Origin of the sequence: Phaeodactylibacter xiamenensis, from assembly GCF_965229835.1 — a bacterium.
Classification (GTDB): domain Bacteria; phylum Bacteroidota; class Bacteroidia; order Chitinophagales; family Saprospiraceae; genus Phaeodactylibacter; species Phaeodactylibacter xiamenensis.
Genome location: NZ_OZ245931.1, coordinates 2883564 through 2998906, shown reverse-complemented (window position 1 = coordinate 2998906; position 115343 = coordinate 2883564). Strand labels below are relative to the sequence as shown.

Below are 115343 nucleotides of genomic sequence, written 5' to 3'. Positions count from 1 at the left end.
TGCTCAAGCGAAAGGTGTCCAAGTCTAAAGTACAGGAAATCATTGGGGCGTCGGAAGGCGTACAGGAAGTCAAAAATACCATCGATCAGGTCGGGCCAACCGATGCCCGGGTGCTCATCCTCGGGCCAAACGGGACCGGCAAGGAGCTCGTAGCCCGCTGGCTGCACGAAAAGAGCGCCCGCTCGGATCAGCCCATCATAGAAGTCAACTGTGCGGCCATACCGGCTGAGCTTATTGAAAGCGAGTTGTTTGGTCATGAGAAGGGCGCCTTTACCTCCGCTCACAAGCAGCGCATCGGTAAATTTGAACAAGCCAATGGCGGCACCCTCTTCCTGGATGAAATCGGCGATATGAGCCTTTCCGCTCAGGCTAAAGTACTTCGGGCACTACAGGAAAGCCGGATCACTCGCGTAGGCGGGGACAAGGAGATCAGCGTCGATGTCCGAGTAGTAGCAGCTACCAACAAAGACCTGCGCAAAGAAATTGAAGAAGGCCGCTTCAGGGAAGACCTCTACCACCGTTTGGCTGTGATCATCATCCGGGTACCCTCCCTAAATGACCGCAAAGATGATATTCCCACCCTGGCCAGGCACTTTGTGAAGCAGGTCTGCCAGGAATACGGCGTCCCCGCAAAACCCATAGCCCCCAGCGCGCTGGAACGCCTGAAGGACGTCAACTGGACCGGCAATATCCGCGAGCTGCGCAATGCCATAGAACGGCTGGTCATCCTTAGCAAAGACCGGATTAGCGAAGGAGATGTGGAACATTATGTACTGCCCACCAGCGCTGCGCCCAGCCAGAAACTGAAGGATATCTTTGCCCGCTTCGAGAGCAAGGAGGCGTTGCTGGACTTCATTGACGAGCAATTTGCCGTCTATCAAAAGGCCTGAATTGAACTAAACGCCCGGTTCAGTTGTCTTTATATGCCCCTTTGCCACGGCTGCCCTTTCTGCTTGGAAAAGGCAGCCGTTCGATTGTTCGGGCATAAGGGAGGAACCAACTATCCTGAATAAAAGAATAGCCTATGACCAGTAATCAAGTGAAAAAGCACGAAATGCGGCAGTGGGGCCGCGCCATGAAAGGAGAGAATTCCTGGACCATGTTCAAGGTCATCTCCGAGTTTGTAGATGGGTTTGAAACCCTGAATAAGATGGGGCCCTGCGTGTCCATTTTTGGTTCTGCCCGTACCAAGCCGGACCATCCCAACTATAAGAAAGCTGTTGATATCGCGCGTATCCTTACGGAAGCGGGCTACGGTGTGATCACGGGAGGTGGCCCAGGTATTATGGAGGCTGGCAACAAGGGCGCACACTTGTACGGCGGCCGCTCTGTGGGGCTCAATATCGACCTGCCCTTTGAGCAGGGCTCCAACCAATACGTAGACCACGATGCCAACCTTAATTTCCGGTACTTCTTCGTCCGTAAGGTCATGTTTGTGAAGTATGCCCAGGCATTTATCGCCCTGCCCGGCGGGTTTGGCACTATGGATGAGCTGTTTGAGGTGTTGACGCTGGTTCAAACCAAAAAAATTACTCAGGTCCCAATCATTCTGGTCGGGACTGAATTCTGGGGGGGGATGAAGGAATGGATCAAGCAGGTGATGCTCGAAGAACACCATAATATTAATCCTGATGATCTGGACCTGATGCCGGTCGTCGACGATCCTGAAGAAGTCGTTGCCATCATTGACCAGTTCTATGCAGATAAGGGTGAGGAACTCAGCCCGAATTACGAGCTATAAAAAATGGGGGTAGGTGGAGGCACTCCAAAGTGCCTTCCACCTACAAAATATAATGGGTTTGTGCGGAAACGTAATCAATCAGCAAAAAGAAGCAGAAATCTCCGATTTAGAATTTGAGCACTACATAGACGGTAAAGAAATAGTTTTCAAGCAAATAGCCCACAATAAAAGTGGCTCATACCTGCTAACGGTTTACACGCCCACTGGCCAGCAGGTTTTTTCATCCACTTTTGATTGGTACGATAGCCAGGAAGAAATAAGAGTTGCTTTAGATCCATTGAAGAGCAGCGGCATCTATTTCTTTAGTTTAGCCAATCTAGCAAGCTCGGAATACCTAACCGGCAAATTTGTTTATACGCAATGGTAATGCTTACAGGATTTCAAAATTTCAACCAAACGCCAATGCAGTGGATGACAAACCAATTCAGTGTCTTGTTTCTTTTTCTCTTTTTAACCGCTTGTGCCAGCAAGCCAGTTCAGGTATCCGAAACTGCTGTAAGCGACGAGTGCGAGGAGTTTTATGAATACATCCGTACGCAGTGGTATCAGACGGAGGGAGGCTGGTACGAACTTCGGAAGATAGAAGAAATGGGGGGAGAGTACAACAAAGAAAATTATGAACCCATAAATTTAGGGCCCTGCCTTGTAGGCCTGCATAAATCCGAGATAAGGGCATTGTTTGGGCAGCCGCACAGGGAGTGGGTAGCAGAAGGACTTGGGATAAATTCTTTTGCGTATTGCCGATCTGCTTATTGTGTCAATGAGGATAGTAATGGATTATCTAGCGGTAGCGGTGGCGCAATATTTTTTGACGATAATGACCGATTTAAAAAGGACTATATGCTGAGCATCAAGCATTACCAAAAATACCTTTTACTCCGGCGGAAGCAAGGGAAACAGCGGCCGTGATATGAAAAGCAAAAATCTTATATTCTTAATCGCTCTGTGTACAGTGTCAGCTTGCTCCTCCTTTCCGGAACAGAGGCAACCTGTCAGCGATGCCTGCCAGCCGTATTACGATTTTATCAAGGCGGAGTGGCAGCGCACGGAAGGCGGCTGGTATCAGTTTAGAGAGGAGGAGCAGATATTTGAGCGTTACCGTCAGGGGGATTTCCTGTACCCCTTCGGCGGCGGCTGCCTTTTGGGGGCAAGCAAGCAGTTTATCCGGGACTTATTCGGTTCTCCTAATTACGAAACGGTATTGCGGAGCAAAGGCGTAAACCTTTTCAACTACTGTATGGAGGAGGATTGCTATAAAACCTATCAGATCACCGGGCTGAACTACCCTGGTCTGGTCTTTTTCTTCGATGAAGAGGAGCGGGTAGAGGATATCTACATCGGCAGGGATTACCGGCTGCTTTATTTTAATCAGCATGAAGCGTATATTATTGAGAAGTTGAGGGAGAAGCAATAGGGTTAGATCAAAGCCCCCGAGGTAGACCGCATTTTGAAACGGAAGTTGCATGCAGCAGCGCAGATGATGCGGAGGTGGATGAAAATTAAATATGCTTGAGGCGAATGTATTTTTGATATAAAAATGTATTTTTTGGATAAGCTGGAGCAGAGCGGGAAGCTCTACCCCAGCAGCCATAGCAATTATTCAGCAAGCCCTTTGCGCTGGTTTATTTTTAGTTTTTCCAAATATATTTTTACCTTTAATTGTCGGTTGGATTCCAGTTAGGCTAGCTTTTACAGGATCGCCCTGTTTAAAGCGTGCTACCTGTTCCTTATCCGCCATTTCCCCCCTCCCTTATTGTCAGTGTATTCAATTCTTAAAGGGCATATGCTTTGGCGTACCGATATGGTACCGGAGCTGAAAACAAGCTATAAATAAACGAACACCGTTATGAAGAGATTTCTTTACATTTTACCGCTTGCATGGGCGCTGTTACTGGTGGGTTGTGCGCCATCTGAACAAATGGATAAGGCAGCTACTCAGGCAACTGAAGAACCCATGGGCGCAGAAAATATTGCCTACAAGTGGGGAGAAATGGCGCTACAGGCTACCGCCAATGACACGGAGCGTTTCAACCCCCGCCCAACGGTGACTTCCCGTTACCTCGGGCTCATCTTTGTGGCCGTATTTGATGCCTGGTCGCGTTACGATGAGCAGGCTTCGCCGGTTTATCTCAGCGATGTAGAGCGTCAGCCCATCTCCGCACAAATGCTGGACAACAAGGAAGAAGCCATTAGCTATGCGGCCTACAGGGCCCTGTGCGAGTACTACTACACCGATAGCTTGTTGTTCAGGTCGTTTATGGTGGAATTGGGCTATGACCCGGACAACCATTCTTTGGACCCTGCTACTCCCGCTGGCATCGGCAATCTGGCAGCCTCAGCTGTAATCGAAGCCAGAAAAGGAGATGGGGCCAATCAGTACGGCGAGGCCGAAGGAGCCAATGGCATGGTCTATGCGGACTACACAGGTTACCTGCCGGTGAATACACCGGAAGAAAATGTAGATATCAACCGCTGGCAGCCTAAGTATTTTGTCACGAAGGATGGGCAACGCTACGCGCCAGGCTGCCTGACACCCTACTGGCAGTTGGTCAAAACGATCGGCATCCAATCTGCTGATCAGTTCCGTCCGGGGCCGCCTCCGATGAAAGGTTCAGAACAACTGGCCAAAGAAGTCGAGGAAGTAGTGGAAATGCAAGCCAACCTGACCGATGCGGAAAAAGCTTTGGTGGAGTTTATGCGCGATGGCCCCCAATCGGTGCAGCAGGCCGGGCACTGGCTAAAGTTTGCTCAGGATGTCTCCCGGCGCGATAAGCATACCCTGGATGAAGACGTGAAAATGTACTTCCTGAATCAAGTCACCGCTATGGATGCCTTCATCGCTTCCTGGGATTCCAAGATGCACTATGATTTTGCACGCCCCTACGCGCTGGTCCATGATCATTACCGCGGTAAAGAGATCACTGGTTGGGCAGGCCCGGGCAAAGGCTTCGTGAAGATGAAAGGCGAAGAATGGCGCCCTTATTCCCCAGCAGAATTCCTCTGTCCGCCTTTCCCAAGTTACGTCTCCGGTCACAGTACGATCAGTGGTGCCTGTGCGGAAGCCCTGCGTCTTTTTACCGGAAGCGACCAATTTGGCGAAAGTCAGCAACTCGTCGCCGGGGCACTGACGGAGCCGGATAACCTTGGTGATACAGTAGTGCTTGAGTTCCCAACCTTTACAGAAACGGCAGAGATGGCTGGGATTTCAAGGGTGCTGGGAGGCTATCACATTCAAAGTGAGAATGTTGCGGGCCTGGAATTGGGCCGTGATGTGGCACAGGAGGTATGGAGATTTTACCAAAAGCATATTGGTGCTTCCAGGCTGAGCAGCTCAGAATAGATGCCCCAAAGACGAAGAAATGACTGGAAAAGACCAATCGGTCTTTTTTTTCGACAAAATTGAAAAACGTCAGGCAACCAATTGGCGACGGTGTTCGTTATCTACCTCGAAAAGTAACGCAATACCCGCTATGACAAATCAAATAACTGTAGAATCCCCCGCTGCTACCCACACGATTCAAAACCGCGTCATTGACCTGATCAGCTGGCGTTTGAATATGCCGGTTGACAATATTCACCCTTACAGCCGCCTTCAGGAAGACCTTTATCTGGATGCTATCGACCTGATGCTACTGATTGCAGAGCTGGAAAGCCGCTTCAACGCGTACCTTTCTGCTGAGGAATACGATGCCATTGAAACCGTGGAGGACGCGACGAATTACCTGATGAAGTATGCTGCTTAGTGGCAGAGAAAAAATTTCATCATTTATTCCTACCTGCCCGTGAGGCTGTAGCCCAAGCAGGCAGGTCTGTCAACCTGGTTTGGTAAAAGGCAGCTTTGTTAGTTAGGTTGCCTGAACTCCTTTCGACACCGGTACAGGTTGCGCCTTGTACCGGAAAAAGACAACAACAAGTGTTCCCTGTCTACAGAGAGCACTTGTCCTGTTTCCTGGCATTCCCTTTCTGTCCCTAAGGTCCGCAGCCGATGTGGAAAACTCTTTCCCAATTTAATTTTTTGCTTCAACCGAAAGCCCTATTTTCGGTGTTATACTGACGATTGAATGGTTTGCCACAGCAAACCTACTCAATGTCAGCATTTACGCTGAGAAGTGGCTTGCGCTTGCCCTGATAAGCTACGCTTCGTCACGGGCGATGCTGCAAACCACTTCATATTGCGTATATCGTAGAAACTGTCAATAACAGCTCGAAAAGCCTTCTCTTTTTCAGCCGAAACCGATAATACCATGCCGGAATTCGTACACCTGCACTGTCATACTCAATATTCACTGCTCGATGGCGCCTCCGATATCGGGGCCATGATGGACAAAGCCGCCAAAGACGGTCAAAAAGGCGTTGCCCTGACAGACCACGGCAATATGTTTGGCGCTTTCAAGTTTGTCGCGGAGGCCGAAAGGCGCGACCTCAAGCCTATCATCGGCTGTGAGTTTTACGTGGTGGAGGACCGGCATAAGAAAGCCTTTTCCAGAGCCAAAGGGGAAAGAGACCGCCGCTACCACCAACTTATGCTGGCCAAAAACCAGAAAGGGTACGAAAACCTGAGCAAGCTTTGCTCCCTGGGCTTTATCGAGGGCACCTACAGCAAGTACCCCCGTATCGACAAGGAATTAATTGAGAAGTACCACGAAGGCCTGGTTGTTACTTCCTGTTGCATTGGTGCCATCATCCCGCAGCTTTTTCTGGCGGGTAAAGATGAGGAAGCCGAGCAGGAGTTGAAGTGGTGGCTGAATATTTTCGGGGATGATTACTACATTGAGCTACAGCGCCACCGCGGGCTGGACAATATCGACGTAGGTAAAGACAGCAAAGGCAATCCAATCTACTCCAACCTCAGTCAGGAAGCCGTCAACCAAAAGCTGCTGAAGCTGGCCCAAAAGCACAACGTTAAGGTCATTGCCACCAATGACTCCCACTACGTGGAGGAGGACGATTGGATGCCCCACGATATCCTGCTCTGCATCAATACCGGCAGCCTGCTGGAAGAGAGCACCCGTTTCAAGTTCCCGAGTTCTGACTTCTACTTCAAGACACAGCAGCAGATGTCAGAGCTCTTCCACGACCACGAAGAGGCACTGGCGAATACCATTGAGATTTACGACAAGATCGATAAGCTCACGCTGGCCCGGGATATTCTCCTGCCGGCTTTCCCCATGCCGGAGCAATTTGCCACGCAGGACGATTACCTGCGCCACCTGACCTACGAAGGCGCTAAAAAACGGTACGGTACGATTACGCCTGAGATCAAAGAACGCCTCGACTTCGAGCTTTCTGTCATTGAAAACTCCGGCTACCCCGGCTACTTCCTTATCGTGCAGGACTTCACCACCACGGCCCGGGAGATGGGCGTTTCTGTTGGCCCAGGGCGGGGCTCGGCGGCGGGTTCGGCAGTGGCCTACTGTGTGGGGATTACGAATGTCGATCCGATCAAGTACGACCTCCTGTTTGAGCGATTTCTCAACCCGGAGCGGATTTCCATGCCGGATATTGATATTGACTTTGATGACGAAGGCCGGCAGAAGGTCATCGACTATGTGATCGACAAATACGGGCAAAACCAGGTCGCCCAAATTGTCACCTATGGTACGATGGCTGCCAAATCCAGCCTGCGCGATGTAGGTCGGGTGATGGATGTGCCGCTTTCCGAAGTGGACCGGGTAGCCAAGACCTTCCCCAATCACCTCAAAGCCAGCCTCGCCAAAGTGCTGAAGGATGGCGATATCGACGACAAGCTCAAAGGCGCCCTTAACAGCGAAGAGCGCGAAAAAGCCTATCAGTTCCGGCAACTGGCCGAGGCCGACGACAAAATCGGGCAGATGATCCAAACGGCCCGCAAACTTGAAGGCTCCGTCCGGAACACTGGCATACACGCCTGTGGAGTGGTCATTACACCAGATGACATCACCCGCTACGTACCGGTGACTGCGGACAAGGACACCGGCATGCTCGTCTCTCAGTTTGACAACAGCGTGGCGGAAGACGCCGGCCTGCTTAAGATGGACTTCCTGGGTCTGAAAACCCTGACCATCATCAAGAAGGCGGTGGCTATGGCAGAACGGAACCACGATGTCAAGCTCGATATGGATATGATCCCGCTGGATGACCCCAAGACCTACGAGCTTTTTCAGCGAGGGGAAACGGTCGGCATTTTCCAGTACGAGTCCGCAGGCATGCAGAAGTACATGAAGGAGCTCAAGCCTACCGCCTTTGAGGACCTCATCGCCATGAACGCCCTCTACCGCCCCGGCCCGCTGGAGTACATCCCGGAATTTATCGACCGTAAGCACGGGCGCAAACCGGTGACTTACGACTTGCCCGATATGCAGGAGTACCTGGAGGAAACTTACGGTATTACGGTCTATCAGGAGCAGGTAATGTTGCTTTCGCAAAAGCTGGCCGGCTTTACCAAAGGTCAGGCGGATATGCTGCGGAAGGGCATGGGTAAGAAGAAAAAGAAGATCATTGACGAACTGCACCCTAAGTTTATCGAAGGAGGGGTGGAGCGCGGCCATGATAAGGACAAGCTGGAGAAAGTCTGGAAGGACTGGGAAGCTTTCGCCTCTTACGCCTTTAATAAGTCGCACTCGACCTGCTATGCCTTCGTCGCCTTCCAAACCGCCTACCTTAAGGCGCATTACCCAGCGGAGTTCATGGCCAGCGTGCTGACCAACAACAAGAACGACATCAGCAAGGTGACCTTCTTCCTGCAGGAATGCAAGCGTATGGGGCTGAATGTACTTGGACCAAGTGTGAATGAATCGGTTGCCGACTTTTCGGTAGACAAGAGCGGACATATCCGCTTTGGCCTGACTGCCCTGCGTGGGGTGGGAGAGGGGCCCGTGGAAGCCATTGTGGAGGAGCGGGAAGCGAATGGTAAATACGAGAGCATATTTGATCTGGTACGGCGCCTCAATTTGCGTTCTATCAATAAAAAAGTGATGGAAACGCTCGCAATGGGCGGCGGCTTCGACTGCTTTGAGGAGACCCACCGGGCGCAGTATTTTACCCCATCTGACAAATACGACAGCCTTTTGGAGCACGCCCTGCGCTACGGCAATGCCTATCAGGCGCAAAAGGCACAGGCGGTGAATTCTCTTTTTGGAGATTCAGATGAAGTTCTGATCCCTGAGCCCGAGGTGCCCGAGTGCGAGCCCTGGCCGCTCATCGAGCAGCTCAACAATGAGAAAAACGTCACCGGCATCTTCATCAGCGGGCATCCGCTGGATGACTACAAAGTGGAAGTGGAAAACTTCACCAACTGCCCGCTGGACCAGGTGGAGGACAGCAAAAACCGGCCCTCTCTCAACGTAGCCGGCATGGTGATCAATGCCCGCCACCTCATCAGCAAAAACGGCAATGGCTGGGGCATTTTTGAGCTTCAGGATTACAATGGCTCCCTGGAGTTCAAGCTGTTTGGAGAGGACTATCAGAAGTTCAAGCACCTGCTGGAAATCGGGAAAGCCCTCTACCTCAACCTGGGCTGGCAGAAGAGCTGGCGCGATGAAAGCCTGGAAATCAAGGTAAAAGAAGTGAAACTTCTGGACGGCATTGCGGAAAACATGACCGACGCCATCACCCTGAAAATCCCAGTGGAAGGGCTGACCATGGAGCTCATCGAAGCTGTGGACAAAGCCTGCGCTGAGCACGCCGGCCCGCACAGCCTCCGCATGGAGATCATTGACCGCTCCAAACGCCTGAAGCTGAAGATGAAAGCCAAGCAGCGGAAGGTGAATGCCGCGAATGGCTTTATTGCGGAGCTGGAGAAAATTGGGGTGGAGTATGTGTTGAATTAACTTCGGGTAGGTTGAAGGCACTTCCGAAGTGCCTTCAACCTATCCGGTAATAAGAGTTTCTTTAGATCCGTTGAAGAGCAGCGGATCAGCCGTAAGGTGATTATAGAATAATTAAATTGCAGGGTGGCGGCAAGTTATCTGTCGCCCTGCCCATTGTACCAGTCCAGCTATGAAAAGGTACCTACATTACTTATTTCTTCTAACACCGATATTGACAAACGCCCAACAGAATCTGGTTATTAATCCGGGCTTTGAAGAATATGAAAATTGCCCAACAGGAGCAGATTTTTTCTCGGGGTACTTGTTGGATTGGACTTTTTACTTTGGCAGCCCGGAATACCTGAACGAGTGTGGATACACCGACCTAGGAGCATTCCCAAGAACCGGGAATGGGTTTACGGCGGCCTATCTTTACAAAATCGTTACCAATAATTTTTCGGCTCATGATTATTTGCACGGGCAGTTATCAGAACCACTAGAAAAAGACAGTTTCTATTACGCTGAATTTTACATTAGACCCATCCCACGGCATGGCTACATCAATAAATACGAGATGATCGTAACCCCTGAGCCCATCGACTCCACATTGCCTTTCGATGGCGTGCTCAACATGGAACCGACCATTGAGTACGTGGGAGACATCATCACCGATACGACGCAGTATACCAAAATTTCAGGCTGCTTCACGGCGCAGGGGGGCGAGCGCTACATCACCCTGGGCAATTTCAATGCCGATCAGGAGACCGATTTTATCTGGGACCCCAATACTGCTATTGAGAAATCCAATTATTCCTACTTTGACGATGTCGGGCTGTTTAAGTTCAGCTTCGAGCACCTGCTCAATTTTGATACGACGATATGCGCGGGGAGCTGCATCAACATCGCCAACCGTATAGGCGGAGACTACAACTGGCAGTTTGCCGGCGCTTCCCCAAGTACTTCTCAGGAGATCGCGCCCCAGCAAATCTGCTACGACGAGCCCGGTGTGTTCAACATAGAGGTGGTCATGACCCACTGCGCCGGCCAAGATACCCTTCTGCTGGAAGGGGCTGTGACGGTAGTGCCGCAGCCCACGCTCACCGCTGATACTTTGCAGCAGCTGCAAGTCACTGCGGGGGATACCGTGCCGTTACAAGCTTGTGCCGCCGGCGACACCTACCAATGGCAACCCAGCCAGGGGCTGAGCTGCACCGATTGCCCCAACCCCCTGGCTACGCCGCAGGAGGATGTGGCGTATACGGTGCAAGTTTTGAACGCGGGGCAGTGCGCCCAAAGCTGCACCTACGAGGTGGAAGTTTTCGAGCAGCCGGACCCAAGTTTTGCTTTATCTCAGGATACCATTTGTAGCGGACAGTGCGCCACTGTAGAATACACCGGCACGAACTTGGATATCGGGCTGGCATTCTGGTCATTCGAATCGGCAGCGCCTGCGCAGGCAAGCGGGCTGGAGCCGCAGGAAATTTGTTTTGACGAAGCCGGCCAATACGAAATCAGCCTGCAAGTCGGCACCACACTTGACACCCTCATCGCTGTGAAAACTATTGTAGTCCTGCCGCAGCCGGAAGCCCCAGCTCCTGTTGCGGAACCTTACCGCTTGCAGTTTGGGGAGCGCTTACGCTTGTCGCCTTGCGCTGAGGGGCAATTCTACGCCTGGCAGTCCAGCTACCCGCTTTCCTGCCGCGATTGCCCAAACCCGGAGCTGGAAGCGGTCGGCAATGACACCTTGCAGCTCTTGGTAAGCAATGGCGGCAATTGTGCGGTGACCTGCCGCTATTTCGTGGAAGTCGAAGTGCCGGATAACATCTATTTGCCTACGGCTTTCTCCCCTAATGATGACGGGCGCAATGACTTTTTTGAGCCGCTGGGGCCTTATCATGAAACCCTTAGGTTAGAAGTTTATGACCGCTGGGGCGGTTTGCTATATAAAGGTGAAGGTATTGCTGCACGTTGGGATGGCATTTCCGGAGGGGAGCCAGCCACTGCAGGGCTTTATACTTATCAGTTGTTGTACCGTGATGTTCGCGATGGTCTGGTAAAAAAGGTCTCCGGAGGTGTGATGCTATTGAGGTAGCTAATGTATATTTCAATAATTTTGGAACGGTATATGAGAAGGAGGAGGAAAGCACTTCTGAAGTGCCTTCCTCCTACCCGCCTACCCGCCCTCTTTACTTCTTAAGCAAGTCCCGGATTTCAGCCAACAGTTCTTCCTGCGAAGGCCCCTTAGGCGCGGGTGGGGCTTCCTCTGCCTCTTTCTTTTCCGTCAGGCGGTTGTAAGACCGGATGATCATAAAAACAATGAAGGCGATAATTACAAAGTCTAAAATCCGCTGTATAAAAATACCATAGCGGATGGCAACCTCCTCCTGCACGAGCTCGCCTGCGTCATTGGACACGCCCTCCTGAAGCACGATAGCGAGGCTGGAGAAGTCTACCCCGCCCAGCGCGAGACCAATCGGCGGCATAATGACATCAGCCGTGAGCGACTTGACAATGGCTCCGAATGCACCCGCAATAATTACGGCTACGGCCAGTTCCAGTACGTTGCCTTTCATGATGAAGGCCTTGAATTCTTTTAGCATTGTTCAGTGTGTTTGGTTTGAGGCCTGAAAAATACGACAGAATCTCAAATAGTTGATCGCTAAAATGGATGAAACAATGCTTTTCTACATTTTCCGTGGCTTTGGCAGGAGCGAATAAATAAAGCCAGCCACTTGCGCTGTACTACATTTATCCTTACTTTAGCTGTGCACGTTGAAACACAAGGGCAGTAGCGCTTCCCCCCGGATTCCTGCTGCCCGCTTTTTTTGCCTCCTCTTTTCCTGATAGTAATACTATATCTCTTTCTTTAAAGCATCTCCCGGAAGAATGGCCAGCCATTTTATTGCCATCAAAAAAAGTAGCTTTTTCGCGAACTAAGCTCAGTTTGCTTTGTCTTTATAGTAAAGCTATCAATAAAGCTAGTTTTGCTGAAAAGATGGCTTTCGTTTGGGCTCACGAAACGCGTCCTGTGGTACTAAATCATCAATGTTATGGTTTATTGATCACCTTAAAATTAATGGCTATGAAAAATTTCCTGTTTTTAATGATGTGCTTGGCGCTGTCCGCGCTTACGACCAGCTGTACCGTAGTAAAGCAAGGAGAGGTCGGCGTCAAGCGCACTTTTGGGAAGTATGCTGACCGGCCATATACCGAAGGGCTTCGGGTATTCAACCCCTTCACCACTACGGTAGTCAAAGTGCCGGTCCAAACCGAAAATATGGAGGTCAGTCTCAACCTGCCTTCCAAAGAAGGGCTCAATATCCGGGCCGACATTTCCATCCTGTATAACCTAAAAGCAAACAAAGCACCCGATCTGCTCCGGGAAATCGGGCGGAATTATGAGAATAACGTCATCCTCCCTGTCTTCCGGTCTACCGTTTCCGACGTTACTGCCCGTTACTTCGCCAAGGACATGCACACCGGCGAGCGTGCAACCATTGAGGTGGCGATCCGCGATCAGATGGCGGGCCTGCTAGAAGAACGCGGGATACTCATCGAAGCGGTGCTGATTAAGAGCATACAGTTGCCCGCTAACCTGGCACGGGCGATCGAGGAGAAGCTGGAAGCCGAACAGCGCGCGCTCCGTATGGAGTTCGTCCTGCAGGAAGCACAGCAGGAAGCGCAGCGCCGCCGCATCGAAGCCGAAGGTATCCGGGATGCGCAAAACATCATCTCACAGGGGCTCGACCCCAACGTGCTGCAGTTCAAGTCCATCGAAGCATTCCTTGAGCTGGCCAAATCCCCTAATACCAAGGTCATTATCACCGACGGGGATATGCCTATGCTGATGGACCCGCAGCAGCCAGGCGCGCTGCAAAGCACGCTCAAGAACTAAGGTTGTAAGAACCAAGCGATTTCATACTAATTACTATTTTGGAAGGGTGCCGTATACGCGGCACCCTTTTTTGGTAAACCCTTTTGGCGCGCCGTCGTTTTCCTTAGGACAAGTATGGAAAAACGATCATCATGAAAACAGGACTGATTCTCACGATAATGCTGCTTACCAGCAGCTGCGGTGCTTCAGCAGATCAAGGTACAGCTGGCAGCGCATCTGATGAACGAGAAGTGGCAGCAATCTACGAAGGCTATCCAAAAGCAGACAGCCTTCTGGCAGGCATCCCTGTCTATCCAAAGTTTGACGATATCGCGCCCTTACTGGCTCTGAATAATGACACCACTTACATCGTGAATTTCTGGGCCACCTGGTGCAAGCCCTGTGTTAAGGAACTGCCCTACTTTGTAGAACTGGGTAAGAAATACGCCAGCCAACCGGTTCGAATATTGCTCATCAGCCTTGATTTCCCGGCTCAGCTGCAATCCCGCCTCGTCCCTTTCGTTGAAGAGCGGGAGATTAAGCCACTGGTAGCCGTACTGCTGGATGGCAAGTACAATGACTGGATTGACCGGGTTTCCCCGGAATGGAGCGGCGCCATACCGGCTACCCTTTTTTACCGGGGCAAGGACCGCCACTTCGTTGGAGAAGCGGTGCACAGCCTGGAAGAGCTGGAACAGGAACTCAATACCATTTATCAACCATAACACTTTGACCATGAAACACCTGATGACTGCTCTGTTGCTTGGGCTTTTGCTAACCGCTTGCGGCAATGCCACCGAAGCCGGAAAAGAGCAAGCCGCGAATACGGAAACGACGGAAGCCACTGAGACAAAACCTGAAGCCAAAGCGGTATCCCAGCGAGCGGAGGGCATTGCCGTTGGCGAGCAGGCGCCAGATTTCGAACTCAAAAATGTAGACGGAAAGACCTATAGCCTTGCCGGTATCAAAGATGCGAATGGCCTTGCTCCAAAGGGCTATGTCGTTATCTTCACCTGCAATACCTGCCCCTTTGCTGTAGCGAGTGAGCAGCGCATTATTGACCTGCACAACAAGTATGCCCCACAGGGCTATCCGGTGGTAGCCATTCAGCCCAACGACCCCGCCATTCAGCCGGGCGACAGCTTCGAGGCGATGCAGGAGCGGGCAGAGGAAATGGATTACCCTTTCGTTTACCTCTTTGACGAAGGGCAGGAAGTATACCCTGTTTATGGCGCCACCAAAACGCCTGAGGTATTTCTGTTGGATGCCGACCGCTATGTCAAGTACCACGGTGCTATTGATGACAGCGTGCGCGACCCTGAAGGCGTAGAAGAAAAATACCTGGAGAATGCCATCAATGCCCTGATGAAAAATGAAACGCCCCATCCGCCTGTAACTAAAGCGGTAGGCTGTGGCATTAAGGCTTAAGCTTTCACTTACCGATGCCCGGCTCTGGAGAAGAGCTGCTTACGGAAGCGCTCCGGAGTAGTGGCTTCGTACTTCTTGAAAAAGCGACAGAAATAAGCCGCATCCTTAAAGTTAAGCGCATCGCTGATTTCACCGACCGTCCGGTTTTCGTGAGCCAGCATGCGCTTAGCTTCCAGCATCACCCGGTGCCGGATGAGGTGGCCGGCAGATTGCCCTGTCTTCTCCTTCGCAACAGCATTTAAATAGTTAGGCGTGAGGTGCAGCAACTTCGCATAGTCTTTTACCAGCCTCGTCTCGCTGTAGTGCAGATCAATCAGCTGCTCAAACCGCTGTATGATATCCCTTAGCTGCGGCGTTTCGCTTGGGTTAGCCTGAAACCGGTCTTCGTAAACCTGTTGTGCCCGGCAAAGGATGACATTCACATAAGAGCGCAGCATGCTCATCATCCCGGTCTTGTTTTCGTGATACACTGCCAGCATCTGTTCGAGCAGGGTGCAGCAGGCTTCGTGGTTCCGCTCATCCAAATCCACAAACGGATGCTCATAGCTGGAAGAGTAAAATGGAAATTCATACAGCTTATTCATGTTGTAGCGCTGTGTGAAAAAGTCGGCCGTAAAGAACAGTACATATCCTTTCAGCCCCTCATCCCGTTCCCAGGCATGTATCATTCCCGGTGACATCAGGAAGAGGCGCCCCGGCTTGACATCATAGGCCTTGAAGTCGATCAGCTGACTGCCATTGCCGGAAGTGGCGAGCAGCAGCATGTAATAGTTGTGCCGGTGGGGGTAGGCAAACCCGTCCGTCTCAGACATGAAAACCTCGTGCCGGGCCAGGTCAAAATGTTTGCCTGCCCGGGTGAAGGCATTACAGCGCAGTTCATCAATATTAAAGCTTCTGGGTTCTGACATGGTGAATAGGTCTCCATCATTTTCAACGTTGCTAAAATAGCTTTTTTAGCCAGCAACGGTTGGAAAGAGCCGCCAGCTTTTCTATTCTGCCCCCAGCGGCAGCATAATGGCAGGTATCTGATAAGTCTTATACAATTCGTTGAAAGCGGAAATGTCATCTTTGGTGATTTTCCGCATCTCTTTTTTCATGCCAGCCCACTGTTGCAAAAGGTGCTCCAGCCGCAGTAGAGCTCCTTTCGTTACCACCGGTTTAGGATGGTCGATCCGGGCTTTCAGGTCCATTAGTTCTGCGCTCAGCCGGTTGGGGTAGTTGATCACATCCTGATGGGTTTCCTGCTTCGGCTGAATAAGATTGTCCTCCCAGGCCGTAATCCGGTTGATAAGGTGCTCGCCGGCATCCAGAATTTCCTGGGTGCAGTCTATTTGCTTGAGGTTGGCATGCAGTTGTTTAACCTGTTGCTTAACGTTGCGCATGTGCTGTATCGACTGATGGACCTCACGGACCGCCGACTCAATGCTCAGCAGCAATTCCTGTTGGGCCAGATAAGCCTCCTGAGGAGCCTTCAGCCGGGGGTCTGCCTGTAGGACAGCATCGCTTTTCAGCACCCCATAGGGGGTGGTCAGCCGGATACGGTATTGCCCGGGGGGCACTAGGCTGCCCTTGTAGTCTCCCAGGATGAAAACATGGGGCACACCAGGCATAGGCTCCCGCCGGAGATCCCAGTGGAAAACATTAAGTCCCCGGCAGGCGGGCAGGGTGGGTTCCGGTTTGGGCCCGCCTTCGTAGCTGTCTGCGGTTTCAGGTGCTTCATTGGTGAAGGTCCGAAGCGTATTGCCAAAAGCATCGAGTACCTCCAGTTGTAGCCGGAAGCTGTCCAGGGCTTCAGGCAGGTAATAAGCAATTTGCATACCGTTGGGAGGGTTTTCTCCAAGGCCGTATACCGGCTCATCCGGCAGGTCGGCAAGGTAGCGGATGGCAGGCTCCGGCTCGAAAAGGTGGGCGCGCTGTATGATATTGTCTTCAATTTGCCGCAGGGGGGATAGCCCGTCAAGGATCCAAAAGGAACGGCCTGATGTTGCAGCGATGAGGTCATTGCCCTGCACTTTTAAATCGGTGATGGGGCACACAGGAAGGTTGAGCTGAAAGGACTGCCAGCGCAGCCCGTTGTCAAAAGAAATGTAGAAGCCTCTTTCGCTCCCGCCATAGAGCAGGCCGGGACGAACAGGGTCTTCCCGAACGACTCTAATAAAGTGTTCCGCGTCTATGCCTCTGGTGATTTTTCGCCAGGTTGCTCCCTTATCCTCAGACAGATATATCAGGGGCTCGAAGTTGTTAAATTTATACTTCATCGCCACTACATAGACTCGGTCGGGGTCGTGAGGAGATACTTCGATGCAGTTGATGTAAGCCTCTCCGAGATTGGGCGGAGTGACGTCCACCCAGTTTTTCCCGTCATCGGTAGTCAGGTGCAACAGGCCGTCATCACTACCTGCCCAGATGACTTCCGCTTCATGTGGGGAGTAAGCCAGGTAGCTGATGGTGTTATAATTTTCACCACCTGCGCCTTCATTGGTGAAGGGACCGCCGCCTTGTCCCTGTTTCTCCGGTTCGTTGCGGGTAAGGTCGGGGCTGATTTCTGTCCACGAGAGCCCGCCATCTTCACTACGCAGCACCAGATTGGCACCATGCAGCAGCACATTTGGGTTTTGAGGCTGTACCAGCAGCGGGGCATTCCAGTTGAAGCGGTACTTCATGTCTTTGGGGGCTTTTCCGAGGCGCAGGGCCGGGTAAGCCATAATGTCGTTTGTCAGTTTTGTTTCCTGGTCATAAACCGAAAGGTTGCCCTGATAGCTGCCGCCGTAGACTCGTTTGGGATTGTCGGGATCAAGGGCGATGAATGCGCTTTCGCCCCCTGCAACCGGGTACCAGTGGCGGTCCGTAATACCCGCATCGGCTGTCCTGCTGGGAATGGCAATCGTGGTATTGTCCTGCTGCCCCGAATAAATGTAGTAAGGGAAGCGGTTGTCGGTCGCGATGCGGTATAGCTGAGCGGTGGGTTGATTGTATTGGGAAGACCAGGTTTTGCCGCCGTTAAGAGTCACAGTTGCCCCTCCATCGTTGCCCAGCACCATGATTTCCGGGTTACGCGGGTTAATCCACAGGGAGTGCTGGTCGGTATGCGGATTGGAAATACTGGTAAAGTCTTTTCCTCCGTTGTTAGATTTCAGCAAAGGGGCATTGAGTACATACACTGTTTCCTCATCGGTGGGGTCCACTGTGATTTTGGTGTAGTACCAGGCCCGGGCCACGGTGACCCGCTGATTATTGACCAGCTCCCAGTGCTCCCCCCTGTCTTCAGAGCGGTACACGCCTCCGTTTTCAGCCTCAATTACGGCGTAGACTTTTGCCGGGTTGGAAGGAGCGACACACACCCCTACCTTGCCCATTTCTTCAGGCAGGCCTTCGCCCAGTTTTTCCCAGTTCAGCCCGCCATCAGTGGAGCGGTAAAGGCCGGAGCCTTCGCCACCACTCCGTATGCTCCAGGGTGAGCGCAGGTGGTCCCACATACCGGCGTACAGTATTCTGGGGTTGGAAGGGTCTATGCTCAGGCTGGCAGCGCCGGTTGTTTCGTTGATGAAGAGGGTTTTCTGCCAGGACATGCCGCCGTCCATACTCCGGTATACGCCACGGGTCTCAGAGGGGCCATGTACCGCGCCCTGTACGGCTACGTAGACGATGTCCGGATATCTCGGATGGACCACAATAGCAGAGATATGGCGGGCATACCTCAAGCCCAGGTATTGCCAGGAGCGGCCTCCGTCCTGTGATTTATACACGCCGTCTCCGGCACTGGTCATCACACCCCGGACCGGATGCTCTCCTGTGCCTGCGTAGATGGTATTGTGGTCAGAAGGCGCTACAGCAATGGCGCCTATGGAGCCGGTATTAAAGAAGCCATCCGAGCAGTTGTCCCAGCTCTGGCCGGCATCCTCTGTCTTCCAGATGCCCCCGCCTGTAGTGCCCATGTAAAAGCGCAGAGGGTAACTGGGCACACCGGCAACAGCAACGCAGCGGCCACCTCTGTAGGGGCCAATGTTGCGCCAGGACAGGCCCTCCAGCAGCTTTTGCCGGACGAGTTGTTGAGGCTGTGCTAAGGCTTGTGCGGATAGGAAAATTAGCGTGGCCCATACCAGGAATTGTTTCATACCTATGCGTTTAGTTATGAAAGGACTATGGGGGGTAAGGGCACGCTTTCCCGTAGATCGTTTTCTCACCGTATGTGTTTTTTCGGCAGTGCTTAGGTTACTCCCCTGTTTGGCACTGCCTTCTCAAAGTATGCTGAATGTTGTTCTAAAGCTGAGCTAGGTCCAGCTTTTGCTAGTGTTTGCGGCTAAATATAAGCATAGAAGTCATTAATGATGTGTTTTCCACTGTTAAGCTTGCCGCTATGTCTGGTTTTTACGTATAATAACACGGAAATGTTGCACCAGGTTAGTGGATCACTCCAAACTGCTGAAGGGCGGTGCGCAGGGCCGTTGGGTTGGTAAAGTGGATGGTGCGTATGCCTTCCTGTCGGGCAGCCTGTACATTCCGGTGGCTGTCATCGATAAAAAGGGCTTGTCCGGGGCGGACACCGTTGCGCTCCAGTAGCAGGTGATAGATTCTGGGGTCGGGTTTTTTGAGCTTTTCCTTTCCGGATACCAAAATGTCTTCAAAGTATTTCAAAAAACCATAGCGTTCCCAGGCGACCGGCCAGGTCTCATGGCTCCAGTTGGTGAGGGCAAGCAGGCGGTAACGCTTTTCCCGGTGGATTTGCTCAAGAATGGAGACGGTGCCCTCAATCGGCCCGCCGAGCATCTCTGGCCACCGTTCAAAGAAGGCTTTGATCTGAGGCCCGTATTCCGGAAATTCAGCTGTTTTCAAGGCTATTGCTTCGGCAAACGGGCGCCCGCCGTCCTGTTGCTCATTCCAGTCGCCTGTGCAAACATGTTCCAGAAAATGCTCCATCTCCTGCTCTTCCTCAAAGAGCTTACGGAATAAATGGCGGGGGTTCCAGTCGATCAGGACGCCCCCAAGGTCGAAAATAATCGTATCCATTGGTGGTGGGTTCATAGATTAGCTTTATTGCCGCAAGATAGGAATATTTAGACCGCCTGAAATAGATCGGGTATTCGGATCTCACCTTCCGGATTTCCTGTGTTTTGTCTGGCAGCGGGCATTTTTTCATCTTTTGTCTTGCAGGGCAGCTCAATGAATCGGTGTCGTTAGTAAAGTGACCAAATAAACAAGATGAAGTTAGATCCACAGTTTGTAAGAGCAGAGGGCTTTAAAGCATTCCAAACGGGGTATAACCCCCTCAACCGGGTGGTTTATTCAGATCTTCAGGATTGGGTTTCCTGCCGGGCAAGTCAGGGCATTGGAATTAAGTATGTGCAGGAAGGGGAAGAACAGTACGAAGTGGATGGGCAATTGCATCATGTTAAAGCCGGGCAATTCCTGATGGTCAATCATCAGCAGAAGGTTACGGCTTTCGTGCGGTCCCGCAAAACCGTAAAAGGGCTTTGCCTGTACATCGATCCGGAACAGGTCAGCCAGGCGCAATCTCTGCTCGGGCAGTCTGCTGAACAATTGCTGGAGGGGCAGGCCTCAGCAGAGACCTTCGAGGTGCGTCAGCGGACTTATTCTGTCCGGCATTCTCCTATCGAATCCATCGTCCGGAATTTGATTCAGGGCCCTCATGCTTTATCTCAAAATAATGATGCCCTGTTCGAGCAACTGGCCATTGCGGTGGTCCGCAAAGAATATCAGGTCGCAAAAGAAGTTTTCGCGATCCCTGCCAAGCGCCGTTCCACCCGCGAGGAGCTGCATCAGCGGCTGACCATCGCAAAGGCTTATATGCTGGATAACCTCAGCCAGCCGATGCTGGTCAGTGAAGTGGCCCGGGAGGCGGCTCTATCGGAGTTTCATTTTATCCGGACATTCCGGCAGGCATTTGGGCTTTCGCCTAATCAGTTTATGCAGCAGGAGCGTATTCGTCAGGCCAAGGCGCTACTTCGCCAGCCCCATCTGAGTGTAACCGATGTCGCTGCACAGTGCGGGTTTAGCGACCTTCAGTATTTTAGCCGGACATTTAAACGCCTTGCGGGCGAATCTCCCTCTCGTTTTCGGGCACAATGCCCATGATTTTCCGTCCTCTTGTGTATATTGTCTGAAAATCCCAGAATACTATGCACTCCCGAAGGAAGTTCTTCTCTCATATGGGCACCGTCGCTGGCACTTTGGCTACGCTGCCTTTCTTTCAGTCTGATTCCGGTAAAGCGCTGCTGGAAGCGCTCGCCCGGCAACCAGATGCCACCGATGAGGAATTTTGGCGGCTGATTCAGCAAGCCTATACCGTATCTCCAACCATCCTCAACCTCAACAACGGCGGCGTCAGCCCTTCACCAAAAGTAGTACAGGAAGCCGTGGAACGCTACAACCGGCTGAGCAACGAAGCGCCCTCCTATTATATGTGGCGCATTCTCGATAAAGGCAGGGAACCCCTGCGGGCTCAGCTGGCTGGCTTGCTGGGCAGTAGCCCGGAGGAAGTGGCCATCAACCGGAACGCCTCAGAAGCCCTTGAGACCGTCATTTTTGGACTACAGCTGAAGGCTGGAGATGAAGTGGTGCTGAGTAAGTACGACTATCCTAATATGATGAATGCCTGGAAACAGCGGGCCCACCGGGATGGGGTCGTCCTCAAATGGGTCGACCTGGACCTGCCGATGGAAGAGGAAAGCGCCATCGCCGAGCGTTACATCAGTCAGTTTACGGATAAAACCCGTGTTGTCCACCTGACGCATATGATCAACTGGAATGGGCAGGTATTGCCGGTGCGTGCTATCGCGGAGCAGGCCCGGGCAAGGGGTATCGACGTTATGGTAGATGCTGCTCACTCCTTCGTACACCTGGATTTTAAGGTGGAGGAACTGCAGTGCGATTACCTGGGCACCAGTTTGCACAAATGGCTCTGTGCCCCCTTCGGTAGCGGGCTGCTCTATGTGCGCCAACCTAAAATTGAGGCCATCTATCCCTTATTCGCAGCCCCTGAGCCGGACAGCAGTGATATCCGCAAGTTCGAACACCTGGGCACCCGTTCCTTTGCCATTGAGCAGGCGATCGGGCAGGCCGTGCAGTTTCATAAACTCATTGGCAGCGCCCGAAAAGAGGCCCGGCTGAAATACCTGCGCACCTACTGGGTGGATCAGGTGCGGGACCTGCCAGGCTTCCGGAGTTATACACCAGATAACCCCGACCTTGCAGGTGCGATTGCTAATGTCGGGTTTGGAGACCGTGACGCCGGGAAGCTCTATGACCATCTTTTCAAGAAATACAAAATCCACACCGTCCCCATCAAATGGGAAGGTATCAATGGGGTGCGCATCACACCCAATGTCTATACGCTCGCGGAAGACCTGGACCGCCTGGTGCTGGCCATAAAAGACTATGTGCGATCTAATTAGCAATTTAGTGCAACCCCGGCTTTGGTTGAGCGGCTACCTTTGTTGAAAAAGGAAGTCATGAGAATAGGGTTACTATGGTGTGCGCTTGTCCTGAGTGTTACGGTATTGCAGGCACAGCATCTCAAACGTTCTGGTACGTTGGGCATTTATCCTGCAGCCCTTAGCGCAACGGAAGCGCTTAAGGCGGGCATGGATGCACCAAAGGGGATAAAAGTGGCAAAGGTGATGCCGGGGTCTGCTGCCGAAGCAATTGGAATAGCAGAAGGCGACCTGGTCCTTGAGGTCAATGGAGAAGCGGTGGAAAGCCCGGCCGGTATTGTAGCTCAGCTAGGTGAGCTCAGCGCTGGGGAGGAAGTTGTCCTGACTACCATCAGAGACGGTCGTAAGCTGACTCAAACAGGCCCTATGGGTGCCCGTCCGCTCCCGCTGGCTCCGGGGGCTACTATCGACTTCGGTGAGGTGCCCTATGGTGGCGGTCACCTGCGGTCTTTCCTCGAAAAACCGCAAGGAGATGGTCCATTTCCGGTCATCTATTTCCTGCAGGGCTACACCTGTCAAACCGTAGAGCATGCTAGCCCACATAGCCCGATGCGCAAGTTGTTTAACCAATGGGTGTCCAATGGCTATGCCGTATTCCGGGTGGAGAAGCCCGGGGTGGGGGATAGCGCCGGCACACCGGACTGTGAAAGCATAGATTTTGATGCTGAGCTGTTAGCATTTAAAGCCGGATATAAGGCTTTGCTGAAGCAGGACGGCATTGATACGGAACAACTATTCCTTTACGGGCACTCCCTGGGCGGAGTAGTGGCGCCCTTCCTTGCGGCTGAGTTCCAACCTGCCGGCGTAATGGCCTATGGTTTCGTGCTCAAGCCCTGGAAGGACTATATGTTTGACATCCACTGGGATCAGCGTATACGCATGGGCGAAGACCCCGGGCAGGCAATGGCAGATTTGCAGTCTGGCCGGCACCTGCTGAATGCTTACTTTGATGATGAATTGGCTCCTGCTGAGTTCCTAAAAACCGATGAAGACCGGGCTGCTTTTGCCGGTTTGATGTCCTATGATGGCCAGGAGCATTGTTTTGGAAGGCATTACTCCTTTTGGCAAACCCTGGATCGGAAAAACCTGCCTGCCGAATGGCAAAGGGTGGACTGCCCGGTGCTGGCCATGTACGGAGAATACGACCTTGCTGCGATTGATGACCGGGGCGCAAAGCAACTGGCTGGCCTAATCAACCGGGAGCGCCCTGGCAATGGTACGTTTCAGCTCATCGAAAAGACCAATCACTCCCTGCTCAAAATGGACAATTTTGAAGAACAACTGGATTTTGCCACCGGGCAGAGCGAGGTCCGGGCAGCGTACTACCAGAACAACTTTAATGATCAGTTTGCAGATTGCCTGCTCAACTGGATGTCCCGTGTTTCAGGAAAAACCCGATAACTCTTAAAAGCAACAACATGATGCGTATTTTTCTAAGGGCTTCTCGAAAAATAAAATACACAACTGGTTTTGCCCCACTACTAAGTATCACTTTGCTGATGCCCCTGGGCTTGTTTGCCCAAAACTATGTGGATGCCACGAATCAGATGCCTGCCGCATTTACCAGCGGCGCAACGATGGATGTGGAAAGCGCCGACCTGGATGGAGATGGTGACCTGGACCTCGTCCTGGCGGGCGAAGCCTTGGAAAATCTGATTTTCTTTAACGACGGGAGCGGGCATTTTACCCTCGATCCGGAGCGGATGTTGCCGGAGTACGATACTTTAGATAATTTCCCCGGGGAAGACAGTGAAGATATTGGTATTGCTGATTTCGATGGAGATGGTGATCTGGATTTACTTTTCGTCTCCGAGGATACGCCAAATCATGAGCTGTTGCTGAATGACGGAAGCGGAAAGTTCACTTTTGCCAACTACACCTTCCCTCAAAGTATCGGGAATGCCGTTTTGGTCATGGATATCAATGCCGATGGCAGCCCCGATATCATCATCGGCAATAAAGGGAACAATACCGTGCTGATTAATGACGGTGGGGCGAACTTCTCCAATGAGACCGTAGACCGCTGGCCGAATAATGCTGATAGCACACAAGATCTGAAAGCATTTGACATTGATAACGATGGTGACCTGGATATTTTTGAGGGCGCAGAATCTGGTGGCAGCAATATCTATCTCAACGAAGAAGGTGTTTTTACGGAGGCGAATGAACGCCTGCCGATTTGGCCCTTCGCCATGGAAACCCGCAAGGTCAGCCTGCTGGATGCAGACGGCGATGGTGACACAGATGTCTACCTGTCCAACGTCGGTTGGTCACCCCTGGCAGCAGGAATTGACAGGTTGCTCCTAAATGACGGCAACGGATTCTTTGAAGATGTGACTACCAGCAATCTTCCCGGGAATATTACGAATGAAACTACGCTGGAAGCCCTCCCCCTTGACTTTGATCAGGATGGGGATATGGACCTTATTCTTACGCAGTGGTCGGTCCCGGGCTCGCGAGCCTGCCATGTGCTTTTAAATGATGGAAATGCTAAGTTCACGGTTGCCCCGGAGTCGGTCTTGCCCCAGGCCAATTTCACACAGGGAACCGGCGTTCATGCCAATGATTTCAATGGGGATGGCATCGCAGACCTCTATCTGGCCAATTACAATCAGCAAGACTATCTCTTTTTTTCGGAAGTAGCCTCAGCTATTGGTACCACAGGTGGTAATGCTGAGGCTGATTTCCAGGTATTCCCCAATCCGGTACAGGAAGTGCTGAACTTTTCAGTCGGATCGCCGGGGCAGGTTCAGATATTCGACGCTGCCGGGCGGCAAAAGTGGTCGGGTGAGGTAGAGCGGGCAGGTGAGTTAGATGTAAGCCGCTGGGCTAAGGGGGCCTATCAGGCTCATTATCAGAATAAGTCCGGAACGGTGAGCACCCAACTTTTTATCAAAGTGTAATCAAGACGTAACAGTTTTCATAGTGTCAGGCTTTCTTCGGAAAGCCCGGCAAGAGAGTGGTTTCGAGCCTGCGCCTTGGCGTGGGCTTTTTTTTATCGCTTCCGCTCCGTAACAAAAGTCACCAGGTCTTGCAGCGATTGCCGGGAAGGCGTTTCCGGGAAAGTCCGCAGCAGCTCAAACGCCTCTGACCGATAGCGCAACATAGCTTCCTTTGCATAATCGAGGCCACCACTTTGCCGTACGAAGTCGACGACTTCCTTCACCTTCTCCGGTTGGTCGCTGTACCGCTTAATGGTGTTGATGATGTGCTTGCGGTCCTTTCTGGGTGCCTGGTCCAGTGCATAGATCAGAGGCAGGGTCATTTTCTTTTCCTTGATGTCTATGCCCAGGGGTTTGCCTACGTCATCCGTTCCGTAGTCAAAGAGGTCGTCGCGGATTTGAAACGCAATGCCGATCTTCTCTCCGAAGAGGCGCATTTTTTCAATTTGTTCATCATCCTGCACGGTGGAGGAAGCCCCGGCGCTACAGGCCGCCGCAATTAGGGAAGCTGTTTTTTGGCGGATGATATCGTAGTAAATCTCCTCCTTGATATCTAACCGGCGGGCTTTCTCAATCTGCAACAGCTCTCCCTCGCTCATGGCTTTGACGGCGTTGGAGACGATTTCCAGCAGGCGGTACTCCTTATTCTTCAGGGCGAGCAGCAGCCCCTGCGAAAGAAAATAGTCGCCGACGAGGACGGCGATTTTGTTTTTCCAAAGTGCATTGACGGAAAAGAAGCCCCGGCGTTCAAAGGAGTCGTCCACCACATCATCGTGGACGAGCGTTGCGGTATGCAGTAGTTCTACGAGGGACGCCGCGTGGTAGGTGGAGTCGCCCACTGTACCGCAAACTTTGGCAGAGAGGAAGACAAACATAGGCCTGACCTGCTTGCCCTTTCGGCGAACGATGTAGTAAGTGATTTTATCGAGCAGAGAAACCGGGCTGCGCATAGCTTCCCGAAAGCGCACTTCAAAGTGGTTCAGCTCTTCTTCGATCGGTTGTTTTATCGCTTCTAAGGATGTGGCCATGGACTTGGTTTTACTGCCCAAAACTACAAAACTTCATCGTTTGACCACTTGATATTTCCGGAGTACCTCCTTACCGCTACGAATGATGAGCAAATATTCCCCCTCTGGTAGCGACGCATTAATCGGAAATTTCTTGACGCGTTCACCTGCTTGTTCCGCAGGTATATTGAACCGGTCCTGAATAGCATAATCCCGGTTAATGAGCTGCGCAGCAACCGGGCCCGGCCGGGGCATGGTAAACTTAACAGTGACAAAGTTTTGCGCATCGGGCATCACCTTGGTGTAGGGCGACCAGTCATTGGGGTCAGAAGGCTCTGTTTGGGCAGGTGGCGGAGGAGCAACGGTTTCGGATGGCGCAGGGTTGTTGTCTGCCAGCCGCTCTTCCTGCCGGTCCTGAATGCTTTCGCGTGTAGCATCCCGTATCGGTTGACGGGAAGTTTGAGCCATCTTGTTATTTTGAATGTAGACTACATCTCCTGTGGGGGGCGTCCAGATGTTAAGCCCGAGAGGAATTTCGAAGAGGTTATTATGGCTCACCTCCGCCACATTTAGGGATTCATCTGTTTTTACAGTTCGGACCTCCATCCGGTCCGGCATAACGAATATCCACTTGAATTGATTGAAGCTGCCATGCGCCCGGGTCCATTGTTTGGCATCATCGGAATTCCTGAGGGGCGCCCCCCAGCAGCCTTCCCCGATGTATACGGTTCCACGCTCATCGTCCCTGATGAAGCCTTCCTCACTGCCCACACCACGGAAAGGCCGGATAGGGTAAGTGGTTTTGACCACGTGTGCATCAGACTCCAGGACCAGATCTACTTCGTAGGTATAAAATAATCTGGCCCAGTTGTTGTAGAGCTCATCTTTTTCGGGCTTTCGCTGTGTATGGGGGCGCATACCGTGGTGATACTGTGCCATTTTCCAGGTCACCTGCTGATTGGCATCCAAGTCTCCTTCCAGCCAGATGGCCTGACTGCCGGCAGGTGCGATCATCGAGTTGAGGGTATACAAACGGAAAAGGTCTCCCCCGAAGGTTAGCGCATAGTACACATCAATGCTGGGAACATCGAACAGCTCTGTAATCGATGCATTTTCCCGCTCATGATTGCCCCGGGAGGCTACGATTGGGAATAACCGCCCATCACTACCGAAGGTTTCCTGCCAGTCATCAAACCAGTCGCGCCAGTTTTCGTTGGTGTCCCCGCCGGTCATGTCCCCATTAAAAATGACGAAGTGAGGGCGCAGTTTGCTGACGAGACGGTTGGCGGTCACCCTTGCCTGCCGGTTATTCCGGGAGTCGCCCCCGGCAATGATGGACAAGGGCTGATTCGGGTTGTTAGGCGTGGTCTTAAACGACATGCGCCTGCTCATCCCTTCACTATCCTGAATGACAAAATAGTACACCGTATTAGGCTTGAGCCCGGTCAGGCGTACAAATTGGTTTTGCATGCCCTTTGCCCTGATAAAGCGGTCCGGGGCTTTGCGGTAACGATAGGCATTGGCCTGCCCGCCGTAGTCGATTTCGTCAAAATGCAGGACCGGATTGGTGCCGGAGACCTGATCCCAGCCAATAACCATCGTGGTAGCCGGATCGTCGCGCCACATACAACGATAGCGGGCAGTCAGCCCCATCAGCTCAGTAGCCGCGGACAATACGAAAGTCAATAGCAATAAGTAAGGCAGATGATGGGTTACACGCATCTATGGTTGATTTTTTCAGTCGCTCTGGAACAGTATATTATGTGCCAAAGGTATAGGCATTGGGCTAATCCCGGAAATAAATCCGGCCAGCACCGTTATTGTTTATACTGCTGTAACGGTTTTCAGTTGCAAAAAATGATGAGAGACGATGAAAAAAGCCAGTTGAGGCACGAAAAGTTAGTTTTGCCGCCCCTCTTGCCGCCCGTTCAGCAAGTAAATCATACCGGAATTCATTCGCAGGGCTGGTACTAAAGGCTTACATTTCGGGATCGTAATTTAAAATTCAGCCATGAGATATCAACTTACCTTACTTTTGACTTGCCTGGTGCTGTTAGTGCAGGCCCAGCAGCGCTACTCGACGGTTACTTATTTTGAGACAGATTCTTTTTCGCTGGAGCTTGATCTTTTCCTGCCGGAAACGCCTTCGCCCGTACTTAAGCCATTGCTGATTTATGTGCACGGCGGTGGCTTTTCGGGTGGAGACCGGGCCGGAGGGCACAAGCTGTGTGCCTACCTTTCGGAAAAGGGCATTGCAGCAGCAACGATTACCTACACCCTCTACATGAAAGACAAAAGCTTTAGCTGCGATGGCATCCTTTCAGAAAAGATTCAGGCGATTCGTTTGGCAGCCAATCAGCTCTGGCAGGCCACGGCTTTCTTCGAAGGTCAGGCTGAGAAGTATGGTATAGACCCTTCAAAGATTTTTATTGCCGGGAGCAGTGCCGGGGCTGAGACCGTACTTCATGCCGCCTTTTGGGACCGGTCGGTCATGCAGCTTTATGGTGACCCTTTGCCCGGGCGTTTTCAATATGCTGGTTTGATTGGCGGTGCCGGTGCGATCATGGATATGAGTGGGATAACGCCAAAGACGGCAATTCCGGCTATGCTTTTTCATGGCACTGTCGATCCGCTTGTGCCTTACGGTACCGCTGCCCATCATTACTGTAAAACAGATGCCACCGGATGGCTTATGCTCTTTGGCTCTCATTCCATCTATGAGCGCTACAGCGATATTGGTGCTGATGTTGAATTGCACTCTTTCTGCGGGGGCAGGCATGGTTTTGCGGGAGCTTATTTTTATCGGGAGCAGGAACGGGTAGTTGATTTTATCAACCGGGTGCTGAGCGGGGCGCATTTTCAAAACCACCTGATTTTTCAAAAAGGTGATAAGAATGCTCCCGAAGGTCAGGTCTTCTGCCGCGATTAGGGATCGTAAGCCGGGAAAAAACACGATCCGGTCAAAAACAGGCTTCGATTTTATTCTTATTTGCAAAGGGCTTACCTTTGCGGCAGAACGCCAAACCAGCATCCGCTGATTTTCAAAACCGTATAGTGACATCATGAAAGATACAACCGTTTTTAACCTCATAGAAAAAGAGCTGCGCCGTCAGCAGCACGGTATTGAGCTGATTGCCTCTGAAAACTTTACGAGCCCGCAGGTGATGGAAGCTGCCGGGAGCGTACTGACCAATAAATATGCGGAAGGCTATCCCGGCAAGCGCTACTATGGTGGTTGCGAAGTGGTGGATGAGATCGAGCAGCTGGCTATTGACCGGCTCAAGGAGCTCTTTGGAGCTGCTTATGCCAACGTGCAGCCCCACTCCGGTGCACAGGCCAATGCAGCCGTATTTCTGGCTGTTCTGCAACCCGGTGATGCGATTCTGGGCTTTGACCTGGCGCACGGTGGCCATTTGTCTCACGGCTCTCCGGTCAATTTTTCCGGTAAGGTGTACCGCCCGCATTTCTACGGTGTGGAGGAGGATACCGGGCTTATTGACATGGACAAGGTAGAGGCGAAAGCGCTGGAAGTAAAGCCTAAGCTGATTATCTGCGGCGCTTCGGCCTATAGCCGTGACTGGGATTATGCGCGCTTCCGGGCCATTGCGGATAAGGTAGGCGCCTTGCTGCTGGCGGATATTGCCCACCCGGCCGGACTGATTGCGACTGGTTTGCTCAATAACCCCATGCCCCACTGCCACATCGTAACTTCCACCACCCACAAAACCCTGCGTGGGCCACGCGGTGGCATCATCATGATGGGCGAAAACTTTGACAACCCCTGGGGCCGTACAACGAAAAAGGGCAATCCGATCAAAATGTCGGCTATCCTTAACAGCGGAGTCTTCCCTGGCATGCAGGGCGGCCCGCTTGAGCACATCATTGCCGCCAAAGCGGTGGCTTTCGGCGAAGCGCTGCAGCCCGGCTTCAAAACGTACACGGAGCAGGTCGTTAAGAATGCGCAGGCCATGGCCCGGGTCTTTGTGGAGAAAGGCTACAAGCTGATTTCCGGCGGGACCGATAACCATCTGATGCTGATTGACCTGCGCTCCAAAGGCGTGACCGGTAAGGTGGCAGAGCAGAAACTGGGAGCGGCAGACATCACCGTCAACAAGAATATGGTACCTTTTGATACACAATCGCCATTTGTTACTTCCGGCATACGGGTAGGTACAGCAGCGGTAACCACCCGCGGCCTTAAGGAAACCGATTGTGAAAAAGTGGTGGGATGGATCGATACGGTCATTACCAATCCGGAAAACGACAGCCTGATTGCGGAAATCCGGCAGGAAGTCAATACCTTTATGGCTCAATTCTCCTTATACGAGGTGGCAGACGCCACCATTGGCTAGAACAAACACCATTTTTGCCCACACTACTGGGAATATCTAAGACTCTAAACCTGAAAGTGCCTGGCTGGCTTTGCCCACGCCGGGCGCTTTCCGTTAGAAGGCTTTAGCAAGTGACCATTATCAATGGCCTGATTGCTAATTTTCATTGCGCACGAAGCCCGGTAAAGCCTATTATGAAATTGTGGCATCCTGCTGTACCTTTAGGAACCAAGTATCTAACCAAAACCAACGACATGCTAGCATTCAAGCGCGCCCTTGTGGCATTAGATCTGTCAGAAATGGACCTGCAACTGCAGCAGTTCCTGGCGCAACACTACCAGGCACTGGGTATCCAAAAACTGTATGCACTGCACATTATGCCTGACTTTACGGAGCCGTCCCACCCTGACCTGGATTTTCAGAAGCGGTTTGCCCCGGAGTCTCCGGTGGATGAGCGGGTAGAATTGGCGATTAAGGCCCGTGTGGAAGAGGTCTTCGGCGAAGCGCCCGGGCTGGACATCGATATTGAAGTCCGGGAGGGCAAACCCTATGAGAAATTGCTGCACTGGACAAAAATCAAAGAGGCAGACCTGCTGGTCATGGGCAAAAAGCGTTTGAGTGAAGGCAGCGGTATTACGGCTAAGCGTGTGGCACGCAATGTGCATGCGGCGGTATTGCTGGTACCCGATGGTGCTGGTGCTGAAATTGCCAATCTTGTCGTCCCTAATGATTTCTCTGAGAATGCTGCCCGCGCCCTGCATGCTGCCCTGGCCCTCAGCCGCGCAATGAAGGGGCAGCCCGTACACAGCCTGCATATCGTTGACCTGCCGCCAGGGCATTACTATAACCGTTCTTTACCCGATCGCGGCTACCTGGGCATGCTTATGGAGTCAGCCCGGCTGGCGGCCGGAAAATTTCGGGATGCTCAGGGCATTGCCGATGATGATATTGTGGATGTATTTCAGGAAAACAACCGGAATAATCTGGCTGCTCACATCATCCGCTATGCTGCTGACCAACAGGATTCACTGCTGGTTATGGGCGCAAAAGGGCATACCCCCTTCGAGACGTTCCTATTTGGTTCTGTGACGGAGCGGCTTGCTCAGAGTATTGAGGGGCAACCGCTGCTCATTGTCCGTTAGGCGCTAACTTCACCAAAAAGCTTAAACTGATGGCAAAACGCTACATCTTTTCCCTTTTGCTGCTGACCGGGTGCATGCCCCTCCTGGCTCAGCCCACCGCTTACTTCCCAAAGAGTGCCCCAGAAGCACAAAGCATGGTTTCGGATTCCATTCTGTCCTTCATTGACCGGGTGGAAGCGGAGTTTGACGTAGTGCATAGCTTTATGATCATCCGGCATGGCTATTCAGTAGCCGAAGGCTGGTGGGCACCGTACGAACGGGAGGCGCCCCATATCATGCATTCGCTCAGCAAAAGCTTCACCTCTACCGCTATTGGCTTTGCCGTTCAGGAGGGGGTACTGACGCTGGACGATTTGGTGGTCTCCTTCTTTCCGGACAAAACCATCGGCAAGCCACACCAGTACTGGAATCAAATGCGCATCCGCGATTTGCTGACGATGAATACCGGCCATGCAGAAGAACGATGGCCGGATGCTACCACAGAGGACTGGGCACAGTTCTTTCTGGGCACTGAGCCGGACTTTATGCCCGGTACTCATTTCCGGTACAACAGTATGGCGACCTACATGCTTTCTGCCATTTTACAGCGCGCCACAGGCGAAAAGCTGGTGGATTATCTGGAGCCACGTCTGTTTCAACCACTCGGTATTCCCAAGCCAGACTGGAAGACCTGCCCCGATGGCGTCAATACCGGCGGCTGGGGCCTGCAGGTACGTACGGAAGACATTGCAAAGTTCGGGCAGTTCTACTTGCAAAAAGGGAAGTGGGAAGGCGAGCAGCTTTTGTCCGGAGACTGGGTGGAAATGGCAACTTCAAAGCAAGTGTCCAACGGCAGTGACCCTGCTAATGACTGGGCACAGGGCTATGGTTTTCAATTCTGGCGATGCCGGCACAATGCCTATCGCGGAGATGGAGCCTGCGGGCAGTACTGTATTGTGATGCCGGAGCAGGATGCGGTGATCGCCATTACTTCCGGCACACCGGATATGCACCGCCTGTTGCAGGTGGTTTGGGAAACTTTGCTGCCTGGCATGAAAGATAAGCCGCTGTTCTCCCAGCCGGAAAAGGACGCGGAGCTCCGGGAGCGCCTCAAAGGCTTACGATTACCCCTGCTGGCTTCCGGGGGGGTCAAAGCCGGCGTTGAAGATGGTACCTACCGGCTAAAAGACAATAATGCCGGCCTGAAGGCAGTCCGTTTCCGTTTGCAGCATGCAGAACCCTATCTGGTGTTCGAAACCGGGGCGGGCACTGATACCCTATGGGTGGGTAAAGAGACTTACCGGAAAGGTACGGTTGCACACCCTCTGCCCTATACCGAAAACCTGGAGCCGGAGGTCGCCGCTCATGGGGGCTGGATCAGTCCGGCTGCTTATGAAGCCAGGGTGTACCTTTACCATTCTCCCGCCCGGGTAACTTACACCTTTAATTTCGAGGGAGATAAGCTCACAATGAAAACGGATCTCCATCAGGCACTGCTGGGCAGGCGGGATTTGGAAGTGATTACCGGCCAGCGGGAGTAATAGCGGATCGGAGAAGCGTACTTTTGTTAAAGTTAAGTAAGCTTTCTGTCAAAAATGCTTAAACAAAAAAACGGGGTTGCTGTTTCTCCCTTGTCACCAAACCAAAAGCAGTCTTGGCAAAGAAAGTTATCGTTATAGGATCGGGGTTTGCAGGGCTCTCCGCAGCCTCCCATCTTGCCCAAAAAGGGTATAAGGTTACTATTTTAGAAAAAAACAGCATTCCGGGTGGACGTGCCCGCAAGTTTGAGCAGGACGGCTTCATGTTTGATATGGGGCCGAGCTGGTATTGGATGCCGGATGTGTTTGAGCAGTACTTCGCACAGTTCGGTAAGAAACCTTCCGACTATTACGAATTGGTGCGCCTTGACCCTTCCTATGAGGTGATCTTTGGTAAAGGGAACAGCATGGAAGTCCCTGCCAAAATGGAAGAGCTGGAAGCCATGTTCGAGCATTACGAGCGGGGCAGCAGTCAAAAACTCCGGCAGTTCCTCAAAGAGGCGCAGTACAAATATGAGGTGGGCATGAACGAGTTTGTGCACAAACCTTCTCATTCCATTATGGAGTTTGCGGACACCCGCATCCTGATGAGCCTCTTCCGCCTGCAGATGTTCACTTCTATTTCCAAACATATCCGCAAGCTATTTAAGCACGAGCAGTTGATTCAGCTGCTGGAGTTCCCAGTCTTGTTCCTGGGTGCAACGCCTGAAAATACGCCTGCGCTTTACAGCATGATGAACTACGCCGATATGGCTCTGGGCACCTGGTACCCTATGGGCGGCATGCACAAGATAGTGGAGGGCATGGTGAGCGTAGCGGAAGAGCTGGGCGTGGAAATCAAGCTCAATGAGGAAGTCCAGCAGATTTACGTTCCGAACGGGCATGCCACCAAGGTCATTACCCAAAACGGCGAGTATGAAGCTGATATCGTAGTGGGTGGTGCCGACTACCACCATGTGGAGCAACAGCTGCTGCAGCCTGAGCACCGCATGTACAATGAAAAATACTGGGATAAGCGCACGATGGCGCCTTCTTCTTTGTTGTTCTATCTGGGGATTGATAAAAAGATCGAAGGTTTGCACCACCACAACCTCTTCTTCGATGCTGACTTCAAGAAGCACGCTGTGGAAATTTACGATCAGCCACAGTGGCCGAGCGATCCGCTGTTCTACGTTTGTGCGCCATCAGTCACCGACCCCAGCGTAGCACCCGAGGGCAAAGAGAATTTGTTTGTCCTCATCCCTCTTGCACCCAACCTGGAGGATACAGATGAAAAGCGCGAGACCTATTTTAACATCGTAATGGACCGTCTGGAAGATCTGACCGGGCAGGAAATTCGTAAGCATATCGTCTACAAGCGGGCTTTTGCCCACCGGGATTTTGAAAAGGATTACCATGCTTACAAGGGGAACGCGTACGGGCTGGCTAATACGCTGTTCCAAACCGCTTTCCTAAAGCCAAAGCTCAGAAGCAAGAAGGTCAGCAACCTTTACTATACCGGACAGTTGACTACACCGGGCCCGGGCGTACCGCCTTCCCTGATTTCAGGCAGCGTGGTGGCCAATGAAATTTTTAAAGCTGTGAAACCTTAGCAATACAGTGCGTAAAGTCTGAACCGTAAGTTCTGCCCGCTGGCAACTGGAAAGAGCTTATCAGATACGCGCCGGATTGCCAAACCGATAACGTTATGATGGAATTGTACAACAAGGTTTGCCAAGAGTGCAGTAAGCATATCACAAACCGCTACAGCACCTCCTTTTCCATGGGTATCCGCGTCTTCGACAAGCGGTTCCGGCCACCTATTTATGCCGTGTATGGCTTTGTGCGCTTTGCGGATGAGATCGTGGATACCTTCCATGATTACCCCAAGAAGACACTCCTCGACCGCTTCCGGGAAGACACCTACCGGGCCATCGATGAGCGCATCAGCCTCAACCCGGTGCTGCATGCCTTTCAGGAAACCGTGCATCAGTATCAGATTGAGCGCGAACTGATTGATGCCTTCCTGGATAGTATGGAAATGGATCTGCACTTTGACCGTTACCACGATAGCCTGTACAAAAAGTACATTTACGGCTCCGCTGAGGTGGTGGGGCTGATGTGCCTGCGGGTCTTTGTGGAGGGCGACGACGAACAATACCAACGCCTTAAGGCACCGGCCTGCAGTCTTGGCTCCGCTTTCCAAAAGATCAACTTCCTGCGCGATATGAAGAGCGATTTTGATGAGCGCGGGCGGGTGTACTTCCCGGGCGTGGACTACACGCGGTTCTGTCAGCAGGACAAGCTCGAAATCGAAGCTGATATCAAAAAGGACTTCGATGATGCCTACAAGGGCATCGTGCAGCTTCCCGAAGGCGCACGGTTCGGGGTTTACCTGGCTTATATTTACTACACCAATCTGTTTAAGAAAATCCGTTCGGCACCGGCTGACCGGGTTACGCAGGAGCGTATACGCGTACCTAACCGGCGTAAGGCTGTGCTCTTGTTCAGTTCGGCCCTGCGCAACAGCCTGAACTTATTGTAGATTATGGATTCAGTCGTTTCTCAGCCTTCCCGGGTTCAGGCCCGGGTGCGGCCTGTCTTGCAGGCTATTGTGGTGTTGGTTCCTCTGTTGCTTGTGGGCTGGCAGTGGGCTACAGACCCGGTCCTCCCCGACAATTACCTGATGCAGGTGCCGGAAGTTACCCGTTTGCCCTGGCTGGAAACGAAATGGGCTTATTTTGGTCTGCACATCTTCACATTCGTACCGGTCTTCCTGCTCAGTTTCGACAAAAACGTACATTACTACCGCAAATGGAAACCACTGCTGCCGGCTATCGCGATTGTCGGCGGGCTCTTCATCGCCTGGGATGTGTTCTTCACTGCTCAGGGCGTCTGGAATTTCAATGAGCGCTACTTTGCCAATATCCGCTTTCTCCACCTGCCCGTGGAAGAGTGGCTGTTTTTCTTTACAGTGCCTTTCGCCTGTGTATTCATCTATGAATGCCTGAATTTTTATATCAAAAAAGACCTGCTCGCGCGCGCAGAACCCTGGTTGACGCCGCTCATGGGCTTCGGTTTCCTGCTCACAGGGCTGCTGTACTGGGGGCATTTGTACACCACGACGACTTTTCTGCTCACCGGAGGTTTTATCCTCTACCACTGGCTCTTTCTGAAAGGCACCTACCGCAGCCGTTTCTACCTGTCCTACCTGGTGGCCCTTATCCCGTTTTTGATTGTGAATGGCGTGCTGACTGGTGGCTATACTGAGCAGCCGGTGGTCATTTACAACCCCGAAGAATACCTGGGCATTCGTATCACTTCTGTCCCACTGGATGATTCCGTCTACGGCTTCCTGCTGATGTTTGGCGTGGTGACGCTGTTTGAGCGCTGGCGGTAAAAAGTGATCCTTGGAACTATTAACCACCTATTTATTGTATTATATTAGTAAAGTAATAGGATAGCCAACTAATCAAAGTTAAGTTACTCAATGAGCGATCAACAAATTCTAGCACAGCTTAATCAACTACCAGCGGGGCTGAAAAAAGAAGTTGAAGACTTCATTTCCTTTCTGTTATTCAAGTATGAGTCCCGTAATATCGATAATAAGAATAGAGTATCTGAAAAAAAGGCTGCATTCAGCGAATACAGAGCTGTTTTTCAAAACGCTTATTCGATGGAAGAAATTGATTTGCAGTTAGATAAGCTACGTGACGAATGGGAAAGGAATTCCTTTTAGATACCAATACCGTTATTTATTTCCTAAATGGTAGCTTCCCGGAACCTGCAATGGATTTCTTGGAAAAAATGCTAAATGAAAAAGGCAGCATAATATCTATTGTTACAAAAATAGAGCTATTAGGGTGGCAAACTCCTAATAAAGTTCATATGGCAGTTGTTGAAAGTTTGGTGAGAAAATCGACGATTGTCCCTTTAACCGATTTGATAGCAGAAAAGGCAATCCTGATTAGGAGAGTTAGAAAAATCAAACTGCCAGATGCTGTAATTGCTGCATCTGCAATATTAGGTGATTATACTTTGATATCTAGAAATGATAAAGATTTTAAGGGTATTGCTAATTTATCTTTCATGAATTTATTTACCGATAAACTCACTCCCTAAACCGCTCCACCCGCTGCACCGCATTTTTCCGGATATCCACATAAAATAAATTAAGGTCGCCTACATGATAATTGCGGCGCAGCATGAGGAAACTGCCCGGAAACTGAGGTTTGCTGCTCCACAGTACGGGTCCGCGTACCTCTGCACTAACGTTATTGGGGCGTACCTTCTCGAAGGGAGTCAGGACAGCACCATCATTGAGCGTACGGGGCGCAAACGCCTTGGTGGTATCCCAAAGCAGGGGGTTGGTCACAACGACAGCCGGTTCAGGCTCCTTTTTGGTGCCCCGCCGGAAGGTCCGCCAGGAAACATAGCAGCCGGTGTCAAGGCTGTCGGTGCAGGGCGGTATGTTTTTAAAATCTGTTTGGCGTACCGGAATACCAATAATATAGGCGGCTACGAGTTGTGATTGCAGCGGCTTTCCATCAAAAAACTCCCGTAGCAATTGTTTGGCATGGGTAGTCCCCTGACTATGAGCAGCGATGATGATCGGCCGCCCGTCATTGTAGTGCTCCAGGTAGTATTCAAATGCCCGCCGGATATCGCTATACGCCAGGTCAAAGGCTTGTTTGGCGCTTGTCGTATCTTTGGTGAAGTAGGCTTCGAGGTGCGCCTGCCGGTAAAATGGCGCATACACCTTGCCCGCGGCATTGAAGGCGCTTGCCTGGAATAAGATAGGCCCTTCCAGTGTACGCTCCTGCAAATCAGCTTTCCCAACCGGTCCGTTCCAGAGCCGGTCGCCCCGCTTACCGGTGTAGGTGGTGGGATGGAGGAAAAACACATCGGCGGCTGCACTATCCTGTTGATCTTCCAGCCCGTCAGGTGCCCGGTCGGCAGGGTCGGTTTTGGAGGGCAGGGCCGCCCAGGCGTTTGCCTGACTGTAATCGGGTGCCATCGGCTTGGTCGTGGTGGAAAAGGTGCCCGAAGGCTTGGTGGCGCACCCCCACAGGAGCAGGCTTAAAATCAGGATGTTAAATCGTGTCTTCATTGAATAGTACTTTTTTCGGATCGTTAGGCCATAGCCAACTGCCTAACAGCATGCCCAGCAAACTGCTCAGCCCGCCGTAGATCAGGCTTGGGATTGCAGTGGCCTGCCATTCGCAAATTAGCCAAACCGCCATACCGATGATAATGGCCGCAAGGGCACCAATGTTCGAAGCGCGCTTCCAGTACAGCCCTGCCGTTAGTGGCACAAACAGACTCACGAGGCTGAGGGCGGAAGACTGCCCGACGAGCTCGTAGATGTTCTGAGTGCTTGCGGCAAGGAGTGCAGAACAAATGGCAACCCCTACCACAGACAGCCGCATCACCAACAGCAACCGCTGATCGGACATGTCGGGAAAGTAGGGGCGCACCAGGTTTTCCCCAATGACGGTAGCCGGGGCAAGCATAGCGCCGGAGGTCGTACTTAGAATCGCTGACAGCAATGCTCCGAAAAAGAGGATTTGCACCCACATGCTGCTGTGTTCCAGCACCATAAAGGGCAGGACCATCTGCGTGTCGTCCACCATCTGCAGCTCTGGGTAGAGCATCTTGCCGCAAAGGCCGATGAAGAGCGGAATTGACCCAATGGTCAGGTACATGAAGCCCGAAAGATAGGAGGCCGTTACCGCCGTTTTTGCCGACCGTGCCGACATGACTCGCTGAAAGACATCCTGCTGCGGGATAGACCCCAGCCCGATCGTGATCCAGGCCGCGATATAGTGCACGATGCTGTGGAAGTTGCCCTCCGGCCAAAACCGGAAAAAGCCCTCCGGCACCGAAGCGGCCACCTTCTGTACGCCTCCCACCTGCTCCGACAATTGCCACGCAATGATCAGCAGCCCGATGATGATCATGATGGTCTGCAAAAAATCTGTGATGGAAACCGCCCACATTCCGCCGATGTAGGTGTAAAAGACCACGATCAGCGCACAGAGCAGGATGCCTTGCAGCAGGGTGAGCCCGGCGATGGTATTAAGAATGATCGCCATAGCCACGAGCTGTGCCGCGATCCATCCGAAGTAGGAAGGGATCATGAACAGGGCGGAGATGACCTCTGCCTGCCGGCTGAAGCGGATACGGAAGAAATCATTGAAGGTGATGATGTTCAGCTTGTAAAGCGGGCGGGCAAAAAACGCTCCTACAAGCACCAGGCAAAGCGCCGCGCCAAAGGGGTCTTCGATCACCCCGATCAGCCCGTGCTCCACGAATTCTGAGCTGGCGCCCATAATGGTTTCAGAACCAAACCAGGTCGCGAAAAGAGCAGAAGCTGCCACTACCATAGGCAGGTTACGCCCGGCAATAACAAAGTCTTTTGTGGAGTGCACCCGGCGGGAAGCCCACCAGCCTATACCGAGGGTCAGCAGCAGATAGCCACCGATGAAAAGCAACAACATAGCCTACTCTGTTTCGGGTTGGAAGCGGATATCCTGCAGATCCATCAGGCGACCTACGGGATATAGCCGGTAGGTAGGCTCATAGTGGGGAGACCGCTCGTAAATGAAGTTGAGCTGAGCCCGGGCTGACTTGGCAAACTCCGGGTCTTCCGCCCTTTTGGCTGCAAGCGCTGCCTTTAGTTCCGGGTTTTCCGCCAGCATAGCGGCTGCTTTGTCTTCAAATACGTAGGCTGAGAAGTACTCTTTCTGCATAAGAATGCCATCGAAGAAGTTCCAGGAGAAGAAGGCGTCCGGCGCCTGCGGTTCCAGGGTTTCCACAATGTACCGGTTGAGCGGTTGATTGGTCAGGACCACGTAGTCGCCCCGATGGTAGCGCTGTTGGCGGTCTTCGGTGGTTACGGTTGTGCCGTAGTGGAGGTAGTGCCCTTCGTAGGCAGCGCGGTCTTTGTAATCTTCGATGCGGTATTGTTCCACCTTCAGCGTTTGGTCTTCCGTAAGGCGGTGCAGCGTGACATTATTCCACCGCAACCGTTCGATAACCTCCTGATAAGCCTGCGGAATGACATAGGCGATGGGCTTTTGGACGGCTACCGTGGTATTGTAAAACTTAAAGTAGGGAATTTCCATGGTGTAGGGCGCCTCCCGGTCGTAGTAGAGCCGTTGCAGCCCGGAGACTTCGCTTGGCTTGTATTTGGCTGTATAGCCTTTGAAGATTTGAGGTACCTGACGCTCCATATCGAGTGCCCAGTTCAGGGCAAAGGTGTCCTTTTGGATAGTATGGGTACGGGCTTGCTTTCGGGCATGCTGAATGGCTTCGTGGTCGTCCCAGGCGGCCTGTAGCAGGTTGTCGATAAACGTGTAAGTGCTTTTTACCCGGTCTTTGAAGGGCTTCAGCATATGCGTCTCGGGCATGAATCCGATGGTATTGTGCAATGCCGCATAGCCGGTAGAGTAGCGGGGCAGGTCGAGAAAAGCTGCAATGCCTTCATCCGGTGTGCTGCGGGCGTAAACGTAGGGCGTCATTTCCCACCCATCGGCTTCCATGTCGGCGTAAAGGCTGGGGAGCAGGCGGTTGTCCAGGTAATCAGACAGGTGGGGATCGAGCTTGTCGCTTTGGGTGGGAATGAGGGTGATGGTGTATTGATAGTCGGCCCCATTTGACGTATGATTATCGACAAACAGGTCTGGCTGCCAGTCGGCGAAAATTTGATTAAACGTCTGCGCATTGCGGGAATCGGCTTTGATGAAGTCCCGGTTGAGGTCGAGGTTGCGGGCATTGCCCCGGAAGCCATGTGCCTCAGGCCCGTCCTGATTGGCGCGGCTATGCGGCCCGCGGTTGAGCCCTCCACCGATATTGTAAAACGGGATAGCCACCACCACAAGGCGGTCGAGCAGCGCCATTTTCTCCGGGCTTTGCAGCCAGTTGCGCAGGAGCAGCATCGTGGCATCCACCCCGCAGGGCTCTCCGGGATGAATGGCATTATTGATAAAGATGATCGTTTTGCCCTGCGCTTTTGCCGCTTCCGGTTGCCAGGCTCCGCCGGTGGCGAGCACGGCCGTATGCAGGGGGAAGCCTGCGTCAGTGTGCCCATGTGCCTGCAGGTGCAGCTGTGGATAAGCCAGGCTTAGCGTCTCGTAAAATGCAATCGTTTGTTGGTAGGTCGCAGTGGTATTGCTGTCCAGTTCGAAGGGGGCGGTAAGGGCCTGCGGCTGTTGGGCAGACAACTTCGCTAATGGGATTAGGGCCAGCAACAAAGGCAGTAGCAGCGAGTTTCGCATTTCGGATCATTTTAGTGAGGATAGCGGTGGTAAAAGTAGCTCAAAATACTACAACTCCGGTGCCCGCCGCGCCCCCCGCGCCTGCTCAAAATCATACGCCAGCCCGATCAGCACCGGTTCGCTCCATGCAGTACCATAAAAGGACAAGCCTACCGGCAGCCCTTCGATAAAGCCCATAGGTACGCTGATATTGGGATAACCGGCCCAGGCAGCAGGGGAGGAACTGCCCAGGGTATAGTGGTCACCATTGACATGATCGGTTTTCCAGGCCGGGGCACCGGTGGGGGCGATCAGGGCGTCCAGTTCGTAGGTGGCCATGATTTTATCAATACCTTCAGCCCGGGCCAGGCGCTGCATTTCTGATACGGTACTGCGGTAATCATCGCTATCCAGCGTGCCCATTTGCGCGGCTTGTTCCAGAATGTCCTGATGGAAATGCCGGAGCTCCACCTCGTCGGCCTGATTGAAAGCGATGAGTTCCCCGACTGATTTCACCGGAGCATCAGGGCCCAGGCTACCAAAATATTGATTGAGCCCGTCTTTGAATTCATAGAGCATCACCTGATAGCTCAGGCTGCCGGTTTGGGAAGGCAGGCGGTCCTCAATGGCAATCACTTCTGCCCCTTGTGCGCGCAGCGTCTGCATGGCGCTTTCCATGAGGGTGTCCACTTTGTAGTGAGTGCCTTTGGGGGCGGTGTAGTAGCCAATCCGCTTGCCCTTCAGGGCTGTACTGTCGAGGTAGGGGGTGTAGTCGGTTTTGAATTGCCCTTCACTTGCAGTGGTTTTGGCATCCGCCTTATCTACGCCAGTCATCACACCCAGTGCGATAGCGGCATCTGTGACGGTACGCGCCATAGGCCCGGGCGTATCCTGCGTAAAGGAAATAGGAATGATGCCATCACGGCTCAGCAGCCCTACTGTAGGTTTAATGCCCACAATCCCGTTGGCAGAGGAAGGGCATACGATGGAGCCATTGGTCTCCGTACCCAGCGCCACCACGCAGAGGTTGGCGGCAACTGCTACTCCGGAACCCGAACTTGACCCGCAGGGATTACAGTCGAGTCGGTAGGGGTTGTGCGTTTGGCCACCGAGCCCGCTCCAGCCACTGCTCGAATGTGTGCTTCGAAAGTTCGCCCACTCGCTGAGATTGGTCTTGCCGAGAATAATCGCCCCAGCCTTTCGCAATTGTTTGACGATAAACGCATCATCAGGGGCAACAGATCCTTCCAGCGCCCGGCTGCCGGCAGTGGTCGGCATTTGGTCGCCGGTATCAATATTGTCTTTTAGGAGCACCGGAATACCGTGCAGGGGACCGCGTACCCGCCCGTTGGCTCGTTCCTCATCCAGCCTGCGGGCAATGTCCAGGGCATCGGGATTAATGGTTAGGACGGAATTCAGGCCCGGGCCGGATTGGTCGGTCGCAGCGATTCGGTCGAGGTAGTACTGCACTACAGCGGCAGCGGAAAGCGTGCCGGATGCATACTTTTCCTGTAATTCGGCAATAGTGATTTCTTCGAGGTTGAGGGCCTCATCCTGATTGGGTTCAGAGGCTGTGGCAGACTGACAAGCGGGAAGGAGCGCAGATAGCAGTAACAGCTCAAAGCAATAGCGGATAAGTTGGTTCATTACAAGAAGCTTTAATTATTCAACTAACGAAAATATCGGATTTTTGTTAAAATCTATTGACCGTACCTCCTGCAAAAGCGGAAAGCGGAGCCCCTGTATTTAGATTTTGATGAAGGATTTATGCCCTGTGGTTAATCCCTCTACAACTTCTGCCGTCTAACCCCTATCTTTAAGGCAGAAATAACAGCCCGTATGAATGACATGCAGCTTTGGGAAGCCCTTCGACGTGGCGAAAAGTCCGCATTGGAGGCCATCTACCGCAGGGAGGTGGCAGACCTGTTCCGTTATGGGCGCCGAATCATTAACGACGAGGCGCTCGTCGAGGATGTTATTCAGGACATGTTTATAGGTTTGTGGAGGCGTCGGGACGGGCTTGGGGCCACCGACTCCATTCGCCGGTACCTCTTTGTAGCGCTGCGCCGGGACCTCATCCGCCGCAATACCCGGCTGCGCCGAATCACCGGTGAGTTGGACGAGACAAAGCTTGAAGAGGAAACGGTGACCTCCATTGATGCCGAGATCATCGAAGCAGAAAGCCGGGAACTACGGATCGCCCGGCTGAAAGAGGCGATGCAGCAACTCAGCAAGCGGCAGCAAGAGGTCCTCTACCTCAAGTATTTCCAACAAATGGACTACCATACGATTGCGGAAGTGCTGGAAATCAATTATCAGTCAGTACGCAATGTAGCCTCCGCTGGGCTGAAAGCATTGCGTAAACTCATTGGGTTGCTTTTTCTGCTGTGGTGGCTATAGAATCCTGCGCTGCCGCAAAACCAATAGCAAGAGGCTCAGTACAAATACCCCACCTGCCAGTCCTATTTGCATCCATCGCGTCTGCTGCGCCCGCACCCGGCTTTCCACATAATACGGATTGGCAGCATTGGGTGTGCCGGTGCCCGGCCGGAATGCCCAGTTTTGAGGGTCCGAGTTGTTGAGGTCCGGCAACAGGAGGCTCAGTACGAATGCCGAATCTACCGGAGGGGCTTCGTAACTAATGCTGTCTACCATAGCGCCAAGGATAGAATACAGGGCAATGGATTCCTGCCGTTTATTCAGCCCGAAGTCCAGGCCTCCAATCACATTATAGGCTTTAGGATATTTGGCCCTGAATCCCACAGAATCTTCTGCAATGACCAGATAGTCGTTGGGCTCAATCGTTACTGCCGGAAAGGTGAAGGTGTTTTGCTTAAGGTCACTTAGGGTCCACTTGGCCAGGTTGAGCCGCTCTTTGGATCCGTTATACAATTCCAGCCAATCGCCGGCATCTCCACTTTTAGGTGATATTTCGTTGATAACCAGCTTGCTTTCCAGCGGGTGGATGTAAGGCTCGAAGACGGCGTAAACCTCTGTGTCTCCCGGTGCCAGCGAAAGGGATAGTTCCCGGCGTTCGTCCCCGGCAATGACCCCTTCCCAGTGGGAGAACCGGTAGCCATGGTGGGCTACTACACGCAAGGATATAGGAAACCGCTCAAAGTAGGTGCCCAGCAGGGTATCGGAGGTGATGGTCAGGTTTTCATTAAGGACGACCTGTCCACCCTTTGTACTGCCCACAGAGACCTTGCGCTGTGCTCCGGTCTGAAAATATTCCATCAGGTGCATGCGTACATATCCCGGGCGTTCCTGTGCAAAGGTGCGCATGACGTTTACGTGGAAATTCCAGTCCGTACGGCTAAGCTTCCATCGGTCCAGATGGCGGGGCATCTCGGGCTTCAGCCGTTCGTAAAAGAAGTTGACCTGATCCAGTACTCGTTGGGGATCAAAAGAGGTATTCAGGCGATCGGCAAAGCGGTTGACAAAACGGTGGCGGCAATCCTCATTCTCCAGCAATTTGCGCAAAAGGAAAGTGCTCCAGGGCGGATTAGGCCAGGCCGGGCCATCGGGGTTGGTATGAAAAGCCAGGCTATTGTGCTCGTAGGCACTGGGTTCATGCAGGCCAAAGCCCCAGTCAGTATCGTAGAGGATCCAGCGCCACCGTCCACGTTCAGTTTGAGGGCGCCAGTACCGGATGTTGCCGCCTGCGTCCTGATTGTCGAAGTAAATCTGGGCAATCTGGTAGTCCAGAAAGTTGTCGATATCCATTTGTGTGGCTACATAATCAAAATGCCCGGGCTCGCTCAAGTCATGTTCTTCCAGATAGCGGAGCAGAGAACGGTAATGCCGTGCACTGCCTCTTTTGACCGTGTACCGGTGCTCCATGATATCCACGCTGTCGTTTTCCACTTCTTCAAAGTGGCTGTCAATGAAGTATCGGTTGATTTTTTCGCGGATGTTATAGATGCCCCAGTACCGCCCATTGATGTAGACATGAGCGGGGCGGTTGTCCTGGGTCTCCAGGTCCCAGTCTTCTACCAGGCTGGTCATGAGGGCATCCCGGAAGTGGCTTTTCCCAAAATCGCTGCCCGAGTTGCGCAGGACCAGGAACTTGAACTTCTTCTTGCCGGGCTTTCCGAAAATTTCGTGGTCAATGCGGTGTTCTCCGTATTCGTCCCGGGCAACCAGCGCTATGGATTTTTGCGGAAAAAGGCGGCTCATGCCGCCAAAAAGCCGGAATCCGGAAGGGCTTCGGTATACGCATTGCCCGTTGCTTTCGAAGATTTCCAGATTGCAGGTGGTCTCCCGTTTGCTCCAGAAGTTGGCACCCGGTTTTTTCCAAAGCGTATCCACTGCATTGGCGCCCAGCATGAACAGACCATGGAAAGGGTGGAAAAGGGTAGGTGGGTCTATACCAATAGAAATCGTGGCAAAATCCGTCTCGGGCTCTCCAATGAAATAGGTGTGCCCTTCCAGTAAATCGCCCCGTTCGTCTTTGTATGTGGCCAGGAGCCGAAGTACGGATGTCTCCTGAATTGCGATGGGTGTCTGGTAGCGGGCGGATTTTTGGCTGGGCTCAGATCCATCAAGCGTATAGAACACCTGCCCGCCCGGGCATTGAATGTCTACTCTTACTGCTTCGGGATAATAGCCGCCCGGGATGGAGAGGATAACCTCTGGTCGCGGAGGTTTTACCGTTTCCTGCGCGGGCAGGCAAAGCGTTAGGCAAAGCAGGGAAAAAAGGGATGTCAGTCGCTTCAAGGTGCTCGTGTGTTTAATCGGTTTTGGGCAGTAAGCCGCAAATTACGCATTTTTGTCAAGTGTTGCCACTCGCATTGTCCTCCTCTTCGTACGCAAAGCAGGAGCGGTAAGTTACATTTTGCAAAATTGATTATTTTGGTAGCCTCTAACCAAAGTGAAGCGTCTTAAAAAGATGGGAAGGTACATTAGCACAATGCTTTTGAGCTGGCTGGGCTGGCGTATTGTCACCGCATATGAGGCACTGCCGCCTAAGTACGTCCTCATTGCCGTGCCGCATACTTCGAACTGGGATTTTCCGGTTGGCTTGCTGGCTCGCTCTGCACTGGGGCTCGATATCAGGTATGTGGGCAAAGCCAGTCTGTTCCGCCCGCCATTGGGCTGGCTTTTCCGCTGGCTGGGTGGCTACCCTGTGGACCGCAGTCGCAGTACCGGCTATGTGGATGCGGTGGTGGATGTCTTCAATGAAAAGGAGGCCTTTGCCATGTGCATAGCTCCTGAAGGTACACGAAGCCGGGTGGACAAGCTGAAGTCTGGGTTCTACTATATCGCCCTGGGGGCTCAGGTTCCCATCATTATGGCAGGCTTCGATTGGCAAAAAAAGTGCATTACGATCAGTGCGCCTTTCCACCCAACCGGCAATAAGGAACTGGATTTCTCTCATATTGATGCTTTTTTTGTCGGTACGCCCGGCAAAAATCCAGAGCAAGGCTACGGTTACCGTCGCGAGCACGACCTCGCTGCAGATTAGCCCCGGCTTTCTCTAAGGTGGAGATAAACCTTTTGCAACGCTTTCTGTCTTAAACTTCATCATTTACACTCATAAACCACCAACGATGAAGTTTAAATTACTCTACACGTTATTTGTGCTGGCGGGCGGCGCTTTTCTGTTCCTTGGCAACAGCTCGGGTGCCGGGGCAGTACAGGGCCAGGATCGTACCGGCTCACCGCTGAGCAGCGCTACCTGTGGCGCCTGCCACGGGGGCAATAATTTCTCGCCCACCATCGAATTGGAAATCCTGAAGGATGGGGAAGCGGTAGCCGCGTATATTCCCGGAGAAGTGTATACCATGCGGGTCTCAGCCGGATTCACAGGCAATCCTTCGGTTTTCGGCTTTCAGGCGGTTGCGCTTACCGGAGCCAATAACGCACAGGCTGGCGATTTTCAGAATGCGCCCTCTGGCGTACAAATCACTGCCCTTAATGGGCGGGAGTATCCCGAGCATAGCTCACGCAGCCAGGAGAGTGCTTTTGAGATAGAATGGGTGGCTCCGGAGGCGGGTACCGGTGAGGTGCGTTTCTACAGTTCCATTCTGGCGGCCAATAACGGCAATGGTTCCGGCGGTGATGGCGTAGCTACACTGGATGCACCGGTTGTGCTTACTGAGGATGCGACCAGCAATATAGCAGACCGTCTGACGCTCGAGGCTGCAGTCGAGATATTTCCCAATCCTGCAGGTGAAGCGGCAACCCTGCGTATCAGTGAAGCGGAGGCGGGCGACTATCAGGTTGAACTGATGACGATACACGGTCAGGTGCTTTCTGCTCAAAGTTTGCAGGTAAATGGTACTGCGATGCTGCCCGTGGATCTATCAGCTCAGGCAGCAGGGCTTTACCTGGTGCGGATCAGCAATGGGGAGCGTTCACTCGTGCGCCGGGTAATCAAGCGATAAGAGGGCTTAACGAACTACTATGCCTTGTGGGTGCTGCGTGGTATTGGCATCCGTCAGGTACTCGTACTGCTCAATAGCTTCGTATACCGTGCTAAGGATACGGTGGCGGGTACGGAGCTTATTGAGCCGGTAATTGTTCATATCCGGGAAAGTACGGTTGGAAAGGAAAACAAAGACCAGGTTTTCCTCCGGGTCCGCCCAGGCACAAGTGCCGGTAAAGCCGGTATGCCCAAATGTTGCATCTGAGGCATCGGCGGGCAGGTTGATCCACTTGCTGGGATCCAGTTGGCGCATGTCGAAGCCTATACCACGGCGGGTAGACTTTGGGTGCCGTTGGGCAAAAGCCTCAATGGTTTTTGCGTTGAGGAGGCGCTGATCACTGTATAGTCCTCCATTGAGCAGCATTTGCATGATAGCAGCGAGGTCCTGGGCATTGGAAAACAGGCCGGCGTGCCCGCTCACCCCGCCCAGCATGGCAGAGCCCATATCGTGCACATAGCCCCGCAGGGCTTGCTTTCGGAAGTAGTTGTCAATTTCGGTAGGCGCTATTTCTAAAGGCTCAAAGCGCTCCAACGGGCGGTAGGTAGCGGTTTCCAGCCCCATAGGCTTATAAAACAGGCGGCGCGTAAATTCATCCAAAGGCATACCTGTAAGGCGGTCCACCATCTCAGCGATCAGGTAAAAACCGAGGTCGCTATACTTGTAGCGGGGATTGTCGTCTACACTGGAATCAAAAATCTGCTGGAACAGGCTGGCCTTAAAATCATCTCTAAGGTACATGTCCGGAGCGACTTCTGTACTGAAACCTGGCTCCGGCATCCGGCGAAAGAAATCGCGGCTGTGCAGTATCCGACCTTTACGGGTATGTACCAGAGTTTGCTTGTAAAAAGGGATCCAATCTTCCAAACCAGCCTGGTGCGCCATGATATCTCTTAAACGTAATTGCGCTTTATTAGTACCCTCCAACTCTGGTAGGTAATGCACGATGGGGGTATCGAGGTGGATTTGGTTGGCTTCCTGCAGCCACATGACTGCCAGCGTGGCCGCAGCAATTTTAGTAACTGAGGCCAGATCGTAGATGTCGTCGGCATGTACAGGCTGCGCACCAGAGTAAGTGTGGTGGCCGAATGCCTTTTTGTAAACGATTTGCTGGTCTTTAGCAACCAATACCACACAGCCCGGGGTCGCCCTGGCTTCAATGGCCTGCTCTGCGATTTCATCAATTTTAGCAAGCGTCGCCGCATCCATACCTACCGATGCGGGCAGTGCAAAACCAAAGCGGGCCAGTTTGCCAGTAATCACACCATCTCCGAAGGCACTTTTTGGAGAGGCCGTGATGGGCAGCCGGCCTTTGATGGCGCGGGCACCAAACAGGGCTTCGGCGGCCAGGTGCTGCATCATTGGGCTGTCTTCGTAGGCTTCCAGGACCCATTCCTGCTCGTCAAAAAACTTCAGGCTGTACGGGTTGCCAAATACGACAAGCACCACTTTGGTCTTTTGCTGGAGTTGTTGCAGCATACGCCGGGCTGCTCCCGAAATCCCAAAGTCATTGGAAGCCCGGCTGCTCATGTCATGCAGGCCAACGATGGCGATATCGGCTTTACTCAGTTCAGCAATAATACGGGCTTGCTCCCGTTCCGATGGTGCCTGTCCGCATTGCAGAGCTGGCATTTTCTTATACTCCTGCAGCCGGTCCTGGAAAGGGGTGACTTTGCTGGCATTAATGCTCAGACTCGCCATTTTGATACCTTCCAGTTGCCGGAAGGGGAGGAGGTCGTTGGGGTTGCGGACCAGCGTGAGGGCATTGGCCAGGAGTTTGCGCTTAAGCACCAGAGCGTCATCTGTGTTCAGGCGCTCCCGCAGGCTGTCGGTACGCAGGGGCTCAAATTGCTGCAGCCCCAACTCATATTTCGCGCGGAGCACTTTTTTAACCCGGGGCGCCAGCTCTTCCCAGCTTAGCTTCCCGGCTTCAATGTAGTTGCGGATTTCCCGGTAGGCAGCCTCCATGTCTTCGGGCAGCAGCAGGATATCGTTGCCGGCTACCAGCGCTTCGGCTTCCACTTCTCCGCTTTCGAAGTGTTTGGTTACGCCCTTCATCTCCAGCGCATCGGTGAAGACGATGCCTTCGTATTCCAGCCCTTCCTTAAGGAGGTTGGTGATGGTGTTGTAGGATAGGGTAGTGGGGCGTTTCTCCCGCTCGTCCAAAGCCGGCACATTGAGGTGGGCTACCATCATGCTGCCGATGCCCTGTTTGGCCAGTTGCCGGAAGGGGAAGAGCTCGATGCTGTCGAGGCGGCCATAGTCGTGCCGGATCACCGGGAGGTCGTAGTGAGAATCCACATCGGTGTCGCCATGCCCCGGGAAGTGCTTGGCGCAGGCCATCACCCCGTTGTCCTGCATGCCCTGAGCGTACCGCCAGCTTTTGGCCGCTACATTCATCCGGTCCTCGCCGAAGGAGCGGTTGTTGATGACTGGGTTGGCGGCGTTGTTGTTAACATCGGCTACCGGGGCGAAGTTGACGTGGATGCCGGCCAGCTTCATCTGCCGGGCGATCTCGGTCCCCATCTCATAAATCAGGCTGTTGTCCTGTATGGCACCCAGGGTAAGCTGCCGCGGGAAGCTGATGGTGCTGGATTTCATGCGCATGCCCAGCCCCCATTCGCCGTCAATGGCCATCATAAGTGGAACGGGCTCCGCCAGCTTCTGGTACTGATTGATGAGCTCTACCTGCCGCTCCGGTGTGCCCTGGAAAAAGCATAAGCCACCGACCTTATACTTTTTGATTTGTGTTTCTACAGACTGGATGTGTTCCGGGCCAAGGTCAGAATGGGCACGGATCATAAAGAGCTGCCCCAGGCGCTCGGTTTCAGTCATGGTATTGTACACGGAGTCAGCCCAGGCGGTTGCCGGATCAGTTTGCGCTTGTAGCCCGTACCCCATCAGGAGCAGGCAGCATAGAGTCAGTAGTCGGATCATTTCAGGTCGCTTGTTTTAATTGTTTGACTGCATTTTTTCAAGGAAACCGGGGTCGAGTTCCAGTGCTTTATTGCGGTACTGTTGCCCCCGTTGCTGATCGCCGGCGTTGTAGTAGGCGGTGCCCAGGTCAAACCAGGCACTGGGGTTTTGGGGCGCAACTTCGGTCGCTTTGGTAAAGTATTCAATGGCTTTTGGGGTGTTGCCTCGTATACCATGGGCTACGCCCAGCAGACGGATGACTTCGTACTCGTCCGGCATCAGTTCGTAGGCCTTGTTCAGATAAGTGATGGCTTTGTCCACCTGCCCGAGCTGCTCGCCGTAGTATTTGCCGGCATCCTTATAGGTGATGCCCAGGTTGCGGTTGGCATCCCGGTAGTTGGGGTCAATCGACAGGGCATTTTGATAAGCGGCAATGGACTGATCGTAAGCCTGAAGGTAATTGTAGGCGTTGCCCATGAGGAGGTAGGCATTTTTGTAGTTGGGATGGATGCGCACGGCTTCTTCCAGATGCCCGATGGCTTCGCGCAGCATGGCTTCCTTTCGGGTGGCATTCTCCGGTTTGACGGATTGGGTGACAAGCTCGCCGCCTACGGCATTGCGTAGTTTGGCGCTGTTGGGCGAGTATTGAATATCGGTAGTGAAAAGGGTGTAGTTGTCGGCCCAGACCGGGTTGCGGAGCAGCGTTCTCACTCCAAACAAAAGCGCAATGCCAGCTACCACGCCCAGCACCGGTTTGAAGCGGCGGAAGGCTGGAATTTTGCCAGCAGGCGCTCCCTTTACCGCCCAGCGATAGCCCAGCAGTGCCAGCGCCAGGCTGAATCCTACAGAAGGCATAAACAGCAGGCGCTCTGCCATGTGCGTGCCTACCGGAAAGAACAGGTTGGAGACAATAGCCAGGGTAATCAGGTAGAACAGGATGGCAAAGCTCATAGGGTCGCGTTTGGGGAGCCGCCACAGGGCGTAGGCACCCAGCGCCAGATAGAGCAGCAGGCTGAGCATAGCCTCCCAGTCCCCAAAGGTCATGACCCCAATTGCCCGGGGGTAGTAGTCGTGCGTGAGGGTGACGGGTACGAATAACAACTGCAGGTATTTTCCCAGGGAGTATATCACCGTGGCAAAGCGTTCCTGTGCCGTGAAGGCTATATAGCCATTGCCCTGTACTTTGACAAAAGGATTATTCATCATCTCCATGGGCGGATCGCTCAGCCCAAAGCCCAGCACCGAGAACCGAATGGCCAGAAAGGCACCGGCAGCGATGGCAAAGGGCAGGGCCTGTTTGATGATTTCACCGGTCTTTGCGGAAGTGAAAAAGTAGTACGCCAGTGGCGCTACAAATAAAAACATGATGGCATTTTCCTTTGCCATCAGTGCCAGGAAGAAGACTATACCTGCCAGCAGATTGTAAAGTGGTTTCTTATCGAGAAAGGCACGAAGGGAGAGGTATAGCGCCCCAAGGCTGCCCAGCAGGGTGAGGATTTCGTCCCGCCCCTTGACATTTGCTACCACCTCGGTATGTATAGGGTGGACGGCAAACAACAGGCTTGCCGCCAGGGCAATGAAGTACGCCTTCACCTGACCCCGCTGCGGGCGGAACAGCTGCAACAATACCAGGTACAGCAGCACCGTAGTAGCACCGTAGTAGAGCCCGTTGAACAGGTGCCCCACGAAGGGGCTTTCCCCAAAAAACTGTACCTCAATAGCAAACAGGATGAGCGATAGTGGCCGGTAACGCCCCCCCGCCACAAGCGCAGCCTTGCCTTCCTCCTTAAAGAAGCCGAAGAAGGTGTCCTTGCTCAGAATGCCAGGTATGCCGCTGATACCTTCCTTGACAAACATATTGTCGTAGATCACGATGGCATCATCCAGAGCATAACCGTGCCCGAGGGTATTGGCATACAGTAAAAAGCTCAGGGCAAACAAGCCCCAGAGGTGGAGTTTCGAATTGGTAAACCAGGCCGGGTACCCTTTCGGGGCAGTGGCAGGCTGGCTTTTGGTTTGGCGCTCAGGCGTCCTTTTTCCCATGGTCAGTGGTGTCTGCAGTTTGTTGTCCGAGGTAAAATAGAGCTTTTTTGCTAGGCGGAAAAATTAAATCAAGGCATTTCATTACTTGAAAATTGTTGTTGTTACATAATTGATTTGAATCTAATTATCACAGTCAGGCGAGATTTATGAAGATACGCGTGCAAATACAGTGGTTGATTTTATGCCTGAGTTTTGATATTTTTATGCAAAAAAAATAAAAAATGCGTACAAGTATCGAGATAAATGACCAATTGATTCAGCAGGCGCTTGAATTAAGTCAACTAAAGACAAAAAAAGAAGTCGTGAATGAAGCGCTTGAGCAATTCGTGAAAAAGATGAAAAGGCTACGTATGCTTGAGCTCCATGGCAAGGTAGAGTGGGAAGGTAACCTTGATGAGATGCGCAGTATATGAAAAGTAGCGGTGTTTTGGTAGATACCTCTGTATGGATTAGCTATTTAAATGGAGGTGAAGAGCCGGAAGTGGCAGCTTTGATGTCATTGATCAGGCAAGATCAAAAAATAAGTATATGCCCGGTAATTGTTCAGGAAACGCTACAGGGGATTAAATCAGATAGCCAATTTAAACTGGTAAAAGAGAGCTTGCTGTCTTTTGATGTTCTTGAATGGGACCCCATTGAAGCCGCTCTTTCCGGAGCTTTAATTTATCGGACTTTAAGGAAAAAAGGAGTAACTATCAGGAAGTCCAACAACTGTACGATTGCTGCATTTGCAAGAAAATTCGATATGCAAGTCCTGCATATTGACAGAGATTTCGAGATAATGAGCAAAGTTGGTATTATTAGTCAATTTAAACCCTTCTGATTCTAAAATTGATATGAAAGACATCCAAGCCCTCCTGCAACTACTCGACCTGGAACCGATCGAAGAGCATATTTTTCGCGGGCAAAGTGCCAGTATCGGCAGCAAGCGGGTATTCGGCGGACAGGTACTGGCGCAGGCTTTGCAGTCGGCTATCCGCACGGTGCCGGAAGACCGCTTTGTACATTCTCTCCACGCTTATTTTATCCTGCCGGGCGATGTGGCACAACCGATTATTTTTGAAGTGGACCGCATCCGTGACGGGGGCAGTTTTACCACCCGGCGTATCAAAGCCATTCAGAAAGGGCGGGCGATTTTTAACATGTCGGCTTCTTTCCAAAAGCAGCAGGAAGGATTTGACCACCAAATCAGCATGCCCAATGTACAGCCGCCCGATGCACTGATGAACTGGGACGACCTTTTGGAGCAGATGGGCGACCGGCTGCCGGAGGGGATCCGTAAATTCCTGGAAATTTCCCATCCCATTGAATTCCGGCCCGTGGAGCGGGTGCACCCCATGCTAAGTGGCAAGCAACAGCCCATCCGCCACGTATGGATGAAGTCGAAGGGGGCGATGCCTGATCAGGTTACGGCACATCAGGCGGTACTGGCTTACGCTTCTGATTACAATCTGCTGACTACCGCCCTGTTGCCCCACGGTGATCAGGTGTCGAAAACCAAAATTCAAATGGCCAGCCTGGACCACGCCATGTGGTTCCACCGTCCCTTCCGGGCCGATGAATGGCTGCTCTATGCTATCGACAGCCCAAGTGGTTCTAACGCCAGGGGCTTTACGCGGGGCAGTATTTTTAATCAGGAGGGTGTTTTGGTGGCCTCAACCGTTCAGGAGGGGCTGATTCGTCCGGTGGAGGGGTGATTTTTTAGGGAATTGTTTGTCGTCTGTAGGGATGGATGGCTATGTAGATGCAATGCCTGGGGGGCAGGGTATATTCGGCTGCACTTTGCTACCGATTGAGAAGCTTACTCATTTACCATTATCAAAACTTTCTGATATAGTTTTGGACTTATCCTAAATCCAATGTCATAGATTAGTTTATCTAAGATTGGTTTGATATCATTGACATAGTTTTTCGATTTGGCATCTATTAGAATTCCAACCAAACCAGTTATAGTCAAACCATACTCTTCGGCTACCTTTCTACCCTTTCTCTCGTCAATTAACAGCAAATCTGCCTTGTTTTCCAAGGCCAATGCAATCGATTCAGCCTCTCCCGGATCAACTCTCTTCAGTAATTTTTCATAAAGTGGCTTGTTCAAAGTTTCTCTTACTTCAAGCCAGCTGTTTTCTTCAAATAATTGGTCTCTACCCTCTATTCTCAGAAGCTCTTCACTTACTGGTTCAGCCCCCTAAGAATCGGACAAAATTCTATTAGTGAATAATAATCATTCGTGATGGTATTATCTTTGCTCTGCGAGAACACCAACGGTGACGATTGTACCGAAGGTAGTAATGCGTAGGCCTACCATTACGTTTTTAATAATGAGGCCCCATCGAGGGAACCTCATTATTGCGAGGAACACCTGCTGGTTCTGATTACCCGAAGGAACAGTCATAGCGGTGTATCTCTTTCCAAGATAAAACATCCTGAAGACTTAGCCTCAATTTGAACCGAGCTTTCTTTTTATCGAAGGTTTCCATTTCGATTTGGTTATCCTCCCAGAGTGCCCAAAACATACTCGGACTGAGCATCGCTATAGAGCTATGCTGGCGGTGGTTATTGTAAGTCTGGTAGAACTTATTCAACCGGTTTTCCAAGTCTTTGAGCGTATGGAAACAGGCTCCTTTCAAAGAGCTGCCTAAGGTCTTGTGAAAGCTCTCTACGTGGCCATTTTCCTCGGGCGTGTAAGGATGCGTAAAAACCTGATTAAGGTGATTGTCCCGAAAGTATTGTTGGACCATTTTACTGCAAAATTGCTTGCCATTATCATTGCGTATTTCGACGCTGATTTGAGCTTTGAGCAAGTCCGCTGGCTGCAAGTATTTCACGATGACCTGATCCCAGGCATCCTTGATCTGTTCTTGCTTCATGACGTAGCCTACAGCCCAATGTAAGGCAAAGCGGGTAAAAGTATCCAATATCGTCAGGACGTAGGCGTAGCAGGACTTTCCAGCTACCCAGACGTACTTGATATCCATTTCAATGATCCTTAATGGGCCTTGCGGGCATACTCTGCGGTACTGGACAAAATTACGCCCTTTACGTTTTCTGGCCTTACACAAAAGGCCATTTTCCTGTTCCAGCCGGTACACTTTTTTATGGTTGATATACCAACCTCGGACTTGTAAAGTAGCACTCACCAAACGATACCAATTTGGCAAATCTTTATCAGCCAAAATAGAGATAATACCGGTGACTACTTCCTCGTTACTACGACGCGTTAAGAGTTGAGTTACTGGGTCTTTGAACAGTGTCCAATGGGTGGCTTGCTTGCCTACTTTTCGGCCCGTTGGCTGATAGTATAAATCATGGCGGGTAAGCCCCGTTATCGTTAACACTTCCTCCCGCATCAAACCCAGCGACATGTATTGTTTTGCTAACATTACTTTCTCAACTCTGGGTACTTTTTTTTCAATAGCTCATCCTTTAACCGGCTTCTCAGCTGCTCTTCTGCAAGCATGAGCTTGTAATGGACCAGTTCGTTTTCCAGCTCTCGTATCCGGCTCCGGTTGGCCTTAGCTACGCTATGGTCTAAGCCATCAGCACCATCAGCTTGATACTGCTTTTTCCAGTAATAGTACGTTGCAGGGTACACATCATACTTCGCCAAAGTTACTTTGACCCCATAAGCTTTAGCTTCATCCAGAATCTCCAGCTTCTCCTTTTTGCTGAATTTCCGGCCTCTGTTTTCTTGCTTTTCCATATCTAAATCTCTAAAAAAGTTTTTAGACTTTTGTCAGAGTATTTAGGGGGCTGTTACACTTACTTTTTGAGGAACTATAACTCTTTTGAATAACTTTTCCAGGATTTCTAAATATCCGATCTGTTTGAGGTTTGTAATCACAGAGGTATCGCTGACTATTATCATCTGGTTGGTTTTAGGCTCAGGCTAAGAAGCTTTCTTTTGATGGAAAGCTTTCAGATTTTCTAAGTCAGTATCTAGGTCGTTTTCATCATATTTTATGTATATATTCCTTTTTGCTAACTCTCGTTGAAACGAAATATGATCCATGTTTACCAGGTTTTTTGCTTGCCCTATCGACAACCTCTCTGTATCATACAGATGAACGGCTATTTCTACTAATAGCTCATCTGCTGATATTTCTGCAGCTTTTAAGGTCTTTTCAGATATTATCAAGTCCATAAACAATGATTTTCATTGTAATTTAATGCTTTTTAACCACTTGTTCAATAGTGTTTTTAGCCCTTTTGCCTGCGAAGCTACCCCACTGCGTGAAGGTCATCCAGAAAGACCGGATCACTTTCAATGCATCTGCATTCTCTTTCCAAAAAGAGATGTTGGCATTAACCGTTCAGGAGGGGCTGATTCGACCGGTGGAGGGGTGATGCCCGGGTCTACTTTGGACCTGTCCTGGTTGAAGCAACCTTAGTTTTCTTTTCCAAATCAGCCATCAAATTCCCTTAGTCTCATCCCCAACCTGAAAAAACAGCATGCCCGGTTCCTGTCCGGGCAGGACGATGCTGGCCAGGTTCTTCTGGTCGCGGTAGGTATCGAAAAGTACACGGTAGGTCAACTGCAGGGACTCCAGCTTTTCCAGGTTTTCCAATTCCATATAGCACCAAACGGCTGAGAGGTCATCAGAAATTTCCTTACCCCAGAATTTGTAGTCCTGTGGCTTACCATTGACGATTAGCTTGAAGTGCTCGCGCAGGTAGGCTTCGAGGTGGTGCTCGGCTTCAACGGCCTCCCTTGGGGTGCAGAGGAACAGATCGTCGTGCCCCTGTTGCTCCAGCGCCAGCTCCAGGTCATCCAGGAAAATATGCATACTCATCTGCAGCGACTGTGCCTCAGCATCGTATTCCATCAGGCATTTGCTGACATGAAAGTCGTGGGCTTCCAGTGCAGGCTCATTCGAAAACAGCAAGAGTAAGTATAGAAAAACCGTATTCATAGATTCGCGTAATTTATGAGGCGATCCACCTTATCCAAAACGAGTAACCACCCTTTGCAATTACGCTTGCCAACGGGAAAAGTTGATCAGGCACCGCGCACGGCCCTCTCCCAGTTCACACTTTGCTGACCTTTGAGGTAACGGCGCAGGCCGAGAAATACCGAAAGGTTCATGATGAAAAAGTAGTAGGGCACAAAGAGGACCTTCACTTTGAGCTTGCGGTTTTCCAGGAACCAGCCCAGCAGTGCTGCTGCGTAAAAGAGGACCTGCGCCCAGAAGAGCAGGCTGTACAAACCAAAATCAAACAGCCCTTCCTGCAGTGCGAGTGCCAGATTGATCGGAATCAACAGCAGCAACAACAGGGGCGTAAGCGTCCACCGTAGGACCCGGTGAGAAATATACTGGAAGGACAATCTTCCATATTTGAAAATATTCAGCAGCGGCCATAGGCGGATGACCGACTGAATGCCGCCCGCTGAGATCCGGACCTTGCGCTTGAGTTCCTCCTTGACATTGGCAGAAGCCGTCTCAATAGCGTAGGCATTGGGATTGTACTGAATGGTGTAGCCCTGCATGGCTACCCGCAGGGAAATGATGAAGTCGTCGAGGAGGGTGTCTTTCTCCACCTCTTGCCAAAGCGCTGTACGAATGGCGAAGAGTTCTCCGGCCGCGCCCACCACAGAGTACAGCTCGGCATCCCATTTTTTGAGCGTAGACTCGTACTTCCAGTAAATGCCCTCGCCGGCACCGGCAGCAGCATCTGCATCTTTGGAACGAATCCGCTTTTCGCCCGATACACATCCCACCTTGGGGTTTCGGAACAGGCGGACAATTTCCTGAATAGAGTCCTCGCCGAGGTCCGTATTCGCATCCGAAAAGATGACAATGGGGGTTTTGACAAACTGCATGCCCCGGTTCATAGCGGCAATCTTGCCGTTGCGGGCAGGGTTGTGGTGGACTTCGACTCCTTCGTATTGCTGAAGCATGTCGGGCGTGCCATCGTCCGAGCCATCCGTGACCCACATGTGGCTTACTTTTTCCTGTGGATAATTGAGGGATTTGGAGTTGCGGACTTTGGCGTCCACATAGTCCTCCTCGTTATAGGCCGCTACAAAAAGCGTGACCTCCGGCTCATAATCAGCATTGCCTTCGTAGGGGTGGTGCAGCCCCAGCAAGCGCCTCACCTTTACAAGGAAGTACAGCAGAATGCCGTAGCCTACGTAGGTGTAAAAAACAATAAACAGGAATAACCAAAATAGAATTTCAAGAAGTGTCATGGCATATTTGTTGGATTAAACAGCCGATGCCAGCTAAATACCAAAACTATACGGCTGAAAATACCCCTAAAAATAAGCAAATTTGTAATGTATTTGCCCAAATGGATTAATACTTTCTCACAATTGATTATCAGTCCGGAATTGATTATCTTTGGAAATATTAAGCAAATTCCCCTAAGCAGATTTTTTCGAAGCCCTGATACTTTCCGATATCCGATGTCACCTTTTGCCTGCAAACAATGCCTGGTTAGGTTGATCAACGTGGAATGTGGATTGAACAGGCGTGGTTAATTGCACACTTTTAAACAAATACGCACATTGAAACCCTTAGCTCTTTTCCTGTGGCTGCTGCCGTTATGGCTGTTTACTGCCTGTGATTTACAGGTGGCGGGGACTTCTGGAGCAGTATCGCCGCCCGATAAGAAAGTTTACCTCTATAAATCTGATGACACCTTTGTACTCTACAAAGACAACCAATCTTTTCGCATACACGGTGCATCAGGTGACCCCCGCTATATCCGCCAACTGGCAGAAGCAGGGGGGAATTGTTTGCGCGTGTACGACACCCTGGGGCTGGCTCAGGTGCTTGATACCGCATACCGTTACGGGATAGCCATCATTGCTGATCTGCCACTGCCCAAAAGCCAGCATCTTTCCTTCTACCGGGATCAGCAGCAGGTGAAAGCTCAGTTTCATGCCTACCGGGACTTTGTTCGACGGCACAAAGACCACCCTGCGCTTCTGATGTGGATGTTGGGCAACGAGCTCGACTTTCCCTATAAGCCTAACTACACCCCATTTTACCGGGCATATAATGATCTGCTCGCGATGATTCATCAAGTGGATGGGCAGCACCCGGTGGCTACCGCCCTCACGAACTTTCAGCGGCGCACCATTACCAACATCCGGCTCAAAATACCCGATCTGGATCTTTTGGGGATCAATACCTTCGGATTGCTCAAAGACCTGGAGCAGGACATGGCTGATTTTGCCTGGATGTGGGACGGGCCCTACTTTGTCAGTGAATGGAACATCAATGGCTATTGGGAGGTGCCCATGACTGCATGGGGCGCGCCCATTGAGGATGCCGGCTGGAAAAAAGGAGAAGAATTAGTAGAGCGCTTTTACCAGGAAATGCCCTATCATGATCCCCGTTTTCTGGGCAGTTGCCTGTTCTACTGGGGGCATAAGCAGGAGCGGACGGAGACCTGGTTTAATACCTTTACCTACGATGGGATCCCTACAGCCCTTTATGAAGCTTACGAACAGCTGAATGATTGCTCCCTTTCTTACCCTACTGCTCCCGAACTGAAATATATGCTTCTGGACAGCGCCGGTAGTTCTGATTATATTATGCTCCATCCGGGGCAGCTCTACACGGCTCATTTGGTTTTTGACCACCCTCCCGATTCCACCCTGCAAACCCGTTGGAGGCTGCTCGATGAGGACTGGTATTCACTGGAGCTTGATACGGTGGTTCCGGTATTTCAATATGATCATTTGCTGGACACCGCTGGCACGAAAATGGTCCGTTTTCGGGCACCTGCACACGAAGGCCCGTACCGGCTATATGCAACGCTGCATTACCCGGGCAGTATTGCTACCGCGGTCAACACCCCTTTCTATGTTATTGAGTAATGCTTAGCCCTATGATCACCCCGCCTACAAAACTACAGACCTTAATCATGCGAAGCCTGATCCTGATTGGGGTGGCGAGTATGATTTTTCTTTGGTATGAATTGCTCCGCCCGGTACATATCGGGTACCCGCCGCTTTATTGGCTGCTGCTTTTTGCGCTTGTCCTGCTGTGCGGAAAGGTCCTTCACGAGTGGACTTATTATTTCAGCATCAGCGTACCGGAAACGCCGGAAGATCCACCTGAATTCACGGTGGATGTGCTGACCACCTTCGTCGCGGGGGAGCCCTACGAGATGATCGAGGAAACACTGACTGCCATTAAAAACATCCGCTACCCGCACGAAACCTACCTCTGTGATGAAGCTGATGACCCACGCCTTAAAGCTTTTTGTGCGAAGCTGGGGATTCACCACGTGACCCGGGAGAAGAAGATCAATGCCAAAGCAGGCAATATCAATAATGCTTTGCAACAAGCCACCGGAGAAATCTGTCTGGTGCTCGATCCTGACCATGTGCCGCAGCCAGATTTTCTGGACCATATAATTCCTCACTTTGCCGATGAGCGGATCGGTTTCGTGCAGACCGTACAAGCTTACGAGAATATTCATGAGACCCTGATTTCCAAAGGGGCAGCCCAACAGACCTTCCAATTCTATGGGCCTATGATGATGACCATGAATTCCTACGGTACGGTACAGGCAATTGGGGCTAATTGCACTTTTCGCCGAAAGGCACTGGACTCCATTGGCGGGCATGCTGCCGGCCTGGCAGAGGATATGCACACGGCGATGCAGCTACATGCGAAGGGGTGGAAATCAGTCTATGTACCACGAGTACTTGCCCGGGGGTTAGTGCCGTCCACTCTGTCCGCCTATTACAAACAACAGCTGAAGTGGTCGCGGGGTGTCTTTGAGTTGTTGTTTACTACTTATCCGCGGATATTCAGAAAACTGACCTGGCCGCAAAGACTGTACTACGGAGTGCTGCCTGGATACTATTTTCTGAGTACGGCCTATTTTCTCAATTTACTTATTCCGGTTATTGCGCTTTTCTCCGGCCATATGCCTATGCGCATGGATTTGGTGGAGTTTGTGCTGATTGGGCTGCCCTTATTTGTTTCCGGACTGGCAATCCGGCAGTATGCCCAAAACTGGGTGATGGAAGAGCGGGAACGGGGGCTGCATACCGTTGGGGGCTTACTTTTGATCGGAACCTGGTGGATCCACCTCATGGGGCTGATCTTTGCCATCTTGCGCCGGAAGGTGCCCTATGACCCCACTCCCAAAGACAATCAGGAAGCCAACAACTGGCCCCTGAATATCCCCAATCTTATTGCCATCGGGGTATCCCTGGCGGCAGTGATCTACGGGATGAATACACATCCTAATATCTACTATGCTATGATGAGCAGCCTGGCCTTGCTCAATATCAGTATTTTAAGCTTTACCGTCCTGGCGAGCCGGCAGGCGAGCTGGCGCCGCGTCATTGACAGCCGCCGGTCGCTCCGTTTGCTGGATCACCGCATCCGGCAGGTCCGGCGGGCGGTATGGCTTTTCAACCACCGGATATTCGCCCTGATCCGGAAGACTGCTTTTCCGTTGGTGGCCCTCATTTCTATTGGTGCGGTGTGGCTTTTGCAGGACTGGCCGACGTATCGTTTTCAGCTCATCAAGGACAAAACGGTACAGCAATGGGTTCGGGAGGAATACCAGCATAATCCTGTACTTCAGCCGGGATCAGAATTGGATACGCGTCCGGCAGATGCTGCACCGCTGAGTATTCTGAGAACGGCCCAGGTGCTTTATCCTGGTGATATTGCCGTTTTTTCAGCTGTAGAGCCCAGAGCAGGCCGCTGGGCCCTGGCTGACACAACGCACTATGACCGTTTGGATTGGTTCCTGTTGAGGCTGGGGAGTGAGCCGGAAGAATACCGGTTTGCCAAAATGGGCTCTGGTCTTTGGGCAGGGATCGAGGTGCCCGGGCAGATGGATAACTTCAGGGTACTCCTGAAAGCCACACGCAAAGGGGAACGCCCGGTTATTGTGGCTAAACCGCTGAGGACACCATTCCCAAAAGAGCAGGAACAAAGTCTGCTTACACCCGCTCCCATTGCCCCGTCTCCTGATTAAAGCGCTTGATGACCCGGGCCGGGTTGCCTACAGCTACAGAGTAGGGGGGGATGTCCTTGGTGACCACACTGCCTGCACCGACCTGCACGCGCTTTCCAATGCGTACACCAGCCACTACCACGGAGTTGGCGCCAATATGGGCTTCATCCTCGATAATCACTGGTTTGATATCCAAAGGTTGCACGCTGGAGTTTTTGGAGCCATCCTGATAGCCATGGTTGAAGCCCGAAATGAAGACATGCTGCCCCAGCCCGGAGCCATTGCCCATCGTGACCGGGCCGATGACCACACTTCCGATCCCGATACGCACCCGGTTGCCCATGAGAACATCGCCGGAGCCGTTGTTGACGGTGGTGAAATCCTCAATAGTGGTAAGGTCGCCAATTTCGAAGCGGTTCCAGGGGAATACGTCTATGCGGGAACGCCGGCGGATGGTGGAGCCTTTGCCCCGTTTGTGGAAAAAGCGGTTCAGAATATTGCGCACCCACCACCGTGGCCGGGGGTTGCGGTTGGGCGTGATCAGCCAAAGGGCAAACGCTTTGGTCTTGGGGTTGGATTTGATTTTGGAAATGAAGCTCATGGCTGTTTAGTTTGTTGAAGGGGTTAAAGATCGCCCGGGGAGACAGAGTAGTGCCTGGCTGTTGTTCCTGAATGCTGTAGCAGGGACAACCGTGTTGCCACAATTGCCCAAACCGTGGGCCGAATACCTGCCATCATACCATCCTGGGCTCGAATGTGCATATGTATGGGTTTAAGTAGTGGTCGTGGCCGCCTTTTCCTGGCATAGCTCAGTCAGCAACTGATCAAACTCCATGGCTTTTGCCTGCCAGCTGTTTTTTTGTGCAAAGGCTGTACGCGCTTGTATTTGTTCAGGGCTGTCGGTGGCAATGGCTTCCCGAAGCGCAGTTGAAAAGGCTTCAGGTGAATCCGTCTGAGCGGCATAGCCATCAAACTCCGGCAGGTCGGCAAAGACAGTCATGACCACCGGCACGCCCACCGCCAGGTATTCATTAATCTTCAGCGGGTAGATACTGCGGTTGATGTCGTTGACCAGATACGGGATAATGCCCACTTCACAGTCGGCCATCAGCGCCGGGACCTCGTCGGGGCGTACAGGGGGGCGGAAGGTCGCATTGGGATAAGGCTCCAAACGGTCGCGTACGGCCTCATTGCGCAGGCTGCCCACAAATTCAAACTCGAAATCCGGGAGCATTTTGATGGCATACTCAACGGTATCAATATCGAACCGGTGGTCCATGCTGCCCAGGTAACCGACTTTCGGGCGGTTGCCGTAGTCTCGCACTTCCTGCCTGGCAAAGGGCTGGAATGTAGCATAATCTACCCCGTTTTTGACGGTGTAGGTAGCCGGGTTACGAGGCAGTTTCTCCTGCCGTATAAAATCAGAACTGGCGATAATAGCATCCACTGCTTCTGAAAAACGACGGTCTCTTGCAAAAATCCGTTGTCCGTGCCGGCGGGTGCCGATGCCGTCGTAGCAGTAGTACACGTTCAGCTGTTCGTCCAGCTTTCCAATCATAGGCAGGCCATAAAAGGGATTGTAGGCGGTAACCACGATAGCGTCATCAAACCCCAGCTGCCGCATCGCCCGGCGGACGGTCCGCCGGTACTGCCTCGCATTGCGCCGGAAAAGGATTTCAAAAACAGCATCAACCGGAATGAAATCCACCGGTAAGACCGGAGGTACTACCAGGTGATGGACTGTCGTACCGTAGGCCGTTTCGATTTTTTGTACCCTTGGCTTAATGCCCAGCATGCGTTTCACCGGAGCCTGCTGCCGGCCCAGCCAGGTCATGAGTACGTCCTTTACAGTGAATGGGTATTCCACAAAGAGGACTTCCCGTTCCCGGGCGAGGAGAGACATGAGCTGTACCGTAGATTTGGTATAGGCTCCGTGCCAGGTGGTATTCGATATGCAAACGATGGGTGCCTTCTTCATACCACAGTGGTTTTTTGGTGGATGCCCTGATACAGTTCCAGCACCTGCTCGGCCATAGCGCGCCAGGAAAACTGGGCGGCCCGCTTTGGCCCCCGCTCGCTGAGCGATTGATAAAGGGCTTCATCATTCAGCAGCTGCTCTATGGCTGCAGTGATTTCGGCAGGTTGAAAAGGGTCAACCAATAGTGCTTCCCCCCCTGCGACTTCCGGCATGGATGAAGTATTGGAGGTGATGACCGGTACGCCGCAGGCCATGCCTTCCAGGATCGGGATGCCGAAACTCTCCCGAAGGGAGGGGTACAGGAATAGTTTCGCCTGACTAATGATCGCGGGCAGTTCCACATTCGGGACATACCCGGTCAGGTGGATGTAGGCCCGGAGCCCGGGGTGCCCGATATCCCGCAGGATTTGCTGAAGCTTAGCTTCTTCATAATCCAGCATGACCAGGTAGTAGGGTGTCTCCTGTTTGGCATTAAAATCGGCAAAAGCCTTAAGCACGCCGGGGGTGTTCTTCTTGGGGGCGGTGTTGCCCAGGAAAAAGAGGAAACGCTCCGGCAGGCGGTATTTCTCGCGCGCATTCAGGAGCAGGTCCGGGTCTGTAACTTTTCGGAAATGCGGGCTGACACCATTATATACTGCGGTCAGCTTTCCGGGCTTGAGCCCGAAAAACTCATTGATTCGGTCTTTCTCGAAGTTGGATACGGTAATAACGCATTTGCTGCGTTTCAGTACCGGGGGCACTACAAAGCGGCGGTATACATTGCCCAGCCGCTGATACCAGGTGCTGCCTTTTTGGAACAGGCTGAGCTTTTCCATGTAGATGATATCGTGCAGTGTGATCATGAGCGGTACCTTTGAGCGCAAAGGGCCTGTGTTACTGGTACAATGCAGGAGGTCACAGCCCTGCTGACGGGCCGCCCGGGGCAGCGCCCATTGTTCCCAGACCGGATAGCCTCCGGGAGCAGAGAGTTCCACAATCTTAAAGTTGGGAGCTTCGGGGATACAAGTGTTGTCTTCATCCGGTTTGACGAAGATGATGTATTCATTTTCCTGGTCAATCTCCTGAAGGTTTTTGATAAGCTCGAGGGCAACCATATCCATCCCATGCTTTTTGGGGCGGAACAGCCGTTGGCCTTCTATTCCGATTCTCATGCCTTTGGGGTTTTGTCTTCGATCGTGCCGTGCTGGGTGTGGATGAACTTTTTATTGGCGCCCTTGAGCTTGAAGAGCGACAGGGACATCAGCGCGAAGGCACGCGGAAGGGTGAACAATGCCTTGAGGGTGTCAAGGTTATAGAATTTGCGGGGGACGGCCATGCCCATGCCCAGGTAGGTCAGCAACAGCGGCCACCGCCATTCCTGAAAGGATAACGCCAGCCAGGAAGTCTCCGGGAACAACCAGCTGAGGAACAAGTACCCTCCTCCCAGGATGGTCACCATACCCAACAGCAGCACCCGGGGTGGAGAAATCATCTGGTACACCTTATCGGCAAAGTCAATATTGCCCCGCAGCAGGCCGGCAAGCCCCGACCACGCATAGCGCTTGAAGTAAATGAGCTGTGCCGAGAGCCACCGCCGCCGCTGATTGGCAAATACCTCTGACTTTTGCACTTTCTCATCCAGTACAATTGCGTCCGGCAGGTATTCTATGGTTTGCCGGTCGCGCAGCAGCTTGAGTTCGAGTTCCTTGTCAAATCCACCCACTGCTTTTACATTCGCCATCGTTTCTTTGAAGAAGGCGTAGTCAAAGGCCATGCCGGAGCCGATGAGCGCTGAGGACAGTCCCAGCACCCGGTGCCCCTTACGGAAAATCTGGTTGTTGACCTCCTCGCTGACCGCATCCAGGATGGCGAATGGCGTATTGAGGTTCTTAGCTGCCCGGTGCCCCTGTACAATCCAGTAGCCCCGGTCAAAAGCGTCGTTGACTTTGGTCAGGAAGCTGCGCTCCATGAGGTTGTCGGCATCCAGCACCAGCGCAATATCATAGCCATCGCCGATGGTTGCCATAGCGCGATTGAGGGCTTTGGACTTGGTGCTTTTCTCAAAGGAGACCTCCACCAGCCGTATGGGAAGCTCGCGGAGGGCAGAAAGCGTCTGCGGTTGGAAGGAGTCAGCGATGACCACTACATCGTATTGCTCAGCGGGGTAGTCTTGCTGCAGGGCATCTTTCGCTACATCCACAATGACTGCATCCTCCTTGTAGCCGGGGATGAGCACGGCGATTTTTCGCGTAGTGGACTCTGCCGCAAGCTTAGGGCGATAGGGTAGGAGGCTGGCCAGGGCAAAGAGGAAAACGTAAGCGGCCGCAAAGCCAAAGTAAATGAGGAGTGCCCATTCCAGAGCTGATGTAAGGTAAAATAAGTAGTCCATGGTTCTTTGTGTTTAAGTTCGGGCTGCTGCCGTGTGATGGAGATTCCAGGTGATGCCCCGCCAGTAGGCGGAAAGGTGCGCCCACTGCCGTTGCAGCAGGAAGGTCAGGGTATTTTTCGGAATGGAAATCAGGCAGAGGTACAGTATGCTGAAGAGCAAATGCAGGCTGCTGAAATTCCGCCGGGCATAGAGTACCCGGTTACGGGTCAGGTAGTAGGTTTTGAGCGGGCTGTTCTTACCGGTGGAGATTGATTCTTTGTGCAAAATGTAGGAAGCCGGTTGGTAATACGCCTCATACCCTGCCCGGCGAATCATCGCGGCCCAGTCATGCTCCTCGTAGTACAGGAAATAGCCTTCGGGCATCTTACCAATCTCCTCCACTATGCGGCGTGGCACCATCATGGCAGCCCCGTGGATGGACTCGGTTGGCCCGGCCGTGTCGTAGTCCGGCCCATCGGGTTGCCGGTAGCCAATGCTGTTGTTGCGGATGGTCCAGGGGTTCATCGGGGTGTAGCCTGCGTACTGAATGAGGCTGGGGTCCCAGTGAAATTTGATCTTGGGGCTGATAATGCCGATTTCCGGGTGCTTTTGCAGCGTTTCCACGAGCGGCTCCAGAATGCCGGGAGGGACTTCGGTGTCGTTATTGATAAAGAACAGGAACTCCCCCTTTGCTGCATCAATGCCCAGGTTGTTCCCTCCGGCGAAGCCCAGATTCTCAGCGCTTTTGATGAGATGTACCTCCGGGAAGGCTTCTTTAATGAGGTCAGGATTGTCATTAGGCGAAGCATTGTCCACCACGATGACCTCTACCGAAGGATAGGTAAGGCCACGCAGGGACTCCAGCAACTCCAGCGTGACGCCGGACTCGTTGTAGTTGATAGTGATTATTGAAACAAGTGGTTGTGCATACATGTCTCGTTGGGGTTTTTATGGTTCTGCTGTTGCTGTAGCTTTTTCTGCCTGTGCTTCCTCGTCCATCCGGGTTGAAAGGAACATGAAAGCCATGCTGGCATAGATCATGGGCCCGGTGGGGAATTGCCCCAGTACGCCATTGCCATAGGAAGCGACCATGACACCAAACATACCGCAGGCCATAGCCGTGGTGGTCCCGCGTATCCAGTCGTCCCTGATTTTGAACATCGCCAGATAGCAGGCCTTGCCCAGGATATAAAACAAGACGCCAAGGTGTAACAAAAGCCCCACAATGCCCAGCTCTGCCCAAATCATCACATACCAGCTGTCGGTAGGGGTATTGGCCAGGAAGGTATTGGGGCTAAACCGGCGGCCCCAGTTGCCTGAGGAGCCGATGCCCCCTCCTATGGGCCGGGAAGCCAGATAGCTTTTGAGCTTCCGTTGGTTTTCCAGTCGTACCTGCAGGGATTTGTCCTCCGGGTCGAAGGCGGTGCGCATACGCCTGATCTGATCGATATTATTGCCAATCGTCGTGTACTTGAAGAAGCCGATGAAGGCAATTCCCATAATAGCGCCGATGACCATTACATAGATATTCTTTTTGAGCACAAAGTACAGGGCGCCACCCATGATGGGGACAGCAATAGCTCCACGGGTACCGGAGATGAACATGCCATAAATGCCGCCCAGGGCAACCACGATGTAGAAAACCCGGAGCCAGAAATTCCGGTTTTGCGCCAGCGCCAGTATCCCAAACACGACTCCTGCATGAGCCTGAGCGCCCCCAAACTGCCCGGCATCGGAGTAGAAAGAGAAGACCCGCAGTTTGCCAAACAAAATATGCGTCTCAGCGGCCCCTTTATCCAGCCAGGCCTGCTCGAAAGGGTCGGGGCCAAGGACGAGTTGCTGTGCTCCTTTCAAAGTACCCAGAAAGGACATGATGCCCCAAATGATGAAGAAGCCATGCATGTGCTGCCGTTTATCAAAAATGATGAGGATGAGCGGGATGATCAGCAGCATATAAAGCCCCAGCCCGCGCATGGCATAAAACCAGGCCGCCCGGCTGGCTGCTTCCGGGTTGACAATTTGGAACAGCAGGTAGCCATACCAGATAAAGGCGACCAGGGTAATGTCGCTTTTAGCTTTTTCCCAGGGCACATCCTGATGAAAGGTTTTGAAGAACAGCGAGCCGTACATGAGGAAAAGCACCCCGTCAATCGTCAGCCCCCACTGGGCGGGCACATACCGGCTGGCCCCCAGGATGACAAAGGCCTGGAAGAACAGGGTGTAGAACCCGATTTGGGGGTAAAGCATAACCGCAAGGACAAACGAGATCACAATGGGCAGGGCTATGCCCAGAATGCCAATCGATAACCCTTTAGTAGCGATACCATAGGCCATGACCAGTTGTACCCCCAGCATGATTAGTATGGGTATGGGCTTCTGCAGCCAGCTGGCGCCACTCACTTTTTTGTAGACCTCGCTGCTCATACGGCTAAAAAGCTTTTGAGGTTCTTAAAAAAAGCGAGCCCTTCGGTCCAGATGTACCTGGATTGCACCTGCAGCTCCCGCTTCAACTCCCGCATGCCGATGCCGATACCAATCATTGTGAATACAATGGTTCCGATAGCGACCACCTCCAGAGACTGGAATACAAAAACCCCAATGAGGTCAATTACAACGTTGGCGATTGTCATCACCACTACCTTTTGCAGGTTCACTTTAGGGCGGTTGATGCTATCCAGGGCTACACCGGAGAAGCGGTCGATGGGCAACAGCAGCGTATAAAGCGTAAAAATCCGGAAAATCAAAGTGACCTGTGGGAGGCTGTCTGCGTAATTGCTGCCGCCCAGAAAGAGGATTAAAGGCTCAGCCAGGATGAAACAGAGCACAGCCACCGGTATAAAAAGCAGGGTCACGGCACCGGTATACCCATAGAATATCTTGCGCACACCAGCCATATCTTCCTCATGGTACCGTTTGGCCATCCGGGGATAAGCGGTCATGGTAAAGCTGCGCAGTGGGATACCCAGCAGGTCGGTCAGCTTGAGCGGAATCGCGTAGAGGGCTACTGCGGTAGAACCCATTACGGGGCTCAGGCCAATGATAAAGGTGTCTGCACTTTTGAGGAGGCTGGAGCCAACCAGTGTCCCCATAGAGTATTTGCCAAAGTCGATGAGTTCTTTTTGGATCGGTCGCGTGGCTTTGCCCAGGTAAGCCATCCCATCCCATTTGGCAAAAGCCGTCCAAAGGCTGGCCAGCACGTTGCAGGCGAGGTGGGCGTAGAGGATTTCCATCAAGCCCCACTTGAAATACAAACCATTGGCAGCCAGGAAAAGGACAAAACTGCCCGTTGCCGCCAGGCGTACGTACATCATGCGGCGGAACTGCTGCTCGGCCTGGAATAGGGAGGTGGCGTTGTTCCAGTTCATATTGAACAGGGCAAGAATGGGGTACCACTGGAGGAACAATAGATAGCCCCGGCTGATACCCGTACCCGCCTGTTGTGCCCAGAAGGCGAGCGGCCAGCAAACCAAGGCTACAGCACCTAAGAGCCAGAGGTTAATCCGGAAGCTTGTGCCCATGATGGCCCATTGCTTTTCTTCGGCCGCACCAGATAACAGGCGGACGGCTGAGGTCTTAGTCAGCCCAAACCGCAACAAATCAATAAAAGAAGCCAGTGCTACGTACAGTACCCAGTCCCCGAAAGCGGCCTTATCCAGCTGACGGGCCAGCAGCATGAAGCTCGCCAGGCCAGCTGCCGCAACAGACACATTGCTGATCAGAGAAGACATGTTCTTCTCAAAAAGCACCTTTTTTATGATGGAAACGAGCCTCATAGTTTTCGTTTTGAGAAGAACCGAAGCCGGAGTGCATTCTTAATAAACCGCCGCACCCAGGTCCGACGGCGGGGCAGATCGCCCAGCACAGACTCCATCTCCAGTAATTCGACACCATTGAGGATGACACTGGGCTCCGGCTCCGGCGCAATTTCCCGGAACACCTTCATCGCGTTTTTGTCAGCTTCGCTCCAGGGGCGGTTGGCGCGTACGACCAGGTAAACGTGGTCTGCTTCGTGAAAGAGCTTGACCGGGAAGGCCTTTGAAATGATGGGGGGAGCTTCCACAAAGATGAAATCGTACGTGCTCAGCTGCTCAGGGCTGAGGTCCGGATTGAGCTCGGAAAGCCGTTCTTTAGCATACAGCTTACTGTCTGAGGGGAACTCCCGGTGGTCGTAGGCCCCTTCCTCCATAGAGTATTCTTTGTTTTCAGGGGTGAGGAACAGAGTGCGGTAGCTCATTCCAGCCAGCTTATTGAGCAAGCGGTGCCCGATGAAAGTCTTACCGTCATTTTTCTGGGTAGAGATGAAAAAGTTGACGGAAGGGGCCTCGGGGTTGGCTTCCTTTTCCCGGTCGGCGAAAGCCACATTAAGCAGTATAGCATCCGTAGCCCGGTCCTTGAGGTAGTCCACGTCAATACGTCGGCTCCGGCGTGTCAGCTTGGGGTAGATGGCTGTAACCGGCAGTCCGATTTTCTTTTCTGCCCGGCGGGCGTCCTTGATGTTGGTATCCAGGAACTCCAAAAGCAGGATCGTAAAAGCCGTAAGCGCAAAGCCCATGACCCCGGCTGCAGCAACCAGGATTTTCCGTTTACTGGGTTTGGGTATGAGCGGATAGTAGGCCGGCTCAGCAATCGTATAGTTAGACTTCATCTCGATACTCTGCTGCTTGAGCTTAGCCAGCCCCAGGCTGTGAAGGATGCTGAGGTATTCCCGTTCGGCTACGTCGATTTTGCGCTCCAACCGCTTCATTTCGGCGCCGAGTGGGGAGAAGGTGGCGTAGAGCTCTTCAAATTCTTCCCGTTTTTCTTCAAACACCTTGATCTGGGCTTCCTTGCGCTCCACCTCCATGACGGTGTTAAGCCAGTTGTCCAGGATGGAAGTGGAAGGCAGCCCGTTTTGGTCAATATCGGCCCGGTAGAGGGTATCGATGACCGCGCCCAGCTTGCGTTCCAGAGAATCGGCTCTTAATTGCAGCTGATAAATACGTTGAGCATTAGATTCCCGTTTCAGGGAGTCTTCAGGAGGCGTGATTTCCAGCATAGCAATCTGGAAATTCGCCTCGGCAAGTTCGTCCCGGGTATCCAGGACCGCCTGACTGGTTAGCCGTTGTTTTTGGCGGAGCTCCATACGGCCTTCCAGGTTTTTGAGAATAGCCTTGGCGCCGTGGTAGTTGGTGAGGACATTTTGGTACTCCAGCTCCGTATGCTCCCGCTGGGAGGCGATGTGCTTTGTCTGCTCGTAATAATTGATGATATTATGAGTCTTGTTGAAGGCTTGCATATTGCCTTCAGCTATGCGCAGTTCTTCTGCTGCGTGCTGTAGTTGTGCCTGAAAGTACTTGACGACCTCATCTGAGTTATTGACTTTGATCTCGGTATTAAAGACGGTAAAGACCTCCACCAGGATGCGCAGGGTATTCTGGCAGATGCCGGGGTCTTCGGTTTCATATCCCAGTTCAATGAAATCGCTGTTGGAGAGCCGTTTGACCCATATTTTAGCCCCGATTTTTTCATAGCTGTAATCGGGGTGCCGGAGGTTGATGAGCTCGTGCAGGAAGTTTTCCGTACTCATATTCATATAATTCCGGAACCGTTGCAAATTTCCTGCATAATCACCGGGTTTGGCCAGCGCTTTTACCTCTTCCGGCACAATCCTCATCAAGGCATAGTATTTTTCCCGTCCGATAATCATAGGGTCAGGCTCTGTGAGGGTCATATGCTGTGCGAATAGCCGTAGCCCTACTTCAGACAGGGTGCGTTTGGACTCAACGATATTGATGAGGTTGTCAAAAGCGGTATTGGCTGCCCGGTAATCGAAGCGCTGATTGTCCAGCTCAATAGAAGCCCCGGAGGCAATGCCCGTATAAATTTTGACTGTAGAGTAGTAGGATTTGGACTCATCCTGCGTTAAGTAAAAGACGAGACCTGCCAGTAACACCGGTACCATGATAAGGAGGTGCAGGTGTCTTAGAAAAAGCCGTACGAAAAATAGCAGGTTAAACTTCAATGCTTTACAGGTTTAATTTTACGCCTGTGGTTTCTTCCAGTAATAAATAAGCGGTAACGAATTCAATTTTTCGGGTCTCAAGTGCTTCCATGGCATTGATCAGCATATCCTGCACGCGGGTGTAGTCCCCCACGGTGATCAGCCCATCGGTGAATTCCCGTTCGGTGCGTTTGGCTTGTAAGTTGATGGTTTGCAGTCGGTTGTTGGAAATGAGCAGTAGCCGGTGTGCCTGTACCACGGCCTGGTACTGCGCGATGACAAGTTTGCGCAACTCAATAGCCTGGAACTGCCGCCGGTATCGGACCTGCTCCTGCTCTATTTTGGTAGCCTGGATCTCATTGCTGCGGTTGATAGGCGTGAACAGGGGCATCTTGAAAAAGGCTCCTACCGTGTAGCGGTTCTGAGAGGAGGTGGTAGTTGCGACCCCTACCGGTGCATCCGGGTTCACGGTGAGGGCATCGAACTGCCCGTAGCTCCAGCCCAGGTTGACCCCAAGGTGCCGCATCCAGTCGCGTCGTTGTGATTGCTCAGCCAGTTTGGCGAGTACCAGATTGGCATCCTGTTCTTTAAGGAGCGGAGAATACTGCTCTGCGGCCTGCAGGAGTGTGTCCAAAGGCGGGAGCCTATCGGTAATGTCGTTGCTGGCCAGGCTCCGCTCGATAAAGGCTTGCTGGCTTTGGGCAAGCAAGGCGGCCGGCCATGCTAAACAAGTAATTAAAAGTAGTATTGCAGGGAGTCGAATCATACATTTTCCTTTTGAAAAACAGCAGGTATTGTACGGAGAATAATCCACATGTCCTTCCAAAATGCATACTTGCTGTTGGCAATCTCCACGTACTTATTATCCAGTTCCTTTCGTTCTTCCGGCGACATTTTTGAAGTACGGCCTCTGGCTTCCACCTGCCAAAGCCCGGTAATGCCTGCGGGCCCGTTAAAGCGCTTGATCCAGTCATCGGTGGTCAGTAGTTCGGCTTCGTAGAGGGGTAGGGGGCGGTTGCCAACGATGGACATGTCTCCTTTCAGCACATTGATAAGTTGTGGGAGCTCGTCAATACTCAGCTTGCGGATGATATGCCCCACCTTCGTAATTCTGGGGTCATTGTCAAACTTAACGAAAGCGCGGGCCTGCTCCTGTTTTTTACTCCGTAAGTGAGCCTGCTCATCCACACGTATATCATCCCCGTAGAGGGTGGCGCCTCCTGAGGCGGCGACCTTTTGCTCCTGTGGCTCAGCGACCACTTCCTCTTCTTCGCTATTGTATTGATTGAGGTGTTGGAATTCCTTCAGCCGTTTGTCCGCATCCGGGTACATGGACCGCAGTTTCAGGAAATTGAAAATTTTGTAGCCAGTTCCCACCCGCTTGGAAATGTAATAGACTTTCCCTTTGGACTCCAGCCGTATAGCCAGGATAGTGATCAGCAGGAGGGGCGAAAGGACAATCAAGGCCGTAAGCGCCACAAAAATATCGAAAGACCGTTTGAGAAAGCCAATTTTGTACTCTTCCAGTTGGGAGGTAGTACCAGATTGCCCGGAAGCGGCTGAGCTCATGACGGTCTTCAGCTGGGCAAGCCGGCGTAGGCGGCCGAGTAGCTGCTCAGGGTCAAGTGGTTTGGCGTAGAAGTCATCCACCTTGGCATCCATAGCTTCTCTGATCTGCTCTTTGGTCCGCTCCGGTGCAACCACGATGTAAGGGGTTTTGCGTTGCGGATCGAAGTTCTGGACGAAATATTTGTAGTACCCCGGACCGGTGCGGCCGGGCAGCTGGTACTCTGCAATAATACCGTCAAGGTGTGGGCGGCTTTGAAGCCAGGCGCTTGCCCGGAGCGGGTTGGGCTCCTGATGGATGTCCAGCCCGGCTTCCTGCCGGAGCAGGGTCTCTGTAAGTTTGAGGTCATCGCCGATGTAAAGAAGATGCATAATTGTCCGTTTGGGTTACTAAATCTACCGTATCGTTAAGACTTTGCTTGCTATTTGAGCGCCTTTTCGATCCTGATCAGCAGCTCCTCCGGATTGAAGGGCTTCATCATGTAATCATCAGCGCCCAGTTTCAGGCATTTGATGCGGTCCTCAGAACTGTCAAGGCTGCTGAGGATGATGATGGGGATATCTGAGAAAAAGCCGCTTTCCCGTACGGCCTGAATGAGCTCAAAGCCTGACATTTGCGGCATTTCAAGATCAGAAATAATGAGATCTGGTAAGTTGCCATCTTGTAAATACGCCATGGCTTCCACACCGTTAGACCTGGACTCTACGTCATAGCTTTGCTTGAGTAATTGAACGATCAGGTCGCTGATTGATGATTTGTCATCCACCACAAGGATTTTTTTCATGGTATTCCGAAAGTTGGTAGTTGATTAAATGAATTAAAGGTTCTACGCTGCGCCTTGGCTTTGCAGGGGGCAGGGTAGGCAACGGTCTGGGAGAAAAAACAGTGGATTGTTTATCGTAATTAAAAACAGTACAGCCGGGAAATCAGTCGCTGGGAAAGATTCTGGCCTACAGTAAGTCTAAAGGAAGCTTAATGGACTGTAAGTTTGTTTGGGCTTACCTCTGGCCAGTGTTGTTTTTGTGTTTTGAGTCTTCCGGACAAAGGAAAACTCTTAAGAATTAAAGATAGCGATAAATCCTAATAAATTCCTTTTCACGTGTCACAAATTTACGAAACTTGAAAAAAATGCAGGTCAAAATTAAATTGCTGCCGGATAAACATAAAAAAATAAAGTATATTTACTGGTGCTAATGCGTTTTGTGTTCAGAAATCAGCGCAATTCGTGACCGCCTGAGCCAGTTAAGCAAGGGGGGCTTCTGTCCTCCCTGCGTCAACGCCCCAGGCCGCTTTTCCGGTTCTGGCATTATCTTGTATCTGATCCACCTGCCGGCTCTTCCCAAAAACTTAACTTATTGGCAAACGACGAAAAATTAAATACCCGGATTGGTATAGTTTCAGGGTATTGTGCATAATTCTCACTTTCCTAAAGAAGCGGAACCTGCCTAAGGCGGGTCTGATACAAAGGAGAAAGGATGGTGAAGTGGCCCTGTTCAGAGAAGAATGCCTGAAGGCGCTTATTCTCTGAATGAGGGCAATCGCCATGCTATACTTCTTAAGAAACGGTTTTTGGTGAACAATTTCACCTTCGCCGGGCAGCCCAATAGAGCTTGGGTTTGCCCGGTTTTTATCTAAAGTTTTGATATTCAATAAATAACAATGTGTATTGAATGCCAGTGAAAGGACAATAAGCTGCACATTTAGCCAGTCAAAAGTGGCAGGGTTTTAAATATTTACCTATTTTTGTGACAACTAAACCGGTAAGTCCTGTGCCGGTTCCGTAACCTACAATCGGATAGAATACCCCCCTGCCCCGAGCAGGATATTCTCTATTTAAACAAAACTTTAGATGTGAGCCCCGGCTCGCGCCTAACGCCCTTTACAAATCTCATTAAGTTTCCAGCGTATGGTTGTCGCAGTGCGATGAGCAAACTAAATATTTTGTACTCCTTTGCACCATCTTGCGTCTCAATAAAAAATTGGCGCAGATTTTGATGTAAGTAGTTGTACAAGCACTGTGACCCTGCAACTGGATGTAGCCAAACGCACCTTTACGGCGCTGAGTAACTGCTTTCGCGACATCAAAGCCCGTACAAAGGTGGTTGAATGCTTCAGCCAGCTTCATTATCAGAGTATTCAAATTTTAATCGCATGAGACATAGCTACACCCACTTCAATGTAGTGAACCGTTTAGCCCACATTATTAACCTCAAGGTCCTGCCGGTAATATTGCTGGGGTCCTTCTTCTCTTTTTCTGCTCTGGCCCAAAATCAGTGTGCCCTTTCCATCGATGATGTTGAGGTAAACTGTACGTTTCAGAATGGGGGCAATACTTTCGATGTGACAGTGCTCTTTTCCTGGGAGGGTATAGGTGGAAACGAATTGGACATCACGGTAGCCGGTCAAACGCAGACCTACGCTATTAGTGCCACGGATGGGAACGGCGAGCTGGGTGGTTTTACATTATCAGCACCTGGGTCAGCCTATCCGGTTATGCTTAGCGATGGCTCAGGATGTCAGGTTCTTGATGAGGTGTCAGCTATTGCCTGTACGCCTCCATGCACCGGTGAGCCGGATGAAATTGGCGGCCTGGTGTGGGAAGACCTGGACTACAACGGCGCGTTCGGTGCCGAACCGGGCCTGCCCAACGTCAAAGTAGAGGCCTACGATTGCAATGGCGAACTGGCAGGCACTGCCTACTCGAATGCAGATGGGGTCTGGGCCATTCCAAACCTTAATGCTGAAGAGGACTACCGTATTGAGTTTACAGCTCAGAGTCTTCAGGGAGTAGGGTTCTCTATGGTTGGGAATGATAATGTCTCGGATGTGCGCTTTGCTCAGCCCGGGGACTGTACTATCCTGGCAGGGTTTACTCCACAGGTTGTCGAGGAGGATTGTGAGAACCCGGACAACTACGGTAATATTTGTATTGAAAACTTTAATATTCTGGACTGGGCAGATTATGCAGATGGGGCAAACCCATTCCCACTGCCGCCTTATTCCAAAACAATAGGCGGGGATGAAATATCCTGTGCGATTGCTTCGGCAGATGGCACCCCCTACACCCACCGTGTCATTCATGAAATGCTGGGTGGAGAGGAAGTCTTCTATTCTCTGGAGATGGACGCTGACAGTCATGATGGCAATGATCCCAGAGATGTGGGCGTTGTCTTTTCTTTTGACCGCCCCGTACAGCGCCTGGTTTTTCAGGTATTAGATATTGACATTACCGGTAATGCAATTGACCGGGTCGCTATTCAGGGTTCTCTGTCTGGTGTGCCGGTGGGTATGAATATGGACGACACCTTCGTAGGGGTTCATGTCAATCAGCTTGGCGATGGCATCTTTGAAGGCACCACCACTGTGAGTGATGCCTCAACCTCAGGCAACGTTACCGTACACTTTACCGACCCCGTTGACCAGGTGGCGATTAACTTCTCTGCAATTGGCGCTGCAGTGGACGATCCGGGGCTGCAAATGATCGGCCTTGGCAAAATACAGTGGTGCGAAGACCCTGTGCCCATTGCGCCACAGTGCGCCCGTATTATGGATTGGCATCAGTTTGGAGACAATAACGCCAACCCGATGCCCCACACTATCGGAGGGTCTATACTGGATGTTGTTAACGAAGACCCTGCAGGTGTGGCTACCCCGGCCGGATTTATGGTTGACAGTGACCTGTCTCCACTGGGAGGTACCCGTGGGTTCTGGGCACTGGGTATGGATGCTGAGGTTGCCGGACAGTACGTACAGAGCAGTTTTACATTCGGTATTCCGGTAGATGATTTGAGCTTCTCTGTGCTGGGCATTGATCAGCTGGAAGGGGCTTATCAGGATAAGGTAAGCGTTCATGGCTTCCTGCATGGTACAGAAGTACCCCTTTCCCTAAACGATATCACGCCGTACTCCGGTATGTATAACAATCAGGTAGCTCTCCTGAACGCCAACGAATATGAGTCACAGGGTATGATGCTTGGCGCATCGGATCCCAGTGGTAACTTATGGGTGTATTTTGCGGAGAAAGTAGATTCTGTAGTCGTTCGTCTGGAAACAGGGGCACAAAGCCCACAAAACCCTGCCCCTCAGATGGTAGGTGTGAGTGACTTTATGTTCTGCATTTGCCGCCCGGCACCCATTCAGCTTGGCGATTATGTTTGGGCTGATAAGAATGCGAATGGGGTGCAGGATGCCTGCGAAGTGCCTGTCAAGGCTATGCCAATCAGCCTTTATGATGGCAGCGGCACCCTGCTGGCCACCACTACTTCGGGTGCGGATGGGCATTATCACTTCACAAAGCACGGTACACAGGGCGAAAACTGGTTGCTGGAAACTCAGGTGCTGCCTCAAACCCAATACTACATCGTATTCGGAAATGATGCCAATAACCCTGAGAATCAGTTTGTCGTAGCCAGCGGAAAAACCTATGCAGCAACCGGCAAGTTGGGCGGTTCTTCTTTGCATGATTCTAATCCCGATCCTGAAGTTTTATCTGACAATATGCCAGGAGGTATACCCGATGGGCTACCTTATATCGCTTACTCCACGGGTGAAGCCGGAGTGATGAATGCTTCGCTTGATGCCGGCTTCCAGGAAGTCCTCTTTGACTTGTCTCTGAAGAAAGAACTGGATACCGTGCTGACGCCTCCTCCGTTTACACCGGGCCAGCTGGTGAAATATAATATTACCGTTTACAATGAAGGTATGCTCAGCACTACCTTCCTCAGGGTTGTTGATTATGCTCCCGCCGGGCTCAATATGGAAGACGGCGGGCAGTACCATGTGTCCGGCAACCTCTTTCAGTTGCCTAATCTGGCACCTGGCGATTCGGTGACCATGAGCGTAACCTACCGCATTGATAATGCCTTTACCGGAGAAACCATTGTCAACGCTGCGGAGATTGCTCAGGTCAACAACGCTATGAATTATACCGATGCTGATTCCACACCTGACTTTATCAACGGGAACGATGATAACGAGGATGACTACAGTACCGTAGAGATATCCGTAAATCCGGCCTTGATTTTTGACCTCAGCCTGGACAAAAGAGTCGTGGGTAACGGGCCTTTCGAACCCGGCCAGGATGTGACTTTCGAAATTACAGTAAAGAATGAAGGTATCCTGCTGGCAGAAAATGTGGTCGTACAGGACTACACTCCCAATGGGCTTATCCTGAACGATACGGACTGGGAAACCGATAACGGCGTGGCAGTTCTCAAAGAAGAAATTGTGGAAATTGAGCCCGGACAATCCGCAACAGTACAGGTCACCTTTACTATTGATCCATTTTTCACTGGCAGTTCCATCGTGAACTCTGCAGAAGTACTGAGCTTCTATAACTTCCCATGGACGGATGATCAGGATTCCTCTCCGGATAACAACAACCCGGAGGAAGATGATCAGGACGAAGTATTGCTTGTCATACAGCCGTCCTTTGACCTTGCTCTGCATAAAAATGTGGTCAGCTACGGCCCCTACGAGCCTGGCGACCTGGTAACCTTTGAATTTGAGGTGACCAATCAGGGCTCCATTATGGCAACGAGCGTCCAAATCAACGAGCAGGTCCCCAATGGCCTGACACTGGAAGACTCGGATTGGGAAATGGTGACGCCTTCACGCGCGAATCTGGTTGCACCTATCCCCCTTGTAATGCCGGGCGCAACAGAAACCGTAGAGGTGACCTTCCGGATTAACAATAACTTCAGCGGCGTAAGCATCATCAACTATGGTGAAATTGCTTCCTATGACGACATGAACGTCCATCCTGACGGAGATTCCACGCCAGCCAACGGCAGTACGCAGGAAGACGATGATGATACGGCGGTCGTTCCTGTGGAACAGCCCATGCCGGTATTCGACCTCTCTCTGACCAAGCAAATCAATGAAGAGGTGAACCCGGGCCCATTCCTGCCAGGCCAGACCGTCGCATTCGATATTACCGTCACTAATGAAGGTAACCTGGCTGCTACTGGCGTGCAGATTGTCGATTATGTGCCCAACTTCCTGACCCTGACCAGCAATACCTGGATGTCAATGATGAGCTCGGCTACACTGGCACAGCCCATTCCAACGATAGCGCCGGGTGAATCGGTTACCCGTACCATTACCTTTATGATTGACGCAGGTGCACCTGAGGGCGCCATTGTCAATAATGCGGAAATCGCTGCGGCTTCTAATGCCATGGGCATGTGGGATACGGATTCCACACCATTTAATGGAATAGACAACGGCGAAGACGACACGGACAGCGCGGCATTAGAAGTTGGCGGAGAAGCCGAAAACTTCGACCTCGAACTCAATAAATCCGTGAATTCTTCCCTGACACCTGGCCCTTATGAGCCTGGCGATCAGGTTACGTATACTATTACAGTGGAGAATACCGGTTCTCTTGAAGCAACAGGCGTTCAAATTAAAGATACTTATCCATCGAGCCTGGTACCAAACGATGCCAACTGGACTTTTAATAACGGTATAGCCACGCTGAATACTCCGATTTCGAGTATCCCGGTAGATGGCAGCGTTAGTGTGAATATTACCTTTACGATTGATGACCACTTTACGGGTACATCGATCAATAACGTTGCTGAGATACAAACTGCGTCCAATAACTCACAGCTGCCGGACGATGACTCCACACCTAATAATGGTGTCAGTGCAGAAGATGATCAGGATAACGCTCTGATTACAGTGGTGCAGAACTACGATTTGGCGCTGACTAAAACAGTAGTGACTGCTGGCCCGTTTGAAGCCGGGCAGTACGTGACCTATAACCTTAATGTGATCAACCAGGGTAATATTACCGGTACAGATATTCAACTGTATGATTATTATCCTTTCAACCACATGACACTGGCGGATAATGACTGGGAGCCGGTTCAGGGCAATATTCTGCGCCTGAAAACGCCTATTGCAAGTCTGGCTCCGGGCGCCTCGGTTTCTGTGCCGATTACCTTCCAGATTGATGCGGATGTAGACTGTGGCGAAGTGCTGACCAACTGTGCTGAAATTGCCGGCGACAGCACCCCGCAACCCGATGTGGATTCTCACCCGGCAGATGGCAGCCATGATCAGGATGACGATGATGCTGTTGATATTACAGTTAGCTGCCTGCAGAACTTTGACCTGGCTCTGGAGAAAACAGTACTGGGCAGCAGCAACCTGTCTCCGGGCTCATCGGTTACTTTCCGTATCGAGATTACCAACGAAGGCGACCTGACGGCTCAGAATATCGAAGTCGTCGACTACGTTCCGCAAGGGCTGGTCGTTATCGATCCGGACTGGACCAACAACGGCGGCGTTGCTTCCCTAAACAATAACATATCCAGTCTTGCTCCCGGTGCTTCTGTAACCGTGGATATCGATATGGCGATTATTGCTTCATTCACAGGGGCGACGATAATTAACTACGCTGAGATTGCCGGCGCTACTAATAATGCCGGTGCACAGGACTCCGACTCCACCCCCGGCAACGGTGCCAATGCGCCAAACGAGGATGATTATGATGGCGCGGTCATCAGCCTGCAGCAACAGACTTTTGACCTGGCGCTCAGCAAATCCCTCAACAGTAGTGTAACCCCTGGCCCGTTTGAGCCAGGCGATGCGGTTACCTTTAATATTTCTGTGGCCAATCAGGGTAGCATTACAGCTCAGAATATTCAGCTTCGGGAGTACATCCCGTCCGGCCTTACTCTTATCGACCCGGACTGGACAGCAGTGGGTTCAGTGGCAGAGCTGAACGTGCCTATTGCCAGCCTTGCACCGGGCGCCACCACCACACTGAGTGTGGACTTTGAAATTAATGCCTCCTTTTCAGGGACTTCTCTGACCAACTTCGCAGAAGTAGGCAGTGCTTTCAATACTTTAGGAATCGATGACCAGGACTCTACACCGGGCAACGGTAGCATGGGAAGCAATGAGGACGACTACGATGGCGCGACCATCTCCGTTCTGCAACAAAACTTCGACCTGGCGCTTTCCAAGTCAGTCAATACCAGCCTGACCCCTGGTCCGTTTATGCCGGGCAGCCCCGTCACTTTCACCATCACCGTGATTAATCAGGGCAGTATGACAGCGCAGACCATTCAGCTGCGCGACTATATGCCACTTGGGCTGGTACTGGCAGATAACGACTGGACGCAGAATGGTTCCACGGCTATTTTCAACAACGCCATTACGAACCTTGCTCCCGGGCAGTCTGCTTCTGTAGACATCTCCTTTACAGTATCTACAGCCTTCACCGGTTCAATTATTAATAATAATGCAGAAATCGGCGCCTTTACCAATGACCTTGGTATAGGTGACGCAGACTCCACACCGGCTAACGGCGCTGCCGGCTCCGGTGAGGATGATTACGACAACGCGATTATCAACGTCATCAGCAGCGTTCAGGAGTTTGACCTGGCCTTATCCAAAAACCTCAATACCAGCCTTACCCCCGGGCCATTCCTGCCGGGCAGTACGGTGACCTTTAGCATTACTGTGTTGAACGAGGGGGATATCAACGCCCAAAACGTACAGATCCGGGATTACATTCCACTTGGACTTGTGCTGGCAGACAGTGACTGGTCACAGATTGGTTCTTATGCACAGCTTGATGTGCCTATTGCCAGCCTGCCTGCCGGTGCCTCAGCGACCCGAAATATCACCTTTACTGTTTCCGGAAGTTTCACTGGCACTGGTATTACCAACTTCGCAGAAATAGGTTCGGCCAGCAATACCGGAGGCTTTACGGATGTCGACTCCACACCGGGCAACGGTAGCTCCGGCAATAATGAGGATGACTTCGACGGGGCTTTCATCAATGTCTCTCAGGAAGATGACCCGGTATTTGACTTGTCGCTTGAAAAGGCTATTGATGTGAATGCTACGCCCGGCCCTTATCAGCCTGGCAACCTCGTGAGGTTCGTTATTACGGTGACGAATGAAGGGGACATCACGGCTCAGAATATCGTCATTAAAGACTACATAGCTGCCGGTTTGATCCCGGCTGATATGGACTGGTCTCAGCAAGGGGGAACAGTGGTGCTGAATAGCCCCATTTCCTCTCTGGCACCTGGTAACTCGGCTTCGGTAACCGTGGATTTTGTGGTCAACCAGAACTTCCAGGGTGCGAGCATAGTCAACTACGCTGAAATTCACTCAGCGACCAATGCTCAGGGCATTCAGGATATTGATTCTACGCCAAATAACGGCTTCGCCGGTTCAGGTGAGGATGATATCGACAGTGCTTCGCTTACCGTCACGCAGCAAAACTTCGACCTGGCTCTGATCAAGACCCTGGCTAGTGTTGGTCCGTTTGAGCCGGGCGACAACGTGACCTTCAACATCAACATCAGCAATCAGGGCAGCATAGCTGCTCAGTTTGTCGAGATTCAGGACTTTATTCCGGACGGATTGACGCTGATTGACCCGGACTGGTCTGAAGACAACGGCATTGCGACGTTGAATACACCAATATTCACCCTCTCGGCCGGACAAACCACTATGGTCACCATTGACTTTGTGATTGATCCGGAATTTGATGGTACCAGCATCCAAAACTTCGCAGAAATCCTAAGTGCAGTCAACCCAATTGGTCTGGGCGACGGAGATTCCACACCCAATAACGGTGCTGCCGGTGCCAATGAGGATGATTACGATGGTGCTTCACTGGTAGTTGATCAGACCCCTGAAGCAGCCTTTGACCTGGCACTGACCAAGGTTGTCAGTACGGTGGGGCCATTCAGCCTGGGTGACCCTGTCACTTACAGTATCACTATTACCAATCAGGGAGACTTCCCGGCCTACAACGTCGAAATCACAGATTACATCCCATCCGGATTGAACCTTACAGACGCGGACTGGGCACAGAATGGTAATCAGGCAACCTATACCATACCCGGCCCAATTGCCGCACTTGGTGGTACAGAAACGGTCACCATTGATTTTGAAATTGATGACAATTACATGGGGGCCGCAATTACCAATTATGCTGAGATCAGCGCGGCTGATGATGATAATGATTCCACGAATACACCCCCGACGGATGCGGATTCCTTCTACGACAACAACCCGTCAAACGATGCAGGTGGCGCACCCAATTCCGCTGCCGATGATGCCATCAATGGAAATGGTACCGGTGCACCGGGCAGTGGCATTGCCGCAACGGATGAGGATGACCACGACCCGGCAACGATTACGCTAAACAACTGCAACGACCTGTCAGCCGGTATCGGTACGATGCAGCAGCTGTGCCTGTCCTGTACCCCGGATGAGATCAACTACGACCTGTTTGGAGCACTGGCTGGCACACCAAGCCCAGGTGGCTTCTGGCAGGATGTGGATGGCGCTGGTGTCAGCCTGCTCGATCCAACCAACGTTGACTTTGCAGGGGTACCGGAAGGCAGCTATGACTTTGTTTATACAGTAGGAGGGATGGGCATGTGCCCGGCAACATCCGCTACAGTGACCATTGAGCTTACAGACATTACTTCTTATGGCTGCAACGATCAGGTTAACGTAACTTTTGGTACCAGCTGTGAAATATTGGTCACGCCAGACATGGTCCTGGAGGGTACCCCGGATTGCATGGGCTCTTTGCAGGTGAATTTGATCAATGAGAGCGGTGTGTCTATAGGGAATACGATTACAGGAAACGAGGTTGGTCAGCTGCTGATTGCAGAAGTCATTGACCCGTACTGTGGCCTGTTGTGCTGGGGGAATATCTGGGTAACGGATGTAACAGCACCAACGATTGTCTGCCCTACGCAGGAAGTAGACCTGGTTTGCAACGATTTTGACTTTGTGATGGATGCTGAATCCAGCCTTGCCGATCTTGGGCAGCCAATTGTCCTGGACAACTGCGTGGACTACAACACCATTACCTTTACCGATGAGATGGTAATGGGGCTGCCAAGTTGCGAAGGGCAGCGCATCAACCGTACCTTTACAGTGACTGACCCGGCAGGCAACTCCACGACTTGTGTGCAGGAAATTAACTTCCGCAACCTGTCATTCAGTGATATTATGCAGCCGGACCCTGCACCGGTGGTCTCCTGTGATCAGCCATTCAATGCCGATCCGATAACGGGCAACCCAACGGCAGATGTTACCGGTTCCCCAATGATTGACGGTTACTATAATGATTACTTCTTTGATGGCGCGCTTTGCGACCTTGGCGCCACCTTTGAGGATGGCCCGCCTATTCAGGTGTGTGACGGTACGATCAAATTCGTGCGGGAGTGGACAATTATTGACTGGTGCCCGGATGGTGGCGACAACGTTACCACCTTCACTCAGCTGATTAAGATTGGTGATGAGGAAGGGCCTGAGGTTACAGCTCCGAACGTAGACACTGATGGTGATGGTGAGCTTGATCCACTCGTGTACTCTACGGGTACTTTTGATTGTACCGCAGCTATCGTGGTGCCAGAGCCAGATGTCACAGACAACTGCTCCAGCTTCGAGATTGATACAGACATCCTCGTTGAGGAAGTTGTGCCCGACTACAATCAGTATGGCCAGTTGATTGGTTACGATACCGTACAAACGGTGTTTGCTTCAATCGGGCCGGATGACAACCGTTTCATAACGGGTATCCCGATAGGCTGCCATGTCTTCCGTTATAAAGTGACAGACGATTGCAACAACTTTACCATTATAGACGCACCGTTCTGCATCGAAGACAATATTGCACCTTCAGCGGTTTGCGACGATGACCTGAATATCTCACTGGGCGGTAATGGCGCAGCACGGGTATTTGCTACGGATATCGACGAGGGCAGCAGTGACAACTGCGAAATTGCCACCCTTGAAGTACGGCGCTTGTACGAGCTTGACCCTAACGATTGCAGTGATGTTACGGACTATTATTCCGACTGGGGCAATTTTGTTGATTTCTCCTGCTGTGATGCCGGCAGCATGGTAACCATTGAGCTCCGCGTGACAGACATCTATGGCAATCAGAATATTTGCTGGCTGGAGGTAATGATTGAGGATAAGATCAATCCATTCTGCGTTGCGCCAGCGAGCACTACGATCAGCTGTGCGGATATCCCAGCTGGTTTCGAACCAGAAAGCCCTCAGGCACTGGAGGCCTTGTTTGGAGTCGCTACTGCAATGGATGATTGCGGAGTCGCTACAGTGAATGAATTCACACCGGAATCCACGCTCGATGCCTGTGGCTTTGGTACCATTACGCGTACGTTCACAGCATTTGATAATGCGGGTAATCAGTCTACTAACACCTGCCAGCAGGTTATCACGGTAACGGAAGAGTACAACTACACGATCAAGTTCCCGAAAGACGAGATCTCCAACTGTGGCGTACCTTCACCAGACACGATCCTGGTCAACGGGCAGGGCTGCGATATGCTCTCGGTAAGTGTCTTTGATGAATATTTCTACCCGAATGCAGGTGGTAATGATGCTTCATGCTACAAAATCTTCCGCCGCTACCGGGTGCAGAATATGTGCGAGTGGGACGGTATTTCCGGACCGTTCGTGGTCGGCCGCAATGAAGATTGCGATGCCACGCCCGGAGATGAAGATGTCTGGGTGGTTCGTACCCCGGGTATAACGTACATCGACCGCGACAATAACCCAGGCAACAGCAACCCTGCCTTTGGCGTGAAGGGGACGTCCTGCGATGGGCAGACCAACCCTGCGGGATACTGGCGTACGGTTTCGTCAGTGGGTTACTGGCAGTATACTCAGATAATTGAGGTGAAAGATGAAGAAGCGCCGGAGATCAGCTTTGCCGGCCCTCAGGAATTCTGCAGTATTAATCAGGTGACTTGTAACGCAACGGTGCAGTTCCCATTCACGATTGTTGAAAACTGTGACCCTGACAACCTCGATATTACAGTTCAGTTGGATGCGGGCGCCAATGGTACGATAGACTTCAACGTGACCAACCAACTTACCGGCTCCTATCCAAACTACGTGATCGGCGGAGCATACCCCATTGGTTCTCATGAATTCCGAGTAACGGTCTCAGACGGTTGTGGCGGGAATACGGACTTTGCGATACTCCCATTTGAAGTAATCGACTGTGCACCGCCAACGCTGACTTGCCTGAATGGCATCACCTTTAGCCTGCAGGAGCTGCCGCCAAACACCGATATTGATGGTGATGGCGAGATCGATGCCTACGGTGCAGGAATTTGGGCAAACGACTTCCACATCAGCGAATCGGACTGTAGTGATGATACTATCGCTTTCTCCGTGAACCTGGTAGGGGAGACGCCAAACTTCAACCAAACCTCGATCTACTTCACCTGTGATGACGTCGGTAACGTACCTATTGAGGTCTATTTTTACGATAGTGCCTTCAATCCGAATGCTGTTCAGCCGGATGGTACCGTGGGCGGCCCTAACTGGGACTTCTGCGAAACTTATGTGCTGATCACTGACCCGGAAGGCTACTGTAATACCACACAACCGGACCCGATGATGGCTGGCCTCATCTCCAGAGAGAATGACGATGCTGTGGAAGCGGTAGAAGTTTCGCTGAGTGGGCAGATGAGCACTTCGATGATGACTAACTCAACGGGTACCTACGAATTTGTGGATCTGCCAATGGGCTACGACTATACGGTGACGCCGTCCAGGAATGATGAGCACCGCAATGGGGTGTCAACTTTTGATTTGATCATCATACAGCAGCACTTGCTGGGGATCGCATCACTGGGTAGCCCGTACAAGATGATTGCTGCGGACGTCAACAGGACCAATTCTATTACGACTCTGGATATGATCCAGATTCAAAAGCTGATTCTGGGTGAAATCCAGGAGTTCGCCGGCAATACGAGCTGGAGGTTTGTAGACCGGGAGTTTGTATTCCCTGTACCGACGAACCCATGGTTCTCTCTGTTCCCCGAAAGTATTTCTATTAATAACCTGGATGATGATGTGATGTCCAATGACTTCGTAGCCATCAAGGTTGGAGATGTAAACAATAGTGCGACGACGACCCTGTTTACCGGAATCGATGAGCGGAGTTTCCGTGGTGCATTCCAACTGGAAACCGGGGAGCAGCAGCTGAAACCGGGAGCCCAAATCCGGGTTCCGGTGCACGCACCTCAGGATGAGCCTGTGTACGGCTATCAGTTCTCCATGAACTTTGATACCGATATGCTGGCGCTGGCAGAGGTAGAGTATGGCCTGGCTCAGGAAAATAGCCTTGGTCTTTATGATGCAGACTGGGGCCTGATTACCGCCAGCTGGTACGACGAGGAGCTGATGGCAAATGGTGGCACGGCCGGTGGCCCCGTACTGTTTACCCTGGTCTTCGACGTTGTAGGCAACGCAAACGCCGCACTAAGCGAGGTGCTTGAGGTCAATTCCAGTGTCACACTGGCAGAGGCCTATAGCCGGGACGGACGATTGCTGGACGTCAGCCTGAACTTTGCACAGGGCGAAAGCTCAAGCTCAACGGCTCCGTTCCGTCTGTACCAAAACCGTCCTAACCCATTCCGGCAGGGAACCGTTATTGGTTTCGATCTGCCCGAAGCAGGTGAAGCCGCCTTGCATATATTCGATCTTAATGGCCGCTTGCTGAAGACCTATGATGGGGATTATGCAGCAGGCTACAATGAGATTCGGTTGGAGAGGGATGAACTTCCTGCTGCCGGAGTGCTCTATTACCGTTTGCAGGTGAATGGACAGGTGGCAACCAGAAAGATGATTATTCAGGATTAATCAAAGCTAATGGCCTGCCAGAACGCTCTGACAGCGTTCTGGCAGGTCTCTTTTTATACAAACCCGGGCTTAGTATTTCAGATAAAGGAACGATCTGTTGAATAATTAAGATGATTTTAGCATTTTTGTCATATCAGGAATAAGTCGATTTATTCCTGTTTCCTCATAGAAATCGTGCAAGAACTAAGTGATTGATCCCTTTGTCACATCTGCCTAACCAGTAAAAGACGACCTCAAACACATTACAGGTGTTCAAACAGTACCTTCCTCCCCCCATAATGGTATTGTTTGTACCCAGACAGTAAGCACACACTTGGACAAATTCAGACACTAAAAGAATGGTGACCGTACAGGCAGCCTCTTAGCCGTTGAAGCGGTCTTAGAAGTGAGGTACGAGGTTAATCTCTATCTTTCTAAAATTAAAATAGAAAGGAATTTGTCATATATGTTATAATTTGTTAAACCAGTATTGCAGGGGATTGTAAGACATATATCTTTACAATCGAACTGATGATTCGCATCTCGTGAAATTATGAAGACGTCCGGCACCACGGTTTTTAGCGTGTTTTGTTATGCATTGGGGCTCGTTTTGCTCCTCTGCACAACAGCGTGGTCCGTGCCTGCCCACGGAGGGCCGGCGGAATTATCCCGGGCCGAATCCATCCTGTCTGATTGCGAATTAGACGATACTGCCCCGGTCATCGTTTATCCGGCTGCCGGTTTGCACGCTACCATTGAGGGCTGTAACGCCGGGCAACCTGCGGTCTTCTTCTTTTCCATTACAGTAGCCGATGATTGCGACCCCAATCCTGTACTTGAGGTGGAGTTTTCAAATGATGATACCGCCAGCTTATCCCTTAGCAATCCTTACGGCAATCACTTTTTGCTTACGGCTCTGCCAGGCAGCTACGAAATTACCATTATAGCGTCTGATACTGCCGGGAATGGCCGGCAAGAAATTTTTGCCGTTGAGGTGGGGCAGGAGCCAGTGCCGGGTACAAGCTACGGCTGCAACGACACCATCATCGTTACGCTTGACGAGGATTGTCAGCGATTGATCACGCCTGATATGATTCTGGAAGGGGATATTGGCTGTCTCCCGGCGGAATACTTCGATATACAAGTCATAGATGAGGTGCCGGGCAATGGGCCGGTAGTGGATGGAACAGGTACTTATCCGGTAGAGCTCAACCCTCAGCAAGTAGACGCTGTTGCAGGGTTTACGCTATCGGCTGACCCTGGGTTCTGGCTGTTATCCAATCGGGATAGTGCAGCCACCCGCTTTTCGGCAGATACGCTTTTTCAGTCCGTAAACGCATCTGGCGGTTGGTCGGCAGCAGTCCTTCCGATTGATTTTGGAGGAGTACTTCATTTTGACTGGGCAACATCCATTGAATTGGCAGACTCTGCTACCTTTAGTATTCAGGTACTGAATCCCGATGGCACGGTCGCCATTGAAAACCTTTACAACAATTCTGATGCGGGCAGCTTTGAAAGCCCGGTCACTCAGGGGCAGGTTCTTGTTCTGAATCTGGTTTCCCCAGGCGTGGCAGAGCCTATCCCTGCCTTCAGCGCCTTTGTTACCAATTGGAATGTAACGCTGGATGATCTTGACCTGAGTGCGGCTTTTCCCTGTTGGGGAATGGTCGTCGCCCGGGATCAGACGCCCCCTTCCATAATCTGCCCGCCCAATACCGATGCGGCATCGGTTATGCAGACGGCTCAGCAGCTGACTGGAGCCATTACAGCTCAAAGCCCGGCCATTAATGTGAATGTCCACTCCTGCCTTTCCGGAGATTTGCCGGTCAGCGGGGACCGTTTCTACGATGTGATTGTCTTTGAAGTAGACCAACCGGGCGTGTTTACGTTTTTTCTGAATACCACTTTTTCCGATGGTGGCGGGCACATGGCCCTCTTTCAGGGGGGCTTCAGCCCACTGAGCCCGTGCAGTAGTATTCTGGCGCAGCATGATTTCCCTGCCTCTCCGAACCCTTTTAACGGAAGCAACGACCCGTATGTAAGACTGTCGCTGCCGCTGGAAGCCAATCAGCTCTATTATCTTTTTACCACTACGGATACACCCGGTGCTACCGGAGACTATACGTACACGATTTTTCCTGATGGCAATGGCTTGCTTAGTGGTGCTACTGAGGTGGTGTTGCCGTTTACGCAAACCCTGTTCTGCGAAGACCTGTTTTTCATCCAGGAAACTGACAGCCTGCACTGGACAGGCACCCCTGAAATATCGGACAACTGCGGGCCTGTTAACTTTTCTTTTGAGGATGACCTGGAGCAATCAGGCGACTGTGGCGCGTTGAGTATCCTGCGGACCTTTACCGCTGTGGACGGTTCCGGAAATGCCAGTTCATGCACCCAGCAAATTGACTTGCGCCGCCCTGGTGTGGATGATATATCACTACCGCCTCAGACGTTCCCTATTGATTGTAATCTGAATTACCCGGTAAATGGCATGGGCAATCCCTCCCCCAGCCTTACCGGCTATCCTTTTTTGCTGACGGTGCAGGGCGCCCGGGACCTGGACCAGGTGTATTGCAACCTGGGTGCTACTTACAGTGACAGCCCGCCTATCCCGGTCTGCGAAGCCTCCTTCCAGTTCTTGAGGACCTGGAATATTGTTGACTGGTGCGATCCGGCTGGCTCCTTTACTTTCGGGCAAATCATTAAGGTAGGAGACTTTACCGCGCCTTTGTTGGACTGTCCGGCACAGGACACTGATGGTGATGGCGTGGATGACGCACTGATATTCCCAACCCAGCCTTTTGAATGCACTGGAGCTTTTGCAGTACCCTTACCGGAAGTAACCGACAACTGCTCGGGTTGGGAAGTGTTTACCCAGGTCGTAACCTTCCGCGATAGCATAGTGCATAGTGCCTCAGGCTTGCCTGTAGACACAATAGAGATTGAAGAGGTGCTGGCCACTATTCCCAATGATGCGCCCAACCGTTTTGTCTCCGGAATCCCTACAGGTTGTCATGCTTTCCGCTACCTGGTGACCGATGCCTGCGATAATCAAATCGAACAGTACTGTACCTTCTGTGTGGAAGACCGCACAGAGCCGGTTGCGGATTGCAATGAGCAGCTCAATGTATCCCTGACTCATGACGGTTTCGTACGCCTTCTTGCGCCAAGTGTAGATGAGGGCAGCTGGGACAACTGCGCCGTTGAGCAAATGGAGGTTCGCAGGCTGATCACCAAAGGCCCAGGCTGTGCAACGGTAGATTCTGCCTACTCTGACTGGGCACCCTATGTAGATTTTACCTGCTGCGATATTGATTCGCTTGTGCTCATAGAACTGTTGGTGGTTGACACGGCAGGCAATGAAAATACCTGCTGGGCAGAGGTCCTGATAGAAGACAAAATCCGCCCCAATTGCAGTCCCCCCAGCGATCGGGTCATATCCTGCGATAGCCTGCCCAACGGGTTCGAACCGGATAGCCTGGGAGGGCTTCAGTCCCTGTTTGGCCAGCCTTCTGTAACTGATAACTGCTCGGCGACCTGGGAAGAGCTGGAATCCGAACCTTTGATTGACGAGTGTGGGGTAGGTACTATTGTCCGGCGCTTTCAGGCAGTAGACGCTGCCGGGAATGTGTCAAACACAGCCTGCGAACAGCTCATCACCATAGAGCCTGATCACAACTATGAAATAAAGTTCCCCCGGGATGGCATGTCCAACTGCGGAATACCCAATCCAGATACAATTGAGGTCTTTGAGATGGCCTGTGACTTGCTGGCCGTAAGTGTCACGGATACGATTTTTGCGGCTTCTGGAGACGAGTGCTACAAGCTTTTCCGGACTTACAAGGTGATCAACTGGTGCGAGTACGATGGAGAAAGCCCACCTGTACTGATCCGTCGTGATGAAGATTGCGATGAAATACCCGGAGATGAAGACGTTTGGGTGCTCCGCCGTTCGGACCATGCTTTTGTAGACCGGGACAATAACCACAGCAATAACATACCGGCTGCCGGTACGAAGGGCACTGTGTGCAACGGTCAATCCAACCCTGAAGGTTTTTGGCGGACAGTCGTATCGAACGGGTACTGGCAATACCAGCAGCATGTAAAGGTCTTTGACGATGAAGCGCCGGAAATCCTGTTCATCCCGCCATTAGATGTCTGTAGCATAAACAACGAAACCTGCCGTGCTTCTGCGGAGTACCTTTTTAGTGTATTGGATAACTGCACCCCATCGGACCTGACCATTGAAATATATTATGATGAATACTCCGATGGCACGGTTGATTCCGTTTTTACCGATATTTTTGGAACATATCCCAAGTGGAAGCTTAACGGGGACTGGCCCATAGGAGAGCATGAATTTGAAATCCGGGTGGAAGACGGATGTGGCAACGAGGCTGCTGCTACTATGCCATTCCGAATAGTAGACTGCCTGGCGCCAGTACCCACCTGTATTAATGGTTTGTCTACACCATTGATGCCCGTACCTCCGCAAACGGATGTGGATGGAGATGGAGATTTTGACCGCGGTGCCGCAACTATATTCGCTGCAGACCTGATTGTTTCTCCCTATACAGACTGCAGCGGTCCGGTCACCTACAGTGTCAACAGGGTGGGGGAGCAGCCCGGCCGCGACAAAACGTCCATCATCCTGACTTGCGAAGACCTGGGTGTGGCACTGCTTGAAGTGTATGCCTGGGACAGTGCAGACAACCCCTTCCAGGTACAGCCTGATGGGAGTACCGGTGGCCCCAATTACGATTATTGTGAAACGTACGTGCTGGTCACCAACAACCTGGCCGATTGCAATGCGCCGCTGCCCACCATTGCCGGTGCCATAGAGCGGGAGGATGAATCTCCGGTGTCGGGCGTATCTGCTGACCTTAGTGGCTTCATCAGCCAGTCTGTTCTTACTGATAGTATGGGGGGCTACGCACTCGAAGGGTTGGAACCGGAATTTGATTATACCGTTACCCCTTTCCTCGATGGAGACGACCAGAATGGGCTGACTACCTACGATGTCGTTTTAATTAGCCGGCATATTCTGGGGATCGATCATTTGGATTCTCCCTATCAGCTGATTGCTGCCGATGTCAATAACTCAGGCTCTGTTAGTACACTCGATATCATCCTGCTGCGTCAGGTTATCCTGAGCATCCTTGTGGAAATACCCAATGGGCCCAGCTGGCGGTTTGTTCCGAAAAGCCATCAGTTTGAAGATCCGGCAGATCCCTGGACAGAACCAATACCATATTCAGTAACTTACAATGACTTAGCTGCTTCCCGGCTTGAGGAAGACTATGTCGCTATCAAAATAGGTGATATTGACCTGAGTGCTGTTGCCAGTGCAGCTGGCCCGGTAACTGAAACAAGAAGCAGGCATGATGGTCCGGCAGCCATACTTCACTTTGAAGATGTCATCCTTCCTGCCGGTACTGCAGTGGAGGTGCCCCTGAATAGCGACTGGTCTGGCTTAGCTGGTTTTCAGGCACTTTTAACTTTTGATCAGGAGGTCGTGACCTTGGAAAACGTGGCGCCTGGTACGCTGGGTGAACCGTTTTTCCATCAGGCGTCCTGTCGCTTAGCCATGAGTTGGAATGGCGACACTCCACCTGAAAACGACACACCTTTGCTCTACCTGACCCTGCGAGCCAAGCGTACAGTGCGCTTGTCAGAAGCAGTGTTTTTGGATGCTCAACGCATACAGCCGGAGTGTTATACCCAATCGCTGGTCAAAGGTCCTGTGTTTCTGGAGTATGTGGATGCTGAATCTGCAGGCTTCAGGCTGGAAGTCTTCCCCAATCCTTTCGTACAGCAAGCTACGGTCCGCTACTATGCCTCCACAACCGAGCCTGCCCATCTGTCTGTCCTTGATCAGCAAGGGCGGCTGATATGGGAAGGATGGCAGGTGCCGTCCTCTGCCGGTTGGCAGGAGTGGTTGCTTAGTGAGCAGCAGTTGCCTTCCAACGGGCTGTATTTCCTCCGGCTGAGTAGTAGCGGGCAAGTGTTATCCCATCGTATTTTGAAATCAGATTAGAGCTTTGCTATCATAGGGGATAGTCAAACCGCCCCACGTGCCAGGAAGGCACGCGGGGCGGTTTTGTATGTAGAGCTACGGTAGCTGCTATAGCCCTATCGTGCGCCCTGTTTTACACTATTTGTAATTTGTCTAAAAAAAAGTTTCCAGATTTCAACCAACTGTGGGCAGGAGTGTTATATTTGCGTCTGTAATAGTTTTACTATTGTGTAATGGAGTTAAACTTGTTTAAAAAATCGTAGCCCTATGTCACAGATCGAGTTTACTGAGTCATTCTGCCAGTTTCGCCCCATGCTTTCCTCCTTCGCATTTCACCTCACCAAGAATGAGGAAGAAGCGCAGGACCTTTTACAGGATACAGCATACAAAGCGTTTAAGTACCGCAGTATGTATAAGCCGCACACTAACCTCCGGGCGTGGCTGATGACCATTATGCGAAATACCTTTATTAATAACTACCGTCAGAAGAAGCGCCGTCAAACGCTAAACGACAAGACACCAAACAACTACTTCCTGAATAGCGGGGGGCGCATAGTGCTTAACGGTGGCGAGTCAACGGTGACAATGAAGGAGCTCTACCGTTTGGTAGACGGCCTGGAAGACTGGCTGAAAGTGCCCTTTTTGATGCACTATCAGGGTTTTAAATACGAAGAAATTGCTCAGGAGCTCGATATTCCCTTAGGTACGGTCAAAAGCCGGATCTTCTTTGCACGTAAGAAACTACAGGAAGGACTGAAAGGTATGTATCAGTCTCAAAACCTGAACGAATTATTGAACTAAAATGGCTGTAGGCAAGTCATTACTACTGAACCTTTCATCAACTTGAAATCCAAATGGCTCTGCTATCTATCGAGTTAAAGATCAACGAAAAGCTATTCAAAAACGACCCGCAGCGAACAGACCTGGGGCGTAAAATCCTTCAGTACAGCGTCATTATGATCGATGAGCTTGGGCTGGAGCGGTTCAACTTTAAAAAACTGGCGCAGCGTATCGGGTCTACAGAAGCGTCTATTTACCGTTATTTTGAGAATAAATACCTCTTATTGATCTACCTGGTCAATTGGTATTGGGAATGGATGCGCTTTAGGATTGATCTCAAAACGATGGAAATAGATGACCCGATCAAGAGGTTGCGCGCAGTAATTAGTTGTATTGTAGATACAGCAAAGCGAAATACAACTGTGGCGTTTATCGATGAGGATATCCTCCACAGAATTGTAGTGGCAGAAGGCACCAAGGCATACCATAACAAATCGGTAGATGCTCAAAATCAGGACGGCTTTTTCTCCTCTTACAAAGAGCTTTCCAGAAAAGTCGCTGACGTTATCCTGGAAAACAATCCTGACTTTCCATATCCCAGGGCTATGGCTTCCAATATTCTGGAGATGACTAACAACCATATTTATTTTGCCGAACACCTGCCCAGCCTCACCGAAGTGAAGGCTAACGGAGATATTCTCGCACAAGTGGAAGAACTGATGTTGTACTACATTTGGAAACTAATTTTCCCCCCAACCGTTCAGAATACTGAACAAGCAAAGCAAGTACGGATCAACCAACAAGTTTTGACTCCGGAAAGGTGGAGTGTTGACATAGTGACCAATGGGTTGCAACATTAGCAACAGTTGCAGGTCTTTACAAATATGGAGCATTTGTTTTGCCTGAAGGGCTGAACAAACACTTGCCTAGCTTGCTCTAACGACGCGGGACAGTCCTTAATCATCATGCATCGCTGCTGCAACGGCTACGCCAGTACGTAGCAGCTTTCAAAATATTTTTAGAATGGCTGATTATGGTTCTTCGAAACCATTGCAGCGGTTTTTCCGCTTGCTGGAACTCGACAAAAAAGATATCTATTACATATATGTCTACGCAATTTTTGCCGGGCTTATCACTCTGAGCCTTCCGCTTGGCGTACAGGCTATCATTGGCTTGATCGCGGGAGGGTCGCTGTCCGCGTCCCTGGTTATACTTGTAGCGGTGGTTACTCTGGCTACGGCACTTTCCGGCATCTTAAAAGTGATGCAGCTGACGGTAACGGAGACCATTCAGCGGCGTATTTTTGCCCGTTCGGCTTTTGATTTCGCCTACCGTATACCGCGTATAAAGCTGGATGAGGTGGTCCGGTTTTACCCGCCGGAACTGGTCAACCGCTTTTTTGATACGCTCTCCGTACAAAAAGGGGTGCCCAAAATACTGATGGACTTTTCCACTGCAGTTCTCCAAATCCTTTTTGGGCTCATCCTGATTTCTTTTTATCACCCTTTCTTTGTCTTCTTCGGGCTGGCGTTGATCGTCATCTTGCTGGCCATCATGCGGGTGACCGGCCCCGGAGGGCTCAAAACGAGCCTCAAAGAGTCGAAGTACAAGTACGAAGTAGCTTACTGGCTGGAGGAAATCGCCCGAGCCATGAATACCTTTAAACTGGCAGGCGGTAATTCCTTTTCCCTAAATAAAACCGATGGCCTGGTTTGCGATTACCTGGATGCCAGGAAGAAGCACTTTAAAATTTTGGTCTTCCAATATGGCAATATCGTTGCTTTCAAAACTATCATTACAGCCGGGCTTTTGTTTTTAGGGGCCTACCTGGTGATTGATAATCAGATTAATATTGGGCAGTTCGTTGCGGCGGAGATTGTGGTTATCCTGGTTATGAATTCTGTGGAGAAGCTCATACTAAGCATGGAGACCATTTATGACGTTCTTACAGGGCTGGAGAAACTTGGTGCCGTTACCGACCTGCCGATTGAGGAGGAAGAAGGCCGGCTTTTCGAGCAAATTGACACCGGTAAAGGCATTGCGCTCAACCTGGAGAAGCTGACCTTCAAATTCCGGGATTCCGAGAAGAATACGCTGGATAACCTGAACCTAAAGATCAAAGCCAATGAGCGCATTTGTATCGCTGGCTACAACGGTTCGGGCAAGTCCACCCTGCTGCAGATTATGGCAGGCTTGTATACTGATTTCAAAGGCAGCATTTCCTACAACGGTTTCCCGGTACGAAACATCAACATACATAGCCTGCGGCAACAAATAGGCGATTATTCTGCTCAGGAAGACATCTTCCGGGGCACCATTCTGGAAAATATCACCTTTAGTTGCCCCGATGTGCCATTGAAACGAGTAGTGGAAGTCGCGAATCAGATCGGGTTGAGTACTTACATTGACAAGCTCCCCAAAGGCTATGAGACTATGCTTCTGCCTGAGGGCAGCAACGTCACCCAAAGTATACGTACCCGCATTATTCTGGCGCGCTGTATCATCACCAGCCCGCGCATGCTGGCCGTGGAAGGTTTCTTCTACGGCATTGAGCAGGGCGACCGCGAGATGATTTCGGACTATCTTACCTCTAAAGATCACGACTGGACTATGGTCACCGTAACGGATGACCCGGTTTTGGCTTCCCGGTGCGACCGGGTCATCGTCATGAAAGAAGGGCAGATCGTACAATCCGGGACATTTGAAGAGATTGAGAAGGGGCCCCACTTTTACAATATTTTTACAAGAACTGACGCAGCACGGATTCACGGCAATGGAGTGGGGACGCCGCATCAATCTGCTGAATCAAACGCTTAACTGATATGTTGAATATATCTGATAATACCGTCAATCAGGAAGTAGAGTTCAGCCGGTTCAATTCTTTCAAACGGACTGTGCTGTCTAATGCCAACCGGATGTTTACCCGCTGGCTGTTATTCACGCTTTTCCTTGTGATTGTGTTCTTATTCCTGCCCTGGACTCAAAACGTGCAGTCTAAGGGCAAGGTCACCACGCTTCAGCCCGGACAGCGGCCGCAGACCATACAGTCCACTATTGCGGGCCGTATTGAGAAGTGGTATGTTCGGGAAGGGGACTTAGTCAGGCGGGGAGATACGATTGTATTCCTTTCGGAAATTAAGTCTGAATACTTCGACCCCGATCTGGTACCCCGCACTAATCAGCAGGTGAAGGCAAAGGAAGGGGCTATTGGTTCCTACAGTGACAAGGTGGTGGCACTGGAGCAGCAGATTGCGGCAATGCGTTCCGAGTTGACCTTCAAACAGCAGCAGCTGACGAATAAGATCAGCCAGATGGAGTTTAAACTCAATTCCAGTCAGGCCGATTATGCAGAAGCGGTCGTTCAGGATTCAATTGCCCGGCGTCAGTACGCCCGGTCTCAGGAACTGTTTGATAAAGGCATTGATTCCCGTACAAAACTGGAGGATAAGCAGTCGAAAGTACAGCAAACAGCCGCTAAGTTGGTTTCGGCACAGAATAAAGTGCAGGAAGCCCGCAATGAGTTGGAGAATGCCAAACTCGCGCTCAGTACCGTACAGTACGAGTACAATCAGAAAATCGCTAAGGCCGAATCCGATAAATTTAGCACCCTCTCTGCGCTGTACGATGCGGAGGGCAGTGTCAATAAGCTTCGAATTCAGGCTTCAAACTATAGTGCCCGTAATCAGTTCTACTATATTCTTGCCCCCCAGGATTGTTACATCACCAAAGCTATTACTCCTGGTATTGGCGAAACGGTGAAGGAAGGGGGCAATATCGTTACCATCATGCCAGCCGACTACGAACTGGCTGTGGAGCTCTTTATCAAGCCTATGGACCTGCCGCTGATCGAACTCGGGCAGGAAGTCCGCTTCATTTTTGATGGCTGGCCAGCATTCATATTTTCCGGCTGGCCCGGGCAGTCCTTCGGCACTTACTCCGGCAGTGTGGTCGCTATTGACAATATGATTAGCAAAAACGGTGAGTACCGCATTCTAGTGGGAGCAGACCCCGGCGGTAAGCCCTGGCCGGAAGCCCTACGCGTAGGCTCAGGGGCTCAGGGGATTGCGCTGCTCAATAACGTGCCGCTCTGGTACGAAATATGGCGCCGCCTCAATGGGTTCCCGCCAGATTACTACGATGCGGAAGATGGTGATATGGGAGATGGGGAGGATGTCAAAATGAAAGCTCCTGCAAAATCAATAAAATAAAATGAGATTGAGATTCATCCCGACGCTTTTATTGCTGATGCTATTTGGCGTGGTAGCCGGAGCGCAACCGGCTGACAGTGCGCAGGTGCTCACCGCTGATCAGTACTTGTCCTGGGTGGCGAGTTACCATCCGGTGGCGCGGCAGGGGCGTTTGCTGAATGTGCAGGCAGAAGCTTTGGAGCGGCTGGCCCGGGGCGGGTTCGACCCCAAGCTTTATGGCGACTGGGATCAGAAAAACTTTAAGGAAAATGAATATTTCGCATTTGGGGAGGCGGGCGTAAAAATCCCTACCTGGTACGGTATAGAGCTGAAAGGTGCTTATGCCGTTGCTGATGTGGACGCGCTCTACCAAAACGCAGAGCGTACCGTTCCTGATGTTGGGCAGGCCATATTAGGCATTAAGGTGCCCCTTGGCCGTAACCTTATTATCGATGAACGCCGCGCTGCCCTGGAACAGGCCAAGATCATGGCGGGTGCGAACGTGGCGGAACAGCAGGGAATGGTTAATGATCTGCTCATGGAAGCGGCGCAAGTATACTGGGACTGGAGTGTAGCATTCAATCAGCTGATCATCTTCGATCGCGCACTGGTTATTACTGTAGAACGTTTCGAGGGGATAAGGCAGAGCTTTCTGGCGGGGGATTTGCCGGCGATTGATACGCTTGAGACTATGATTCAGGTGCAAAACCGGCAATTTGACTACAATAACGCCTTGATTGAGTACCGGAATGCGACCCTTAAACTGTCCAACTTCCTCTGGACCGAAGCAGGCGAACCTCTGGAAGTGACCGATGGGGTCCGGCCTTTACTGCTGGAAGAGCTTTCACCCGACCCTGTTCCAAATACGCGGCAACAGCTTTGGCAGGATGCCCGGCAGATACACCCGGATCTTTTGAAGTACCGGTTCAAGCTACAACAGTATGATGTAGATCGGAGGCTGGCCCTGGAGCAGCTTAAGCCACGCCTGGACTTCGAATACAACTTCCTGGGCGAGGGGACCAACTTCCTTCCTGGTTCTACAACAGACAATGGCATTACGCAGTTAGTGGGGCAAAACTATAAGTGGGGTGTACGTTTCGACTTCCCGGTATTCCTGCGTAAGGAGCGGGGCAAGCTGCAATTGACGCGTATCAAAATACAGGATACGGAATACACCCTGCAGCGTAAGCAGCTTGAGGTGGAAAACAAGATCAACAACTACTATAACGAGCAGGATAACTTTATCGCTCAGATTGAGCTCTACGAAGGTGCTGTTCAAAACTACAATACCCTGCTTGAGGCAGAATACATCAAGTTCGAACTGGGGGAAAGCTCCATATTTCTGGTTAATTCCCGTGAGCAGAAACTCATTGATGCGCAGCTCAAGTTGACTGAGCTGAGGGGGAAGTTCCACAAGACCCGACAGAAACTTCAATGGGCGGCTGGTCAACTGGGGCTGATGGCTAACTGATGAATTCCCCAAATCAGGGTATCATCCTGGTTCAATAGATTTCCATTTCTAATTAGGTTCGTTGTCATACAGGGGCACCTCCAAATATGTTTTCAGGTGCCCTTGGCAATGGCTGTTCTCCGCTGTACTCATTTCGTACATTTCAGCTTACCATATGAACAAGTTCCAAAAAAAGCGCCACGGCAAAAGCCGCAGCGCCTTCAAATTCCCCATAAATAATCCTAAATGCGCTGTCAAATATCAAATAACAGGTAATCTGTAGCAGAGTACTCCATTGTTCATACTTGACAGAGCACTAGACCGGATACAGCCTGTATAACTCAATATTTTAAGTGCTGACTCCTTACTTTTAGCGTCGCTTCCGCCTTACTGCGTTGATTCAGATTTCACCGTGGCGCCTTTATCCACGATTCGTCAGGGATCGCCTGCGTTTGGCTTCGCGCCTATTTCCTGGCTCCGCCCTGGAAGCCGAAAAAATAGTGATGCCATATTGTTACAAATCTCATCTTGTCAGGCTATACCGATGAGTTGAAAAAAAAACGGCTAAAAAAACTTGTATGAATCGGTTTGAAGGAATGGATAGCGAGGAGTGTCGAATGCATATTTGTTTATGTTACGCAGCCTTTTGAACAAGTTAAATAATGCTCCTGCTTGTGGATACAAATCACGCACAGAATGCCGTGATTCCCATGTTTTTTAATCGGACAATTACTCGGACAAAGAGGCAATACGCAAGGAACACTAGTCTTTTAGGGGGATTAAAGTCTTACTTTTACCTCCATCAAGATTGTCTGCAAGCAAACACTATGTAATATCATGAAGATACTGAGCCCTTTTGAAGGTAGAGGTATGAGATACCAATACAGGGTTGTTCCTGATATGAGCAGTGCTTTACGACGCCTAAAGCTGTTGTTATGGTGTATCATAGCCTTAACAGTATCAAGCTGTGATGACACAGAAGATAATGAAGTGGAGGGTTTCTTCGAACGCCAAAATGCCGCTCATGAGGGAGACTATATCGCCACTTATCCACTTTCAGACCCGGATTCTTGCATTGCCCGGCTTAAGCAGGAAGTGCCGGAAGCTCTTCAACCCTGGGCTTGTCTGTCTTTGTGGTACCATTTGCCGAGGGACAGCCCGGAGGTCAACTTTCGCCTGTTAGAGCTTTATGAAGAGAATTACCCCCATGATACGGTATTTGCTTTTTGTCAGATGATGCGTGCTGAGTTTTATGTGGATCTTGCCGAGTTCGACCTGGCTAAAATATGTACTGAAGATGCCTACCGGCGCTATATGGAGTTGGGCCGGCCTCTTGATGCAAGTGATGCTCGCTATCTTCAGGCCCGCAGCTATATTTATCAGAGCAGGTTTGCGGAAGCACTGGAAATTTATTTTGAATTGCTGGACGTCCTGAATAAGGCAAGCAGCCATTTTTCTGACCGGCATGCAAATCTTTACTCTGATATTACTGTAGCTTATGAGCGCAGTGGGGACAGGCCTCAGTCCCTGGAGTGGGCACAAAAAAGTTGGAAAGCGGATGTCTCTAAAATTTACAACCCCTGGAGATTTCGGGCAAGGACAGCGAGACACTTGAGTGTCCACTATCTTAGAACTCAACCGGACTCCAGTATTTACTGGGTAAAGCAAATGCAAAAAATCTTTAAGGAAGCCAACCCTGAAAAAGAGCTACCCGCTATTATGGACTACAGGCTCGCGAGGGCTTATTCCGAAGCAGGGCAGTATCAGTTGGCTCTTCCTTTATTTCAGGGCGCTTACCACCAAAATCCATTTGGCAGTATCCGTATTTCTTATTTCCAGGTACCTTTGGCACTCGGGGAGTGTTATCTTAACCTTGGGCAACTGGATTCTGCAGAATGGTATATCAAAGAGTCATTGGCTTCCCCAGACACCGGCAATCTCTATGCTGCGCACAGAATGCTGAGTGATATTTATGCGAAACGTGGTGATTGGGAAAGCGCATTGAACGAAGCCAATGAAAGCCATCGGCTATACAGAATCAAGTTAGACTCGGATAAAGCCAAAGAGGTGGTCAGACTGGAAGCACAGTATGAAAATACCCAAAAAGAGCATCGTATCGAAAGCCTGGAGCAGGAGCAGCTGGCCTTAAGGCTTCGGCAATTCATCTGGGCGCTCGCCCTGCTGTCGGTCATTCTCCTGCTTTCGGCACTCTACATCCGGCAGCACAACCACCGGCTTATTTTAGTACAGCAAAACCGCTTGTTATCACAGGAAAAAGAACTGATTAACGCACGGGAAAAGTTGAAATCAAAAGCCTTAATGCATTCCCGGAACCAACTGGAGGATGCGAAAAAAGAGCTTAATGAAACCGGGCAGGCACTTGCACTGAAAAGCAGGCTTATCAGGGAATTACAAATTAAACTCAGCCAGCAAGCCGGCCCGTCCTCTACTTCCGAAGCCGGGCATGCGTCTCAGGAGTCCTCCGAGCTCAAGAGTATGAAAATTCTGACAGACCAGGACTGGCTTGTTTTCAAGGAACGTTATGAGGAGTGCTTTCCGGGTTTTCTTGACAAACTGAAAGAGATGTTCCCTAAACTCACCTCTGGCGAGACACGCCTTATCTTACTAATGAAACTAAAATTTGACAACAGAGAGGCAGCCGAATCATTAGGCATTTCCCTTCAAAGTGTATGGCGCAGCCGCCATCGGCTAAGCAGAAAGCTAGGCCTTAATACTACCGGGGACCTGGACGTTTTTATCGAAAGGCTTTAGCAGGCCGTTGTGAAGTCAGTACACGCTGCCGTAGTGAGCCTGATTGATGTCCGGAAGTATATGCAAAAAGTAAAGGAGGCGTGTACTTACCATTAAAACTTCTGAAACACGTAGCTGCCAGCGAAAGGTGGAATCAGCTCCTGCTACTAATTTCCCAAACCGCTTCAGGCATATTAAGAAGAAAAGTATTACTTTGGCAATAACCAAAGGGAGAATCGCCTTTGTACTAACGAACCACCAATTTACAACACTATGCGTTTTTTGGCCTTATTGGTTTTCATGGCCTTTTTGGCCTTCGCTTTACTGGCACGCTGGTACTTTATTTGTGAGCTCCGGCAGCAGTGTGGCCCCGGAGAGCTGGTAGATGCCCGTTTGCAGACCCTCCGGCTCACAGAGGGGGATAGCGTGTTGCTAAGGGGGTATGACCAATTTGCCTTCGACTCTGCCGCTTTGCAGCCTCGCCTAAACGACAATAACCAGTTTTTTCTGGATACACTGGCGGCTATTCTTAGAGACCGTTCGGACCGTAACGTGACCCTCACTGCTCTTTATCGCGAAAGCGAAGACGCTGTAGCCCCCGGTTTCTTTGAAAACCTGGGCCTGGCACGCGCTGATCAAATCCGGAAGCTGATGATGCGAAGGGGTATTGACCAAAACCGCTTCACCCTTGATTACGGGATTAGCGAAGACCGCCAACTACGTGAACCCATCATGTTTGACCTTTATGACCCCGCAGCGGTAGAAGGGGGCTTTGAAAAAGTGTTGTTTACCTTTAAGAACATGACTTTTTCAGATGCTAACTTTGAGTATAATTCAGCCGTTTTCAAGCCGGGGCCGTCCCTGCAGCTCTATGCAGATTCGGTGAAAACCTACCTTGACCTCAACCCGGAGGCCAGCATGGCCATCATCGGTCATACCGATAGTATTGGCTCTGATGCCTATAACCTGGATTTAGGGATGCGCCGGGCCGAAAATGCCCGCTTTTACTTTCAGGACTCCCTGGGCGTGACCGCCAGTATTCAGATTGATTCCGAAGGGGAGAGCCGCCCTGTAGCTCCCAACTCTCTGCCCGGCGGTGCCGATAACCCGGAAGGCCGGCAAAAAAACCGGCGGGTCAATTTTGTCTTAAGTACTGCGGCGGACTCCACTGCTGTACAGTAAGGCAACCGAATTAATAACCTTGGGCATCAGCCCGTATCAACAATACCAATAAACCATGGACCTGAGCAATTTATTTAGTCAGTTTACCGCCCGCGAAAGCATCTTCATACTTATCGTCATGTTAACCGCTTTTTTGTTCGGGCTGCTGGTAGGCTACCTGCTGCGGAACCGACGGGTGCGCGAGTTGCGGCGCGAGTTGAACGATAAAAAAAAAGAACTAGCTGATGCGCAGGCAGAAATAGAAACCTTGCGCGAACAATTGTCCCTGAAAGATGCCGACCTTAAAAAACTGGGATTCTCTCTGCAGGAAGCAGAAGCCGGGCAACAGCGCTTGGAAGAAGAAAAGGAACAGCTCAATAAAGAGGTGTTTATGCTCAGGCGGCAGTTGGAGGAAGGCGGGCACAGCGGAGACTCTTATCAGCAAATTGTCGATGACCTCAATGATGAAGTGGCAGCCCTGCGTTCCCGAAATCAGGAGTTGGCCAATGCTCTTGAAGCAGCTTCAAACAACGGTGGGCAGATGGCTTCCGCTGCAGTGATAAGCCCGGACCGGTTGGATGCCCTGGAGCGCAAAATGGATAATCTTTCTCATGATAATGCCGCACTTCGGTCTGAACTGAAAACCCTGGTGGGGGGAGCCGTGTCCCGTGGAATGGCCACTCCGGAAGCCAATATACACCCCGAAGTGCACCCTATGCCGGGCCTGCCTGACGCTACGGTGGTGGAGGAAGAACCGGAGCTGCAGTTTACCAACCCAAAGCCCTTCATGGATAAAATCCGGGAGCAGGTCGCAGAGCGCGATGACCTGACCCGAATTGAAGGGATTGGCAATTTTTTGGAAAAACAGCTCAATGATATCGGTGTCTATACCTACGAAGAAATAAGCAGTTGGGACTCTGAGCGTACCCAACAGGTTACAGAAACGATTGGCTACTTTGAAGGCCGAATTGAAAAAGATAAATGGGTGGAACAAGCCGCCCAGCTGGCCCTGCAAAAACAGGAAAATCCGGATGACTTCAGGACTAAGGTGGCCCCATTATCTGAAGATCCCACCGATCTGACTATTTTTGAAGGCATTGGGCCTATGGTGGCTGATGCCTTAAAGACAGCTGGAATTGGAAGCTGGGGTGAGCTTGCTGCTGCAGATACGGACCGCCTGCGGGAGATACTGGAAGCCTCAGGGCCCAATTACAACATGCATGACCCCGCCACCTGGCCGGCACAAGCCCGCCTGGCTACGGAAGGAGAGTGGGCGCTTTTGCAGGAGTATCAGGAGGAGATGCGGGAAGGGTAGACGAATCGAACATGCTATTTAAGCCGCTGTTTTACAGATGAATAAAAATAAATACTGTAAAATATGCGAATTCTTAGTCTGTTGATCTTTTCTGTTTGTTTGACGTTTTCCGCCTTAGGGCAGAAGCCAGACACTTCCTACGGGGAATATGACGTACGGCCTTATCCGGCAACCAATGTACCCGTTAGCCCGGAAGCAGCTTCTTTTATTGCCCTTTTTGAGGAAAGCAACGTTGGTAACCTGCGGGTCTATTCGCACTACGATGATGAACTGCCTTACGAATACCCATTTAAAGGTAAAGAGATACCGGAGTCGTATTATGAGATGTTTGCCGGTACCCACCGCGATTTGCTGGAGGATGATGCATCCTACGCTTACAGTATTTACAGTATTAAAGGCAACAGAGCAGAGCACTACCTGATCCGTACGCCCTCCGACAAAGGGCCCAACACTATCGTTTTATTTGATCTGAACGGGGAAGTGATGGAGCCGGTACAGGTTCTGGCCTATGCCTACTGCAAGGGAGATTTCTGCTATCAGCAGGATAGCTTTATCACTGATCTGGATGGTGACACTGATCTTGACATTCTGACCAAATTCCGCCGGATAGAAGCTGATGATGAGGAAACGCTAGTCAAAAATGACATCGTCTACCTGCAGGAAGACGATGGTTCCTTTGAAATGGTGCTGGATAACGAGTTGCGCATAGACAAAGATGCCTATAACATGAAAGCGATTGAATTTGAGGAATAAGCAATGCCTGAATTGGCAGTCATGCCCCGCCTGAAGCTTTAAAGCAGCAGGCGGGGCATTTTCTATTTCAGAAGGTCAAGTACCGCCGCAGTCATGGCCACCACACCTGTTGTAATTGTCGGCTCAGGGTCAGGAGCAAAGCCGGAGTTGTGCAGCGACGGCAATTGTAGTGCTCCCCGTTCGGCGGCAGCCATCTGTTCCTTAGCTACAGCGCCCAGCCAAAACATGAAAATGGGGACCTTTTCTTCAGTACGTCCGTAGCGGCCAAAGTCTTCCCCACCCATCACCGGATCTACGGCAAGGGTATGCTCTTTGCCCAATGCGTCAGTGAATACCTGTTGTACGCGCTGTGCCAGTTCCGGGTCATTGAATGTGGCTGGGGTGAACTCATCGCGGAGTTCCACCTTCGGGTATTGATTGGCCTGCAGCCCCGCAGACATTGCCACGCCCTGGCAAATACGTTTGATTTTCTCAATAATGGCCGCACGGACTTCATCGGTGTAGGAGCGCAGCGTCAATTCGAGTTGCACCTGATTAGGGATGACATTGCCTTTGGTTCCGCCATGAATAGACCCTACCGTAACCACCGCAGGCTCCAGGGGAGAAAGCTCCCGGCTGACAACCGTTTGTAGCGCCACTACGATACGGGATGCTAAAAGCACAGGGTCCTTGGTAGTGTGGGGGTAAGCCCCGTGGCCGCCCTGACCATAAACCGTGATATCCATCATATCCACATTGGCCAGGCTGTAGCCGCTCCGGCAGCCCACTTTACCGGCTTCCATGCCCGCGCTGACGTGCAGGGCGATCGCGTAGTCTGGTATGGGAAAGCGCGTGTAAAGCCCATCTGCCAGCATGGCTTTAGCGCCTCCGCCCCGTTCTTCTGCCGGTTGCCCAATGAAGACAAGGGTGCCTTTCCATTGATCCTTCCGCTCCGCTAATTGCCGGGCTGCCCCTGTCCAAACCGTCATATGTATATCGTGCCCACAGGCATGCATGACGCCTACCTCATTTCCGGCATCATCTTTTGTAGTGACGGTGCTGGCATATGGCAGGCCGGTGTCCTCGACAATCGGCAAGGCATCCATATCTGCCCGTACAAGCACCGTTGGGCCTTCGCCATTGCGCATAATCCCTACAACCCCATAACCACCAACACGCTCGGTGACTTCAAAACCAAGCAGCCTTAGTTCCTCCGCCATGCGTTTAGAGGTTGCTGCTTCCTGGAAGGAGAGTTCCGGATGGAGGTGGTAGTGGCGGTACAGGTCTTCCAGGTAAGCATAATCTTTCCGGACGGAAGCTTTGAGCCCTGCGTAGGGGTCATCTGTTCCGGATAAAAAAGCGTGGTCTTCGCGGACTTCTTGTTTCAGGGCATCCAATGCGCCCTGTGCAGGCAAGGCTGTGGCGCAGCCCAACAGGACAGCGGTCAGGATCAGGTATTTCATTGTTTTGGTATTCATATGATGAATAATGTAAGAAAAACCATAGAGCAATTGGAGGTGTTCTCCTGCCTTTTTTGTTTTTCTTCTTACTTTTAGCTTATCCAAAGTTGCAGAAATGAATGCTATTGATGCCATAAAGATCAACTTTAACCCCGAACAGCTCACACTGCTGAATATTTGCCTGGCCTTCATCATGTTTGGCGTTGCATTGGACTTGCGGGTGGATAATTTCCGGGAGTTGCTACGCCGCCCAAAGGCTCCGCTCATTGGATTGAGCTCGCAGCTGATCCTGCTGCCGTTGCTGACGATAGGGCTGATCTATCTTTTTCGGCCGGCACCAAGTATAGCATTGGGCATGTTGCTGGTTTCCGCCTGTCCGGGGGGGAATGTATCCAATTTTGCTGTGCATTTGTCCAAAGCAAACACGGCCTTGTCGGTCTTAATGACAAGCGTATCCACGCTTGCGGCGGTCGTGATAACGCCCCTGTACTTTACCATGCTGGCACCGCTCGTACCAGGGTCTGAAGGATTACAGGGGGATATTTATGTGTCGCCTATGAGTATGGTCACGACCATTGTACAGTTGATTCTAGTGCCTTTGCTGATTGGGATGGGGCTTCATGCCCGATTCCCTAAAACCACGGCTCTGCTGAAAAAGCCGGTGCGCATGCTGTCTATGGCTATCTTCATCGGGTTCGTCATCTTTGCGCTTTATGCCAACTACGACAATATCGTCAATTACCTATACATCGTTTTCTACCTCGTGGTGATCCATAACGCACTGGCGCTATTTACCGGCTATCAGTGGGCTTACCGAAATGGCCTGCCACAGGCAGATGCCCGGGCAATTTCCATTGAAACCGGCATTCAAAACTCCGGGCTGGCCCTGATTCTGATTTTCAATTTCTTCGACGGACTGGGCGGTATGGCTTTGGTGGCAGCGTTTTGGGGCGTTTGGCACCTGATTTCAGCCTTCACCCTGTCAATGTGGTGGCAGTTCCGGCCTATCACTGCTGCGGCCTTTGGTAAAGAACAGGCGAATTAGAGAAGCCGCAAAGAGATTAACGGCGCGGCTTTTCAGTTGTCGGGGCCGCGGATAAAAAGGGCGCGCTTTTGGGGTTTGAGTCAGGAAAACAAGGCCTGAAAACCGCCGCAGGCACCCAACGTTTCAGCCTTGACAGGCCTTTGGTTTTGCAGAGTTTTGTGCCAAGGCAAAAAGGAAGCTATTCCTCTTCTCCAAAGGCTTGTCCCTGAAGCACAAACCGCTTGTAGTAATTGATGAGCAGCGTAGTAAGCGGTAGCGCGATGACCATCCCAATCACTCCAAAGAGCCCGCCCCAGACAGACAGTGCCAGCAGGATGACCGCCGGATTCAGGCCCGTGGCACTTCCCATAATCCGCGGTGTAAGTACAATTTCCTGAATGGCCTGAACGATGACGAAAACCAGGAGCACACCACCAGCGCACATCCAGTAGCTGTTTCCGGTTTCAACCGCCTGTACCCCAGCCAGGAGCAGGGCGGGCACTAGTCCTAACGTCTGTAAGTAAGGCACAAAGTTGAGCAAGCCTACAAAGATACCCAGCAGTATGCCCAGGGGCAGCCCGATTAAATTGAAACCTATTGCAAAAAGAATACAGACCCAGAAGACAATCAGCGCCTGGCCCCGGAAGTAGATTTGCATCCCGTCTTCCACATCATGTACCAGCATCACAACCGGCTCCCGGTAGGTAGGGGGAATGGCAGTTTCCCAGTTGTCCGCAAAATCATGGTAGAACAGCATGATGAACACCAGATAAAGCAAAAACGTAACGATACTGAACAGCCCCAGCACAATGCCCATGGCACTGCTTAACCCGCTCCAGATGTAAGAAAGGATCATAACCCCGTAGTTGTAGAGGTTCTCCTCCGTGAGCAAGGCTCTGAGCTCCTCACTGTGCAGGTAGGCTTCGATTTCCTGAAGGACTTCAGGTGGCAGAAGGGACTCCAGTTGGAAATTCAAACTACCGCCCAGCAATTCCTGCATTTTGGCAATTTCACTGTTGATGGCCGGGATGGTCAGCATTCCAATGAGGACGAGAAAGACCACCATGCTGAATAGGGTAAGCAGGACCGCCACCCATCTGGTACGGACCTTAAGCCGTTCCTGGAAAAAGCGTACGATGGGCTCCAGCAGATAGGCTACGAAGAGCGCAATGAAAAAGGAGACCAGATAAGGGCTCAGGTAATCCAGCAGCCATAGGAACAGAGCAATGCCGCCAAGATAAAGCAGGATATCGATAATGCGGTCCAGGGTCCAGGTATTCGGTTGCATAGCGGAAGAGGCAATTATTTCCCACCAAGTTAGGGCCGAAATTTAGTTTCGGGTGGGATTTTTAACGGAAATTTTTACTTTACCAGCCTAAAGTCAATCTTTTATGCCACCTACATCCATACAGCGTCTTTGTTTTTGTATTTTTTTTATGGTGTTGTTGTCACCTCTGGCACAGAGCCAGGCCCATCAGCTCAGTTGGCCTGTGGATGGGGGGCTGTTGGGGACAGGCGCATTGACTTATGGCCTGAGTATTCCGCTCCAGAAGAAAATGCCCGGCATGTCTTTGGACGATCTCGATCTGCTGGATCCTCTCAGAATCAATCGCTTAGACCGGATTGCCACCTTGCAGGCCAGCGAAAAGGCGCGCCTCGCTTCTGATATTACCTTACGTACCGCTTTAATCCTGCCTCTGGGGTTATTGGCAGAGTCCAATAGCCGCGATAATTTTGGAGTAGTCTCTGTGATGTGGCTGGAAACCATGCTGCTTACCAACGGCATTACCCGACTGGTCAAAATTGGCGCCCGCCGAAGCCGCCCTTACACCTACAACCCTTTGACGGGCGAAGAACTGAAAATTGATCCGGAGGCACGCCTTTCCTTTTTTTCCGGGCATGCTTCCAATACCGCCGCTATGTCCTTCTTTACAGCGCAAACCCTGGTGCAAAACCGGCCGGATATGCAAAACAAAGGACTGGTTTGGGCTACAGCAGCAACACTTCCGGCACTGACCGCCCTGTGGAGAGTCAAAGCGGGCAAGCATTTTCCAAGTGATGTGATTGTTGGCTATGGTATCGGTGCCCTGATCGGGATATTGGTACCTAATTTACACCGGTAGCGCTACCGCATCAAGTGTACTTCGCCCTCCATCTGCAGTTTTCGGCCATCTATCAGGGTAACTTCGGCCATGTACACGTAGACTCCGCTGTTGAGTAATTGCCCGCGGCTTGTGCCATCCCATCCCAGGTTTTCTTCATTGACCGGGAAAGACTTTGCCTCAAATACCTGATTGCCCCACCGGTCGTAGATACTCAGGAAGTCAATCTCCATAACCTGATTCGGCTTTGCAAAAAGGGTGAAGTAGTCGTTTTTGTTGTCTCCGTTCGGACTGAAGGCATTAGGCGCATAGACGGGCACCCGTTTGTCAACCTGAATCAGTACGGCATCCTTCACTTCGCAGCCTGCGTCCATCAATGCCCGCAGAGTGATAGTGGTGCTGTTCACAGGGATCAGTGTAGGGTTCAGGCAGCCTGTACAATCCAGCAACTCTGCAGGGCTCCATATCAGGGAGTCGGGTATGAAGTTGAGCTCCGGGGTCAGGGTGAGGGTGTCGCCCTGACGGACTTCAATTTCTCCGCCCAGGTCAAGCGTAAGGGGCGGCATGGCTTGTATCTCAAAAGGCTGCTGTGCTTCACAACCCAAGGCATCTCTCAGGATCAGTACATAATTGCCGGGCACGATCGGGCCGCGCAGAGGTAGCCCTTCTGCAATCTCAAAGTTGATGCCGTCAATAGCGTAAGTATACGGCGGCAGCCCGCCGGATAAACGGCTGATTGACCAATGGCCGGTACTGTCCGGGCAATCCGGGTCTGTAAGTTCCAGCTCTGCCTCAGGAAGATTAAAAGTGAGTTCAATATTCGTGATCACAGAATCGCATCCGTTTTCAATGCTGGGGATGATGTGTTGTCCGGTAGGCTGATCAATGGTGTAAGTCGTCCCAAAGAACTCCTGCACTTCATCTGCGCAGAGGGTGTCCCGGAAATACCGTATTTCGGGCTGAAGCAGTACATTGATGCTTACCTCCAGAATGCTATCGCAACCATTAACTGTATTTAAAGTGTCAATTCCGTTAGGCTGGCTTTCTGAATAATAGGTTCCGTTGAAAAGTATACTGTCTCCTGCACAAATATCCAGCAAAACTGGTGTGCGATAACCCGGCAACAGCGTCGTTGTAGTGATGACAGTGGAATCGCATCCGAACTGATTGGTCAGTGTTTGCACGACGGTCCCGGTATCTGCGGGGTTGCAGCTTTGGCTGAAAAGCATTGTGGAGTCACCTGGCAGCAGGGTGGTTGTGGTGACGACGGTGGAATCGCATCCGAACTGATTGGTCAGTGTTTGCACGACGGTCCCGGTATCCGCGGGGTTGCAGCTTTGGCTGAAAAGCATTGTGGAGTCACTTGGCAGCAGCGTGGTTGTAGTGATGACAGTGGAATCGCACCCAAACTGATTGGTCAGTGTTTGCACGACGGTCCCGGTATCCGCGGGGTTGCAGCTTTGGCTGAAAAGCATTGTGGAGTCACTTGGCAGCAGCGTGGTTGTAGTGATGACAGTGGAATCGCACCCAAACTGATTGGTCAGTGTTTGCACGACGGTCCCGGTATCCGCAGGGTTGCAGCTTTGGCTGAAAAGCATTGTGGAGTCACCTGGCAGCAGGGTGGTTGTGGTGATGACAGTGGAATCGCATCCGAACTGATTGGTCAGTATTTGTGCGACGGTCCCGGTATCCACGGGGTTGCAGCTTTCAATAAAATGAAGCGTCGTATCGCTAGGTGCCAACAAGGTTTGAGTGACCACCACCGAATCACACCCCAACTGACTGGTAAAGGTTTGACTGACACTGCCTGTATCCTGGGGATTGCAGGAAAACAGGGTATTTGTAATTTCGTATTGTGCAGCTAGCGTAGTGAGTGTAGTTACGACGGAATCGCATCCGAACTGATTGTTGAGTATTTCAATAGTGGTCCCGGTATCTACCGGATTACAACTTACCGCACTAACAAAAATACTATCACCTGGTAACAGGGTAGTTGTAGTGATGACGGTGGAATCGCATCCGAACTGATTGGTCAGTGTTTGCAAGACGGTCCCGGTATCTGCGGGGTTGCAGCTTTGGCTGAAAAGCATTGTGGAGTCACCTGGCAGCAGGGTGGTTGTGGTGATGACGGTGGAATCGCACCCGAACTGATTGGTCAGTGTTTGCAAGACGGTCCCGGTATCTGCGGGGTTGCAGCTTTGGCTGAAAAGCATTGTGGAGTCACTTGGCAGCAGCGTGGTTGTGGTGATGACGGTGGAATCGCACCCGAACTGATTGGTCAGTGTTTGTGCAACGGTCCCGGTATCCGCGGGGTTGCAGCTTTGGCTGAAAAGCATTGTGGAGTCACTTGGCAGCAGCGTGGTTGTGGTGATGACGGTGGAATCGCACCCGAACTGATTGGTCAGTGTTTGCAAGACGGTCCCGGTATCTGCGGGGTTGCAGCTTTGGCTGAAAAGCATTGTGGAGTCACTTGGCAGCAGCGTGGTTGTAGTGATGACAGTGGAATCGCACCCAAACTGATTGGTCAGTATTTGTGCGACGGTCCCGGTATCCGCAGGGTTACAGCTTTGGCTGAAAAGCATTGTGGAGTCACTTGGCAGCAGGGTAGTTGTAGTGACGACGGTGGAATCGCACCCGAACTGATTGGTCAGTATTTGTGCGACGGTCCCGGTATCCGCAGGGTTACAGCTTTGGCTGAAAAGCATTGTGGAGTCACCTGGCAGCAGGGTGGTTGTGGTGACGACGGTGGAATCGCACCCGAACTGATTGGTCAGTATTTGTGCGACGGTCCCGGTATCCGCAGGGTTGCAGCTTTGGCTGAAAAGCATTGTGGAGTCACCTGGCAGCAGGGTGGTTGTGGTGATGACGGTGGAATCGCACCCGAACTGATTGGTCAGTGCTTGCACGACGGTCCCGGTATCCGCAGGGTTGCAGCTTTGGCTGAAAAGCATTGTGGAGTCACCTGGCAGCAGGGTGGTTGTGGTGATGACAGTGGAATCGCATCCGAACTGATTGGTCAGTATTTGCGCGACCGTCCCGGTATCCGCAGGGTTGCAGC

The 115343-nt window shown here is 51.6% G+C and carries 79 protein-coding genes and 1 pseudogene (2 of these 80 cut by a window edge); 46 read left to right on the top strand and 34 right to left on the bottom strand.

All coding sequences use genetic code 11. The features are described 5' to 3' along the window. The 9 genes from ACO08I_RS11060 to ACO08I_RS11020 form a co-directional block, all read left to right on the top strand. Positions 1 to 890, top strand: the 3' portion of a protein-coding gene (locus ACO08I_RS11060) for a sigma-54-dependent transcriptional regulator (RefSeq protein WP_421949331.1). It extends 382 nt beyond the left edge of the window; the window shows 890 of its 1272 coding nt (coding positions 383-1272); its start codon lies beyond the left edge, outside the window; the stop codon is at positions 888 to 890. Between the two features lie 134 nt (positions 891 to 1024). Next, positions 1025 to 1741 (top strand): TIGR00730 family Rossman fold protein, encoded by a 717-nt coding sequence (locus ACO08I_RS11055; protein WP_282784905.1) that lies wholly within the window; start codon positions 1025 to 1027, stop codon positions 1739 to 1741. Positions 1742 to 1754: 13 nt separating this feature from the next. Beyond that, positions 1755 to 2108 carry a hypothetical protein gene (locus ACO08I_RS11050; protein WP_421949330.1) on the top strand — a complete coding sequence of 118 codons (354 nt, stop codon included), beginning with the start codon at positions 1755 to 1757 and terminating at the stop codon, positions 2106 to 2108. A 35-nt stretch (positions 2109 to 2143) separates the two neighbouring features. After that, positions 2144 to 2650: a hypothetical protein gene (locus tag ACO08I_RS11045; RefSeq protein ID WP_282784903.1), complete on the top strand. Its 507-nt coding sequence runs from the start codon at positions 2144 to 2146 to the stop codon at positions 2648 to 2650. 1 nt (position 2651) lies between these two features. Continuing rightward, the gene (locus tag ACO08I_RS11040; protein WP_282784901.1) at positions 2652 to 3155 is read left to right on the top strand and encodes a hypothetical protein; all 504 of its coding nucleotides are present in this window, start codon (positions 2652 to 2654) and stop codon (positions 3153 to 3155) included. 432 nt (positions 3156 to 3587) lie between these two features. Continuing rightward, the gene (locus ACO08I_RS11035) at positions 3588 to 5081 is read left to right on the top strand and encodes a DUF6851 domain-containing protein (RefSeq protein ID WP_421949329.1); all 1494 of its coding nucleotides are present in this window, start codon (positions 3588 to 3590) and stop codon (positions 5079 to 5081) included. Between the two features lie 130 nt (positions 5082 to 5211). After that, positions 5212 to 5484, top strand: a complete 273-nt coding sequence (locus ACO08I_RS11030) for an acyl carrier protein (protein ID WP_282784897.1) — start codon at positions 5212 to 5214, stop codon at positions 5482 to 5484. 501 nt (positions 5485 to 5985) lie between these two features. Further along, positions 5986 to 9549, top strand: a complete 3564-nt coding sequence (dnaE, locus tag ACO08I_RS11025) for a DNA polymerase III subunit alpha (protein ID WP_421949328.1) — start codon at positions 5986 to 5988, stop codon at positions 9547 to 9549. 211 nt (positions 9550 to 9760) lie between these two features. Then, complete coding sequence (locus ACO08I_RS11020) at positions 9761 to 11620, top strand: gliding motility-associated C-terminal domain-containing protein (RefSeq protein ID WP_421949327.1); 1860 nt, start codon at positions 9761 to 9763, stop codon at positions 11618 to 11620. Between the two features lie 94 nt (positions 11621 to 11714). Here ACO08I_RS11020 and mscL read toward each other — a convergent pair whose 3' ends face one another. Then, positions 11715 to 12128 carry a large-conductance mechanosensitive channel protein MscL gene (mscL, locus tag ACO08I_RS11015; protein ID WP_282784439.1) on the bottom strand — a complete coding sequence of 138 codons (414 nt, stop codon included), beginning with the start codon at positions 12126 to 12128 and terminating at the stop codon, positions 11715 to 11717. Between the two features lie 482 nt (positions 12129 to 12610). Between mscL and ACO08I_RS11010 the strand changes: the two genes are divergently transcribed. The 3 genes from ACO08I_RS11010 (at position 12611) to ACO08I_RS11000 (ending at position 14830) form a co-directional block, all read left to right on the top strand. Continuing rightward, the gene (locus tag ACO08I_RS11010) at positions 12611 to 13423 is read left to right on the top strand and encodes a prohibitin family protein (RefSeq protein ID WP_044221545.1); all 813 of its coding nucleotides are present in this window, start codon (positions 12611 to 12613) and stop codon (positions 13421 to 13423) included. 131 nt (positions 13424 to 13554) lie between these two features. Beyond that, positions 13555 to 14127 (top strand): TlpA disulfide reductase family protein, encoded by a 573-nt coding sequence (locus tag ACO08I_RS11005; protein WP_282784436.1) that lies wholly within the window; start codon positions 13555 to 13557, stop codon positions 14125 to 14127. A gap of 10 nt (positions 14128 to 14137) precedes the next feature. Continuing rightward, complete coding sequence (locus ACO08I_RS11000; protein WP_282784434.1) at positions 14138 to 14830, top strand: thioredoxin family protein; 693 nt, start codon at positions 14138 to 14140, stop codon at positions 14828 to 14830. Positions 14831 to 14838: 8 nt separating this feature from the next. Here the strand turns inward: ACO08I_RS11000 and ACO08I_RS10995 are convergent, their stop codons facing one another. From ACO08I_RS10995 to ACO08I_RS10985, 3 genes are all read right to left on the bottom strand, one after another. Continuing rightward, the gene (locus ACO08I_RS10995) at positions 14839 to 15738 is read right to left on the bottom strand and encodes a helix-turn-helix domain-containing protein (RefSeq protein WP_282784432.1); all 900 of its coding nucleotides are present in this window, start codon (positions 15736 to 15738) and stop codon (positions 14839 to 14841) included. A gap of 81 nt (positions 15739 to 15819) precedes the next feature. Beyond that, positions 15820 to 18945, bottom strand: coding sequence for a glycosyl hydrolase (locus ACO08I_RS10990; RefSeq protein ID WP_282784430.1), 3126 nt, complete (start codon positions 18943 to 18945; stop codon positions 15820 to 15822). A 286-nt stretch (positions 18946 to 19231) separates the two neighbouring features. After that, positions 19232 to 19852, bottom strand: coding sequence for an HAD family hydrolase (locus ACO08I_RS10985; protein ID WP_421949326.1), 621 nt, complete (start codon positions 19850 to 19852; stop codon positions 19232 to 19234). A gap of 177 nt (positions 19853 to 20029) precedes the next feature. Between ACO08I_RS10985 and ACO08I_RS10980 the strand changes: the two genes are divergently transcribed. Genes ACO08I_RS10980 through ACO08I_RS10965 form a run of 4 tightly spaced genes read left to right on the top strand, consistent with a single transcriptional unit; the run spans position 20030 to position 25184 of the window. Beyond that, positions 20030 to 20923 (top strand): helix-turn-helix domain-containing protein, encoded by an 894-nt coding sequence (locus ACO08I_RS10980; RefSeq protein ID WP_421949325.1) that lies wholly within the window; start codon positions 20030 to 20032, stop codon positions 20921 to 20923. 44 nt (positions 20924 to 20967) lie between these two features. Beyond that, the gene (locus ACO08I_RS10975; protein WP_282784424.1) at positions 20968 to 22242 is read left to right on the top strand and encodes an aminotransferase class V-fold PLP-dependent enzyme; all 1275 of its coding nucleotides are present in this window, start codon (positions 20968 to 20970) and stop codon (positions 22240 to 22242) included. Positions 22243 to 22299: 57 nt separating this feature from the next. Continuing rightward, positions 22300 to 23682: an alpha/beta fold hydrolase gene (locus ACO08I_RS10970; RefSeq protein ID WP_421949324.1), complete on the top strand. Its 1383-nt coding sequence runs from the start codon at positions 22300 to 22302 to the stop codon at positions 23680 to 23682. 17 nt (positions 23683 to 23699) lie between these two features. After that, on the top strand, positions 23700 to 25184 hold the full coding sequence (locus ACO08I_RS10965) for a T9SS type A sorting domain-containing protein (RefSeq protein ID WP_421949323.1): 1485 nt from the start codon (positions 23700 to 23702) through the stop codon (positions 25182 to 25184). Positions 25185 to 25276: 92 nt separating this feature from the next. Here the strand turns inward: ACO08I_RS10965 and ACO08I_RS10960 are convergent, their stop codons facing one another. Both ACO08I_RS10960 and ACO08I_RS10955 read right to left on the bottom strand, forming a co-directional pair. Then, positions 25277 to 26251 (bottom strand): polyprenyl synthetase family protein, encoded by a 975-nt coding sequence (locus tag ACO08I_RS10960; RefSeq protein ID WP_282784418.1) that lies wholly within the window; start codon positions 26249 to 26251, stop codon positions 25277 to 25279. Between the two features lie 33 nt (positions 26252 to 26284). Continuing rightward, on the bottom strand, positions 26285 to 27952 hold the full coding sequence (locus ACO08I_RS10955) for a purple acid phosphatase family protein (protein WP_282784416.1): 1668 nt from the start codon (positions 27950 to 27952) through the stop codon (positions 26285 to 26287). A 289-nt stretch (positions 27953 to 28241) separates the two neighbouring features. On the opposite strand from ACO08I_RS10955, the gene ACO08I_RS10950 reads away from it, so the two are divergent. The 9 genes from ACO08I_RS10950 to ACO08I_RS10910 all read left to right on the top strand — a co-directional run bounded on the left by ACO08I_RS10950 (position 28242) and on the right by ACO08I_RS10910 (position 37321). After that, a complete protein-coding gene (locus ACO08I_RS10950) occupies positions 28242 to 29159 on the top strand; it encodes an alpha/beta hydrolase (protein ID WP_421949322.1) in 918 nt (305 codons plus the stop codon). Positions 29160 to 29289: 130 nt separating this feature from the next. Continuing rightward, the gene (gene glyA / locus ACO08I_RS10945; protein WP_345894675.1) at positions 29290 to 30582 is read left to right on the top strand and encodes a serine hydroxymethyltransferase; all 1293 of its coding nucleotides are present in this window, start codon (positions 29290 to 29292) and stop codon (positions 30580 to 30582) included. A gap of 233 nt (positions 30583 to 30815) precedes the next feature. Then, entirely contained in the window at positions 30816 to 31703 is an 888-nt protein-coding gene (locus tag ACO08I_RS10940) for a universal stress protein (protein WP_421949321.1), read from the top strand. 29 nt (positions 31704 to 31732) lie between these two features. After that, positions 31733 to 33223 carry a serine hydrolase domain-containing protein gene (locus tag ACO08I_RS10935; RefSeq protein ID WP_421949320.1) on the top strand — a complete coding sequence of 497 codons (1491 nt, stop codon included), beginning with the start codon at positions 31733 to 31735 and terminating at the stop codon, positions 33221 to 33223. Positions 33224 to 33336: 113 nt separating this feature from the next. Further along, positions 33337 to 34812: a phytoene desaturase family protein gene (locus ACO08I_RS10930; protein ID WP_421949319.1), complete on the top strand. Its 1476-nt coding sequence runs from the start codon at positions 33337 to 33339 to the stop codon at positions 34810 to 34812. Between the two features lie 95 nt (positions 34813 to 34907). After that, positions 34908 to 35744 (top strand): phytoene/squalene synthase family protein, encoded by an 837-nt coding sequence (locus ACO08I_RS10925; protein ID WP_421949318.1) that lies wholly within the window; start codon positions 34908 to 34910, stop codon positions 35742 to 35744. 3 nt (positions 35745 to 35747) lie between these two features. Continuing rightward, a complete protein-coding gene (locus tag ACO08I_RS10920) occupies positions 35748 to 36599 on the top strand; it encodes a lycopene cyclase domain-containing protein (RefSeq protein WP_282784404.1) in 852 nt (283 codons plus the stop codon). 90 nt (positions 36600 to 36689) lie between these two features. Continuing rightward, the gene (locus ACO08I_RS10915) at positions 36690 to 36938 is read left to right on the top strand and encodes a DUF2281 domain-containing protein (protein WP_282784402.1); all 249 of its coding nucleotides are present in this window, start codon (positions 36690 to 36692) and stop codon (positions 36936 to 36938) included. Next, the gene (locus ACO08I_RS10910) at positions 36917 to 37321 is read left to right on the top strand and encodes a type II toxin-antitoxin system VapC family toxin (RefSeq protein WP_282784400.1); all 405 of its coding nucleotides are present in this window, start codon (positions 36917 to 36919) and stop codon (positions 37319 to 37321) included. Before ACO08I_RS10915 ends, ACO08I_RS10910 begins: the two co-directional genes overlap by 22 nt. On the opposite strand, the gene ACO08I_RS10905 is transcribed toward ACO08I_RS10910, so the two are convergent. The 4 genes from ACO08I_RS10905 to ACO08I_RS10890 are packed head-to-tail and all read right to left on the bottom strand — an operon-like array spanning position 37311 to position 43104. Continuing rightward, the gene (locus ACO08I_RS10905; protein WP_282784398.1) at positions 37311 to 38309 is read right to left on the bottom strand and encodes a DUF3089 domain-containing protein; all 999 of its coding nucleotides are present in this window, start codon (positions 38307 to 38309) and stop codon (positions 37311 to 37313) included. The genes ACO08I_RS10910 and ACO08I_RS10905 overlap by 11 nt on opposite strands. After that, entirely contained in the window at positions 38293 to 39699 is a 1407-nt protein-coding gene (locus tag ACO08I_RS10900; protein ID WP_282784396.1) for a sodium:solute symporter family protein, read from the bottom strand. The genes ACO08I_RS10905 and ACO08I_RS10900 overlap by 17 nt, the downstream gene beginning before the upstream one ends. Positions 39700 to 39702: 3 nt before the next feature. Next, positions 39703 to 41478, bottom strand: coding sequence for a M14 family metallopeptidase (locus ACO08I_RS10895; RefSeq protein WP_421949317.1), 1776 nt, complete (start codon positions 41476 to 41478; stop codon positions 39703 to 39705). 48 nt (positions 41479 to 41526) lie between these two features. Next, entirely contained in the window at positions 41527 to 43104 is a 1578-nt protein-coding gene (locus ACO08I_RS10890) for an amidase (RefSeq protein ID WP_421949316.1), read from the bottom strand. 192 nt (positions 43105 to 43296) lie between these two features. On the opposite strand from ACO08I_RS10890, the gene ACO08I_RS10885 reads away from it, so the two are divergent. Continuing rightward, on the top strand, positions 43297 to 43857 hold the full coding sequence (locus ACO08I_RS10885) for an RNA polymerase sigma factor (protein WP_044221710.1): 561 nt from the start codon (positions 43297 to 43299) through the stop codon (positions 43855 to 43857). Here ACO08I_RS10885 and ACO08I_RS10880 read toward each other — a convergent pair. After that, complete coding sequence (locus ACO08I_RS10880; protein ID WP_421949315.1) at positions 43852 to 46176, bottom strand: CotH kinase family protein; 2325 nt, start codon at positions 46174 to 46176, stop codon at positions 43852 to 43854. The genes ACO08I_RS10885 and ACO08I_RS10880 overlap by 6 nt on opposite strands. Positions 46177 to 46348: 172 nt before the next feature. Here ACO08I_RS10880 and ACO08I_RS10875 point away from each other — a divergent pair, with 172 nt between their 5' ends. Further along, on the top strand, positions 46349 to 46924 hold the full coding sequence (locus ACO08I_RS10875) for a lysophospholipid acyltransferase family protein (protein ID WP_282784388.1): 576 nt from the start codon (positions 46349 to 46351) through the stop codon (positions 46922 to 46924). A gap of 85 nt (positions 46925 to 47009) precedes the next feature. Beyond that, the gene (locus ACO08I_RS10870; RefSeq protein WP_421949314.1) at positions 47010 to 47846 is read left to right on the top strand and encodes a choice-of-anchor V domain-containing protein; all 837 of its coding nucleotides are present in this window, start codon (positions 47010 to 47012) and stop codon (positions 47844 to 47846) included. A gap of 6 nt (positions 47847 to 47852) precedes the next feature. Here ACO08I_RS10870 and ACO08I_RS10865 read toward each other — a convergent pair whose 3' ends face one another. Together ACO08I_RS10865 and ACO08I_RS10860 are read right to left on the bottom strand one after the other, a co-directional pair. Next, entirely contained in the window at positions 47853 to 50822 is a 2970-nt protein-coding gene (locus ACO08I_RS10865; RefSeq protein ID WP_421949313.1) for a glycoside hydrolase family 3 N-terminal domain-containing protein, read from the bottom strand. A gap of 15 nt (positions 50823 to 50837) precedes the next feature. Then, positions 50838 to 52844, bottom strand: coding sequence for a tetratricopeptide repeat protein (locus ACO08I_RS10860; protein ID WP_421949312.1), 2007 nt, complete (start codon positions 52842 to 52844; stop codon positions 50838 to 50840). Between the two features lie 221 nt (positions 52845 to 53065). On the opposite strand from ACO08I_RS10860, the gene ACO08I_RS10855 reads away from it, so the two are divergent. Genes ACO08I_RS10855 through tesB form a run of 3 tightly spaced genes read left to right on the top strand, consistent with a single transcriptional unit; the run spans position 53066 to position 54541 of the window. Continuing rightward, positions 53066 to 53257 carry a type II toxin-antitoxin system VapB family antitoxin gene (locus ACO08I_RS10855; RefSeq protein ID WP_044221725.1) on the top strand — a complete coding sequence of 64 codons (192 nt, stop codon included), beginning with the start codon at positions 53066 to 53068 and terminating at the stop codon, positions 53255 to 53257. Further along, positions 53254 to 53667 carry a type II toxin-antitoxin system VapC family toxin gene (vapC, locus tag ACO08I_RS10850; RefSeq protein ID WP_282784379.1) on the top strand — a complete coding sequence of 138 codons (414 nt, stop codon included), beginning with the start codon at positions 53254 to 53256 and terminating at the stop codon, positions 53665 to 53667. Before ACO08I_RS10855 ends, vapC begins: the two co-directional genes overlap by 4 nt. A gap of 13 nt (positions 53668 to 53680) precedes the next feature. Beyond that, entirely contained in the window at positions 53681 to 54541 is an 861-nt protein-coding gene (gene tesB, locus ACO08I_RS10845) for an acyl-CoA thioesterase II (RefSeq protein ID WP_293571865.1), read from the top strand. A gap of 104 nt (positions 54542 to 54645) precedes the next feature. Here the strand turns inward: tesB and ACO08I_RS10840 are convergent, their stop codons facing one another. The 6 genes from ACO08I_RS10840 to ACO08I_RS10815 form a co-directional block, all read right to left on the bottom strand. Beyond that, complete coding sequence (locus ACO08I_RS10840; protein ID WP_421949311.1) at positions 54646 to 54942, bottom strand: DUF3368 domain-containing protein; 297 nt, start codon at positions 54940 to 54942, stop codon at positions 54646 to 54648. Positions 54943 to 55219: 277 nt separating this feature from the next. Continuing rightward, positions 55220 to 56227, bottom strand: a complete 1008-nt coding sequence (locus ACO08I_RS10835; protein ID WP_421947434.1) for a transposase — start codon at positions 56225 to 56227, stop codon at positions 55220 to 55222. After that, positions 56227 to 56547 (bottom strand): transposase, encoded by a 321-nt coding sequence (locus ACO08I_RS10830; RefSeq protein WP_421946841.1) that lies wholly within the window; start codon positions 56545 to 56547, stop codon positions 56227 to 56229. The genes ACO08I_RS10835 and ACO08I_RS10830 overlap by 1 nt, the downstream gene beginning before the upstream one ends. Before the next feature lie 186 nt (positions 56548 to 56733). Beyond that, entirely contained in the window at positions 56734 to 56988 is a 255-nt protein-coding gene (locus tag ACO08I_RS10825; protein ID WP_044221737.1) for a UPF0175 family protein, read from the bottom strand. 268 nt (positions 56989 to 57256) lie between these two features. Continuing rightward, positions 57257 to 57757, bottom strand: a complete 501-nt coding sequence (locus tag ACO08I_RS10820) for a DUF6702 family protein (protein WP_421949310.1) — start codon at positions 57755 to 57757, stop codon at positions 57257 to 57259. Between the two features lie 86 nt (positions 57758 to 57843). Further along, positions 57844 to 59034 (bottom strand): glycosyltransferase family 2 protein, encoded by a 1191-nt coding sequence (locus ACO08I_RS10815; RefSeq protein WP_421949309.1) that lies wholly within the window; start codon positions 59032 to 59034, stop codon positions 57844 to 57846. A gap of 318 nt (positions 59035 to 59352) precedes the next feature. Here ACO08I_RS10815 and ACO08I_RS10810 point away from each other — a divergent pair, with 318 nt between their 5' ends. Both ACO08I_RS10810 and ACO08I_RS10805 read left to right on the top strand, forming a co-directional pair. Next, positions 59353 to 60672: a glycoside hydrolase family 2 TIM barrel-domain containing protein gene (locus ACO08I_RS10810; RefSeq protein ID WP_421949308.1), complete on the top strand. Its 1320-nt coding sequence runs from the start codon at positions 59353 to 59355 to the stop codon at positions 60670 to 60672. A gap of 47 nt (positions 60673 to 60719) precedes the next feature. Further along, positions 60720 to 62801, top strand: a complete 2082-nt coding sequence (locus ACO08I_RS10805; protein WP_282777683.1) for a glycosyltransferase family 2 protein — start codon at positions 60720 to 60722, stop codon at positions 62799 to 62801. Here the strand turns inward: ACO08I_RS10805 and ACO08I_RS10800 are convergent. The 12 genes from ACO08I_RS10800 to ACO08I_RS10745 are packed head-to-tail and all read right to left on the bottom strand — an operon-like array spanning position 62767 to position 75436. Continuing rightward, positions 62767 to 63381, bottom strand: a complete 615-nt coding sequence (locus ACO08I_RS10800; RefSeq protein ID WP_421949307.1) for an acyltransferase — start codon at positions 63379 to 63381, stop codon at positions 62767 to 62769. The two genes, ACO08I_RS10805 and ACO08I_RS10800, sit on opposite strands and share 35 nt — an antisense overlap. 23 nt (positions 63382 to 63404) lie before the next feature. After that, positions 63405 to 63542: a hypothetical protein gene (locus ACO08I_RS10795; RefSeq protein ID WP_282777687.1), complete on the bottom strand. Its 138-nt coding sequence runs from the start codon at positions 63540 to 63542 to the stop codon at positions 63405 to 63407. A gap of 10 nt (positions 63543 to 63552) precedes the next feature. After that, complete coding sequence (locus tag ACO08I_RS10790; protein WP_421949306.1) at positions 63553 to 64758, bottom strand: glycosyltransferase; 1206 nt, start codon at positions 64756 to 64758, stop codon at positions 63553 to 63555. Continuing rightward, complete coding sequence (locus ACO08I_RS10785; protein WP_421949305.1) at positions 64755 to 65909, bottom strand: glycosyltransferase family 4 protein; 1155 nt, start codon at positions 65907 to 65909, stop codon at positions 64755 to 64757. The genes ACO08I_RS10790 and ACO08I_RS10785 overlap by 4 nt, the downstream gene beginning before the upstream one ends. Continuing rightward, complete coding sequence (locus ACO08I_RS10780) at positions 65906 to 67126, bottom strand: glycosyltransferase (RefSeq protein WP_421949304.1); 1221 nt, start codon at positions 67124 to 67126, stop codon at positions 65906 to 65908. The genes ACO08I_RS10785 and ACO08I_RS10780 overlap by 4 nt, the downstream gene beginning before the upstream one ends. A 12-nt stretch (positions 67127 to 67138) precedes the next feature. Further along, complete coding sequence (locus tag ACO08I_RS10775; protein WP_421949303.1) at positions 67139 to 68038, bottom strand: glycosyltransferase family 2 protein; 900 nt, start codon at positions 68036 to 68038, stop codon at positions 67139 to 67141. 15 nt (positions 68039 to 68053) lie between these two features. Further along, positions 68054 to 69529: a hypothetical protein gene (locus ACO08I_RS10770; RefSeq protein ID WP_282777697.1), complete on the bottom strand. Its 1476-nt coding sequence runs from the start codon at positions 69527 to 69529 to the stop codon at positions 68054 to 68056. Then, positions 69526 to 70878 carry an oligosaccharide flippase family protein gene (locus tag ACO08I_RS10765; RefSeq protein WP_282777699.1) on the bottom strand — a complete coding sequence of 451 codons (1353 nt, stop codon included), beginning with the start codon at positions 70876 to 70878 and terminating at the stop codon, positions 69526 to 69528. Before ACO08I_RS10765 ends, ACO08I_RS10770 begins: the two co-directional genes overlap by 4 nt. Next, the gene (locus tag ACO08I_RS10760) at positions 70875 to 73106 is read right to left on the bottom strand and encodes a GumC family protein (RefSeq protein WP_421949302.1); all 2232 of its coding nucleotides are present in this window, start codon (positions 73104 to 73106) and stop codon (positions 70875 to 70877) included. Before ACO08I_RS10760 ends, ACO08I_RS10765 begins: the two co-directional genes overlap by 4 nt. 4 nt (positions 73107 to 73110) lie before the next feature. Beyond that, positions 73111 to 73851: a TolC family protein gene (locus ACO08I_RS10755; protein ID WP_282777703.1), complete on the bottom strand. Its 741-nt coding sequence runs from the start codon at positions 73849 to 73851 to the stop codon at positions 73111 to 73113. Then, positions 73848 to 75023 (bottom strand): sugar transferase, encoded by a 1176-nt coding sequence (locus ACO08I_RS10750; protein ID WP_421949301.1) that lies wholly within the window; start codon positions 75021 to 75023, stop codon positions 73848 to 73850. Before ACO08I_RS10750 ends, ACO08I_RS10755 begins: the two co-directional genes overlap by 4 nt. Before the next feature lie 50 nt (positions 75024 to 75073). Beyond that, complete coding sequence (locus ACO08I_RS10745; RefSeq protein ID WP_282777707.1) at positions 75074 to 75436, bottom strand: response regulator transcription factor; 363 nt, start codon at positions 75434 to 75436, stop codon at positions 75074 to 75076. 1367 nt (positions 75437 to 76803) lie between these two features. Between ACO08I_RS10745 and ACO08I_RS10740 the strand changes: the two genes are divergently transcribed. From ACO08I_RS10740 to ACO08I_RS10690, 11 genes are all read left to right on the top strand, one after another. After that, complete coding sequence (locus ACO08I_RS10740; protein WP_421949300.1) at positions 76804 to 89328, top strand: DUF7507 domain-containing protein; 12525 nt, start codon at positions 76804 to 76806, stop codon at positions 89326 to 89328. Positions 89329 to 89860: 532 nt separating this feature from the next. Then, the gene (locus ACO08I_RS10735; protein ID WP_421949299.1) at positions 89861 to 95344 is read left to right on the top strand and encodes a T9SS type A sorting domain-containing protein; all 5484 of its coding nucleotides are present in this window, start codon (positions 89861 to 89863) and stop codon (positions 95342 to 95344) included. Positions 95345 to 95590: 246 nt separating this feature from the next. Beyond that, positions 95591 to 96124, top strand: coding sequence for an RNA polymerase sigma factor (locus ACO08I_RS10730; protein WP_044221755.1), 534 nt, complete (start codon positions 95591 to 95593; stop codon positions 96122 to 96124). Positions 96125 to 96177: 53 nt separating this feature from the next. Further along, positions 96178 to 96963 carry a TetR/AcrR family transcriptional regulator gene (locus ACO08I_RS10725; protein ID WP_063978271.1) on the top strand — a complete coding sequence of 262 codons (786 nt, stop codon included), beginning with the start codon at positions 96178 to 96180 and terminating at the stop codon, positions 96961 to 96963. 163 nt (positions 96964 to 97126) lie between these two features. Further along, entirely contained in the window at positions 97127 to 98920 is a 1794-nt protein-coding gene (locus ACO08I_RS10720; protein ID WP_063978272.1) for a peptidase domain-containing ABC transporter, read from the top strand. A gap of 5 nt (positions 98921 to 98925) precedes the next feature. Then, positions 98926 to 100311 carry an HlyD family secretion protein gene (locus ACO08I_RS10715; protein WP_421949298.1) on the top strand — a complete coding sequence of 462 codons (1386 nt, stop codon included), beginning with the start codon at positions 98926 to 98928 and terminating at the stop codon, positions 100309 to 100311. A 1-nt stretch (position 100312) separates the two neighbouring features. Next, on the top strand, positions 100313 to 101761 hold the full coding sequence (locus tag ACO08I_RS10710) for a TolC family protein (RefSeq protein ID WP_282777715.1): 1449 nt from the start codon (positions 100313 to 100315) through the stop codon (positions 101759 to 101761). A gap of 849 nt (positions 101762 to 102610) precedes the next feature. After that, a complete protein-coding gene (locus ACO08I_RS10705; protein WP_421949297.1) occupies positions 102611 to 104512 on the top strand; it encodes a tetratricopeptide repeat protein in 1902 nt (633 codons plus the stop codon). A gap of 252 nt (positions 104513 to 104764) precedes the next feature. Next, on the top strand, positions 104765 to 105673 hold the full coding sequence (locus ACO08I_RS10700; protein ID WP_421949296.1) for an OmpA family protein: 909 nt from the start codon (positions 104765 to 104767) through the stop codon (positions 105671 to 105673). A 55-nt stretch (positions 105674 to 105728) separates the two neighbouring features. Further along, positions 105729 to 106967 (top strand): helix-hairpin-helix domain-containing protein, encoded by a 1239-nt coding sequence (locus ACO08I_RS10695; protein ID WP_052516007.1) that lies wholly within the window; start codon positions 105729 to 105731, stop codon positions 106965 to 106967. Between the two features lie 63 nt (positions 106968 to 107030). After that, positions 107031 to 107720 (top strand): hypothetical protein, encoded by a 690-nt coding sequence (locus ACO08I_RS10690; RefSeq protein ID WP_282782429.1) that lies wholly within the window; start codon positions 107031 to 107033, stop codon positions 107718 to 107720. Between the two features lie 62 nt (positions 107721 to 107782). Here the strand turns inward: ACO08I_RS10690 and ACO08I_RS10685 are convergent, their stop codons facing one another. Beyond that, entirely contained in the window at positions 107783 to 109162 is a 1380-nt protein-coding gene (locus ACO08I_RS10685; RefSeq protein WP_282782431.1) for a M20 metallopeptidase family protein, read from the bottom strand. Between the two features lie 94 nt (positions 109163 to 109256). Here ACO08I_RS10685 and ACO08I_RS10680 point away from each other — a divergent pair. Then, positions 109257 to 110204: pseudogene (locus tag ACO08I_RS10680) on the top strand (bile acid:sodium symporter family protein); the annotation flags it as partial. A gap of 178 nt (positions 110205 to 110382) precedes the next feature. Here ACO08I_RS10680 and ACO08I_RS10675 read toward each other — a convergent pair. After that, positions 110383 to 111471 carry an AI-2E family transporter gene (locus tag ACO08I_RS10675; RefSeq protein ID WP_421949295.1) on the bottom strand — a complete coding sequence of 363 codons (1089 nt, stop codon included), beginning with the start codon at positions 111469 to 111471 and terminating at the stop codon, positions 110383 to 110385. Between the two features lie 103 nt (positions 111472 to 111574). Between ACO08I_RS10675 and ACO08I_RS10670 the strand changes: the two genes are divergently transcribed. Further along, a complete protein-coding gene (locus ACO08I_RS10670; RefSeq protein WP_081968761.1) occupies positions 111575 to 112306 on the top strand; it encodes a phosphatase PAP2 family protein in 732 nt (243 codons plus the stop codon). 2 nt (positions 112307 to 112308) lie between these two features. On the opposite strand, the gene ACO08I_RS10665 is transcribed toward ACO08I_RS10670, so the two are convergent. Next, a protein-coding gene (locus tag ACO08I_RS10665; protein WP_421949294.1) for a gliding motility-associated C-terminal domain-containing protein crosses the window boundary here: on the bottom strand, positions 112309 to 115343 show its final stretch. It continues 3865 nt past the right edge of the window; only the last 3035 of its 6900 coding nucleotides appear in the window; the start codon falls outside the window, past its right edge — the gene reads right to left on this strand; it ends in the stop codon at positions 112309 to 112311.

Coding starts and splice junctions, on each gene's coding strand:
- ACO08I_RS11055 (WP_282784905.1), top strand. CDS start 1,025: ATGACCAGTAATCAAGTGAAAAAGCACGAAATGCGGCAGTGGGGCCGC.
- ACO08I_RS11045 (WP_282784903.1), top strand. CDS start 2,144: ATGCAGTGGATGACAAACCAATTCAGTGTCTTGTTTCTTTTTCTCTTT.
- ACO08I_RS11040 (WP_282784901.1), top strand. CDS start 2,652: ATGAAAAGCAAAAATCTTATATTCTTAATCGCTCTGTGTACAGTGTCA.
- ACO08I_RS11035 (WP_421949329.1), top strand. CDS start 3,588: ATGAAGAGATTTCTTTACATTTTACCGCTTGCATGGGCGCTGTTACTG.
- ACO08I_RS11030 (WP_282784897.1), top strand. CDS start 5,212: ATGACAAATCAAATAACTGTAGAATCCCCCGCTGCTACCCACACGATT.
- dnaE (WP_421949328.1), top strand. CDS start 5,986: ATGCCGGAATTCGTACACCTGCACTGTCATACTCAATATTCACTGCTC.
- mscL (WP_282784439.1), bottom strand. CDS start 12,128: ATGCTAAAAGAATTCAAGGCCTTCATCATGAAAGGCAACGTACTGGAA.
- ACO08I_RS11010 (WP_044221545.1), top strand. CDS start 12,611: ATGAAAAATTTCCTGTTTTTAATGATGTGCTTGGCGCTGTCCGCGCTT.
- ACO08I_RS11005 (WP_282784436.1), top strand. CDS start 13,555: ATGAAAACAGGACTGATTCTCACGATAATGCTGCTTACCAGCAGCTGC.
- ACO08I_RS11000 (WP_282784434.1), top strand. CDS start 14,138: ATGAAACACCTGATGACTGCTCTGTTGCTTGGGCTTTTGCTAACCGCT.
- ACO08I_RS10995 (WP_282784432.1), bottom strand. CDS start 15,738: ATGTCAGAACCCAGAAGCTTTAATATTGATGAACTGCGCTGTAATGCC.
- ACO08I_RS10990 (WP_282784430.1), bottom strand. CDS start 18,945: ATGAAACAATTCCTGGTATGGGCCACGCTAATTTTCCTATCCGCACAA.
- ACO08I_RS10985 (WP_421949326.1), bottom strand. CDS start 19,852: ATGAACCCACCACCAATGGATACGATTATTTTCGACCTTGGGGGCGTC.
- ACO08I_RS10980 (WP_421949325.1), top strand. CDS start 20,030: ATGAAGTTAGATCCACAGTTTGTAAGAGCAGAGGGCTTTAAAGCATTC.
- ACO08I_RS10975 (WP_282784424.1), top strand. CDS start 20,968: ATGCACTCCCGAAGGAAGTTCTTCTCTCATATGGGCACCGTCGCTGGC.
- ACO08I_RS10970 (WP_421949324.1), top strand. CDS start 22,300: ATGAGAATAGGGTTACTATGGTGTGCGCTTGTCCTGAGTGTTACGGTA.
- ACO08I_RS10965 (WP_421949323.1), top strand. CDS start 23,700: ATGATGCGTATTTTTCTAAGGGCTTCTCGAAAAATAAAATACACAACT.
- ACO08I_RS10960 (WP_282784418.1), bottom strand. CDS start 26,251: ATGGCCACATCCTTAGAAGCGATAAAACAACCGATCGAAGAAGAGCTG.
- ACO08I_RS10955 (WP_282784416.1), bottom strand. CDS start 27,952: ATGCGTGTAACCCATCATCTGCCTTACTTATTGCTATTGACTTTCGTA.
- ACO08I_RS10950 (WP_421949322.1), top strand. CDS start 28,242: ATGAGATATCAACTTACCTTACTTTTGACTTGCCTGGTGCTGTTAGTG.
- ACO08I_RS10940 (WP_421949321.1), top strand. CDS start 30,816: ATGCTAGCATTCAAGCGCGCCCTTGTGGCATTAGATCTGTCAGAAATG.
- ACO08I_RS10935 (WP_421949320.1), top strand. CDS start 31,733: ATGGCAAAACGCTACATCTTTTCCCTTTTGCTGCTGACCGGGTGCATG.
- ACO08I_RS10925 (WP_421949318.1), top strand. CDS start 34,908: ATGATGGAATTGTACAACAAGGTTTGCCAAGAGTGCAGTAAGCATATC.
- ACO08I_RS10920 (WP_282784404.1), top strand. CDS start 35,748: ATGGATTCAGTCGTTTCTCAGCCTTCCCGGGTTCAGGCCCGGGTGCGG.
- ACO08I_RS10915 (WP_282784402.1), top strand. CDS start 36,690: ATGAGCGATCAACAAATTCTAGCACAGCTTAATCAACTACCAGCGGGG.
- ACO08I_RS10910 (WP_282784400.1), top strand. CDS start 36,917: ATGGGAAAGGAATTCCTTTTAGATACCAATACCGTTATTTATTTCCTA.
- ACO08I_RS10905 (WP_282784398.1), bottom strand. CDS start 38,309: ATGAAGACACGATTTAACATCCTGATTTTAAGCCTGCTCCTGTGGGGG.
- ACO08I_RS10900 (WP_282784396.1), bottom strand. CDS start 39,699: ATGTTGTTGCTTTTCATCGGTGGCTATCTGCTGCTGACCCTCGGTATA.
- ACO08I_RS10895 (WP_421949317.1), bottom strand. CDS start 41,478: ATGCGAAACTCGCTGCTACTGCCTTTGTTGCTGGCCCTAATCCCATTA.
- ACO08I_RS10890 (WP_421949316.1), bottom strand. CDS start 43,104: ATGAACCAACTTATCCGCTATTGCTTTGAGCTGTTACTGCTATCTGCG.
- ACO08I_RS10885 (WP_044221710.1), top strand. CDS start 43,297: ATGAATGACATGCAGCTTTGGGAAGCCCTTCGACGTGGCGAAAAGTCC.
- ACO08I_RS10875 (WP_282784388.1), top strand. CDS start 46,349: ATGGGAAGGTACATTAGCACAATGCTTTTGAGCTGGCTGGGCTGGCGT.
- ACO08I_RS10870 (WP_421949314.1), top strand. CDS start 47,010: ATGAAGTTTAAATTACTCTACACGTTATTTGTGCTGGCGGGCGGCGCT.
- ACO08I_RS10865 (WP_421949313.1), bottom strand. CDS start 50,822: ATGATCCGACTACTGACTCTATGCTGCCTGCTCCTGATGGGGTACGGG.
- ACO08I_RS10860 (WP_421949312.1), bottom strand. CDS start 52,844: ATGGGAAAAAGGACGCCTGAGCGCCAAACCAAAAGCCAGCCTGCCACT.
- ACO08I_RS10855 (WP_044221725.1), top strand. CDS start 53,066: ATGCGTACAAGTATCGAGATAAATGACCAATTGATTCAGCAGGCGCTT.
- vapC (WP_282784379.1), top strand. CDS start 53,254: ATGAAAAGTAGCGGTGTTTTGGTAGATACCTCTGTATGGATTAGCTAT.
- tesB (WP_293571865.1), top strand. CDS start 53,681: ATGAAAGACATCCAAGCCCTCCTGCAACTACTCGACCTGGAACCGATC.
- ACO08I_RS10835 (WP_421947434.1), bottom strand. CDS start 56,227: ATGTTAGCAAAACAATACATGTCGCTGGGTTTGATGCGGGAGGAAGTG.
- ACO08I_RS10830 (WP_421946841.1), bottom strand. CDS start 56,547: ATGGAAAAGCAAGAAAACAGAGGCCGGAAATTCAGCAAAAAGGAGAAG.
- ACO08I_RS10825 (WP_044221737.1), bottom strand. CDS start 56,988: ATGGACTTGATAATATCTGAAAAGACCTTAAAAGCTGCAGAAATATCA.
- ACO08I_RS10820 (WP_421949310.1), bottom strand. CDS start 57,757: ATGAATACGGTTTTTCTATACTTACTCTTGCTGTTTTCGAATGAGCCT.
- ACO08I_RS10815 (WP_421949309.1), bottom strand. CDS start 59,034: ATGACACTTCTTGAAATTCTATTTTGGTTATTCCTGTTTATTGTTTTT.
- ACO08I_RS10805 (WP_282777683.1), top strand. CDS start 60,720: ATGCGAAGCCTGATCCTGATTGGGGTGGCGAGTATGATTTTTCTTTGG.
- ACO08I_RS10800 (WP_421949307.1), bottom strand. CDS start 63,381: ATGAGCTTCATTTCCAAAATCAAATCCAACCCCAAGACCAAAGCGTTT.
- ACO08I_RS10795 (WP_282777687.1), bottom strand. CDS start 63,542: ATGCACATTCGAGCCCAGGATGGTATGATGGCAGGTATTCGGCCCACG.
- ACO08I_RS10790 (WP_421949306.1), bottom strand. CDS start 64,758: ATGAAGAAGGCACCCATCGTTTGCATATCGAATACCACCTGGCACGGA.
- ACO08I_RS10785 (WP_421949305.1), bottom strand. CDS start 65,909: ATGAGAATCGGAATAGAAGGCCAACGGCTGTTCCGCCCCAAAAAGCAT.
- ACO08I_RS10780 (WP_421949304.1), bottom strand. CDS start 67,126: ATGGACTACTTATTTTACCTTACATCAGCTCTGGAATGGGCACTCCTC.
- ACO08I_RS10775 (WP_421949303.1), bottom strand. CDS start 68,038: ATGTATGCACAACCACTTGTTTCAATAATCACTATCAACTACAACGAG.
- ACO08I_RS10770 (WP_282777697.1), bottom strand. CDS start 69,529: ATGAGCAGCGAGGTCTACAAAAAAGTGAGTGGCGCCAGCTGGCTGCAG.
- ACO08I_RS10765 (WP_282777699.1), bottom strand. CDS start 70,878: ATGAGGCTCGTTTCCATCATAAAAAAGGTGCTTTTTGAGAAGAACATG.
- ACO08I_RS10755 (WP_282777703.1), bottom strand. CDS start 73,851: ATGATTCGACTCCCTGCAATACTACTTTTAATTACTTGTTTAGCATGG.
- ACO08I_RS10750 (WP_421949301.1), bottom strand. CDS start 75,023: ATGCATCTTCTTTACATCGGCGATGACCTCAAACTTACAGAGACCCTG.
- ACO08I_RS10745 (WP_282777707.1), bottom strand. CDS start 75,436: ATGAAAAAAATCCTTGTGGTGGATGACAAATCATCAATCAGCGACCTG.
- ACO08I_RS10740 (WP_421949300.1), top strand. CDS start 76,804: ATGAGACATAGCTACACCCACTTCAATGTAGTGAACCGTTTAGCCCAC.
- ACO08I_RS10735 (WP_421949299.1), top strand. CDS start 89,861: ATGAAGACGTCCGGCACCACGGTTTTTAGCGTGTTTTGTTATGCATTG.
- ACO08I_RS10730 (WP_044221755.1), top strand. CDS start 95,591: ATGTCACAGATCGAGTTTACTGAGTCATTCTGCCAGTTTCGCCCCATG.
- ACO08I_RS10725 (WP_063978271.1), top strand. CDS start 96,178: ATGGCTCTGCTATCTATCGAGTTAAAGATCAACGAAAAGCTATTCAAA.
- ACO08I_RS10720 (WP_063978272.1), top strand. CDS start 97,127: ATGGCTGATTATGGTTCTTCGAAACCATTGCAGCGGTTTTTCCGCTTG.
- ACO08I_RS10715 (WP_421949298.1), top strand. CDS start 98,926: ATGTTGAATATATCTGATAATACCGTCAATCAGGAAGTAGAGTTCAGC.
- ACO08I_RS10710 (WP_282777715.1), top strand. CDS start 100,313: ATGAGATTGAGATTCATCCCGACGCTTTTATTGCTGATGCTATTTGGC.
- ACO08I_RS10705 (WP_421949297.1), top strand. CDS start 102,611: ATGAGATACCAATACAGGGTTGTTCCTGATATGAGCAGTGCTTTACGA.
- ACO08I_RS10700 (WP_421949296.1), top strand. CDS start 104,765: ATGCGTTTTTTGGCCTTATTGGTTTTCATGGCCTTTTTGGCCTTCGCT.
- ACO08I_RS10695 (WP_052516007.1), top strand. CDS start 105,729: ATGGACCTGAGCAATTTATTTAGTCAGTTTACCGCCCGCGAAAGCATC.
- ACO08I_RS10690 (WP_282782429.1), top strand. CDS start 107,031: ATGCGAATTCTTAGTCTGTTGATCTTTTCTGTTTGTTTGACGTTTTCC.
- ACO08I_RS10685 (WP_282782431.1), bottom strand. CDS start 109,162: ATGAAATACCTGATCCTGACCGCTGTCCTGTTGGGCTGCGCCACAGCC.
- ACO08I_RS10675 (WP_421949295.1), bottom strand. CDS start 111,471: ATGCAACCGAATACCTGGACCCTGGACCGCATTATCGATATCCTGCTT.
- ACO08I_RS10670 (WP_081968761.1), top strand. CDS start 111,575: ATGCCACCTACATCCATACAGCGTCTTTGTTTTTGTATTTTTTTTATG.